Consider the following 81,509-nt stretch of genomic DNA (forward strand, 5'->3'; position numbering starts at 1 on the left):
ATAATTAGGTAAAAGATGAAGCACAGATTTTATTGAAATAAGTGGAAATTGTCGTCAAAGTGTTGATGAATGATTTTGTCGTTATTCAACTAACGGGTACGATAGTTCACATGGATGAGCAGGTGCAGCGATGGCCTGCTCTTTCTATTAAGCTAACTAGCAGGATAGTTCCAATAGAATACAGAACAAAGACAATATGAAGTGGTAAAATTAAACCAATCAAGCTTACAAGATAGGTGGGTATCAATGAAATTAAGGACAATCAGCAAAAAATTGCTTGTTGAATCACCTTATGAAGAGTGGAATGCTTTTATTGATTTGATAGCAATGGAGGAGTATGAGGACCTCAATCAGATACAAAGGGTTGCCCATCTATGCTTCTGGTATGATTCAGAGGTGCAGAACGGGGGGCATATTCAGTATTTTGAAAATAAAGGTACGGAGAGAGTTTACGAAACAATAAAGGCTCTCAAGTCTTTAGGTGCATCTAAACAAGCTGATATTTTGGGCGAAGCCAATCAACAGTATTCGTCTAAAATTAGAAAAACTATAAATACCGTTTTGGAATTTGTCATGGCATCAAGAGAGGGAGCGTATGAACGATTCGATATTCAATATTACGAAAGTGAACCGACAGTAACCGAGTTATTAGAAAAGTATTTTCAAGCAAATAAAGAGTATTTTGTAGAATTGATTTGAAGACGCTATTAACCTAACGGGTACGATAGCTCAATAAGCACGAAGAGACGGCAGCCGGTGAAGTGGCTGCCGTCTTCTCAACTAACGGGCAGGACTGCTTAATAAAATGTGCAATTTAATTACAATTTGGAGTTAGTAGGAGGGTGTTCTATGAAGGTCAGACTAAGCAATTTTAATGAAAATTGGGTAAGACTTTACCAAGATGAAGCTGATTTTCTAAGAACTATATTTACGGATGAAATCGTATGTTTCGAGCATTTTGGAAGTACTTCAATACTAGGCTTAAAAGCTAAGCCTGTAATTGATATGATGTGTATTGTAAAAGACATTAGCAAGGTCGATTTATATAACGATAAAATGAATTTGCTCGGATATGATGTAGCTGGAGATTGGGGTATCCCTGGAAGAAGGTTATTCCGAAAAGGTGGTGAAGAAAGGACTCACCACATTCATTTTTATCAAACAGATAACCCACAAATTGAACGGCATCTAATATTTAGAGATTATTTGAGATGTCATCCTGAAGAAGTCGCAAGATACAGTCGATTTAAGGAAGAATTAGCTGAACGTTTCGAAAACACAAGTGAATATAGCCCAGCAAAAAAAACATTTGTTAGGGAAATGGAAGAACTTGCACTATCTTGGTTCAGTAATAACCAAGAAAATAATTAATATGTTATTGAGTGGGTACGTTTGTTTAATAAATACATCTAAGACCGAGGCTGTCGGGATCACCGACGGTCTCCGTTACATTAACGCCGCCTTATAACGAGAGGAGAAATATATGATTAAAGCGGTCATTTTTGATATGGATGGGGTCATTATTGACTCTCACTCAGTTGCCTATCAGCTTTTATGTGAAACAGCTAATACATTTGGTTGCAACTTAACTATTAAGGAGATCAAGACCTGGGGAAGTCTTAGTTCGAGGCAGTTTTGGACAAAAGTAAAAGAACAATACAACCTACCACATGATATTTCTTTTTTGATCAAGAGCTACAATCAAGACAGGGAAATAGAACTCTATAAATCAATGGAACCTATCCCAGGAGTAAAAGAATTTCTATATGATATCAAAAGTAACCAGGTAAAGACCGCTTTAGCGACTAGCGCATCTAAAAAAAGAATGGATGCTGTTATTCATCTATTTGAGCTTAACACACTTTTTGATGTAATCGTTTGTGACGAAGAAGTAGTGGCATCTAAACCCGATCCTCAGATATTTCTTTTGGCGAGCCAAAAACTTGCTATTGAACCAGCTGAATGTTTGGTAATTGAAGACTCAGAAAATGGAAAAATTGCTGCTAAGAAAGCTGGCATGAAGTGTCTTGGGTTTAAGGGATTGAGCCATGTAAAAGAAAACATGGAGGGTTCCGACATGTTATTCTTTAATTTTAATGAACTCAATATAAAGGAATTACAGAAACAATTTTAATAATCTTCGTTGTTCCGCTAACGGGAGACGATAGTTCAATCACGACATTACGGCAGCTGGTCGTACGATCAGCTGCCGTTTCCATTGAAGTAACTGGCAGTTTAGTTTGGATAGGACCATCAGAGAGAACCGATCATGTAAAGAATGCGAGCGAGGTGAACTAATGAATACACATAAAATTAAACGAATACTGAATATTTCCGCTCTGACACTATTGCTTTTTTATTTGACTGGAATAATCCTAATGTTTATTACTTTTAGAATTATACGATTCGATGATGATTTTGAGTTCGCCTTCTCAATTAACTTTTTATTATGGGGCGGAGTTTCCTTACTGATCAGTGTCTTCGAGCCTGCACGATGATTTGTTGAGCTAACGGGTACGATAGTTAAATGAAAACAGCGTAAACCAGCCGTTTAAGGGGAGGGCACTGGGCTCCATTTTACAGAAACTGTATTCGTTTTGCAGGGCTCTCTTTAAGGGGGCTGGTTTTTTCGGTACATAAGATAATTTATTTACTGAAAACTCCGATACGCTAACTGGCAGTTTAACGTAGAAATAACCTAAAATTTTTCCTGTTTATGGGATGAGAACTGTAATATGATTAAGATTAAAAAAAGGGGTAACATGATGTATACTCAACCGACTGCCTTACGTTCAGTCCTAGATCCAAAATATTTGGAATATTGCTTGAGCGAACACTATGATATCGGAGAATGGGATGAATGTTTGTACTGGCTGCGAGGATTAAATGATACATACAGGGTTCGAACATCTAATGGATTTTACATAAAGGATTATAGGTACTGCTCCGCCAGCATCGATCCGCGCAATACTCACATCGGTATGCAATGTTTAACCTCAATCTTCCTCAAACTTTCTCTCCGAATCGATATAGTTTAGGTAATACGGAACTCTATAAATACGGGCTTCGTCCAGATGATGGTTCGGCGCATAATTCAAATATCGACCAGCAGGAGATTCAAGCAACTACGTTTGGCTTGCTCCTTCCGAGGCGACAAATTTTGTTCAAGGCCTGCGATGACTAGAGCTGATGGCAATACAACTTTGATTGCTGTTCCTACGCATTAAGGTAGAACGGATCTGTTAGCTATGATTGTAATCACTCTAATCTCCGACTCCTGCCAAAAATTCCGGATACTGTGTTGAGACCGATGTACTGAACGCTCATCATGTGGCTGGCACCTAAAGCTTACCGATGCAGTCTGTAGGCCATATTCGTCAATCATGAAGACGGATGTCTGTATCATGCTATTCCATGACTTGAAAATCAAGGTGTAATAATAAACAGTGCTATATAATCAGCAATAGTGAGATTGCTGCAAAATATTGTAAGGGAGGCATCCGTGCCGCAACGTCATAAAATATTACTAATTCAAGGTGAGGACGGAAGTTTGCTTTTTTATTCCGATTAAGGGGGATTCCTATGGGTAAGGTCATTCTCGTTGATGATGAAAAGCTAATACGTCAGGAATTGCTAGTGATGGTCGATTGGAAAAGTCACGGCTTTGAAGTAATTGGTGAAGCAAGCAATGGAAGAGAGGCTTTATTGTTGTATACGGATTTACGGCCTGATCTTATGGTCATTGATATTTGTTTGCCTGATATAAATGGCTTTCAGTTGATTGAAGAAATTCGAAAGCTTGATTCGGATTGTCAATTTATCATCGTAAGCGGTCATGCAGATTTCTCATACGCCAAGACTGCGATTTCATGGGGGGTCAACGCCTATATATTGAAACCCGTAGATGTAAACGAAATCGAGACGGAATTGATGCGAATCGGGAAGCTAATGCAAAAGAAATCTGAGCGATCGGCAGGAGAATCAAAGTGGGGGCGAATGATATCGTTGCTTTTGGTTAATGAACAAGCCAATCTGCCTGCCTCCCTTCAATCACTTAATTGGCAGTTGTATCGGGTGCTGCTTCTAAAGCTGTATTCGCCAGACTGTAATAGTCGTGTTGTACTCGAAGCCATTAAGCTGAAACTAATGAGACATTTTGAAGATCGTGAAGAGGGTGTTGTATTCATCCATGACTCAACAGTAGGAGTAGTTTTACGTGAAACGAGGTTAAATAATCTCGATGCTACAGGCTTGTATTGTGAAATTTTGAAAACGCTTGCATTGGAAAATGGACAATTTATTGCAGTCGTGGGAGAAGCTGTCGAATCGATCGTCGATATCGGGAAATCTTACTACGAGGCTGTAAATTTATTAAAGAATGAATTTCTGTACCGAGGGGAAACGAGAATTATCGAGCGCAGCGCTAATATTCTGCCGCAGGAGGCGCCTGATATCGGCATTTTATCTGAAAAATTGTATTACGCTATCGATTTAGGAAGTCGATCATTACTTCGTCGCGTGCTTGAGGAAGGTCTGCTTTCGATCGCACAATACTATGGAACTGAGCGGGCAATTAAAGCCGCCACTTCACAGTGGCTTTCGCTCATGCTCACCAGACTGTTGAAAATGAATAATATAGCATATTTCGATATACAAGACACTGAGTCTTTGATTTCTGACATTTTCAAGCAGCCCAATTTTCAGACGTTGCAGAGGTTGATCGAAGATAGACTGATGCTTATTTTTGATCGGTCAGGATCGCAATGCAGGGATGATATGGTTATTGCGCAAGTTTTGGACTTTGTGGAATGTCATTACTCTGAGAATTTGAAGTTGAAAACTCTTGGAGAGAAGTTTCATTATAACAGTGCTTATTTGGGCCAATTGTTTAGAAGTGTCACAGGCGACCCATTCCGCACTTATTTGGATAAAGTTCGAATCCGCAAAGCCAAGGTCTTGCTTGAGTGTGGTCTCAAGGTTCACGAGGTTGCCGCCCGTGTAGGAATCTCTAACGTTAACTATTTCCATATGAAGTTCAAAAAAAACTTAGGTAAAAAACCTTCTCATTACAAGGCAAAATCATCTAAAGACCGTGGCACGTCAGCACTATAGAGCTTTCATGAAGAAGAACGGCGAAGCCATCTATAGAACGCAGGCCGCTCGAGCCGGTAGACCATATTTGTGGCATTACTTGCAAGGGGAATCATCTATTTTTGCATACAGGGGATAAGCCAGCTTTTAAAAACGTGGTTTTGCCGGCGCTTGCTGAGCAGGGATCGGGCGAGTATCTCGCGATAAGTATCCTGATCAATCATCTGCATCCTCCTATCGATTCCTATAATCTGCTTATCTTATTACGAATCGTGCGTACTTGAAACCCGTCAAACGATGGTTTTCTAAGCAGGATGAAGATCAATCATCCACCGATCGACAGGTTGTTGACTGCAAATGGAAGCGCTACACTATGGGAAGGAACTGCCGGAGTCCGTCCGGCGAACATTCTTGAAACGATGAAGTGGAGGGGAACGCAGAAGACGGAACATCGCACGAATGAATTGCCGAAGCTGGACGCGATTGAAAAGTATGCCAGCCTCGGCGTGAAGCTTCACATGACGGAGCTCGACGTATCCGTCTTCGCGCATGAAGACCGACGTACCGAGCTGACCTCTCCGACGGCCGATATGCTGGAACGCCAGGCGGAACGATATGGGCAGTTTTTCAAGCTACTAGGCTACCATAACAAAGGAGTAGCTCAAGGCGGAATCCGTACGATAGACGGAGGCATCGTTTATATGAAAATCCATTTCAATTTCGAGGATAGCGTCGATTTGGCGACTTTCTATTATTCCTCGGACGGGGCGGAATGGAAGCCATGACAGCACGAGAAGACCGGCCGCAAGGCTGGTTCTTTATTCTGGCCGGTGCGGATATAAGGCGGGCACTATAACATTGGAAGTGAGGGTGAACGATGACGGACTTAGAGGGAACGGAAATTCCCGCCGCGTACATGAGTGCGGCTACAACCGGAAAGCAAGGCTCGGTTCGAGAGGTTGCTTATCCGGTAAAAAATTATATCGACCTGTCGCGGCAACTCGTGACGGATCGCCCTATCGATTTCCTGGAAGCGGGAAGAGCCACGGTTAGTGGAGAGGCGATCATGAAATCCTGCAGCGTCTATCTCCCGGCGGGTTACGACGAGCGTGATCCGGATACCCGTTACAATGTGTTGTACTTGCTTCACGGAGTAGGCGGAGACGAATACGAATGGTTACGCGGCAGCGGGAGTGAGGGCGGCAATCCTATCTTGTGCAATATGTTGGACAATCTCGTAGCGAACGGTGATATTAAACCGGTTATTGTCGTTATGCCGAATGGAAGAAGCTCACATGACTGGACGGATCGTACTTTCAATACCGAAGGAACCAACATGCTGGGGTTCTACTATTTCGATTATGAGCTGAGATACGACTTGATCCCGTTCATTGAATCCGCATTCAAGACGTATGCGAATATAAGAGAGACGTCTCCGGAAGCCGTCGAATACAACCGTACGCATAGGGCCATCGCGGGTCTATCCATGGGCGGCATGCAGGCATTGAATCTGATCCTTGGCGGTTATCGATGCGATTCCGCGGCTATTACCGGGGCGAAGAATGGCTGGAGCAACGGCTTTGCGCCGATCGTTCCCGCGCGGGGCATGACCGATCTTTTCGCTTACGTAGGCGCCTTCTCAAACGCGCCTACTTCAAGCAACGGCAAGCATCTGGGAGCGAGCATCGCAATGAGTGGACACAGGCTTCGATTACTGTATATGACATGCGGAGATGCCGACGGCATATCGATCGATTGCTACGCGCAATCGATCAGCGGGCTCGCGGACAGTGCAGGGGATTATCTCGATGCGTTTTACCAAGTCCCTATTAAGGACGGCGTTCATGATTTCAACGTGTGGAACAACGGCGCGTACCATTTTGCCCGTCTGTCACTTGGGAAAGGAGGGGCGAAGAGCGAACTCGAAGTCTAATCCAGGTCAAACGATGACTTATAATCAATCAGAAAGCAGATGTGTATACGCTTTCAAAGAAAAATTAATAAAGGAGACTAGTTGATGAAAACAAGTAAAAAGTCGCGTGGATTCACCAAATCAATCATTTCCTTATGTAAGTCANTCTGCTATTGCCTCGGCTTTCTTGGCATGGTATTGAATGGGAGTTGCTTAAAAATACGCCGTTTTTTCATGTCTTTATCGTGCTATTCTATGGCCTGAATATGAAGGTAAATAGTCCAACGATGACTTATAATCAATCAGAAAGCAGAAATGTATACGCTTTCAAAGAAAAATTAATAAAGGAGACTAGTTGATGAAAACAAGTAAAAAGTCGCGTGGATTCACCAAATCAATCATTTCCTTATGTAAGTCCGCTTCACTTCTGCTGATGGCCGCCGCGTTGACAGTAAGCATGGGCTCTTCGTTGACGGCGATCCCCGATAAGGCATTCGCAGCGGATTCGACCGGAAGCGAAGCWRCGGCCGAAATGCGAGAGATCACAACAATGGAGCTTGTCAAAGAAATGGGAATCGGCATTAATTTGGGCAACACGCTTGAAGCCACAGGCAGCTGGATTAATGGCACCAGTGTTACAAATTATGAAACGGCCTGGGGCAGTCCCGTTATTACGGAGGAAATGATTAAAGGTTATGCAAACGAAGGTTTTGGCGTCCTTCGAATTCCCGTAGCRTGGTCAAATATGATGGGCGAGGATTACACGATCAATCCTAGCTATCTGGCCCGGGCAAAAGAAGTTGTGGATTGGGCACTGGATAGCGGTATGTATGTTATTCTGAATCTTCATTGGGACGGCGGCTGGTTTGAGAAATTTCCGTCAGAAAAAGAAGAAWCTATGTACAAATATACACGCATATGGACACAACTGACAGAAGCTTTTAAAAACTATGACGATCATCTGATGTTYGAGTCTTTCAATGAAGAAGGCATATGGCCTGATTTATATGACTTTCACAGCGGTACCGAAGYCAAAGTCGGCGGCAGGGAAGAAGCCTATGCGTTGCTAAACGAGATCAATCAGACATTTGTAGATATTGTACGTGGTTCTGGAGGCAACAATGAACRRCGMCAYCTGTTGGTWGGCGGTTATGTAACCGATTTTGAGAAGACCGTTGATGAACTCTATAAGCTGCCAAACGATCCTCAAAATCGCTGTGCAGTATCGGTCCATTATTACACTCCTGTAACATTCGCCCTCATAGAAGAGGATGTGAGTTGGGGAACAGCGCGTACGGAGTGGGGAACGGATGAAGACTTCGCCGAGCTAAACAGGCTCATGGATATGGTGAAAACACGTTTCATCGACAAAGGTATCCCCGTTATCATGGGGGAGTTTGGTGTAGCTACAAAAAATAAGACGCAAGAAATGATACNAATCGCTGTGCAGTATCGGTCCATTATTACACTCCTGTAACATTCGCCCTCATAGAAGAGGATGTGAGTTGGGGAACAGCGCGTACGGAGTGGGGAACAGATGAAGACTTCGCCGAGCTAAACAGGCTCATGGATATGGTGAAAACACGTTTCATCGACAAWGGTATCCCCGTTATCATGGGGGAGTTTGGTGTAGCTACAAAAAATAAGACGCAAGAAATGATACGGCTCTATCTTACGTCGGTGAACAGTGCCGCATATTCCCGAGGAATTACCCCGGTTTTATGGGATGTTACAAATCTACATTACAACCGAGATATMTYTGAAATGAATGATAAGGTGCTGCTTGAGCAGCTTATGGCTGTCAAGGCGAATTMGGCTCCAACCGCCTCGATCACCTCGTATCAGGATGGMCAGGCAATCAATCTGAATAGTCCGCARATTGACTGGACGTTCCTTGASGCCGACGATGCGGATGTTCAAGCCGCCTATCAGGTTCAAGCTTCCAGCAACGGTTGGGAGACGGTTGATGYGGACAGCGGCGAACTGGCGGGCGCATCCGGTTCATACACCTTGAATGGATTGGCGGAYGGAGATTGGTCGATCAGGGTTCGTGCGAAGGATAATCGGGGCGCCTGGTCGGAGTGGGCGTACAGAAGCCTGACCATGGATACGGTTGCTCCTGTTCTGAATGCTGTCCTGGATAAGGAAACATTGTGGCCGGCCAACAACAAGCTGGTTAAAGTAACGGCAACTGTTGAAACRGATGTTGAGCTGTCTCAGGTGGAATTGCTGTCCATTACGCCGAGCATAGCCGTTGGCAGCTATGAATCCATGGTACAAGAAGCCGATTTCGGCACATTCGATACGATTGACTGGACGTTCCTTGASGCCGACGATGCGGATGTTCAAGCCGCCTATCAGGTTCAAGCTTCCAGCAACGGTTGGGAGACGGTTGATGYGGACAGCGGCGAACTGGCGGGCGCATCCGGTTCATACACCTTGAATGGATTGGCGGACGGAGATTGGTCGATCAGGGTTCGTGCGAAGGATAATCGGGGCGCCTGGTCGGAGTGGGCGTACAGAAGCTTGAGAATTAATACGGTTGCCCCAACCCTGAATGTCGTACTGGATAAGGAAACATTGTGGCCGGCCAACAACAAGCTGGTTAAAGTAACGGCAACTGTTGAAACRGATGTTGAGCTGTCTCAGGTGGAATTGCTGTCCATTACGCCGAGCATAGCCGTTGGCAGCTATGAATCCATGGTACAAGAAGCCGATTTCGGCACATTCGATACGGAATTCAAGCTGTTGGCCAAAAAAGCAAAAGGTAAAGAGCCTCTAGTTTATACAATAACTTATAAAGCGATAGATCAAGCTATTGAGCCCGGTTCGTATCCTGATACTCATCGACGTGAATGTAACGGNTACAAGAAGCCGATTTCGGCACATTCGATACGGAATTCAAGCTGTTGGCCAAAAAAGCAAAAGGTAAAGAGCCTCTAGTTTATACAATAACTTATAAAGCGATAGATCAAGCAGGGAATGTTACGGAAGCAGATGTCACCGTTACGGTTCCCCATGATCAGTCAGGAAAATAAATAAGCATCTTCAGGAACTGGATACCTCCGACCGGAATGGTTCGGAGGTATTTCAGGTAAAATGTCTATATTATGTGTAGTCCAGCATGGAAAAGACAACAGATNATCTTCAGGAACTGGATACCTCCGACCGGAATGGTTCGGAGGTATTTCAGGTAAAATGTCTATATTATGTGTAGTCCAGCATGGAAAAGACAACAGATWCTTGTGTCCAAAAGTGRTACTCGCCAATGGTGTTCTTCTGCTGGATCGTGGCCATATCTCGTACGRCTTGTTCATCCATCAACTGCCGATAGATGTCGCAATACTCAGCTGCCTGCCTAGTCCGAATCATAAGAAGAGCAACCATGTAACGGTAAGAGAGAAATTGAAATATCTGCTATGGAGTTTGCCGAATCAACAGGATTACTYGAAGCCTGATCCGGAAACCAAGGAATGCATGAAGTATATTCCTGCAGGCGGGAATTTTACAGACATTCCGTCCGAATTCCGTCCGAGATCCGTTCACGAAAAAAGAGCCAATCCTTTAGTGGATGGCTCTTATTTCTTCTTCTGTAGTTTCCTTTTTAATGGCAAGCCTGCTTCTTTAGCATAAGAAATTATGTCTTTACCAAATTTTTTTTTTGTCTTCCGAACTCCATTTTTTATACGGTTTGGTAGCAATCATACTAAGTAGCTCATCTTCAATATAGAGTATATGTCCTTAGTATGGACAATTGAACGTTCGAATATGGTTGAAGCTATAACTGACGAGCGCTTCTGTAATTAGTACCGAAGAGCATGGATCTAAATCAGACATTAGGAGTTCTTGAGAACTTGATATAGCTTTGCTTTAGACACACCGGTCTGCTCGGTTATTTCTTTTATGGTATATTTCCGACTGTCATACAGAAGCACCGCCATTTCAACTTTGCTCTTATCCAATGGCGGTCTTCCTCCTTTTCTACCTCGAGCACGAGCGGCTTGTAAGCCGGCCTGGGTTCTTTCTCGAAATATGCAAAATCATTGATCATGAGCTCCTTCAGAAGACCATAATCATAAGTATGCAGATGTACGTACCATGTGTAATCCCGTTCATTGAATGCCATTCCCTCTCATCCATTCCATAACACCAACTGCATGGAAACTGCCGAAACTACCAATTCATCACCTGTTTTATATTGGCAATCAGCTTGGCTGCAGCTTTGGTATGGGTTGCCTCCGACGGATGCCAATCTGCACCGAAGCCGTCTTCCCACAATTGAACGTCAAACTTCATAACCGAAATATTGGTATCGCCGGTTTGATTCGTATAAGCTGCGGCTGCTTGCTCCACCATTATAAACCTTAATTTTATAGCCATAAAATAACACGATATAGACATCGTTAAACCCTATTGTTGCTAATATTAAGGAAGCTTCCGAACAAAATACAGAGCGTATAAATATTGGAAAGAAAGTAAAGTGAACCTAAGCTTCTCCCAACTTTGATAAAGAAAGTTCGTCCGAGCAAGTCGCATAGGATTGCAATGAATGAGGATATTCGCCGAGCAATTTTTTTGTTCGCGGGATGCGTTCCAGATAAAGAAAGAACTCGAAATCTTGCAGGCGAGGTTCTTTCAATTCGTCCATTATTACGGAGTGATGGAAGAAGCGCATGAGAAGGGCACGCCTCCGATGCGGCCGTTGTTTTACGAAAGCAAAAAACCGATCGATACCGGGTGTCATTACCTGGTAATCGATCGGTTTGCGTTTGGCCGCTTAGCCGACAATGCCTGTGCGCTCGATCCCTTCAACGAAGTACCGCTGCACAAAGAAATAAATAATGATAAGCGGCAGAATAGCCAACAGAATGCCTGTATCCTGCACCATGCTCAAATAGAAAGGATCTGACTGGGAGGAGCCTCCGCTTATAAGACTGTTTAGGTTGTATGGCAGGGCAGCCAACTGCACGGACATGACCTTGCCTGAAGCCAGATACGTTGTCGTAAAGAAGCTATCGTTCCATTGCCATACGAACGAAAAGAGCAGCACCGTAATGATCGCTGGGATCGCGTTCGGGAGCATAATTCGGGAAAACGTCGTCCCGACCCCTGCGCCATCGATATATGCGGCTTCCTCGACCTCTTTGGGGATTCCCCGGAAAAATTGTCTGAATATAAAAATATAAAGTCCCGCCTTCAGCGAGTTGGCTGTCAAGGCTGTCAATAAGAACGGCCAGTAGGTATTCAGCAGATTGGCGGATTTGCCTGTAAGTAAAGGAATCAGCCCCATCAGCGTAAAATCCTTCAGATTGAGATAAAGGGGAATGAGAATCGTCGAAGACGGAACCAATATGGTCAGAATGACTCCGGCAAACAGCAGATTACTTCCTTTGAATTTCAGCCGTGCAAATCCATAACCCGCCAAAGCGCAAGTTATCGCGGTAAGGATGGTAGTAGAGATCGACAGCGCAAAGGTATTGACCAACGTTTCCCAGTAATCCATAATCGTGATCGCTTGCTTGAAATTATCCCAAGTAAAATGTAAGGGAACCCACACCACGATCGGCGAATATAGATCCTCCTTATCTTTAAACGCTGTCGAGATTTTTTGCAAGATCGGATACAAAATCAAAAACGACAACCCTACAATCAATACAAGACGGACGAATGACCAAATCCACCTTTTCCAGGATTCTACCGATAACAATCGGGAATTGCGCACTCGTACATCCCCCCTAATCATAATAAAAAACTTTCCTCGAAATCAGATAGGTGCTTACCAGCAAGATCAGAGCAACGGCCAGAAAATAGATCGTTGCCATCGCCGAGCTAAGACCGAAATTAAAAGCGGAAAAACCGGTGTCCAGAATCAAGTCCGTTATTTCGTTGCTGGAGACCGAATCTACAATGGTATAAATCACATTGACTAGAATAAGCGGACTGACCATCGGGAACGTAATCTTCCAGAAGGCCTCATAGCCGGTTGCCCCTTCCATCTTGGAGGCTTCATACAGCTGCGGCGAGATGGTCTGGATTCCCGCGAGGAAGATCAGAATCTGAACGCCCGATTGGCTGACAATCTGATAGATACGGTCAACGGAACCTGTGAGGTAATTGACGATCCATTCGCTAACCCCGGCTTGCAGCATCAGCTTCTCCAATTCAAAGCTCTGTAACGAACGAACGACCTTTGCCCCCGAACTTGCATCGCCTATCGCTTGCACCAGGCTAGTGCTCTCCAGATTCATAATAACGCCGGATGCCAGAATAACGGGAAGGAAGAAGATCGCCCGGGCAGCGGATCTACCGATGAATTTCTGATTCAGCAACACCGCCAGGAATAAACTGAAAATGACGATAAGCGGAATATTGACTACGATGTTCACGATCGACTCGGTCAAAATACGGTTGAAGCTTGTGTTTATCGTTAAGGCTTCCACGTAATTTTTGAATCCAATGTATTTAACTATTATTCCGTCCGAATTGGCCGTTACCGAGCTGAAGCTGAATCGCAATGAACTTAACAAGGGTACAAAGAAGAAGAGAATAAATCCAAGCAGCCATGGCAAAACGTAAAGAAAACCCCATAGTGCCTTATTTTCCGCGTAAGACCTTTTCAACAGGCGAGGTTTTAGTATGGATTTCATTTTTGTACACCACCCATTACATAGCCTCCGGCTTCGACGTTTATGCCATCCGCCTGTACCATTGATCGGTTGTAGTTCACAATGACATAAATACCGTTCTCATAAACGGTTTTGAAGACGCCGTCGCTTAACTTCTCGTGCGAAATCATCTTTTGGTTCTGCACTTTGCCCAAGACTTCATTCACATTCTCATAGATCTGTGCAGCCTGGTCCAACCACTGCTCGTAATTAACGGCGTACAAGTAGTCGTAGTCTGTATCCTTTACTTTATAATTCGGTTCATGAATCCATTTGAAGTAAACGCCGGAGCCATATTCCAGACACTTCAATATATACTCGTTCATATCGGTGAAGGTAGACAGATTATAAGGCGTGCCCGTATAGTCGATAAATCCGCGGACGACCATTTGATAGAATGGAATTTCTTCGTCTTCAATCTTGAACCCGCTATTTGTCATCGGCGCATTCGTAATATCCGTAATGTAGGGAAACGTATAGGCGTTGCCGCCATTTGCTATAATCTCGAGCTTCCGTTCGCTAATTTTGGTCAGCGCCTGGTTCGAAATCGTTTCAGACTCCGTTCGGTCGATCTGATGGTTTGTCCGATAGTCGGTATTCAACCGGTTGCCCAAATCCTGCAGCGATATCCCTTCAAGACTATAGCTGTCCAGATCCTTCAGCATGGAATCCACAACCTTTAAAATATAGCGCGGTGATACAACATAGGACGGGGCTTTGCTGCGGTCGCGCTGATTCAAGACCGGTTCAATCGGATAGATCACGGCAGGATCTCCCCTTAATGTTCTGGAAGCTTCCTTGGATACATCGAAGCCGTCGCTTGTACGCGTCTCTGCGATGTGGAGGTCTGGGAAAAAGGAAAAGTTCTTGTCCCGAGCGAAGGAGATAAATTCCCGAAACGCTTTGCTCCCTCCTACAGCCCCATCGACCGATACATGATCCGGAACCTGATGATCAAGTCCTTTATTAAACCATCCCGAATACTGAAGTTTAATATTGCGAATATTTCGCTTCTGCACCTGATTTACGATATTCTCTGCCTGTTCAAAGGTTGTCAGAGGTTCGAGAGCCTTATAGGGAATTCCCGCCGCATGCTTATTTTTGGCGATGCTTCCGATCAGCTGCAAATAAAACGGCACATCCCCTCCGGAATATGAATGGCTTGCCGACTTCTGTTCGGGAAGTCCATGTGTTTTGATCAAATACTGTTGATAATACTGTGCCATTCCGGAATAAGTAGCATCTTCCCCGTTCAGAAAAGCGTACCGGATCGTAAAGTCCGATTTTGTCGGATTCTCTTGATACCTGGGCAAGGAGCGTTCCTGTCCGTTCGCATCCAGGGAGACCTGGTCCTTATTGACCACATAAAAGCTTGGATAAATATAGTTATAGCCATTCAGTCTGCCGCTTACATCTGCATTTACGCTTGCAACTGACTCGCCTTCTTCAATAATTCCGAGAAAGGCTCCGTCTCTGCGAATCATTCCGAATACCGGCAATCTGGCTTTTTCTTCCCAGACGCCGCCTTTGACACTCTCCATCGTTAGATCGGATCCATAAATACTTTGTTCGTATGACGAATAATTGATTTTGCCATTGTTGAAATGAATTAGCGCCCCGGATCCGTCCGGTACAAATAAGGAACCTTCTGTCCCCTCTCCTTCTGCGCCGAAGAAACCAAGAACCGATACCGTGCTTATCGGATATTCATCTGAGTAATGAATGCCGGAAGCCGGCACTTTAACCACGAGGCTATCGTCATCCAAGGTATACTCGATCGAAGCAAGGAATATACGCGGTTCGGGTTTGGTTTGCTCCAACTGAAGCGCCTCGAGATCCTTCTGGAAATCTTCATCCGTATAACCGGCATCTTCAAATGCCTGGAGCGTCCGTGTCAGTTGAATCCCGGCCAGAGATTCATTGCGCACATACACAGAAGGGTCAGTATCTTCATTATAGGCAATTGTCAGCGCGCGCTGTCCTGTTTTATCCACTTTCCCCTTAAGTTCCTCTAAACGCGCTTTAGTCAGCTTGCTTGGAATATCTTCAGCCGTTTTCTCGTCCGTTCCGAATTGATAAGTCACTCTGATGCCGTCAGGAATGCTTTCGAATCTGACTTGCTTATGAATGACGCTATCCGTGTAGGTGTTGACCGAGCTAAGCTGGCCGAACGTGTTATGGAAATCGAGTTTCAATTGAGCGGATAATAAATCCTTGTTGATCCCTGTCGCCAGTTTATCGGATTCTCGCTCCGGCGGGTTGCTGTACCATACTTCTCCGCTATCTTTATCGAGAACGGCAATAACTCCCGACTGATCATCTGCGAATAATTGCAGACGATTGTTTTCTGCAACACCTTTCATATCAGCGACTCGAGGATCCGTGAAGGAAACGGCCAAAGCCGTTCCCTTGATAAAATCTGTTGCAACAGAGAGATTTGCCTCCGTTTGTTTGTCAGAACCGGAGCCCGCACAACCAGCTGTCATCATTCCGATTAGAAACAACGAAGTCAACAGGACATTTCTTATTACTTTCATGGCTGCGCATGCCTCCTTCCTTAGCTTCTCAGGTCAATTTCCTGGTAAATAGTTGATACAAATGATGAGAGTTGCTGAATCAGGCTAAAGAAAAGCAAGCATAGGAATGCCAGAAACCCCATAGCGATAACCGATAACAGAAGGGTGCCTATGGTTTTTGAAGGCGTAAATTGATGAACCGTCATATTCCCGACGAACAACAGATACATCGACCAAATGACGGCGACGCTGTTCGAGAAATAATAGAAGCTCGTTTCCTGGATCGAGATGACGTTGCTTAACCAAATCCATGGAAATGGAATGATGACCATAGGAATCAAGGCAAAACAGGTCGATGTGAAAATCTCGACAAATTTCCCTTCCCCGTCCATCAATGTCGTGAGCGACCAATTGGCCACGCACCAGAACAACACCGGAAGCAGTACGTACAGGACCTCCATCAAACTGTTCATGTCAGCGGGATTGTATATATGAACAAGGAATCCGCTATACTGGCTGCTCATGATATTGGTGATGACCATGAGGAACAAGATCGAGAAGGAAACAATCAGACTGGTTTTTTTGTTCCATTCGTACTTCAAATCCCAATAGCCGTTAAATGGGTGTAGAATCAGATAGAATGAATTTTTAAGGAATTCACTGTTCAATTGCGGCACGTTTTCTTCCCCCTTTCCAATGCCGGCGCTTCCTGAACGCGATCGTGCCGAGCGCGATCAAGACAATGCCGGTCATAAACGCAGGGAAGTATTCGCGCAGCACTTCCTTGCGATAGAGCAGGAATGCCTTCGAATAGTTCGGCTGATCCTTGCTTTGCTTGAAATATTTCATCGCCTCGGCGTATTCGCCTTGTCGAAGCAGCGCTTTGCCGATCCCGGCATAGGCGAATTCCAGATTGGCGTTCATATTGATCGACTTCTGGAATAATGCAAAGGCCGCCTCTTCATCGCCCCTGTAATAGCTTCGCACAGCTTCGTTGAGGGTCCGGCCGTATTCCGTTGTCTCAAATAAAGTGATTTCTCCGAGCGCCTTATCCAGAACGAGAAAATGATCTCCTACATGCTCGATAGCAGAGGGCGTGTTGAATTCTCCCAGCTTGTTGCCCACTCCGCCGAATACATACATGAAATGTCCATCGCCGTTGTATGTGAAGATCCGTCCGCGTCTGGAATCAAGCACCGAATAGATTTCACTGTCCGTCACATCGATGTCAATCAGTCTCGAAGGCGCCGTCTGAGTCGTGGCAGCGATGTCGCCGCGCGGGTTGAAATACCCCGTACGCCTTAAAATATCGTTCCCCTGGGCATTTAATTTTTTGATCGTATCGCCAAACCTGTCCCCGTTCGTCGCATAAATAAATCCTTCATCATTAATATCCAGGTTCGTAAATTCCGTAGGCGTAAACATGACCATCTGACTCTGCTGGGCGCGGGTAGACAGCCGCTTCCACAACAACTCGACCGGATCGACCCTTACACGGTTCGCGCCGATGAACGACGTAAATTCGCCATTAGCGTTGAATTCCATAAATCCGTCAAATACGCCGGCGGCCATGACATAAATCCGTTGGGCCTTATCGACAACAACACGTGCGGGTTGGAACTGAAACTTCTCCTGAAATATCTCGGACTCAGGATTCTTGATCACCTTCACAAGCTTACCGTTCGAATCGATATGAACAATTCTTTTATTTCCCGTATCAGCGACGTATATATGCTTGTCGTCGGTTACAAACAGGCCCTGCGGGCTCATAAACTTATCGGGCTCCCCGTTCCCGTCGAAGGAATCGATGATTCGAACCAGCTTCAAGCTGGAATCCATCACCACGATTCGATTATTACCGGAGTCAAGCACATAAATATGCTTGTCTGCCGTAACGTGTATATCGTTAGGTTCCTTAAATGGTCCGACGCCCAGACTGTCGCCATTCAATAGGGCAGTTGCCCGATAGGCGGCAGGCGAGGCGACAGTGTCTCCCCAGTAGGAATAATTATAGGATGCGGGAGTTTCTTCGGCTTTAACGATCGCGCTTCCCATTCCAATGCTTAGCAAACAGATGAGCGTCGTGAGGACAAATGTCCTTGCTTTATATATTCTGCTCAACATCTCGTCTCATCCTTTCTACTCTTTCAACCCGGAAGTCGCCATCGTCTGCATGACGCTGCTCTGCGAGATGATAAAGAGCGTAATCGGAACGATCATCAAGAGAAGGGCAACCGCCGCTCCTACGCCTGCGCGGGCGATGCCGCCTGCTGAGATTTGGCCAAGCGTATAATGGAGCGTCTTCAGGTTTTCGCTATAAATGAAATTGCCTCCGTCGGTACCCCATAAGGCGGGGAACTGCAAAATCATAAGCGTCAGCCATGCGGGCTTCACGTTCGGCATGACGATGCTCCAATAAATCCGGTATTCGTTCGCTCCGTCAATCTTGGCCGCTTCCAGCAGCGCATCCGGAATCTGTTCCATGAATTGCTTCATGAGAAACAGTCCGAGAGGGAAGGCAAGAGACGGCACGATAACCGAGGCGTGCGTGTTTATCCAGCCGAGCCAGGACATGACCATATAGTTCGGAATCGCGGTAACATGTCCCGAGAACATTAAGGACAAAATGACGATGGCGAACAGAGTACTCGATCCCCAAAAACGGTATTTCGCCAGAGGATAGGCCGCCGCTGACGCCAGCAGAATATGGCCAGCCGTCCCGGCAATCGTAATAAACAGGGTGTTGGCGATATAGCGGGACAGCGGCACCCACGAGTTCCCCATGAGGGCGAACAGGTCAAAGAAGTTGTCCAGCGTCGGATTGTTGACCAGAAACCGCGGTGGGAAAATAAACAGTTCGTCAAGCGGCTTGAATGCATTGCTTACTGCATAGATGAGCGGAAGTGCCATAAACGCACCGAAAACGGCTAGTAGCGCGAACAATAAAAAACTAACAGAAAAGGATCGATTCAACCGCCGAGGAATCCGGAATACATCTAGCATCCTCATGACCAATTTTATTCACCTACCTTTCGCAACAGGTTTTGCGTCAACTTATTAGCGCCGACCATAAGGCAGAAGAGCACTGTCGCGATTGCGGATGCGTAACCCATCTCGAAGCGGAGCGTGCCGTAGTCCATCAAGTGTGTTACGATGGTATGCCCCGCATAGTTAACGCTTGGAAATCCGGCTAGCGCAATTGATATATCGGCGACCGCAAGCGAGCCTGTAATCTGCATGACGGCTCCGAACATCAGCTGCGGCCGCATGGACGGAAGCGTTATGAACCATAGCTCCTGCCAGCGGTTCCTGATGCCATCTACCGCCCCCGCTTCGATCAGCGACCGATCGATCGTTTGAAGACCCGCGATAAAGGCCAGGAAGCTGGTGCCAAGACTAAGCCACAACTGGACGATGATGATAATAGCCAGAATATATTTTTCGTTTGAAAGCCATTGAATCGGTTCAAGGATAAAACCGAATCTCATGAGGAACCCGTTCATATAGCCGTAGCTGTCTCCAGAGAATACGATCAGCCAAATAAAGAAAACGTTCCCCGATATGGACGGCGCATAAAACACAAGGGTCATAACCGCTCTGACCTTGGGCGACAGCTCGTTGATAATCCAGGCAAAGAGGAAACATGCGACATAGCTGACTGGACCGGTCACGACTGCGAACATGAACGTATTCTTCAGGGCGATCATAAACACATCGTCGCCCAGGAACAATCGGGAGTAATTCTGCCAGCCTACGAATCTCGGAAACTCCAGCATGTTAAAATAAAAGAAACTGAGTACCAGCGAGATGACGACTGGAATGACCGTAAAAGTGAAGAAGATCAGCATGTACGGACTCATCAGTAAGTAGTAATGCTTGTTTTTTCGAAGCTCTCGGGCAATATTGGCGAGTCGTGACGGCTTCTTTGCCTGGATGAGGCTCGACGCGGCATGACGGTTTGCTTCTGCTTGCATCGGCTTCCACCCCCTAACTAATTCTGCAGATTGAATTCCTTCCGCTTGAGTGCGATTTCGTCATTGATGTACAAAATATAATCCGAAAGGGCTTCGCGCGGGTTCTCACTCTCGTTCACGACGCGCCGGAAAGCGTTATCCAGATGCCTGCCGGTGAAATACCCGCCCGGCACTTGAGGGATGCCCCTTACCCATTGCCATTGACGTTCAAGATTGTTGAAATCCTTGACCGGCCATGGCAACTGCTCCAACGCTTCGATGTTGGCTGTCGGATATCGCGCAGCCTCGCCGAGCAACCCTTCCAGCTCTCGTCCGTAAGCGATTTGGGTATCCTTGTCTGTCCACCACTTCATGAATGACCACGCCGCGTCCTTGTCTTCGGCATTATCCAGCATCATGACCGCGGTCGTATGGCTTGCGACCTCATGACTTACGGAGCCGTCCTTGCGCTCGGTGCCGGGTACGATCGTAAAGTCCCACAACCCTTTGATCTCCGGCGCCAGAACCGTCAGCAAATTGTACGTTGTATAATCGGCAATACCGATAGGCATCTCGCCAGTCCGGAACCGATTAGCGAAATCCGCTTGCAGCGGAAACTTGTAATTCGTATAAAATTGCGTCCAGCGCTTGAAAACCTGCATTGAAATCTCGGAGTCCAATGCGCTCTTCATGTCATTGTCCCGGTAGAACTGGCCGCCGTTCTGGTAAAGCAGCATGGCGAACGCCGCATTCGGAACCAGAGTCGCATTGTTCGTAGCCGATTCGATCGGTAAATAAAACTCCATGTTGTGCTTCTGCAGCACCGAAATCATGTTATATACATCCTGCCACGTCTTCGGAGGCTCCAAGTCCAGCTCTTTGAGAATATCCTTTCGATAGAACAGCATCGGGAAAGTCTGCTGCTCCGGCAGTGCATAAACCCCTTCGTCATAAGTGTAAGGAGTTATTGCGCTATCGCGAAACCTTGCAGCGACTTCCTCGAAATCCGGGAAAGCAGTCAAATCGGCTGCGGCGTTCCTCATCGCATAATTGACAGGGACATCCTCACCGGCCTGCAAGGCAACATCCGGTCCTTCGTCAGCCAGGACAGCCGGAAGCAGGATGCCGCCAGGAACGAGCTTTAAATTTACCGATATGTTCGTCTCGGGTGAAAACATGTCGTCAATCAACGCTTTCAACACTTGCGCCTGGTCCCTTCCAGCAGTTACCCAAACCGTGACGGAACGCCCGCTTTCTTCCGTGCTGCCGATACTATCGTAGTCTTCGGTATAAGAGGCAACGTAAGCGCCCAGCTCGTGCTTGATCTTCTCCAGCAAAGTCGCTTTCGCTCTCGGAAGCTTGCTGTCCGGAGACGCGACGATCAGATAATCGAGCGTAAGCGGCTGTTCGCGCACGGTCAGAATCCACGTACCAAGACCGCCGACATTCACCTTGAAGGCGTTCAGTCGATTCGCGATCGTTTCCGGCTTCTCCGCCATTTCGTTGAGCTGCCTTACCATCGTGTGAAGAACAGCAACTTTATCGCTCTTCTCCCCTGTCGATTGTTCGAGATAATCCGCCACGGTCTGGATATTGCCGGCTTGTTCCCGGAGTACATCGATCATGCCGGGAATCCGCTTCTCCAATTGATAATCGCGGTTAGGGTCCGGCGTATTCGAGGTCATTAACAAAATTTTTCGATACATCTCGTTAAGCTTCAGCAAGCTCGACTCGATCGTCTCAATAAGCGGAGCGAGCTCGCCGAGCGAAACCGCCATACGAATGGTATGTTTCCCTTTCGTCAGATGGAACAGGTAAGGCTCATCCCCACCCAGTACATCCGTCTGCCATTCCATATTGAAGCCGAATCGAGTTTGTTTCATTTCCTTGAAAGGATATTTGCCATCGATCATGATGCTGCGCGTCGCGTAGACGCCCCGCAGCTGATCCTGTTTGCGCTTTAGCGCAATCTGGTACAACCCATCCTCTTCCACTTCGAATTCCCATTCCATCCACTGCCCCGGCAGCTTCCAGTTCAGGCCCCCAATCGCGTTGACCCGGATTTTCGAAGCGCTGTACGGCGTGACCGCAGGGCTTGACCGATCGGAAAGCGGATAAAGCGTAGGGGAAGATTTTATGGTCGCATCCTCAGCCTGAATCACTATGAATTGACCTTCGGCGGCTGCAGCTCCTTCGGCTCCATATTCGGCTTTCCGTTCTTCATAGGTTTTCGTCTCCGGCTCCTGGTATAACTCTATATAGTCGATAGCCATCGGTTCCCTCAAGGAAGTCAAAGAAACGGTCTGAACCCCTTCGCCGAAATAAAACAAATAGGGCTCGTCATTGTAACCTTCGCTGTCCTTGAAGGACGCGATTTGCCAAGCCGGCTTCTCTATCTGCCTCGGGCGCAAATCGTTTCCGCGATTGTCCCGCTCGATTTCGCCTTCGCGATTGCCCCAATATCGATCGAATAATAAGATTTCGGCGTCTTTAAAAGGCACTTCCTGATTGATCGCGAACTCCCTCTCGATAGCCGAGCTTTTCCCCTCAGTAGGAAAATAATGAATTCGAACATTGTATAGACCCGGTTGATCAACCCGGACCTTCCAACTAATTGTACCCGACTCGGGCGTCAACACTGCTTGACCTTCCAGCCCTTGAAATCCATTCGCAAGCTTAAAGCCGTCCCCTTTGAGTTCGGCATATCGCTCGCCTTCGACTCGGATTTCCCCGGCCGGCCGGTCTGCGTTCGAGTAGCGTTTCATATAGGCGTCATATCCGTCTTTTGCATCTGAATCCATAACCGCTGCAAAATCGCTAACAGCCTGAACATCGCCGTTGCCGGTTTGATTTGATGAGTAGATAGCCCATACGGACAAACCTAAAACTAAAAAATATAATACCCATTTCACTAATTTCTGGCTTCTGACGCTCAATTTCTGCTCCCCTCCCGCGGCAAGAGTGAAATTCAAACAGTCCACATTATTAAAAACTTGACGCGGACTGTTTGATCACTTCAATCGTTATTTCTTGTAGACTTCATCGATTGCCGCCTGGAAAGGCGTTTTATACGTCTCGATGACCGTGGATACGGATTGGCCTTTGTTAATCTCGTCAGCGAACTCATAATAAGGCATACTCGGGAAGGTGTTCATATTGTCGAGATAATACCTATTAGAAGCTATTCGAACATTATTGATATCATCTTCGTTGGTAAACATCGTCTCGTACCAGCCTTGGAGAGGGAAATCGTAAATCGTTTCGTAATCTTCGATTTTCTCCATGATATAAACGAGCTGCTCAGGATTCGGAACCGCTTTCGGAATAACAAAAGCCCCTGGATTGTTTTCATGTGAATAGAAGACAGACCCATTCGGCCCTTTAGGGAATGGAATAAAGCCGATATCGAAGTCTTTCATGTCGTTCTTTAAACCAGTAGCCTCATAAACTCCGCTAAAATACAACAATGTGTTTCCTTGACGAAAAAATTGACTTGGCTCCGTCCAATCGCCGCCCTCGGAAGGTCTAGCTATTTTTTCGGTTGACAGTCGGGACATGAAGTTCAAAGCCTCAACGGTTTTGGGATCATCCAGGTTCTGCTTATCCTCTTTCGTCAAGCTCGCCTCGTTGGAAGCAAGCGCCGCATCCAGAACCCCGGCACCTGCCAATCCCCATGTATCAAGCTTTCCATCGTTGTTCGTATCTTTATTAGCCTCTTTGGCCACTTGAACGAACGTTTCCCAGTTCCAAGTATCTTCATTAACATATTCTTGAAGCGGCTTCATGCCGAGATTGTTCATCAACGTACGATTGTAGAAGAATCCGATTGCTCCCCCTGGGTACCCGCCAAAACCATATCCTTTCCCGTTATAGTGCATAATTCTGTTTGTTACATCCGGGTCGAATACTTTGTCATTTTTTGTATATTCGTCAAGCGGCCATAACAGATCCTGACTTGCCAGCGCAGGAACGGTGTACGATCTGCTTACAGAGATGATATCGCCTACCGGTTCGCCGGAAAGCAGCGATGCCGTAACCTTCTTCTGGTATTCGGCGCCATCGATGACAACATATTCGACCTCGAAGTTATGTTTTTTCTTCAAAGCTTCCAGATTCTTCTTCCTTTGGATGTTATCCGGGTTGTCTTCCCCGATTTCCAAACTCCAGAAGTTTACAATTTTAACGACTCTGCCGCCCATATCGAAATCCATCTCCGGCGTTTCCTTGGAATCTACCGCGCCTTCTGCAGCATCATTCGTCTCCCCTGAAGCATTAGTCGCTGCCGGATCGTTTGATGCCTTATCGGAAGCAGTATTGGTGCTTCCTGGATTGTTTTCGCTGTTGCTTCCGCTGCTGCAAGCCGCTAAAGAAAATATCAACATCAGACTAACAAGCAACATAACCAGTTTTTTGTTATTCATGTTCATCCCCCTGTAATTAAAATGTAATCGCTGTCACTTTGTTGCAAAGTTAATGAAGCGGATAAAAATTAACCCAAAATTCATCGATGTCGGAATGATGCCAATCGTCTCCGACCCCTTTGCCAAACAAGAATCGCCTTTTTTGACAACTACGCCTTTCAGCTTGTGCTGCTATCCATTCCGCGCCTATCACCTCCTGGCCGCTTCAACTCCATAAAATTCAGTTGAAAGCGCTATCAAATCCATTACACATCGCGCATGGAACGAAATAAATCGATTTAGTGTCCCTCCTTGCTTCTTTAAAATCATATTGTAAAAAATCAATGCAAACCTTCATTTTTTAGACATGGATATAGCATTATTTAGTCATGACCCAATCAAGGCGGAATAAAAATCTCGTCATGCTTGAGTCAAGTTTTCTGGATCAGTTGCAGGAAATTGATGGATTTACACCATACGCAAGCAAAAAACGCGCAAGGGAACCGAGCGCTATTCTCGGATCGCTTGCGCGTTTTTTGCTTGCATTTGAGCCGTTTGCGGTACGTCCCATGCCGTCAATATACAAGCCTAATGAACGGATAACTTGTTGGCGCCGTCATCTAAAGTGCCGAATTTCCACGTCTTTTGTACGTTCTTGCCTTGTAAAGAGAGGGTGCTACTCCCATATATTTATTGAATTTCACATGGAAGTAGTTGACGTTGGAAATTCCTACACGGGTGGCGGCTTCATGGACCTTGAGACCGCTCTCAAGCAAAACCTTGGCTTTGCGGATTCGCACCTTATCCAAATAAGTGCGGAATGTGTCGCCTGTGACGCTTTTAAACAGCCTGCCCAAATAACCGCTATTATAATGAAAGAGGTCTCCAAGCGTTTTCAGCTTCAAATTCTCGGAGTAATGACGTTCAACAAAATCCAAAATTCGTTTAATAACCGTATCCTTGCAGTTCATTCCTATCTGATCAAGAAGATACAACAATCTATCTTCAATCATCCTATGCAACGCCCTAAGGTCAATCTGCTCATAAATTTCGGAAATGATAGGTAAAGCGTGCTGCACGTAGGAATATGAGGTTTTATTTATTTTTACCAGGTTGATAAGCACGAGCGATACCCACTGTGAGGTGGCGGCTTTAATGGCTTGCTCCGTGTTATCAAATTGCACGATCGAATACAATCCTTCCTTAAGCACGCAGCGCAACATGGTTCGGCTTCCGATATCGATCGCGTAATATAATTTTTCGGATAATTCAACAATATCAGGCTCCTCCTTAGGCGTTAAACTTGGGCTAGGAGCGATAATTTTCTTCTCCCCTCGGTTCAGAAACTCATTTTTTAATAAATATACAGCCTCGGAATAAGATTTCCCAATATCGGCGATAGATTCGACAATTATAATACTTATTTAAGTTCGTTTCCCGTAAAACGATACCAACCTTTGAATCAAACAGGAATACGATACCTTCATCGCGATCTTCAAAATATCTTTCTAATTTCAGTTTGATTTGTTCAAGTACAATATCATTATTTTTCGGTGAATGCAGCTTTAGAAGCAGCACCCGATACAGCGGCCAATTTATTGAAGGAAGCGAACTCGGCTGATGGCCTTGTAAATTTGCCAAAAGTATTGATATCACTTGACGCTCCCTTGACGCTCTTACAGACGGCTCGGATTTCTTTTGCATTAGCATTCCAAGATTTTCTTCGTCAAAAAGAATGACCTTCTGCATTGGAATCCCCCTTAATCGTAATCAAACAGCTATCAGAATGCCCTTTCATTATTTCTGATCATATAAAACTATTTATAATGACACCTTAATTTTCACGTCAGAGAATAGCATTATATAGACATCCATCCATTTTTGATTAAGGGGGCGATATCTTGAATAACGTTTATTTGAATTGGTTTACCAATGACGAGCAATTCCCGTTTTTTCGCTGGCTTCAACAGGTTAATATTATACAAAATGATATATGTTTTATCCATTCTATCCGTCATGACTTGTCGCTAACATAAAGAGGATTAACAAAAATAGAAATCATGAGAATCAATGGAATGGAAGAAGGCTTTGCAAGCGACTGAAGATACCATTTAAAAACGCCGATTCAAAGACAATTGGGAGTCCCTCGGATCATTTTGGGTTCCTGAATGGTACAAGAACGCCAAATTCGGATTCTTTATGGAAGGTGATATCTTGAATACAGTTTATTTGAATTGGTTTACCAATGACGAGCAATTCCCGTTTTTTATTCAATATGGCGGGCACGACGAGGATATGGATCTTCATAAGCATGATAACTTCACCGAACTCGTGATTGTATTGAGCGGGAATGCTACGCATATTGTCAATTCTGAAGCTTATTTTATTAAGAAGGGAAACGTATTTGTCATTAATGGCGCTACCCCCCATGCTTTCAAAAATCCTCATGAATTTAAAATTTGCAATATTATGTTTCGGCCCGAAATACTTCGGAGCGCCGGTCCGGATTTAAGGACCTCCAACGGCTTTCAGGCGCTTTTCATTTTGGAACCGTTTTATCGCAATATTCATTCTTTTCAAAGCAGGCTTAATTTGTCGATTCCAAGCATGGAACACGTCTCATCGATCATCTCCGTCATGATCAACGAATATAACAACAAGCTTCAGGGCTATCAGACGATGCTCATTTCCCGGTTTATGGAGCTCGTCGTCCATTTGTCCAGACAATATGACAGTCAGGAGAATGGAACAGACAACAATCTGATGCATCTGGCGAATGCGATCTCCTACATTGAAGATCATTATCTCGGGCCTCTTACTCTGGAGGAAGTCGCGGCCAGATCCAAAATTTCGGTTCGGCACAAATTGATCGCTTATTATGTGGAGCATGCGGGCGGAAACGAAATCGGCATTCAGCAGGCTGCTGCATCCGAACCGCTCCAGGAGGTCGTTGATTACATTCATACCCATTACCGCGACAACCTGACGATCCGGGAACTGGCCGAGAGGGTACATCTGCATCCGAGTTATTTCATTCGTGTATTCAAACGCCACTTTGGCGCCTCTCCGATTCAATTTATCAACAAAAAAAGGATAGAGGAAGCGAAGCGGCTGCTGACAACAACAAATATCCCGCTTTCCGAGATCGGCGACTCCGTCGGCATCCCCGACATCTGCTACTTATCGAAGTTGTTCAAATCGATGACAGGTTTCTCTCCATCCATATACCGGCAAACACATTATCTGATTTCGGACAAAGTCCGACTGCAGCGTCACTCGACGTCGCGGTCAGACTGAATCGCACCCTCTATCGGGCGATGATTCCGCGCTGACTGCACGAGTCCCTCGGATCATTTCGAGTTCCTGAATGGTACAAGAATGCCAAATTCGGCATCTTTATCCATTGGGGCCTTTATTCCGTGCCGGCTTACTTAAACGAATGGTATTCGCGCATTTGGCATCCGAAGATTCATCCTATGTCTCCGGTCAATTCCTGCATGTCACGGGAGGAGTTATCGTGAACGGATAATCATCGGCGATCACGTTAATCTTCGGTTGGAGCGATGCGCTGCCAAGCGCACAAAAACGCCACCGCTTCATGCGGTGGCGTCATTTTTACTCCGAAACCGGTCTCATCGTTCGCAGCATACCATAGATGCCGTTCAGCTTGTCTTCCGGAACAAACCTGAATTCCACTTGCGATTTCCCCTTCACGATCTCTGCAGGGATCAGATAGCGCTTCGTGATAAAGTCGCGTCTCCACCCCCAGGATGACTGCTCGCGTACAAGCAATTCGCCATCCGCATAAATGTTCATCACCCGATCGTGATTGATACAGAAATACATCACCTGAAGCACGTTCTCGCTTTCCGGATCGACGTTAAGCTTATAGCTGAACCATCCGCCGGGATGCGCCAATCTTCCATTTTGTCCGTCCCAGGCTCCACTGAACGTTTCTTGTCCTTGTACTTCATGCTGGAGCTCGTATTGATCATTACCGACCTGGACGCTGTCGATCGTCGCCTCTTTCACAAGCCGCTCCATTCGTCCAAGCGCCAAATGGCGTTTCAGCTCTTCAGAGTCCGCTTCGACAATATTCCAATAGATGCCGTAACGCTCCTGATGCTGCTTATAATGCGGGGTAAATACAAGCCGCTCGTCCTCATCGGTATTTCGGAGCCTGAAGACAAGCTGGCCGTCTTCCTTCACCAGGTGCCGCTCGATATCGCCCAGCCACTGCTGCGGGCTTATTCCCTGGGGAATAATAAAATCCTTCACAAGCATTCTGCGTGTCGGCACGCTTACCATAATCCCCGTACTCGCCTGGGCCATGTCCTCTGTTCCGAGCGCCGCGCTTAATACGACCGGCCCATATTGAAAACCGACCGCATAGCGATTATCCGGCAGGCCGGAGTAAAACACCTTCATCGGGAGCTTTAGAGTAAGCATATCGCCATGGTTCCATTTACGGTCGATCACGAAGTAATGGTCCTTGACTTCGAGAGCCAACGGCTCACCGTTCAAGTGCGCTTCGATATCTCCCCGAACCCAGTACGGAATGCGAAGATGAAGCTTGAGCGCCCTCGGCTGCCGATCTTCCGTCTCAAGCCGGAGCGTTACGCAGTCGCTGTCCGGGATGCCGGAGCTTAGAGCAAGACGTACTTGCTGCTCGCTCCAGTCTAATGTGGAGCTTACATATTGATTAATATACAGCTCATTCGCTTTATGGAAGTAGATGCTGTCGCCCAGCTTCGTAAAGCTCTCCATCCCCGTTCCCGTACAGCACCAGAAGTGCTCGAACGGCGAGCTGTAGATCTTGAAGTATCCTGTCGCCATCGGCTGAAAATACATGGTCATGCCCGTTTCGGGATTTTGCGAGGAAAGGATCGCGTTCATATAGGTCGTCTCGTAGAAGTCCGCATACTTCCGGTCTCCGGTCAGCTTGAACAGCTCGCGGGTCAGCTTCAGCATGTTGTAGCTATTGCACGTTTCGCAGGTGATATCCGTACGTCTCTGATCGAGCGATTCCGGCTCACCAAAATGCTCCGACTCGCTGTTGCCGCCGGTCATATAACTGTGGTGATAAACTACGATATCCCAGAAATTCATAGCCGCTTCCAGATAGAAACGCTCGTTTTCCCCCAGTACGAGAAAACGGTTCAACGCTCCCAAAAATTTCGGAATCGTCGTGTTTGCATGCTTCCCCCTCAAAATATCCCGGCCTTGCCGGGTCGCCTCAAACAAAGGGAGCTCGTCGAATTTGTGAGCCGCCTCCAGATGCTTCGGATCGCCGGAAATTTTATACAGGTCATAGAGGCAGTCATTCATCCCCCCATACTCGACGGCCAGTACGGTCGCTTGGAGCTCGTCTGACCAACGGGATGTCCGCGACGCCACCCAGTCACCCAATTTCACAACCGTGTCGAAGGCGACCTTGGATTGAGTTGCTTGGTATACGGATATCAATCCCGCAATAATCTTGTGCATCGTATACCAGGGAACCCATGCTGGTTGCTTCTTCTCGATATTATCAATGAGCGTTTCAGGAAATGCGGAGAGATAACCGCTTTCAAACTGGCATTCCGACAATTCGTTTGCCATATACGTCAGTCTCTCCAGCATCACCGGATCCTTCGTCGCGGAGTACGCTTGCGCGCATGCCGACAGATAATGGCCGAGCGTATGCCCGCGAATCTCCGTATCCTCCCATCCCGGGTATTTCACTGCCTTCGGCTTGAGCCCCCGGGTTTCCCGGAATCCGGCCAGCAGCCTGTCAACATTATAGCTGTTCAAGTATTCGAGTTCCTTCTCGAAAGCATTGGCTTGATAGTCTCCGGTAAGCACCACTTGATCCAGTCCGAAATGGTGCAAAGCAATTCGCTGCAGCGTCGCTTCATTCCTGTTCATCATCCATTCACCTTCCATGTCCCTTTGTGATCGCATTTCCTTACTATCCCCAGTTTACCGTTTTACGACTAACAAGGTAAATGGCGAAACGTTCGAATTTGTGTAAAAAAGTCAGGTTTAATTCCAATCGTTGACTGCGCTGAGGATATGGAAATTCGGCGGACATAAGGTTATGATTAAACCAGTTAAGTGAAAAAAGGACAGAAAGGTGGCGTCTACTCTAAATGATCGGCTATACCTTTAACGTAGAAAAACCGTTAACATTGACGATGACCGGCAAATTCGTTTCACCGTCCCCCGAATGGATGCATATGAACAGAGTGCTCATGGATTATGAATTGTTCATACAGACCAATGGACAGTTATACATTGCAGATGACGAGGAGCGGCACGTCCTGCAGGAAGGGGAGTTTCTTCTTATGGCTCCCCGTACCAGGCAATTCGGCTATCAGGGGTCCGACTGCAGCTTTTATTGGCTTCATTTTACTGCAGAGGAACAATCAGCGGCTCCAATACTCATCGAGAGGTATGAAGCCCAAACGGGACGTATGATGATACCGCGTAAAGGCGCGCTGCAGCGTTCGGATAAGATCATCGTCATGATGAAACAGCTGCAGGACTCCGTTCGAAGCTATCAAGACCCGACGCTGAATAACTTTTTGGCAACGAGTATTCTATACGAGCTGTACAAGCAATGCGATCCGGGCACAAACGCCGTAAAAAAAGAGCTGAAGCAGCTTCAGCTCTACAACGATATCGTCGACTATATCAAGTGGCACCGCTTCGAACCGCTGAAGGTGTCCCGGATCGCGGATCATTTTGGTTATAATGCCAAATACTTGTCACACCTGTTCTCAACAATTTCCGGCGTGTCTCTCAAGCACTTTATTATGCAGCAAAAGATCGAAGCCGCGTCCTTTCTCCTGACGGATACTAATCAAAGCATCAGCGAAATCGCGATGCAGCTCGGCTATTGCGACAGCCATCATTTTATGAAGTCGTTCAAGCAGATGACGAATCTTACACCGACCGGCTTCCGCAATGCATCAGCGAACAGATTGTTGTATTACAACTGAGATCAGCCGCTTATTTCAATCCTCGTGCTTAGAAAGCTCAAGCACCGCACAGATACTAATCAGAGCATCAGCGAAATCGCGATGCAGCTCGGCTATTGCGACAGCCATCATATGAAGTCGTTCAAGCAGATGACGAAGACCCACTATTTAATGATCAGGTTGAAAATACACGGAATTTTCCTCAAATAAGTGACGTGAACCTTCGGAGTTATTCAATCATACGCCCATTTTCCAGACATACAATGTGTAATAGACCAGATTTAAAAAGGATGTGAAACTGTGGCGCATACATCAATTTCCAATAAACCTATAAAATTCTCTTTGAATCCGCATCGTGAAAATACTGTATTCCAAGATCAATGGATTCCTCTCACGCCGATCGAGAAAATGTCGGAAACCAACTATGATGTGATCATCGTCGGCACCGGGGCGGGGGGCGGTGCCGCCCTCTGGCGATTATGCGAGCAATGGGGAAGAAACGGCAAACGGATCGGAGTCGTAGAAGCCGGGGATTTGTTGTTACCAACGGCATCAGGCAATATTCCTACTGTAAATGGTGAAATTTGGGGTAAACTGTGGACCAGAAATATTGATCCTACTGGCATAATAGCCCTTGGCGGGCAAACCCTTTTTTGGGGATTGGAAAGTCCCCGCTTTGACCCATCGGCTTTCATAACATGGCCGATTACCTACAAAGATATCTTGCCCTATTATTTAATCGCCGAACAGGTAATGAATGTGACAACAGCCTACACAAGAGATTCCGCCCTTCAGCAAGTGCTGCTTGATCGCTCCCGCTCCAACGGGTTCCCCGAGGCGCAAACGATGCCGATCGCAATCGATCTGGGAACAACGAAGTACGGACAGGTTCATTCCAACCCTATTTTCAGCTCCATTAACTTCATCGCCTACGCCATTAATATTCGCTCCATTGATCTCTCGGTTAATACTCCGGTCGTACAGGTTCTTACCGATAAGGGAAGAGCCGCAGGAGTTAAAGTGATGACTGCGGATAAGAAGACGTATACGTTATCGGCAAAAACGGTGATTCTTTCGGCAAGCACCTTCAATACGCCGCGTATTTTGTTGAATTCCAACATTCCGGGCGAAGCCATAGGCAGATATCTTAAGGAACATGCTACTGTTTCCGCTGATGTAAAGACTAGAAGAGACGAATATCCCGAGGTGTTAGGGACATCACGGATTTATGTTCCGGATTCGGCTGAACGCGGATTTCAATTGCTCGCTCTCGGGCCCGGAATATCTTCGCCATTTGCCGAGAAACCGCTTGCTGAAGAGATTAACTTTAGATTTCAAACCTACGGACCTCTTGAACCAAGACCTGATAACCGCGTCTTTCTCGATCCTGGAAGACTCGATCCATATGGCATTCCTCGATTGAACGTCCAATATTCATACAACAGCCGAGATTTGGAGCGCATTGAAAGAATGTTTGAGGGTACAAGAAAATTTATATCCAGTATGAATTTTACCCTTCAGGAACCGCCTGAATTATGGCAAGCCGGCAATCATTTCTCAGGAACATGCCGAATGGGCAACGATCCTGCTACTTCAGTAACCGATGCTTATGGGCAAGTCCATGGGATAGCAGGTCTCTACGTAGCAGATAACAGCGTCCTGAATCTTACCAGCGGTTCCAATCCAACGTTAACAACTGTTGCATTGGCTATTCGCACGGCAGACCATATCATCGAAACTATGATATAAGCGAGGAGATGAAATGCAGGATGCCGAGAGTGACCCAAGCTTTAAAACCGTTCCATATCGTGTTTATAGCTGGAGAAGACGAATACAAAGCGGAACTGACCCTGCCTATGGTGGCGAAGGAAGCGCAGCAGTACGGAGCGCGGACAACCGTATTGACTGCTTATCCCGACCCTTCCAACCCTTCCAACATCCCTGGACTGGAGGCGCTTGAAGATGCGGATTTGGCCGTTTTCTTCTTGCGTTTTCGGACATTGCCCGAGGAGCAATTTCGCCATATCCGCAATTATATCGAGAAAGGCAAGCCGGTAATCGGATTTCGCACCAGCACACACGCATTTCGTTATCCAGAAGGGCATCCGCTTGAGCCATGGAACACCAAATTCGGAATTGACGTGCTGGGCGCTCCATATAAAGGCCATTATGGACACACCTCGAGCACGGATGTCACTATGAACCCAGAGGCGTATACGCATCCAATCATGAGCGGAATGCCGCTAAATTTTTCAAGTCCATCTTGGTTATATTATATATTGCCTTATCCCCTACCCGAGTCGTCGGAAATATTGTTGTTGGGAAATCCGGTAAATCCCGAACCGGGTGAGGTACCGCCCGTAGTAAATCCAGTGGCTTGGACCTTCAGAAACTATGCCGGAGGACGCACATTCACGACGACAATGGGTCATCCCGATGATTTCAGAAATCCCGTTTTCCGTAAACTTGTCATGAATGCGGTTTTTTGGGAACTGGGTTTGAATCCTGAACAACTTCCTCCGGTGAGTGCATACCCGGAATCTAAACAGTGGATTAACATTACACCCATTGAGATGATGGCGGATACCGATTATGATGTGCTGATCGTCGGAAGCGGGGCTGGTGGCGCAGCCGTTCTATGGCGGCTATGCGAGCAATGGAAGGGAACAGACAAAAAAATCGGCATGATCGAATCGGGTCCGCTGTTATTGCCGTCGCATGCCCGAAATCTTCCGACCTTTAATCAAGAGCGGTTTGTCCGCTATTTTGAAAATCCCCGGATTATGGAATATTTGGAATTCGGACCGGAATTTCCGGATGCCAAAATCTTAAGGGCTCTTGGAGGAAGAACGCTTCAATGGTATTTGATGTCGCCTCGATTAACACCAGCCCAATTCCTCTCCTGGCCGATTCCTTATAAGGAGATAACTCCTTACTATCTGATCGCTGAACAAATGATGAATGTGACCACCAAGTATGCAGAGGGTTCGGATATTCAGGAAGTTATTCTCAATCGCCTTCGATCAAATGGATTTCCGGATGCCCAGGCTTTGCCCTCTGCCATTGATCTTCAAGTTTCCCAGTACGGTCAGTTTCACTCAGCTGTCTTTTACAGTTCCATCAATTTATTGGCCTACGCCATGAATCTCAGGCCCTTTGATTTGGCTGTAAATGCCCGGGCGGTCCAAGTGATGACCGACAATGGAAGGGCCTCAGGCGTGAAGGTAATGACCTCCTCCAAGGAGACATACACGATTAGGGCCAAGACGGTGGTGCTATCAGCAGGCACATGGGAAACGCCGCGCCTTCTTCTTAGTTCCGGCATTCCCGGGAAGGCCATCGGACATTATTTGGTTACACATCCCAAATTAACCGCTGTCGCCAAAGGAAGGCGGGATCAATTTGGCGAAGTATCGGGAATTATCAGCCTCATGATACCAAATCCCGATAATCAAAGATTGTTGATTACGGGTATAGGCATTGATCCTGAAGATTATTATTGGTATGCCTTCAGAAATAAACCGTTTTTGGATGAACTGAAATTCCGGTTTTTCGGTCCCGGTACGATGGAAGCGCGTTATGAAAACCATGTGTACCTTAACCCGGCAAAACGGGATGATTTCGGCATGCCCAAATTGCAAGTTGAATTTTCTTACAGTAATCAGGACCGGGTCATGATAGAAGAGATGTTCCGATTTATGCGAAATGCAGTGGCCGTGATGGGGTTGGAATTTGATGTGGAACCCTTCCTGCTTTCTCCGGGGAATGTCAATCATGAATCCGGAACCTGCCAGATCGGAATCGATCCGGATACTTCTGCAACCAACTTGTACGGTCAAATCCACGGTGTACCCGGTCTTTTTGTGGCTGACAATAGCGTCGTGCGTCTTACGGGACCTGCGAATCCAACGCTAACAACCACAGCTTTAGCCATTCGTACAGCCGATTATATCATCGATCAAATGAAATAATTGGGCAGGTGAATAAATAGCGCCTAAAAGGTCAAAAAGCGGTACCCGTCCGTACCGCGCTCGGGGCGCTCATCATTAAGGGCGGCTTGGAACCGAAGACCGTGGAAGCTGCTCCTTGACCCGCCTGCGCCCCTGCCGACATGGCCTGCCCAATTAACCTGTCGTTGCTAAATGATGCGCGCGAAAAGCCGGGCACACACGCAACCATAGAAGCTGCCTGTTGCATGATCCTTGAAGCGTGCCAACATCTCGACTGATTTACTCCGGTTACACTCGAACATGGAGTCATCATAAATTAGAGTGCTGGAAAGCAACAAAAGTGAATCGCTTCCCTGTAAAGATACTGTTTATCGGTATCTGAATCACAGCGGGTATGCATGGCGGCGTTTTCTGCTATCGCTTAGTACCGAAACCGTTCAGCGGGTTGAGAGATTAACCTCAGCCAGCAGAGTGACTTGCTTGACAACCGATTCGTCGTCGTCTAATTCCAAACGATCAAGGAGTTGTGTCAGTCTGTCTTCGAGCATCTGCTGCAATGTCCGATAGTCAGGCTGCTCATAAATGTCGCTAATGATCGGAAAAACGTCTTGTACGGCAAGCTGCGCAATTTCATTCCTTTTCGACAGTTTGGTTAGCGTAAGCGAGATCCATTGCGCGGTCAACGTTTTAACAGCTTGCTCCGCTCCGTCGAAATGCGCGATCGACAGCAATCCTTCCTCAAGCATGCGACACATTAACGACCGGTTTCCGGTATCGAAAGCTTGACAGAACTTATTGGATAATGTACCCGTATCTGGCGCCTCCTGCGGCACAATCGTAAAGGTATTGTCAATCACGCTCTTTTCTCGCCCCGGAAAAAACTCTTTTTTCATCAACTCTGTGGCTTCGAAATAAGATTTCCCAATATCCGCAACAGCCTTTACCGCTCCCCCCGCAAATGCAATAAATGACGTATTTACGGCTGCGAGCGCTTCCTCAAATTCACAATTTAAATGCTTCGCATCAAACTGATCTCTACCTCCTCGCATCACGATTCCTATTTTCGAATCTATACGGAAGACCAGCCCCTCTTTGCGTTCTTCGAAATGTCTCGCCAATTTCTGCTTAATCACTTCAAGCAATACGCTTATGTTGCCGACCGGCGGGCAAACGCAAAGCGTCCCGGCCATTGCGGGCTTGGCCAATCACTTCAAAGCCGTGGCGCTTCCAATCGACCTTCACCAGCAATTCTTGAAGGTCTTTATTGGGTACCAGAACGACCTTATGCAATGAGAAACCTCCTCTCTGCTTGATCCTGGAAAAACAAAAGACGCTCCCATGCAAGTGGGCTGCGTCCTTCGCATGTCCGCTCTAACAAACTGCCGCTTAGGCTAAGTCGCCGCCGGCATATAATCGAACCAATTAAAAACTCTGCCCCTTTTTGCCTGCGGCATACATCGTGCCAGTTAACAAGATCCTTGCTGTGAAACATGGGAACACCAGGGAAATATTCAAAAGAGCTGGTCACCACATAATAATCATCCCCGACCCGGCAGATGCTTGGATCAGGATAAAAACCGGGAATAACTGGATTGGTGTTGGCTAAATTATGCTATTCCATGACCCGATAATTAAGGATTACTGTTTATCTGTGTTATACAATTTCAAATAAGTTCATACCGCTTTAAACTTCGGAACGAATTGATCTTTGGTCGAATTATAAGGGTATCGATTTAGAAATGCTAAAATTCAAAAGATCATCAAATGTGTATGGACGCTGATTGGAGGATACGATAATATGCCCGAACTTTGCGAATATCCGTTTCGAAATCCCGATCTCCCGCTCGAAACAAGGGTGAACGATCTTGTCTCCCGCTTCACGCTGGAAGAGAAAATCAACTTGATGTGCCAGTTTCAGGATGAAATCGAACGTCTTGGAGTCAAAAAATACAAACACGGTACGGAAGCCTCGCACGGCATCGCGTGGCTCGGCAAAGCGACGATGTTCCCGCAGCCGACCGGACTAGCCTGCACGTGGGATACTGAGCTCATGAGACGCGTCGGTGAAGTCATCGGGGTAGAGGCGCGGGGCTTTTACCACCGCAATCCGGCCTTGAACGGCTTGACGTTGTGGGCGCCGACGGTCGATATGGAACGGGATCCGCGTTGGGGCCGGAACGAGGAGGCCTACGGAGAAGATCCTCATCTGACGGGCAAGCTCGCCGCGGCGCTTGTCCAAGGCATTCAGGGGGATCACCCCTTCTATTTGCGAGCAGTCGCCAGCCTGAAGCATTTTCTTGGAAATAATAACGAAATCGACCGAGGGACATGCTCCGTGAGCATCGATCCGCGAAACATGAGGGAATATTACTTGAAGGCGTTTGAAATTCCGTTCAAAGAAGGCGGAGCCCAGTCCATGATGACGGCTTACAACTCCGTCAACGGAGTTCCCGCTAACATCAATCCGCAGGTGGTCGACGTGGTCAAGCGGGAATGGGGCATGGACGGCTTCGTTGTCAGCGATGCGGGCGACGTGCTCGGCACCGTTAACGATCACAAATATTACGTTTCGTACAAGGAAGCCGTCGCTTCCTCCGTGCTGAACGGCATCGACAGCATCACGGACGACCACCCATTGTCGAAGCAAGCGCTGCGGGACGCCCTGGCGGAAGGACTGCTGACCGAGAACGATATCGATATCGCGCTTCGCAATACGTTCCGCGTCCGGATGCGGCTCGGCGAATTCGACCCGGACGAACGCAATCCATACTCCGGGATCGACGAATCAGTCATCCTTGCGCCCGAGCATAAGGAAGCGGCGAAAGAAGCGGCGCTCAAAGGGATCGTTCTGCTCAAGAACGAAGGCGCGGCATTACCGCTCAACGCAGGCGATTTGAAAAGCGTAGCTATCGTCGGGCCGTTGGCCGGAATCGTCTATCGCGACTCGTACAGCGGGTCGCTGCCTTACGCCGTAACTCCGATTGAAGCAATCATCAAGAAGATGGAGGGCCGGGGTCAAACTTTGTATGCGAGCGGCAACGACCGGGTGAAGCTGTCTGCGGCCGACAAGTTCGTGAGGGTGCGTCAAGACGGCAAACTCGCAGCCGACTTGACGCGAATATCGGACGCTGATGTGTTCGAGATGACGGACTGGGGCTGGCGGGCAAACACGTTGGTATCCGAAAGCACGGGTAAATACGTGACGACGGACGATCGGAATTTGTCAGCGGATTCGGAGGAGATTTTCGGCTGGTTCACTAAGGAAACGTTTCTTCTCGACGTAGCCGGAAACGGCAGACTGAACCTCTCGACTTGGAACGGGGCCGCCGTCGGCCTCGGAGCGAATGGTCTTCTCGCCGTCGATCCGAAGCTGGCAGAGGCGCGTTCGACGCTTGGCTCTCCGGAAGAGAACGCAGAATCCGCGGCCAAAGCATCATCAGGCGCGATGGAGGTCGCATCAGTCTCCTTAGACGCGCTCAAAGTGACGGACGGCTTGCAGGAAGCGATCAAGGCGGCCCGCGGGACGGGCGCAGCGGTCGTGTTCGTCGGGAATCATCCGCTCATCAACGGCAAAGAAACGACTGACAGGCCAGACATCACGCTGCCGGAAGCGCAGCAGCGCCTCATCCGCGAAGTAGCCGCAGTGAACCCAAGGACGATCGTCGTCATTGTCGGCAGTTACCCATTCGCCCTTGGGGGAATCGAGAATCTCGTTTCCGCGATCCTGTACACCTCGCACGCAGGTCCGGAGCTCGGGAGCGCGTTGGCGGACGTCCTGTTTGGCGATTACGCGCCCGCTGGCCGGCTGAATATGACCTGGTACCGCTCCACCGATCAGCTTCCAGATTACATGGACTACGATATTATCGCGGGCGAGCGAACTTATCAATATTTCCGGGGCGAAGCCCTGTATCCGTTCGGTCATGGATTGACGTACTCCGAGTTCGTCTATGAAGAATTGTGCATCGATGGGAACAAGATCGGGATGGACAGCGAGACTGCCATTAGCGTAACCGTACGGAATGCCGGGAACATCGCGAGCGACGAAGTCGTTCAGTTGTACGTCCGGGCGAACGAATCCCGCATCAAGCGGCCTCTCAAGCAATTGCTCGGCTTCCGCCGGATCCATCTTGCTCCCGGCCGCAGCGAAACGGTGTGCTTCACGCTCAAGGCTTCCGATCTTGCATTCTGGGACGTTACCCGCGATCGCTGGTGCGTTGAATCAGGAACCAGTACGGTCATGATCGGCCGCTCTTCCGGGGACATTAAGCTGTACGCGAACCTCACCGTGGACGGCGAAACCGTTCCTCCCCGCAATTTGCGTCTGCCCGCGGCCGCGGTCAACTATGACGGATATGCCGGCATCATCATCGACGAGTGCAAGGAAGGCGGCAGCAGCGCCGCCGCCGTGCGGAGCGGAGCCTGGATCCGTTTCGACGATGCAGAGTTCGGAGCACGCGGCGCCTCTTGCTTCGAAGTGCGGGCCTCCTCTACCGAGGGGGGAGCCTTGGAGATCCGAACCGGGGGGCCGGATGGCGAACTCATCGGCATTTGCGCCATCCCATCCACCGGGGGCACGCAATCGTGGCATACGCTGACCTGCTCGGCTGCATTGCCGGGCGCCCGGCAGTCAATCTGTTTGAAGATGGACGCCGACATTCGATTGTCTTGGTTCCGATTCATATAACTGCCTTATTCCTCTCGGCATTCGCCGAGGGGATTTTTTATTCTACCTCAATTATAGCTCCCTGAGTATTTACGAGGAAACTAAACGATTTCTCCGAAAAAGATCGCGCTAGATATAAAGCCATATTCGAAGAATTGAAGGATCACATCGACGAAAAAACCAAGCGGCTACTGACCGCCCCTATGGTCAAATCTTTGGGATTCGGCGGTCAAAAGGTCATCTTCGAACTATTTATTGGACATGGTATAGTATGATTTAGTCATCGTTAAATTAGGATTTCCAATCTAATTTACTACGAGATCCATGATTGACTTACTCAGGGAAATCTTCATATAAATACTGCTTTTTCGCTGTGAGAAATGATTAGCAATAAGTCCGGGTGAAGACGAAAAAGGTACCGGGGCTTCGCAAGGAAGCGGCCCGGTACCTTTTTGTTATCCATGATAAATTAGCTCTTCACGGTATCTGGTGCCGTGCGGGGGAGAGTCTCGATAGATCCAGGCAAATCTGTTCTTGCACTCGACCGTATGGAATAGCCCCCTACTCTAGCCTTTTCTAAACTTCTTGTAAAATATGCCGCCTGCAATAAAAAGCAATGCAATGCCCGCTGCCCAATAAATCTGCCTATTCGGCTTGTCCTGCGTCGCCGTTTCACCATCCGAAACTGACGTCTCCTCCCCGGCCTGAGCTGAATCGTCAGCCCCCTCCGTTTGCTCCTGGGCATCGGCCTCATCCGCCGGTACAGTACCGGTCACCTTGCTTCCGCTCACCGACAACCTGTAGTCGAGCACAGCGCCGCTCCAAAAATGCAGCTTCAGCATCACCTCTCCATCATTCACTTCGTTAAAGAATTCGCTGGTCAGATCCGCCAAATTCAATTTGTAATCGGGCTCGAAAGAATGGCCGTATTCCTTAAAGGACGTCCAACTGGCGGGACCGGCATTGCCCCCTCCTTTGTAGACGGCCTCCATCGTTGCTAGTTTGTCCCCGTTATAGTTAACTGGAATGATGAACATGGATCTCGTCCCTATTGCTTTTTGGACAGTTGGATGATCGTAGCGGATAACGTGAAGCTTCCAGTCGGCGCCGGCCGAGAAGGTGCATGTTAGCGTCACGCTCTCGCCGAGGGCCTCCGGAACATGGCCGCGGAGAAAATCCGCCTTAAGCGTCAGCTGGTCTCCGCTGATCATGTAGTCATCGCCGGCCGCAAGCAGACGATCATCAACTTTTATTCCGGTCAAGGTGTTTCCGTTTAAATTCAGCTTTACCAGCACATCCTCCGCCTCTTCGCCAGGTAGCAGATAGATCGAGTCGGAAGCCGCATTCGATGACCGGCCGTTCAAGCTTGCCATCATGACTTCATAGAACGCGGGATTGTTCCATGTATACGAGCGACGGTCAAAGTGCTGGCCGTTGTCCCAAAGCATATGCGTCATTCGCTTCTCGCGAGCATAATAGGTGAAGAATTCCAAAAACTTCAGGATTTCGCCATGCTGGATCGTCTCTATTTTCTTGTCGAAGCCCAGAAGACCGAACTCGCCGATAATGACAGGAATTCCCCGCGCGACAAAGGTGTCATAAGCTCGGTCAAAGGCTTGGACAATGTCCTCTCTCGCGGTTTCGTCGAATGTGGTAACACCTCCAAGATTTACACTGAATGGATAATAGCCGTAATAATGAATCGTAGCGATCAGATTCGGATCATCCAGCCTTTCAATGGTCTTGTAAAGCTCCCGCATGCGAGCTTCTGACGGGCTTGCCGTTACTGTCGGGAGTACAAGCGGACGTGTTGCATTAAACCCGCCGCTGCTCCGCACGATTTGGTGAAAGGCAGTGTTTAACTCGTCCAACATCTCGAAATAGACCGGCTCATCCTTGTTCCAATCGTCCGAGAAGCGCGGCTCATTAATGCTCTCAAACATGAGCTTGCTCGGATAATCTTTAAAAAGGAGCGTAATCTGGCGCCACACGGCCTTGTACTTCTCCATCACCGTCTCGCGCTCGTTCTCCATGTTCAGCAACCAGTGCGAATCATGGTGAATGTTAATCATGACGTAAAGTCCCGCGTCCAGCGACCAATCGACAACCTCCCGAATTCGGTCAGCAAAAGCTTCTTGAATGATATATTCCGGATCGCTGCCTAACCGGTGATTCCATGTAATTGGAATCCGTATGCTGCGGTAGCCTTGATCCCTGAGCGCTTGAATGAACTCTTCTGTCACAACAGGGTTGCCCCACGACGTTTCTTCTCCGGCCGCATCAAACGTATTGCCTAGATTCCAGCCCGGCTGCATGTCTTCAACGTACTGCTGCAGGCTTCCCTCGATCGGTTCTGCATGGATGCGGACATCTGTGTAAAAATTTCCGATTACCAAGACCATGATCATAAGTATGCTGATGTACTTACCTTGTGTAATTCTTGCCGCACCTACCATTCCATCACCTCTTTTATATTGGCAATCAGCTTGTCTGCAGCTTTGGTATGGGTTGCCTCCGATGGATGCCAATCTGCACCGAAGTCGTCTTCCCACAATTGAACGTCAAACTTCATAACCGAAATATTGGTATCGCCGGTTTGATTCGTATAAGCTGCGGCTGCTTGCTCCATTAGTGGCAGCATATCTCACAGTAAGGCTGGTTGCAGCAGGAACATTGTTGAACTGAATGCCATTGCCGCTCCTGCAGGGATATTGACCGGCACGGTCACGCTAGTGTAGGCACCATTCCAAGTGCCATTCCCGGTGAAGGCGAGTTGTAATTCAAGGCTTGCTCGTTGGTTTCCCAGTCGATGGAGGAACCGTTGTAAGCCTTGCCGCTGAAGGTATAGCGGCCGTTGTTCCTTGTGTTCATCTTGGTAGTCTCCTTTTTTAAATCCTGAGTTTTTGAAAGCGCTTTCCGATTGATTATATTAAACAGCTTGATTATAAACCTTGATTTTTAGGCCGGAAAATAGCAGGATATAGACATCGTTCAACCCTATTGTTGCTAATACTAAAGGAAGCTTCCGAACAAAATACAGAGCGCGCAAATATTGGAAAGCAAATAAAGTGAACCCTAAGCTTATCCCAACTTTGATAATGAAAGTTCGTCCGAGCAAGTCTCATAGGTTTGCAATAAATGAAGATATTCGCCGAGCCATTTTTTTGTTCGCGGGATGCGTTCCAGATAAAGAAAGAACCTCGATATCTTGCTGCGAGGTTCTTTCAATTTCATGTCATGTAATAAGAGTAGCAGTTTATTCAAATCAAGTTCCTCAAACTGCTGGAAGAGCTTATTATTTATTTCCTGACTAGCCATGGGAGACCGTAACGGTGACAGATGTAACCGTAACATTCCCTGCACGATCTTCGGCTCTATAGTTAATCGTATAAACAAGAGGTTCCGTACCCTTGGCTTTTTTAGCCAGCAGCATAAACTCGGTATCGAATGTGCCGAATTCGGCCTGTTGAACCATGGATTCGTAGCTGTCGACGGCTGTGTTTGGCGTAATAAACAGCAGAACAACGGATTCCACCTGCGACAGCCCATCTTCAGCTTTAACTGTAGCTTTTACACTAACCAGTTTGTTGTTAGCTGGCAACAAGGTTTCCTTATCCAGAACAACGTTCAGGGTTGGAGCAACCGTATCAATGATCAAGCTTCTGTACGCCCACTCCGACCAGGTACCATGATTGTTCTTCGCACGTACCTTGATCGACCAATTTCCGTCTGCCAATCCGCTCAATTTATAGGAATTGGATGTGCCCGCCAGCTCACCGCTGTCCATACCGACCGTCTTCCAACCGTCGCTGGAGGCTTGAACCTGATAGGCAGCTTGGGTATCCCCATAATAAGCGTCAAGGAAAGTCCAGTCAAGCTGCGGACTGTTCGAGTTGATCGCCTGACCTTCCTCATACGAGGTGATCGAGACGGACGGAGCGCTAGGCGCTTTGCCGGTAACGCTCGTGCCGTTTTTCGTAACCTTATATTCAAGTACCGCGCCGCTTCGGAAATAGAACGTCAGAACAACTTCGTCACCGCTTGTTACTTCTTTGAAGAAGTTCTCTGTGAGAAGGATTTCATTCGTTGCATAAGAAAGCTTGTATGACTCGGCAATCGCTTTGTACGAAGTCCAGTTAGCCGGCCCGGCGTTGCCCCCTTTCGTGTACACGGCCTCCATCGTGGCAAGACGGTCGCCGTTGAAGGCAGTTGGAATTGCAAAATTCGTGTTGGAGCCTTCTGCGTTTTGTTGAACCGGTGTGTCGTTATACATGACATGGAAGGTCCAATCTACACCTTTGTTGAAATGGGCCTTCAATACGGCGACCTCGCCCAATTGAGCCGATTGGATCAACTTTGCAATGAATCCTGCTTTCAAGACCAGGTCATTGCCATTCACCACATAATCGCTTCCTGCGGTCAAGCTTTCATTTCCAGCGGTGATGCCGGTCAGATTGTTGCCGTTCAAGTTCAAATGCATGACGGTGTCCTGGGCCGGAGCACCCTTCTTGATGAAGATCAGATCGGATTCGGCGGTGGAGGAACGGCCTTCCAAGCCCGCCATGATGTAATTGTAAGTATCCTGGTCATTCCACTTATACGTGGAACGGTCAAAACGGGAGGTGTTGTCCCACAGCATATGGGTCATTTTATTCTGTTTGAAAACATAGGTAGAATACTCGAAGAACTTGTTCGCCTCGCCTTTCTCGGGCACATCGTCCCCGGCACCCCAGCTATCCCAGCCGAACACTCCGAATTCGCCTATAACAACGGGAACTCCTTTCGCTATGAACGTATTATACGCTCTCGCGGCCAATCCATCGATATCCTTAGCTGTGTCTCCATTATGCTCAAACGTCGAGTAGCCGGCAATGTTTATACCGAACGGCCAGAAGCCGTAAAAATGTATGGTGGCGATTAAATTCTTGTCGTTCAGCTTCGCCATCGTGCTTGCAAGATAATCCATATCCAGTTGACCGCCATTCGTAACTAACGTCGGCAATACAAGCGGACGAACGTCATTGGCACCCCCCGATGCTCTTACAATATGGAAGAAGGAGGTATTGAGCTCATCAAGCAACTCGTTCTGCTTCGCATTATCAACGTTGACAAATTGCGGTTCGTTGACGCTTTCAAACATCAGTTTGTTGGAATGATTCTTGAACCGGTCGGCAATTTGCGTCCAGAGCGCATTATATTGGGCCAAGACGGCGTCATGATTCGTCGGCATCTGGTTGATCCACCTAATGTTGTCGTGGTGAAGGTTGATCATGACATACAGACCCGCATCAAGCGACCAGTCCACAACTTGCTGAATCCGGTTCATCCAGGCCGGATCAACCGTGTAATCCGGTGCGGCGCCCGTATGACCGCCCCATTCCCATGTAGTCGGAATGCGGATACTTTTGAAGCCCTGTCTGGCAATTTCATTAATGAAATCCTGGGTTACGGTATCCTGGACTTCTTGCACCCAGTCCCCCCCAAATGCATCAAATGTATTGCCCAGGTTATATCCGGGCTGCATAGCGTCTACATAGTCCTGGATGGTGCCGGTTGGAACAGGGGCCGGAGCCGGAGCCGGCGATTCGGATATTACTGCTCCTACAGGTGCGCTGTCATTAGCTGCGACGGGAATCGCGCACATCAGCAGAAGTAAAACGGACACAAATAATGAAACGATTGATTGGGTGAATCCACTCGACTTTTTACTTGTTTTCATCAACTAGTCTCCTTTATTAATTTTTATTTGAAAGCGTATACACTTCTGCTTTCTGATTGATTATAAGTCATCGTTTGACTATTAACCTTGATTTTTAGGACATCATCTAGTACAAAAGAGACATATAAGCCGTAAGGAGAACATGTCTCCTTACGGCTTGTTTCATGCGATAGGCAGCTCCCATTCAATACCATGCCAAGAAAGCCGAGGCAACAGCGGATCCTGCTCTACCATTCGGATGCGCATCGAACTCGCTCGACATATATTCAGGCATAATCAGGTTATCGCGAGGAGCCGCTTGCGAGAGTACTTCCGCAATATCGAATATTCGATCAACTCCGGCAATAACATGACTTCGTATAGCCTGATTCACATCCCTCCAGACAAGCTCCTGCGCGTCGGTCAGACTGTATGGGGGCACGGTGCAAAGGATGACCGACATATCGATACGGCTGTCTTTAAGGATGGACACAATGGTTTGCAGATCCTCCAGCAGCTGAGGGGCGCTTCGTCCGGTCGTACTTATATCGTTGACCCCCAATGCTATGACAACCTCATCGCTTTGCTTGGCTTTGCTCAGCCAAGCCTTGTCGCTTGCGGCATCGTAAGCTCGCGCCCACCCCGATCCGAGATTCCATACCCTGTATTCCGGGCCAAGCCCCTCCGCAATGCGGGCAACCCAGGTCCGGACGCGTTCGCACGCCTTGGGTAATGGAATCGCCCAAGAACGCAATACGCTTTGCTCCCTCACGCTCGCAGCCGATGAAATCCGGCAGAAACAGACAATTTACGGATTTTTGGAAACCGTCGGCTCTGATTTGGACGGCTGCATGCCCGGGCGCATCGTAGGCGGACACCAATGGGCTTTCCGTATTGTAGGGAAAGCTTACGCCAGCAGCCAATGTCGTAATCGTCCACGAAAATACCAAATAATGCTCCTCCGGGATCATGATCCGGGCGGCATCGCTCCAAAACTTCTCTCCCGGCATAACCAACCTGGCGATCGTCGAATCGAACGTTACCGGAATTTGCGTACCCTCTACAACGCTTCCATCAGGCAGCCTCCCGCCATCAGCAATGTAAGCGGACTCGATTTTCCACGAGCCTCCAATCAGATTGGCGCTCGATTCAGAGCCGTCTGCCCATGTAGAATCCACCAGATTGCTGCACCAGAATCTCAGCTTTAATTCCCCGCATTCCGTTGTCTTGATATAAGCTCTGTACGTATGGGTAAAAGCGGAATCGCTTTTCATAATAAAATTTTTGGCCGTAGATTGAACCGTCGCCGAAGCATAAGAACTCCACCACATGGATACTTTCCCCCCTGTCTATTGTTGAAACTTTATGCCATTAAGTGAAGCTTATCGCCATAGAAAATTTCGTTTTCTTAGCCATGCCTCACAGAGTTCCGGCCAAGCCTTCACTTCAGGATGACCATCGGCTAAACCTAGTCCATGTCCGCCGCTTTCAAATACATGCAAATCAAAAGGCACCTGATGGCGGCTAAGAGCTCCAGCAAAAAGCAAACTATTTTCAACCGGAACGTTCTCGTCATCCGCCGCATGCCAAAGAAACGTTGGCGGGGTGTCTTCTGTCACTTGCTTTTCAGTGGACAATAAAGCAATAAGCGATTCATCCGGAAAATCGCCAAGCAGATGGTGCATGGACGGTTGATGACCATACGCTCCGAATGTGATGACCGGATAACACAAGATTAGCAAATTCGGACGGCTGCTCTGTCTTTCTATCGGATCGGATGACTGGTTATCTCCAGTGTCATACAAAGTGCCCGTTGCGGATGCCAAGTGACCGCCTGCGGATAAGCCCAAAATGCCGACTCGCTCCGGATCGATGTTCCAATCCTTTGCATAATGTCTTACGGTCCGTACAGCCCGCTGCGCATCCTGAAGCGGAATCGGATGTTGATACGGCGATACCCGGTAATTCAGGACGAAAGCGGATATGCCGAGCCCGTTTAACCACTTGGCAACCGGCTCGCCTTCGTGCGCGGCGCGTCTGAGATATCTCCCGCCCGGACATACGATGACTGCAGGGCAAAGGTCTTTTCCATGCACTGGGTATACACTCAAACTCGGACATCCCTGGTTCTCATCGCCAATGCTTTCTTTGGATGCTCCAGACCATAATTCAATCGTACTCATATTGCCCCCATCAAGAAATTAATTGAACGTTAGAGCCCTTAAAGTACGTGTTCAAAAAACGTGATCAAATGGCGGCTTTTTGAACAACCTTTTAAAGACTCCGGTATTGAAAGTTTTTGAACATAACCTTCCCTTCCCCGCATGTGTCCAATCCGATTCGCAAGGCTAGGAAGCCTCCCAGCGCATTGTGATGGAAGCCAGATGCTTCGAACGAATGCGGAAGTTTCCGCCATGTGCTGCCGTCATGACTATAGAAATAGATTACCTCATGCTCTAAATTGCGCAATCGCATATGAACACTTTTTCCGTTGAATGGAATGCACGGCGCAGGCCATCCGCGAAGTATGCCATAGATCCCCTCTTCAGAAATCCCCATGCCGCTATAATACATTTGATTATAGAAGAGAAGGAGTCTTCCCTGGCTGCCCGCTTCAATGGCTACCTCCACGGTAACCTCGTAATTGTGATCTTCCGGCATAAAGACGAGCGGCGACACACCCTCTGAAGCCTGGAGAACAATTGCATCTCCTGTAAACGCGTATCGTTCCTTGTCATGCTGCTTAAAGAAGCTCCATTGCAGCCCAAGCCGATCCGATGTGAAGGAATCGGAATGCGGCAAGCCATGCTCGACAGCCGCACCTTCCGGCTTGGCAATCGGTTGATCTGTGGAAATGTCCTCCGGTACTCGGAACCAACCGTCTGCCGTCCATTCAATCGGCTCCAGCAACGTTTGCCTGCCTAATGGATAATTATTTTTTTCGTAAGCATGGTACAGGATCCACCATTCTCCGTTCGGCGTATCGACCAAGGTGCCATGTCCTTTCGAATACCAGCGCTCATCGCGGCTTTGGGTGCGAATGATCGGATTGTATGGGGAGTTCTCGAACGGTCCCCACGGGTTTTTGGAACGCGCGGATATAACCATATGGCTCGTCGGAGGACCAGATGTTCCGCCTTGCGCGGACGTCAGATAGTAATAACCGTTGCGATAGAATAACTTGGGCGACTCAAGAAACTTCCCTTCCACCACCCATTCATCCGGAAACTGCCATCCGTCATAGACATGAACGGTTTCCCCTTCAATCGAAAGACCGTCTTTGGAAAGCTTGGTCATATAACCGCCGCCGGTATGCAAATACCGGTTGCCTTCTTGGTCGACCACGTGCCCCGGATCAATCGCTTCCAAGCCTAACTGGACAGACTCGCTCCATGGTCCTTCGGGTGCCGGCGCAGTTAGCGCCACGATTTTTCCGTCCACAGGCACATAGATATAATACGTGCCCTCATATACAATGAAATCCGGCGCCCAGACATCCCCGATATAGCGATCCAGCGCCTTGCCAACCGGACGCCAGTTGACCAAATCCTTCGAATGCCAGATCAAGAGCCCCGGGGTGAATGTAAAGCTGGAATGCGTCATGTAATAGTCGTTGCCTACTCGCAATACGGAAGGATCGGCATAGTCTCCGGCTAACACCGGATTCCGATAGGTGCCGTTCCCCAAGTCCCCTTTTCTAATATCCTTGGTCATCATTTCTTCCTCCTACTGAGTTTGTTCATTCTTCGTTCTTTATCGCACAGCCCTAATAGAATACGTCTCCCCTGCGACCGCCTGAAACTTCACCACCGACGCATTATCGCTTTGAGCCAGCACAGAGCCGTCTGCCCGCGTTACGCGAATGGCGCTCGAAACGCGCATGCTGCACAGAGCATTCCGCGCCGCTCTCAGTTCGGCTTCGGCAACATGACCGTCTTTCCAGGCAATATCGACCTCGAAACCGCCTCGCGCCCGCAAGCCGCTGACAAAGCCGGTCGGCCATGCTGCCGGAAGTGCCGGAAGCAGACGGATTTCTCCGCCATGACTCTGCAGCAGCATCTCCGCGATACCGGCGGCGCCGCCGAAATTGCCGTCGATCTGGAACGGAGGATGCGCATCGAACAAATTCGGGTAGGACGACTTGGCGAATAACGTTTGCAAATACCGATACGCGTTCTCCACATCCGAGAGCCGAGCCCAAACGTTAATGATCCAGGCGCAGCTCCATCCGGTATGTCCGCCGCCGTACTGCAGACGACGTTCGAGGGAAGTGCGTACGGCTGCCGCCAGCTCCGGATCGCGATGCAGATCGATCTGCTCTCCAGGATAAAATCCGTACAAATGCGAGATATGGCGGTGCCCCGGTTCGTGCTCCTCGAACTCGCGGAACCATTCCAGCAACTGGCCATGCCGACCGATGCGATAAGGCAGCAGACGGGCGAGCGCAGCTTCCCATTCGCGGCGCAGCTCGGCATCGGCATTCAGCAGCGCGCTCGCTTCTATGCAACTCGTGAACAGCTCACGGATAATGGCGGTGTCCATTGTAGTCCCCATGCTGACCGCACACGTCCTGCCTTCGGCATCAAGAAACAAATTTTCCGGCGACGTAGACGGCGACGTAACTAGATGGCCCTCGCTGTCTTCGATCAACCAATCCAGGCAGAACAAAGCAGCCTCCCGCATGATGGGATACGCCTTGGCTGCAAGAAATTCCTCATCTCCTTCGAACAAGTACCGCTCCCACAAATGCCTGCAGAGCCATGCGCCGCCCATCGGCCAGAACGCCCAGCTTGCGGAGCCTGCAGCAGGTGTCGACATTCTCCACAAATCCACATTGTGATGGGCAGTCCACCCGCGGCAGCCGTAATGAACTTCCGCGGTTTTTCGGCCGCTGACGCTGAGACCTTCAAGCAGATCAAACAGCGGCTCGTGGCATTCCTCCAGATTGCACGTTTCCGCCAGCCAGTAATTCATTTCCGTATTGATGTTAACGGTATAATTGCTTCTCCATGGCGGGTCTATGTCTTTGTTCCATATCCCTTGCAAATTCGCCGCTTGCGTACCTGGCCGGGAACAAGCGATAAGCAGATACCGGCCATATTGGAAGTACAGAGCCGACAATCCCGGGTCGCTATCGCCTTGTTGCACGCGAATAAGCCGTTCGTCCGTCGGAAGCCGATCGGCAACGGATTCGCCCAGATCAAGCTTCATCCTGTTGTACAGCTTGACATAATCCTTGAGATGACGGCTTTTCAATTCTTCGTAGGAGAATCCGGCGGCCGCAGCGAGAGCGATTCGAACCTGATCGGCCGGGTCTTTGCCCTCGGTCTCCGGATTTTTATCGAAGCCGTTAAAGCTCGTTGCAGCCGCAAGCAGGAACGTTACGGCGTCGGCATTGGCCGCTCTCAGCTCGGCATGATTACCGCTTTCCTTCATCCCCCCCTCGATGATAGCCAGGAGCTGTACCTCAAAGCGCACTCCTTTATGTTCTTCGTAAATTAGCGTTTCGAACGCATCGGAGGCCGATTCCGAATCCGGATGCGTGGGACCGTTTCCTTTCATCGTCAGAATGCCTCTATCGGCTTCCAGGCTGACAGCCGCCGAATGAGGAGTTACAAGGGACGCCGTCACATCGATGCTCCCCGGACGATCTGCGCTCAATCGTATCGCCAATACCTGATCGGCGGCGGAGACGAATGACTCCTGCGTATAACGGACGCCACCCCGCATGTAAGTAACGCTGCTTACAGCCGTGTCCAGATCGAGCTGACGTTCATAAAATTCGACGGAGCTTGAGCCGTCGCCGAGCTTAAGCTTTAAATCGCAAAGCGGCTGGTACGCCTCCGTTCTGGGTCCGTGCATGTACCGCTCGATTATTTCCTGTGCCTGCATGTACGCTCCGTTCGCAATAGCCTGTCTCGCATTAGCGAGATAAGCTGCCGCGCCATAATTCACCGTATCTCGCGGCTGGAACGACCATAGCGTATCTTCATTTAATGAACAGCTCTTCGTCCGGCCGACCGAATACCATCGCTCCCAACCGTCCGTTGCCCAGAGGCAGAGCTTCGGTCCATTCAACCGCCGGCTGTCTGTACCATAAACGCATCGGCGATTGTATTTGTTTGCTGTATTCCACGTTAATCAACCTTTCTGCCATACGAAATATTTCCAATAATATAGCAAGGCACACCAAGGAACCTTGATTTTCTAGTCATTGAAATAGCACATAAGAGACCTCCTAACTTTCCAGATTATTCAGATTCATTCTGAATCAGAAATACTTGGAATCGTGTAATGTCAAATTCGGCGCAAAAAAAACCGCCAAAACGAGATTGAGCGGCGGAAAATCTATAAGTGCACAATTCTATATCGTATTTACTGCTACAGTACCACCCTTTGTCCGTTTCTTTCGTGTTGATAAGATTGCCGGCTCAATCTGTAAGCCTTGGGTGATTGCCCATAAGCACGGGTAAACTGACGGGTGAAATAATTGCTGTCGTTAAAGCCGCATTCGCCGGATATCTCCGTAATGGATAGGTTAGTCTGTTTTAATAGCGTACATGCGCGCTCCAATCGGATGGTCTGCAGATAAGAAATCGGCGTCGTTTGATAATAGGCTTGGAAGATCCTGTTCAAGTGCCTGACCGAAATGTCAGTTTTGGCTGCGATCTTCTCCATAGTAAGCGGCTCGCTATAATGATTTCCGATATAGGAGATCACATTCGCCAGATGCATCTGATTTCTCGTCATGCACTTCTCCGTACTGTCATACTGTCTGGACAAATAGACCGCAAGCGCCAAAAACTGAGAAATCAGCATTGTCTGATACCCATTAAGCCTACTCTTATGTTCATCGATCATGGCAGAGGTCAGCGAGGAGACATATTCAAAGCTGGGAATTGATAAACTTAGCTTGCTGCTATAGGTGTGTAAATTGCGATATTCACTTGAAGTCCGCAAATCCGGACCGGCTGAAAGCAGTATATCGGAATAGTACATAATATTGCAAATCTTAAAATTATTAGGATTCTTGTATGCATGATAGGTCCCTTCGTTCAAGACAAATACATCACCCTTCTTAATTAAGGAGCTTTCGGTATTGACGATATGCGTAGCAGTCCCCTCTAACACAATCACCATCTCGGAGAAGCCGTTATGCTTGTGAAAGTCTGTGTCCTCGTCGTGCCCGCCGTATTGGATAAAGAATGGGAAAGTCTCGTCCTTCGTAAACCATTCCAAATAAACGACCTTCAAAATGTCACCCTCCCCTGAACCCAGCCTCCCGTTAGGGAATTCTAATAATTAGCCTATCGTTACTCTTCTTTAGAATAGCGGAATAAGCAATCTAGCTAGGTGTGAGGGCTGTTTCGACATTTAGAGCTTTGGATTGAGGTTATCGAACAAAGTTCTTACCTTGAGCAACCGTTTTCTACCCATTCGGAATCAAAAAAAACCGAGTAAAGCTGGCGTAGGAAACTCTTGTCATTGAACACACACTCCATCTAATGTTATAATTTAAGACGCTTACAATGAACTGTTCTCCTATAATTCCCGAAAGAGAGTAGATGCTTAAGATGCCCGGACATCCCGTCAATCAAGGTCGCATAGCGGCACGATCCCTGCGGCGGACCCTTGTCATCTACCTGATGCTCGGCTGCCTGCTTCCGCTCGTTCTGGTCGGTGTCCTTACCTACTCATCCATATACTCGATTCTATCGAACAAGATCAAAAGCGGAATCAGCGCCACCCTGATGCAGGAGGCCGTCAACCTAGAAAGCGCTGTCATCAACCTGGATTTAGCAACCAAGCAGTTTGCGCTGGACGGTCAGATCGCGAACGAGGTGTCGGACTATCTGTCATTGCGGGACAGCCAGGTTTTTAACAAAATCCAGATTATGGACTCCATTAAGGAGAGGATGAATCTGGCCGCCTTCACCAACCCTTATCTGGGCTTGACCGCCTACCTGGAGCTTGGGGAGCCCGGGAACGCCGAGTCGGTTCTCTTCGCCAATCCGAACATCGGCAAGACCTTCAGCAGCAGTACCCTGCCGGAATTCATCCATTACAACGGGGCGGATTATTTCGGCCTCCATCCGACCCAATACCAATACGGCAGCAGGGGCAGCTTGGTCCTATCGGCTATGCGCGCCGTCAGCGTTCCAGGCAACCGTCCCTTGTTCATCTATATGGAGACCCATTACAGTCTTATAGATAATATTTTGAACAAGCAATCTTACGGCATGAAGGTATCGCATGTCCTTGTCAACGGGAACAATAAGACAGCCTATGTTGAGGACCCGGAGCTGCCTCAGAATATAAGAGAGGCCATCAGTCAAAATAAGATCGGTGACTACCGGTTCCTCTCGTCCCGCCATTTGTTCCGCTACGCCAGCAGCCAAGGCTGGCAGCTCATTGGAGTTGTCCATAATTCCACCTTTAACAGCGAGATTGTGGCTTGGTTTAGGACCATGATCCTTGTGGCTCTGTCCACCCTGATCTTCGCTGTGCTGCTGGCCTGGCTCATCTGGAGACACATCTACCGGCCTCTGCATAAGGTCAATGTGGAGATCGTCCGCATGGTCGAGAACCGCTCCAGTCAGGTCTCGTACACGAATGTCCAGGAGTTCAACTTCGTCCTGGAGAACTTCCAGGAGATGAAGGATCAGATCAACCGAATGATTCACACGGTGGAAACCAACGAGAAGGAGAAGGGTCGGTTCGAGGTGGAAAAGCTGCTCAGCCAGATCAACCCCCACTTCCTTCACAATACCTTGAATACGGTCCAATGGCTGGCCCGGATGAATGGCCAGCAGGACATCGACAAGCTGGTCACTCTCTTGATTAAGGTCCTGCACTACAACCTGGGAAAAAAAAGCCTGATCGTTACCGTGGCCGACGAGATCGACGCGTTGCGCAACTATATGGACCTGCAACGCATACGGTATGATTATGAATTTCATTACTCGCTGGATTCGGATGACGAAGCCCTTCATGTGGCGGTTCCCCGGTTCCTCCTGCAGCCGTTGGTGGAGAACGCCATCTATCATGGGGCCGGTGATCACGGCGGAAAGGTCGCCGTCACGATCCGGATCAAAGACGATAGTTGGGTGATGCTCCGGGTGGAAGACAACGGAACGGGGATGGATCAGGAGACGGCGGAACGGCTCCTTACGGATGATGAAGCAGGTAGGAAGCGGGGGCTCGGCATCGGGCTGTCCTATGTGCATCGGATGCTAAAGCGGTATTATGGAGATCATATGAAGCTAAGCATAGAGAGCGAACAGAATGTCGGAACGATCATTACCATTGTAATACCCATGAAAAGGATGGAGGAGTTCGATGATTAAAGCCGTTATAGTGGATGACGAGAAGCTGGTCCGCAAAGGGTTAATCTCCATGATCAACTGGTCGGCCTTAGGCATTGCCATCGTTGGGGAAGCAGCAGACGGACCCTCCGCATTGAAGCTAATCCGTGAACAGCCGGTCGACCTGCTGTTCACGGATATCACCATGCCCGGAATGTCCGGCCTGGAGTTGATCCAGCAGACCCGGCTGCAATTCCCCCATGTTCGCACAGTCGTACTGACCTGTCATCATGAATTCGATTATATTCAAGAAGCTCTGCGGCTCGGTGTGATCGATTACATCGTGAAGACGCTATTGGAAATGGAAAATGCGGACGACACCATCGCCCGGATCATCGAACGGTACCGCTGGGAGGAAGCCATGCGGGCGAGCTCTTCGAACGGTTCCGCCGAAAGGCTCATGCCGGCCTCCTCCGCCCTCGTCTTCCGTCCCCTGCTGCCGGAATCAGAGAAGAGTGAGTTGTTCGCTCTGTCTCCCGTACGGAACAATCCGTTCATCGAGTGGGAGGAGGGTGGCATGGTGCCGCTGGTCCATCCCATACCATCGGACGGATTGGTTAGGGAGCTGACCCGTGCGATAAGAGAACGGTGGGAGATTACGCTGATTACGGATCTCCAGAATGTTCCCCTGGAAGAGGTCAAGGAGACGGTGCGGCTGCATCTGGAGAACGCCCTGTTCTATCACAGCCGATCCGGAACGTTGGACCAATTGGCCTACGGGAAGTTGATCCACTCTTCCCCCTCCCGCTCCGGGAATGACTCGGCTCCGGAGGAGGAGTGGCTGAACCGGCATCAGGACCTGCGGTGGGCCTTCGGCACGGAGGATTGGAACCGCCTGATCGGCGAGGTGGAGGAACGCCGTCCCGGAGCGGACCGGCTGCTGGCGTTCGGCGAAGCCCTGTGCAGAGATTGGAAAGGCAGCTTATTCAGCCAGACGGAAGCGGAGCATCTGCTCGAAGCCTCCCGCTCGTGCCGGAATTGGCCTGATTGGACGGTCTGGCTTAGACGGATCGCGGATCTTGCGAAGCGACGGATGCTGGATCTGGCCCTGTCCAAAGAAGTCATCCTGTGCCTGATCCGGGCCATGATCTATATGAGACTCCATGCATACGACAAGATGAACCAGGCCAATGTAGCCGATCATGTGAACATGAGCCGCAGCTACTTCAGCCAATGCTTCTCCCGTTTCGCAGGACAGCCTTTCAAGGAAGTGCTGCGCATGATGCGGATGGAACGGGCCAAGGCTTATCTGTTGGAGAGCGATACCCCGGTCTATGAGATCGCCATGTCCGTCGGCTTCGAGGATGACAAGTACTTCAGCAAGCTGTTCAGGGATCTGATCGGCAAGTACCCCACTGAGTTTCGGATGGACGGGAAACCGTTCTGAATAAGTTGTCGGGAGGAGAGTTCAAGTGAAAAGGCGTTGGTTCATTCTTACCTGCTTGCTTACCCTGTTCATAAACGCATGTTCAGACCACGCCGGGACTTCTCGGGAGCCCTCCATTGACGCTGCGGTGGGGGAGCTTGACTTCAGCAGAATGGTTGAACCGGTCACCCTGCGGGTTGGCATGCCGCTCCCGGCCATCCTCAATAACCCGGTTGTCCGGTATATCGAAGAGCTGTCCAACGTCAAGGTAGTTCCCTCTTGGGAAGCGGAGGGGGCGGACTCCAATAATCAAATGGTCGAGCTGGCCATTGCCAGCAAGGATCTGCCGGACGCCATGATCGTGAACCGGAGCCAGCTTCGCAAGTTGGCGGAGATGGACATGATCCAGGACCTAGGCGCCGTCTATGAAACCTACGCTTCCAAGCTGGTTAAGGACATCTATGCTTCGAAGAACAATACCGCCCTGCAGGCTGCCAGCATCGGCGGCAAGCTCTATGCGCTGCCCAATGCGACCTTTGAATCCGATTCTCATTCCTTGCTCTGGGTACGCCAGGATTGGCTTGACAAGTTGCACCTTCCGCCTCCCCGGACCTTGACCGATGTGGAGCAGATCGCCCAGGCTTTCATCAACATGGACCCTGACGGAGACGGGAAGGACAATACGATAGGACTGTGCGGCTATCGGAATATCGTCTACGGCAAGCATCCTGCGGTGTGCGGCTTTGACTCCATCTTCCACGCGTTCGGGGCTTTCCCGAAGAATTGGATCAAGGACTCCACAGGACGGATCCTCTATGGTTCCATCATGCCGGAGAACAAAAAGGCACTTTCCAAGCTGGCGGATTGGTATAAGCGGGGGCTCATCGATAACCAATTCGCCCTCAACAAGAATATCCATGAACCGATCGTTTCGAACAAGTCCGGACTGTTTTTCGGACCATGGTGGGCGCCTTATTGGCCTTTGGGAGATTTCAACAGCATCGATCCGAGCGCGGATTGGAAGGCCTATCCGGTTCCCCTGAATGAGGATGGCAAATTCGTAACCCACATCGCTCCTGTCATGAACAGCTATCTCGTCGTGCGCAAGGGATACCCGCATCCTGAAGCCGTCGTCAAGGTTCTGAACATCGAAACCCGGCTGAATCGGAAGCAGGATCCCAATAAAGAAAAAGTAAAAAAACTGGAGGACGAGCTCCTCCATGGCGGGGCTCAGTTGCGTAATTACTTCCCGATTGATCACCTCTTGGACTTCACCGATGCCATCGAGAAGCGATACGTGGATGTCGAGAGTGTCTTCCAGGGAAAGAAGGATCCAGCTTCACTCGATGTAGAGTCGAGGCTCGTCTATGAAAGTATCGTTCAGGAGAAGGCTCACTCCAAGAGCAACGACCTCAACAGTATGGCAGCCTTGGCCTTCCAAACCGGCGTGAAGGTGCTGGTCACTACCCCTATGGTTAAAGTCCGGGGCGTATTCTACGACACGACAGATTCCATGCCCAACTACTGGAGTGAATTAGAGCGATTGGAAAACGATACCTTCCTGAAGATTGTCATGGGCGAGCTTCCGGTGGAAGCCTTCGACGATTACGTCAAGACCTGGATGGATTCCGGCGGCGGTACGATCACCGACGAGGTGAAGTACACTGTAACGGGGAAGTAAGGAGAAGCTGCAAAAAGTAAGCAGCTCAGTGGCAGATTCCCTCCTTAAGCGCTCCAACCCGCCCCCTCTTGCCACAGCTTTTCGGGAATTGGCCTTATAAAATCAAAGCCTCAAAAAAAGAGAAGCAGGCATCAATCCTGCTTCTCCTTGAAACCCGAAAGAACATTTTTCCGACGAGATACGATTGCTTTCCGTTCCCTGTTCACGATTTCGAGTTAACTGCGACTCATCAGGACGGCTGCAGCCGTATTTCGAGTTGTTCTGGCAGTTCGCCGCTGAAGGTATGGATAATAGCAACTCCCGCAGTTCCCGAGCTTGTCACCAAATAATAATCATCTTCGACACGACACATGCTCGGGTCGGGATAAAAGCCTGGAATTACCGGATTGCTATACGTCTCCATGCTACACGTCATCATGTTACACTCCTAATCAATCTAAAGTTTGATGCGATACCGAAGTCCTTCTATTCGGATTATAAAACACGACATAAGATTGAACCTTGATTTTCAGGTCATCGAATAGTTTGATTTAGCCATTTGTATTTCAGGCGATTTGTGTATCTACACTGTTGAAGCTGGGCTTAGCTGAAAAAAAAATTCCGCGAGCTTATTTCGCTCACGGAATTTAGATGTTCACTCAGTTCATTCCTTGTTGATTACTTTTTCAACGCCGCACCAACCGTTTTTTCGTAGTTCTCGACTTGCCACTTAACCACTTCATCGTAGCCCAGGCCTTTGGCTTTCGATACCATATCCTCTTTCAAGCTGGCAAACTGATTATCGTCCTTCGCGTACATCATCTTCCAGGAATATTCCTTGATGACTTTGCCCACTTCGGATTTCTTCTGCTTAATGTCGGACGGTTCCTCCATTCGAGCTTGCTCGCTAAAGTATGGAGGCTGCACGGCTACTTTGTTGTTATTGACAACATAGTCTTTCACCGTCAGTTCACCCATAGCGTCCCGCCAGCTCTTCGTGACCGGATTCGGATTGTTCTCTAAATAAGAGGTCCACATCGTGTGATCGTACGGTTCCCCTGTTTCCGGATTGATCGTGGACAAATTAAGCGTACTGTTGTTGATTTGGTTTCCTCCGTCCTTGAACAGCCCGCCGCCATATTCGTCAGGCATATTGACAGAGTTGGTGATCGCTTTGTATCCAAATTCGGTCAGAGTCGGCTTGCCATCCTGGATATCCCACATCAAGCCCTTCGGACCTGTTCGGCTCACCTGAACGCCCTCCGGCGAGAACATCCAGTTCATGAACTGCATCACGCGCTCCGGATATTTTGTCTTCGAGCCAATAGACCAATACCAATTGCCGCCATAAGGCGAGAATCCTACAGAAGACATTTGCTCTTCGGCGAATGGCACGAACGCGAAGCCTTTGCCTGCGTTTACGCGCTCCTCGGTGTTGTAGCCATCGGTAAGCCAAGGGAATTGCGCGAATAGAATTTGTCCATCACTATACTTATTGGCCACGTCGGGAAACTTCTGCGTCAAAGAATCTGGATCGAGCAGCCCCATCTTATTTGCTTCAAAGAAAAATTTCAACCCCCTCATGTAGGGGCTGTCTTCGTCGATCAAGCCTTGCCACTTCGCTTCACCGGCTTTCGTCACGATTAAGTCGGCGATGTTGAATCCGTCCCCTACATTATAGCCGAATAATGCGGCTATGGATGCGGCGTTCATTGAAGCGGTGCCGTCCCAATCCGACCATAACGAAAACCCATACACAGGCTTGCCGGAGTCACTCTTCGGACTAAGCTCCTGCATTTGTTTCATAATGGAAAGGTAGTCTTCCAGCGTCTTGATTTCCGGGCTTCCCAGTTGTTGATATAAGTCCCAACGAAGCCACGGGCCAAACGTCATATTGGCGCTCTCGCTCGGGCCGCTGCCGCTGCCGACGTTATGGCCGATAGCGTAAATCGCCGTGCCGCCGCCATACTGCTTGCTGAGGGCATCGAGCGACTGACCGGCATATTTCTTAATATCCTGGCCGTATTTGTCAAGCAGGCCGTCCTTGTTCCAATCCAGCAGCAAGCCGGCTTTGGAAGCATCTACGATATCGATTGCGACCACGATGTCGCCCAAATCACCGGAGGCCATCATCGTAGAAGCTTTTTGCTGCCCGCCGGAAATAATGTTTAATTTGATGTTAAATTTATCCTTGATTATCTTCCCGAACCAACCCGGTTGCTCACCGGCATAGTTGGCCAGGTTCGAGAATACATTCAGCGTGATTTCCGGTTGCTTCGAAGGGTCAGTGCTTACTTCTGTCACCGCGTTGTTGACCGCATTGCTTCCTGAGTTGCTGCACGCGGATAAGAATACAAGCATGGCCATCATCCAGACAGCAACCGCTGTCCATTTGTTTCTTTTTGTCATGTGTTTGTTAACCTCCTTGTCATGTACCTGCAAAAACCTTCTCTTTCATTGCCGAGAATGCTGACTCCCATTTAGTAAATTTTCATGCTTACAACGAGCTGCCTCACCTCCTTCATAGTTCTCCATATTCAACCCTTTACAGCCCCGATCATGATTCCTTTGACAAAGAAACGTTGGAAGAACGGATAGACGAGCAATATTGGGATGACGACAACCATCGAAACCGTCGTCCGAATCGAAGTGGCCGTCTGCATATTGGCCAAACTTGTATCGGTAGCCCCGGACTGCATCAGAGTTGCCAACGATGTCGCTCCGTTAAAATAGCGATACAAGATAAATTGCAGAGTAAACAGGTTCGAATCCGTGACTAGAAACAACGTGTCCTGGAACGAGTTCCACTGCCCGATGGCCGAGAAGATGGCGATCGTGGCCAGAATTGGAGTGATCAAAGGCATAACGATCTTCCAGAATATCGTCAAATTGCCGGCTCCCTCGAGTTGCGCCGATTCCTGCAGGGAAATAGGCGTCGACTCGACAAACGTTTTGACAAGAATAATAAAGAACGGCGAGACGATCCCAGGCACAACATAGGCCAGGAAATTGTTGACGAGGCCAAGCTTAAGCATGATCAGGAACCAGGGAATAATACCCGCATTAAAGTACATCGTGGTGATGAGGAATCGGTACCAGAACTTGCGCCCCCACATTGTAGGTTTCGAAAACAAGTAACCAAGAAAACCCGAAGCGGCCACGGTCAGCACCGTGCCGATCAAAGTGCGTCCAAAGGATACAAGTGTGGCATTGCCCAGCCCGGGAATCTTGAACACTTGTATATAGTTGTTGAAATGAATCTCTTGAGGTAAGAACATAACAAGTCCTCTACTGCTCAAGTCGTTATTACTGATTGTATTGATGAACAAATAATAAAACGGAAATAAACAAGCCAAAGTAAATAAGGCAAACAGCGAATAGTTAATCACATCAAAAATTGTAATCCTGTTATTTTTACCCATGTTGTTTCTCCTTCCTCGGATGACTCAGATGACGCCTTCGCCGCGAACCAGCTTAGACAGTCTGTTGGCTGCAAACAGCAAGATCAAGCTGACAATCGATTTCAGAATACTGACCGCTGTCGCAAACCCGAAGTTGTTGTTCACCACCCCGACGTTGTACACGTAAAGATCAAGCACCTCGATATGATTCATGTTCATCGCGTTCGAGAACACAAAATATTGCTCAAATCCATTATTGATAAAATTCGCGATTCCCAGTATGAGCAGAACGAAGAATGTCGGAATAATCCCGGGAACCGTCACGTGCCACATCAACTTGAATCGGTTTGCTCCGTCCACTCTCGCCGCCTCATACAATTCCGGATCTATCCCGGTAATCGCGGCAATGTACAAAATCGCTCCCCAGCCGAGTCCTTTCCATACGCCCCACAAAGTCATAGAGAGCCAGGTGTGGTTGTCCGATGCGAGAATATTCAGCGGCTGTTCGATCAGGCCCATGCTCATGAGCAAGTTGTTCAGAAAGCCATTGTCAACAGAAAACAACATGAAGGCGAAGGAGTACACCAGCACCCAACTGATAAAGTTCGGCAAAGTAGTGAGCGTCTGCACGATTTTCTTAAATGAACTGTTCTTTATTTCCATCAAGAATATCGCGAAGATAACCGGAAGAACCGAAGTCAGAATGCCAAGCGCACTGATCGCGAACGTGTTTCGCAAGACCCTGAGAACTTCCTCCATCTGGTACGGATTTGACACCAACGATGTAAACCATTGCAGGCCAACAAACTCGGTCTGGGACAGCGGAATGCCGGGCCTGTAGTCGAAAAAAGCATAAATCCAGCCGTAAAGCGGCAAATAAGAGAACAAAAAGACGAGTACCAGAAAAGGAAAAGCCATGAGGAATAATTTATATTTTTCTTTAAACTGAAACTGCTTCATCGCAGCTGATGTATAAGCTTGACCATTCGGTTTCGCTCCCATATTGCTCCCTCCGCCCGGTTGATTTGACATCTCAACAACAACTCCCTCTATATTTTTTTGTGTCCTCATCGAATGACAAAGAAGGATCGCTGTCTGGCTGCGCGATACGGATCTGTCCAGTAGCCGCAGGGCTGCTTGCTGCGAACGAAACAGCCGCCTCCAGCGCATACATTCGTTGTCACGTTATAGAGTATCAATGAAAGTAGCGCCACCGAACATGTAACCGCTTACTTTTATCAAAGCCGAATTTATTGTCTTGTAATCGGCCTTCATACTAACCCCCATTTTCGCTGTGCTGACAATTCTACTCACACTCCCGATTGCTTTAATTTCTTTTCCAATACGGATTATATATGATGTTATAACACTAAACCTTGAATTTCAGGACAAAAAGTAGCATGATTTAGACTTCTATTTACTCATCGACTATGGAGGGATAAGAATGAGCATTAAAACAATATCTTGTTTTTCAGCCATGGATAAGCACAAAACCGCCCCCTGCACTAAAGTGCAGGGGGCGCACGGAAATTCCCGCTTGCTATAGCAAATTGAAGCCGGTGACTGAAACTCACTTTTCCGATAACTCTGATGCGCTACGACATTCCAGCTTTACATGAATCATTTCATTTATCAGAAGATCCAGCTCTTGACTCTTACTTATTACATTGGGATTAAGGAGATTATATTGATGTAACGAAGCTAATTGATATAATGCATGGAGATAGAATATTACATTTTTCCGATGAGATACGCTTGTTTCCCGTCCCTAAAAATACCGGAATCGTGCTTAGAGGAGCTTCAACAAGAATGGTTTGTCCACCTTCGAAGACACTTCCTGTACGCGCATCCGTCCATTTTGAACCTTCAGGCAAATATACCTCTCTTGATGCAGCGCCTTCATAAAGGATAGGAGCCACCAATAGATCCGGACCATACATATATTCATCCTTGATATCCCAAACCTTATCGTCATTCTGGAATTCATAGAAGAGCGGCCTCATCACCGGCGCGCCTTTCTCATGGGCTTCTTTCATCAACTCACGGGTATAATCCCTTAAGGTTTCGCGCAATTCAAGATATTTAACCAATATATCGTAAGCCTCGTCCCCAAAGCTCCATACCTCGTTGTTTCCGCCGGTATTTAATGCTTTGCTACCGTCTTTTCTGAATACTTCCTTGATCGCCGCTATATATACGGAGAAACCGGCCGAGCCGTTAATTACCCAACCCGGATGTATCCATAAAAGCGATCGACTCTCCCGCCTTCCCTTCCGTTTCAAACAAAATGACTTCGTTCATCCCCTGCTTGAGCAGAGGAGCAGGCACGTACAATCTCGTCTGCGGGCCGATCTCCCAGAAGCGCCCTAGATTAAAGCCGTTCACGAACGCCACTCCCTTGCCCCATCCCGTAAAATCGAGAAAGGTGTCGCCGGTCTCCTCAATCTCCAGTTCAAATCGGTAAAAGGCGGGCATTCCGGAGCGGAAAGGCTTGGAAAAGTCCAGCTTGTCCAAATTATCGAGGGAAAGGCTATATTGGCTCCAGCCGCTTTGGAAAGCGCCATTCACGATTACGCCGCCCTTTATCCCTTTGTGCTGGCTGTTCATTTTGACCGAATAATTGACCCTTCCCATATTTTCTACCAGAATCGAAAGCTCATTTTCCGGCTCCGTCAGTTCAAAGGTCTCTTTGCCCTCCATCTCCAGATCGTCTTTCGTAAACAGATGATTACCGTTCACGTAAACATGCGCGCGATCCGTGCATTGAATGAGCCGGAAGTCCTCGATGAGCCTGTTTTTGCCCAAATTCGACTTGTACAGCACATAACCGAATGGCTGATTCAGAGCTTCCATCGTAAGCGGATACGGCGACTCGACCGGCTGCGCCAGCCGATTCTCCACAGAGAACAGGGATACCTTCTCTTTAACCTCCACCTCGCCGTATGCTTTTTTTCGAATATCGGTGGACAACTGCACCTCCGGCAGCTCGGTATAACGGGCGATCACTTGCTGAAACGCCTGATATTTGGGCGTAATATCACCGCTCTCGGTCAGCAGCGCATCGTAATCGTAAGAGGTCGTGTCCGGCGCCAGCTTTTCGTAGTAGTTAGCTCCGCTTGTAAAGCCGAAGTTGGTCCCTCCATGGAACATGTAAATATTGACGCTGCCTTCTTCCAGAATATCGGCCAATTCCTGCGCTGCGCTGTCCGCATCCCTCGTGTGGTGCTTCCCGTCTCCCCAGGCATCGAACCAGCCGATCCAGAATTCCATCACCATGAGAGGCCGGTCTTGTCCATGGAAGCGCTTAAGACGGGCAAACTGTTCCTTAATATTGGAGCCGCAATTGATCGTCGGCAAAGCGGTCTCCTGAATGGATCCATTGTCCAGCAAATCGTGCCAGGGGCCGTCCGAAGTAACCAACGGCACATTAGCGCCATGCTTCGTCATCAGCTCGGCCAGCGCGTGCAGATACGCCTTGTCGTTGGCATACCCGCCATATTCGTTCTCCACTTGCATCAGAATAATCGGGCCGCCGTCGGCAATTTGCATATCCCTGAACTCAGCGAACAGCCGTTCATAATAGCGGTCAATCTTATCCAGATAAGGCTGGTAGCTGAAGCGCAGCTTCATGTCCCCGTCCCGCAGCAGCCAGAACGGCAGTCCGCCAAATTCCCATTCGGCGCAAATGTACGGGGACGGTCGCAGAATGACATACAGCCCAAGCTTGCCGGCCGTTTGAATAAAGGCGCGAATGTCATACATTCCTGCAAAATAATATTCGCCTTCCCTCGGCTCGTGCATATTCCACGGAACGTAGGTTTCCACCGTGTTGCAGCCAAGAGCTTTCAGCTTCTCCAGTCGATCCTGCCAATATTCGGGCACGACGCGATAGTAATGAATGGCGCCTGATATAATTTTGAACGGTTTGTCATGCAGATAAAATTGATCTCCGATTGTGAATGCTTGATTATGATCGTGCACACTCATACCTCCAAAACTTATTATTCTATTATTTTCTGTTGCCATGCTATTTAAGATACAGCTTATCATTAGCCACTAAGACTGCAGGAAGCCTGTACTGCTCTATATTTATTGAGCAAGAACAGCAATCTCACCGGCAGTCAGCGCTTTGTTATATACACGGAAGTCATCCACTCGTCCATTGAGATATGGATCGGCGTATTGGGAGCGGCCGATCCAATTTTGCGTGGTGGCACCCATATCGGAAGGCTTAAGGGTCATAGCGCTATTGCGCCCTGCTTCAACACCGTCAACGTAGAGGATGCCTGTTGGGCCATTTAATGTGACGGCTACATGATGCCAACCTCCTGCTGCCAGCGCCGACGTCCCGTCAATGATTTGTTCACTCGAACCATTTTTCTTTATCCCAAAGCGGATTTTCCCATTTGCTCCATTTTTCGGCGTGAGGAACATATTGGTAGTAGTTCCGGAACCGAAATCAAAAATACGCATCCAGTTACTCACGGCATCCAAATTAACCCATGCTGTAAGAGTGGCAGTGTTAGAACTAGAGACAACACCGGCAGGAAGGGCGACATAGTCGTTTGTCCCGTCAAGATCTACTGCGTTGCTGCTTCTACCGGCAGCCCATAATGTGCCGCCCACAAGAGTACCGTTCCAACCGCTGCCTGTGGCATCGGTTGCGGTTGTTCCGCTTATCTCGTCAAATTTAAGCTGCGCTATAGGCAATACTACGCTGACTTCCGTAGAATTAGCACTTTCATGACCAGGATTAACAGCACTTACGACGTAATAATACGTTGAACCGGCAGTCAGGCCTGTATCCGAATAGCTGGAACCAGTTATTCCTGTGGTAATGGTTGTATATGGGCCACCGGTGGCAGCAGCGCGCTTGATGTTATAACTGGTCGCATTGGAAGCAGCCGTCCAACCCAGGCTTATTTGCACACCGCTTGCCGCCGTAACTGACAGACCTGTCGGTACTGTCGGTACTGCTAATGTTTGCCCATTCATCACACTCGTCACTTCAGCTGCCGTAATGGCTCGGTTATAGATTCTGAAATCGTCCACTCGTCCATCGAGATACGGGTCCGCGAATTGGGAGCGGCCGATCCAATTTTGCATGGTGGCGCCCAGATCGGAAGGCTTAAGGGTCATAGCGCTATTGCGCCCCGCTTCCACACCGTCAACGTAGAGAATGCCTGTTGCGCCATTTAAGGTGACGGCTACGTGATGCCAGCCTCCTGCTGCCAGCGCCGACGTCCCATCAATGATTTGTTCACTCGAACCGTTGTTCTTTATCGCAAAGCGGATTTTTCCATTGGATCCATTTTTCGGCATGAGGTTCATATAGGTAGACGTTCCGGAGCCAAAATCAAAAATACGCATCCAGTTGCTCACGGTATCCAGATTAACCCAAGCTGCTACGGTGCTAGTGCTGGCACTGGAGACAACACCGGCAGGAAGAGCAACATAGTCGTTTGTTCCATCAAGCTCCACTGCGTTGCCGCTGTTGCCTACTGTCCAAGCTGCACCATTGATTACCGTCCCGTTATTGCCATAGCCAGATGAGTCTGCAGCTGCAGTGCCGTCAGTTTGGTCAAATTTATACCAGTTTAATAGATTGGCATCCGGAATACCCATCGGGGTTATTGCCGAAGCAGTCGCTGAAACACCAGATTCTCCCGATGCATTTACTGCTGTTACTCTGTAATAGTTGGTTGTATTAGCCTTTAATCCTATGTCCGCAAAGGTTGTTCCTGTAACAACATCCGTACTTACCTTTGTATAGACGGCATTGACTGCGGAAGAACTAGCCTTGTATACATGATACCCCGTCGCTCCCGATCCTGCTGACCAGCTCAGGTTGATCGAACTATAATCTGCTGCCGCAGCCGTGACTCCTGTTGGTACGGTTGGCACTGTTGCTAATGCTTGCCCATTCATCACACTCATCACTTCAGTTGCCGTTATGGCACGGTTATAGATTCTGAAATCATCCACCCGTCCGTCGAGATACGGGTCGGGGAATTGGGAGCGGCCGATCCAATTTTGCGTGGTGGCGCCCAGATCGGAAGGCTTAAGGGTCATAGCGCTATTGCGCCCCGCTTCAACACCGTCAACGTAGAGAATGCCCGTTGCGCCATTTAAGGTGACGGCTACGTGATGCCAGCCTCCTGCTGCCAGCGCCGACGTCCCTTCAATGATTTGTTCACTCGAACCATCGTTCTTTATCGCAAAGCGGATTTTACTATTTGCTCCATTTTTCGGAGAAAGGTACATATAAGTAGCCGTTCCGGAACCGAAGTCAAAAATACGCGCCCAGTTACTTACCGTATCCAAATTAACCCAAGCTGTTAGAGAGGCAGTGTCAGCATTAGAGACAACACCAGCAGGTAGAGCACTATAGTCGTTTGTTCCATCAAGCTGCACGGCGTTGCCGCTGTTGCCTGCTGTCCAAGCTGCACCATTGATTACCGTCCCGTTATTTCCAAATCCTGAGGAGTCTGCAGCTGTAGTCCCGCTTGTTTCGTCAAATTTAAACCAGGCTTTTAAGTTAGTATCCGCTACTACTTGTACTGTGGCATTGTAGGTCTGTCCGTTATATGTGGCTGTAATTGTACTTGTACCTGCACTTATCCCCGTAACTACCCCTGCCGCATTCACTGTTGCCACGGCCGGGTTAGATGAAGAGTAACTCGCTTGAGCTGTAAGGTCCTGCATGCTCCTATCAGGATACATGACCGTTAATGCCGTATTATGCGTATCATTCACCATTATCGTATAACTGCTTGCATCCAGAGCCGGAATACCGGTTCCTCCTGTTGTTGCCGATACAACGCCCGACGTCGACCCTCCCGAAACGCCGACCTTATAATAGTAGATAGTATTAGGCGTTAATCCTGTGTCGCTATATGATACTGATGTAATCGGACTGCTGTTAATCTGTGTATACGTTCCATTTTCTTCTGTTGATCTATAAATGTTGTAACCGAGCGCTCCCGATACAGCCGTCCAACTTAAGTTGATCGCATCCGAGCCGTCCATCGTTGCCGCCAGTCCTGTTATGCCGCCTAAGGCGATCTTGTTGCTCAAGCCATCCGCTATAGCCGCATCAGGCGTATACAACAAAGTCGCAAGCGGATAATCCTTTCCTGCAACTTCCGGCATTCTCGTTTCGTACGCATAGGCCAAATATTTGTATTTTTCCTGGGTCATATCTTGTTGTTCGATATATTTATAATAGTTATATAAAACACTGTAGAACGCATCGATTCTGCCTCTGTCCCCCCATGTTTGGATCTTGTCAAAAATTTGACCGGAATAGCTTTGGTTTGCCACTGCAGGTGTCCATAGCACATCATAACCCAAATGATACTTCAGAGCATATGTTGTTCCTTCCAACAACCGGTCATTCAGGAAATTGAATGGATTCACAGCATTAGCGGCCGTAGACATTGTTCCGTCTACCGGGTCAACCTTCGTACCCTGGGCGTAGATGGTCTGTGCCAATGTAGACAGTCCGGCGATATTGGCGTAAGAATGTCCCACATCGCGGCCCATTTCGATTAACTGCACATGATAATCCGACGGGTCGAGCGGTTCCCCTGTCATTTCATTTTGCGTCATCCACCGCATCTGTTGCTTGATCGAACCGTTTCTTCCCCTATCATCGCCTAATGCATTCACTGTTGCTGCTTCTACGGCCTCTGCATAAAGCTCCAGGTCATTTTTAAAGATTGCTCGACCAATCGTTCCCATTACGGTAAACTGATGCTGGTTCATGAAGAAATAATGAGCGTTATAAGTAACCGAGCAAAGGTCCATCATATTGATAAAATTCTGAGTATCGGTTTCATTCCATTTAAGACTCCCCGTCGGTGTGTCGGAATAACGCAAAATTTCTGCCGCTGCTGCGAGCAAATAAGTCATCGTCGCGAAACGGAAGCTCGTATGCGTAGCGACAGACTGGATGCCGGCATAAGCTCTGATGATATACATCGCATTCGAACGATACGTTTCATCACCAGTAATGTACCACATAATGGCTTGATGAAAAGCAGTTTCGGAATCCGTGTTCGCACGGGTTCCCGCATAATCGCTGGGATTGGAGTAATAGATCCCATCGATGGTTGCAGCCCAGGGGCCGCGGATATTTACAAAAACATCTCTTCCTTTTTCATAGAATATACGCGGAGTTTTGCTGGATCTGCGATCGCTCGCAAACGCCTCGAACGCCGTATTCCACGGCTCGTCCCCTGCTCTTACATGATCGCGCATATTGTCCAGATCGGCCAGCGACATGGCAATGCCCGGATGATGGATCGTCGCCGATACCGTGTTCCCGTTTGCATCCGTATAAGAAGCATTTACATCGGCGCTTACTGCCTGCGGTTTATAAGAAGTAATCAGCGGCGAAACAGCCGCATTCGCTGTTTCGATGCCTCCAAAACCTGTAAAGGTCATGGCTAACGTAAAACAAAGAATACTGGAAACAACCTTCTTGGTAAACGCTCTCATTTGCGATAAGTCCATATCATTTGCCTCCTTTTTTTTGAACATTCATAGCCTGTTTTTCTGATAACCTCCCACATAGCTCTTACAGTTTAATGAAGAGAGGCCCCTAACCTCAAAATCGAGATTGGGGCCTCTGATCATGCTTTCGCCAGATGCCACCCGCGAAATTCCGTTTGAGCTAGATCACGATCTGAGCCCAGCGGATCAGAATATCCGCTTGCTCTTGCGTAAAATATTTCCCGGTTTGGTCCGTTACCTGTTTGATATAGTCGGCCATCATGCTCTTCGCAGCGTCTATTTTTCCTTGGCCGGCCGCAGCTTTCGCCTGGTCCAGCTTTTGATTCAGCGATTTGGCGACGGTATTCCATTCTTTGGCATTCGTCTCCTGCAGGAATACGTTCGTCACGGTCTTCAAGCTGTCAAACGTGACCATCACCGTAAACGTATGGTCGGCTGTCGTCTGATTGCCCGCCATATCCTCCACTGTGACCGTAGCCGTATGCTCGCCGGATTCCAGCGTATACGCCTTGACCTGAAGCAGAGGCTGATCGCAAGGCGTACCATATACGCTCGAAACGACATCGTTCGCGCTGCAAGTTATGGTCACCGTTTGATCGATCGTGTACGATGCCTCTCCCATGATTTGAACCATAGGTGCCGAAAGGTCGATTTTGACCTCCAGCGAATTCGTTTCTCCCGTATCCACGGAACGTCGGTACTGAACCTGATGCCTTCCCTCTTGATCCAAGACCACAGGCTCGCTGTAGGCGGTCCAAGTGTCTCCGCCATCCAGACTGTACTCCGCGATTTTCGCAGGAGAGAGTGTCACCGTAACCGGCGACGTATACCAACCGTTCTTGCCGTTTGGCGCCGCAGGATCCAGTGAAGCGGTAATATCCTTCCACTGCAGCTCTTCGAGCGCCTCCAGCAGGCTCGCCGCGGCAGTATCGATCTCCTCCTGAGCCGCATCGGCGTTGTCCGCCACCGACTCCGCATTCGCGAGCGCCGTTTGGAAAGCTTCATAGCTTTCGGTTGTGTAATACTCGGCAACAACTTCGGCCGCTTCCTCCAGCAGAACTGTAAGCAAGCTGTTGTCGATCCATTTCGCCGTATTGTTGTAAACGCCCTGGATATCTTCCGCGCTCATGGCGTAGTTGTAGATGCGGAACTCGTCGATCATGCCGCTCAGCAGCGGATCGTTAAACTGGCTCTTGCCGATGTAGTTTTTCTTCGGTTTGAAATCGCTCGGCTTAATCGTAAAATTGCCGGCTTTTGCTTTCTCCACGCCGTTAACATACAGCTTCGCCGTACCGCCGCCGAGCGTCACAGCCACATGCACCCACTGGTTGCTTGCGAGCTGCGAGGTTTGAATCATCTGTTCGCCGCCGCCGTTCTTGATCGCGAAACGCAGCGTATTGTTGCCGGACCTTGGCGTGAGGAACATAAACTGATTGGTGTCGTTGCCAAAGTCAAAGATGCGCTGCCACTGGTTGCCGCCCTTCCAGTACACCCAGGTTGCAAATGTCATCTCGTCGTAATTGGCAACCGGATGCGTCTCAGGCAGCATCACATGGTGTTGTCCGTTCAGATCGACAGCCTGTCCGATCTTGCCGGCCGGATATTCAGGGGTTCCATAAACGGTTCCGCCCGTCGATCCGATGGCATTGTCCGCATTGCCTTCGAACGAATAAAGCGAGATAGGAATGTGAACAAGCAACCCTTCAGCCTGATCAAGCTCAGCTATAAGCTTCAGCTTATCGGCTCCCGGCTTCACGATCTCCGTTTCGATTCGCTCTGCCTCTTTGAAGTACAGGTAGTAGCTGCCCTTCGTGTAATCTGCTGCCGGAAGGATATGAAGCATTACCTTGAAGTCCACGGTTTGGCTAACACTAAAGCTTCCGTTGCTGACGGTAAAAGTTACAGGATGACTTCCATAATCCGCTTGATCCGGAGTCCATGTGAAAGCGCCTTTCGGTACGTCAAATACCGCACCTGCAGGTAAATTCTCGGCACTATAAACAAGCGGCTCATCCGTTGGATCGGTTGCAGGCACCTGATAGGTAAACAACTTCTCCGCCGTCAGTTCAACGGTCGCAACGGATTCGAAAACCGGCTGCCCTTTGACCGTGATCTTGACCGTTTTGGAAGAAGACAATTCACCGGCTGTTGCGGTAAAGATTACAGAATATACGCCGCCTTGTTCTTTACTTGGCGTCCAGTCGAAGACCTGAGTATCCGCGTTGAAGGTTGCTCCCTCAGGCAGACCGCTGGTCCCGTAAACGATGCCGGCAGTTTCAGTCTCCGCTTGAACGGTAAATGTAAGTTTACTTTCCGCAATGACGGTTTTATTTCCTATGGAAGCAATCACCGGCATTCCCGGAATATACTGCAGTCCTTCCAGCGCCGTCACCAAGCCCTCTGCCGCCGCATCGATCTCTTCCTGTGTTGCACTGGCGTTGCCTTCTACCGATGTTGCTGCAGTTACAGCCTGCTCGAGAGACTGCAAGCTTTCAGCCGTATAAACCTCAGCAGCAATTGCAGCAGCTGATTCATCCAGCAAGTACGCAAGCAAGGTTTTGTCAATGCCTCTCTCAAGGAACTCTACTTCCTGAAAGTTCACGAAACCGGAATGATCATCATAGATTCGGATATAACGGTATGGCGTCGTATCCGGATTGATTGCGGAATACCATTTGAATTCCGTTACGGCTGTAATCTTATGCAGATCTACCCAATTCACGCCATCATTAGAGCCTTTGAATATCGTATTGTTGGCACGGGTTAAATGGCTCTGCCTAGGAAGATAGCGGAAGGTGTCAACCACTTTTTCATTACCTGCGCCAAAATCTACATCAACCCAGCTTACAGCTGACCTGGTATGGGTAAGGTTAGTCTCTATGCCATCGAATATGAACCATCCGTTTTGTTCTTCAGAGATATTATCATTACCCCAGCCTTTTTCGGAGGCTCTGACCATAGAAGGCTGTACCTGAACTTTCGCCAGATTCATCCTGAACGAAACCAATAATTTTTTCGCCTCATAAATGTCGTTAATAAGCTGCGCCTCATCAAATTCCGGGCCTGCCAGCTCCGCTTTGATTCGATCCAATACCTTATGGAACAGGTAGAAGCTCGCCTTCGTATAGTCGGAAGCCGGCAAGCTCTCCGCATCCTCTAACACAATGGCAATCGAATCCGCATAAGCGCTTGCGGCGGTCGAGAACGGTTGCGGGGTGCTGTCGCCGTGAACGGCCATCACCTTATAATGCACACTGCCAAACCGTAAGACGTCCTGGAATGACGTCGCTCTTGTACCCGAGAGAACCTCCTCCCAAGGGGAGCCGTCTTCCAGCTCGGTCGTGCCTGCCTTGAATACCGGATCGGTCAAGCTCGCCTCTTCATCATTGGTGCGGTATATGTTGAACCAGGAAGCTTGCTTCGGTTTATTCCAGCGCAGCGTTACCTGATCCTTCACTCTGGAGGTGAAAGGAGTGACAATGCCTTGCGGCGTTTCCGTTATCGTGACTTCGCTGAATTGCGCCTGATCGCTTGCGGTTACTCCGGTATAATACGCATAAGGCAGCAAGGTAGACATCTTCGTCACATACGTCCAATTCGCCCCATCTTTGGATACGAATGCGTACACGGTCTGCGAATCATGATCCCGCATCAGTTTGACGTACGGATACTCTGCTGCGGTATAGCCTTGAATATTCGCATTCAGCGGGCTTGCGATTGGAATCGAAAATTGAGCGAACGAGACCCTCGTGCGGTTTTGCAGCACAAGGTCGCCGTTCTCGTTCGCACCGAAATAGATGTAGCGGGCTTTGTCCTTCGTGAGCCGGTCGCGCATCATAATGCCGCTCGCTTCTCCCGATGCGCTGTCGATCTTCGCACTGACGGAGCTGTTGCCGGAAGCGACCCGGCTTACAAAATGCAGCGAATCGTTAATATCCCGCTTGTAAATATTGGAGTCGTCTCCTTGACCGAAACCTGTCCCGTTAACAGCATCGATCGATACGGAAGAACCGTCGATTACTGCGTTGCCTCCCGTGGTCCCGATCCGGTCGTCGCGCCATGCCTCATCGGTATTACCGGATATCGGCGCCGTCAAATCCGCTTTCGCGCGCCAGGAATCCCAGCCCGCTCCGTTCCCGTTGACGGCCGAAACTTTATAGTAGTACACATTGCCGTTTTGAACCGTTGTGTCTTTGTAGTAATTGCCGGTTACTCCTTCAGCGATAATCTCATAGGGTCCGTCTTCCGCTTCCGAACGTTTAATCGTGTAGGATTGCCCGCCTGAAGTCGTTTTCCAGGTGATGCCGACATAACCGTTGCCTGCAAGCGCATGGACAAAGTCAACATGGAACGGTTTCGGAGCGAGTTCGAAATCCGACGTCAATTTCAGCACCATTGCCGTTTTGGGCTGGACGGTCACTTTGCCGTTCACGACCGGCACGTTCATCCCCGTGACAAGATCGAGCACCTCGCTGCCCGAGAAGTCGGCCGGCAGTTCTACCTCGAATGTCATCTTGTTGCCGTACTCGTCGCGGGTCGTGTTGAATATCATGAAATACTTGCCGTACCTGGACGTTTGCAATTCCGGGAAATTGTTGTAAGGATTGTCTATTTCAAAGTTGTCGCGGTTAATCGTTCCTACGCCCGGCTGATAAGAAGCTGGCACAGCTTCGCCTCCCAGCACCTGCGGCGCCCCTGTCCAACCTTGCGCAAACCCGGAATGATAATCCCAGTCGATCTGGGGTGCCCGCAAGTAGTAATCTTCATACCGGAATCGGTTATTCGTGGCGATCTGGACGACATGATCGTAATTGTCTTTGATCACATGAAGGCGTCCGTTGCTTGCCATGCCGCGATTGCGGTAATTCAGCGCGCCGAACATTCTAAAATCGCCGTCTCTTACCGACACGTACATATTGTCGATATCCGCCCATGCCAACTGCTCGTAGTCGTCCGGATTGACTCCGAGCGCGGCAATTTCTTCCGGCTTATAAACGTCGAAATCCGTGTGCGGAAGAACAACCCCAGCCATAGCATTACCGTCAAATCGTCCGTAATTGTCCCGGCCTTCCGTGATGTAATGATAGGTTTCTTTAAGCAGAAAATTTACTCCGCTCATGCTTCCTCTATATCCGAAGTCTTTCACATGCAATAGCTGGCGATCCGCAAGTTGCTGCTGCACGAAACCGACCGCTTCTCCCGCATATTGCCAGTACTTGTCCCACTCCGGACCGCTGTATCTTTGCTCGTTCCCGGCCATCGCCATTTCCAGGGATGCGAACTGCAAGCTCATTCCTCTGCCGGTTCTCGCACCGTATGCCATGAAGCCGGAAAAGCTTTGATTTCGCTCATCGGTCACTTGTTCCGCTCTCATGATTCTTTTACCGTCGCCATCCAATGACTGATAACGGACAAATCCGCGGGCGTGGATGGATGTAAGCGCCGCTTTCAGGATTTCGTCGTTAACCTCTTCGTCGCCGGCGTGGCCGAGCGTTTTATAGAAATAAACCAAAAGATAGTTGGCGGCCTCGCCGTAGTTGGCTACATAACCGTTTTCCCTTGTAAGTCCAGCCTCGGTTAAGCCGGTATAATGCTTGCCGTAAGGCAGTCTTCTAACAACGTTGCCTTCCGCGTCCAGCTTGCTCTTAGCCAGCCCTTTGCCGACAATGTGGACGAAATCGTCCGTAAAGACCGCGTTTCCATCATGTTTAAACAGGGAATGGTACAAATCCAATTCTTCGCCGCCGGGACCGACCAGCACCTCTTCGCCCAGGAATGGCTTAACACCCAAAGTTTCAAGCAGGATTCGGTGACTGCGCTCTTTGCCTTCAAAGAAAGGCGAGCCGATGATGCGCAGCCCCTCGTGAGATTTCCACGCACCTTCGTACATATAAACTACCTGGTTATATATGTATGAAAGCCGCGCACGGGCAAAGTCGAAGTTTGCTTTCATCACCCGTTCCCAGGCTGCGCGCCGAGTCAATTCGCCGCCGTCCCAGTCTACGCCCGCCAGAGAAAATTCCCCTTCTGTTGTTCCGGTCGCGAACGGTTCATCCAGAAACTCATTAAACGCCGCTTCTCCATAAACGGAATCGTCTTTGATCAGATTTTCGACGATGTACAGCGCTTCGCCAAGAGCCATATAGTAACCGCCCCAGTCGCCCTGATGTCCGCCGCGCAGCACTAGTCTCGTATTGCCGTAATAATCTTTCACATGGTTATCGATCGTTTTAAAGATACGCTGAAGCGCCGCCTTTTTCTCTTCCGGCGTTTTGGCCGGAGACCAATCGGACTTCAACACGCCGGCATAAAATTTTAGCTCTTCCGTATATTTGGCGATCACCATCTTGCCGCCAGCGCTTCCATCCACTTTGGCCGATAAATTGTTAAACAGATTAACCTGTTCTTGCACGTAGCCATCGATCAGAGCCTGCTTCTCCGCATCCGTCAGATCCGGCGCCAGCATGTTATCCGGATTCTGGTCGGGCTTGAATTTATAGCCCTGCTTTTCCCCATCCGCATGAATATAGGCTTGTGTATGGGTATAGGCGCTATAATAGCCCCTTGAAACAGTCGTCATACTGTTCCAGGGATGGGATTTAATCGTGATCTCGACCGTATCCTTCCCAACCGTTGATTCCAGCGGAAGCATGATCGTTTTGTAAAAAAAGCGGTTCGAAAGCACCCAGCCCGTGTTAATAGGTTCATAATCCCCATTAGTGGTATATCCAATCTGCTCCCCGTTAATATGAATCATTTCGTTGGAGGTGGACGATTCTTCCCCCGAAAATTTCACAGTGAAGTAGTTGCGGAGATACGGATCGACTTTCATTGTAAAAGTCAACTCCCCCCCGCCCTCATTAGCTGCGCGAATATTCGACACACGGGCTGTTTCGCCCATGAAACCGGTAATTACGCTCGTAAAGGCGTCCTTGAAGTTGTGAGCGCTTTCAGAATCGATATTGCCGAAATCAAGCTTGTCCAAATAACCGTTGGCAGGTTCAGGTTGAATACCTTCATTAGACGCGAATACACGATTATTCACCGCAGGGACGAACAATTGCAACAGCATTACTGCCGTCAGACAGACGGCCAGGGCGCGCGCCGCCCAGGTTGTTTTCTTTTTCACTAAATACATGATGGTGATCCTCCTTAGACATTTTTTCATTTTTCCAAAATCGTTCTATTTTTCGATGCTATCTTCTTTACCTCATGACTCATCCAGAGAAAAGACTGACTGAATGGGTGAACATCTTCGTCTTTACTCCCAGCCCGATTGCGATATTTAAAGATTCCTCCTTTCAAGATTGAGCGCCTTTTGAAACCGAATCATTCATTCATTAACTCAATGGAAACTCACCCCCTTGGCAAATGCGGGTTCATAAGAAATAGGTTTCTCTTCTCTGACCGGAAATACCGGTATAGTAATCCGGGTGATCGATGGGATCGAATTCGAACGAACGGTTTCGTACGAGTTCAGCGTACAGCCCGCCGTCTGCCGCATGATTCAAATCTTCAAAAAAAGATGCCGAGCAGGTCGCCCATCGCTGCTCCACGATCTTTTGTATTTATGGTCAAAGTCCCTTACAAGCTCATCTACTCTCGTCGCCTCCGCCGCCAGATGTTAGATTTAGTTCGAATTCCCCTACAGCCTCTATGCCCACCCGGCGCAACACTTCAAGGCGGAAGGCGGTCGGCCACGCCACCAGCCATTCCGCAACGCCGAACGGCTCCTTCCAACGGGTGTGAAAGTAGCCTTCGCCCTGACTGCCCTCCGGGCGCAGCTTGCCCATGATCTTCAGGCTGCCGTCCGATATGCCGATCGTCGCATTCGCCCATGCGGCAAGGGCTCTTTCGCGCCACATCGAGTTGCCGGTGAGCGCGGCCAGCTCAAGCCAATCCTCGAAAAAAGAGAGCGCAAACGGATCAAGATGATGGTGTTGAGTGGATACCGCCGTCCCGCCGAAAGTATCGTACCCGATTGCTCCCAGTCCGGTCCCTGCGTCATACCTGACGGTATGATGCCACTGCCATGTTGCCAAATACCAGGCGGCATGCTCCGCCCATTCGAGATACGTCTTCTTGCCGGTAACTCGGAACAGCGCAAGACCCGCTTTGAGCAAAGGAATTGCCGACTCCTTGTCTACGCAATAGGTATCCAGCGCCCCCGCCGTCGTGTAGCCGTTGCCCTGCAGTTCCCTCATATAATAGCGGTAGCCAAGCTCTGCTCCATGAAGGTAGGCTTCATTACCTGTAAGCTCGTATGCCTTGACCAGAGGCGGGACAAGGAAGCAGCCGACCGTGCCCTCCGGATCATCCGGAGTCCCGTCGTTCTTCCACGACTTCCCGATCCGGCCTTCCGGCGATTGCACGGATAAGACGAAATCACAAATGCCGAGCGCGGTTTCGCGGTAGATCGGCCGTTCCACTCCGCATCTCCGGGCCAATTCTTCCGCCTCGAACAGGTTTAACGCAGCCGTTCCGAGGTTACAGGCGTCCTGCACTTCCTGTTCTGCCGGCTTGAATTGCAGGACGTAGTCGTACTCACAATGAATCATCCCGTTCGGCAGCCTTCCGCCGGTTGTCCAGCCGTCCAGCACGGCGAGGCCTCTACGAAGCGAATCCTCATTGCCGGAATTCAAATAATCTGCAAGCATCGAATTGGCCAGCGAGGCGTTCTGTCCGCACCAGCCGATTGCGTAATTACGAGCTTGTTGCCACTTCTCTCCGTCCCATTTTCTGCCGAGCGAGAATCCCCGAAAATCCCCGTCTTCGGCCCATAGGCTATTCTTGGCATACTCCATGCCCAGTTCCCAGATGCGCTCTGGTTCATACCTTGCCCGAACCGGACGTTGTTGCAGCCGCCAGGCCTCTTCGAGCATCATTCTCCACGACGTGCGCGGCTCTGTATAAGCATGAAGCGTCAGAAATACACGGGCCGTAAACGTCTCGCCCGGCACAAAGGTCCTCTCCGCCTCGTATGCCTCGGCGTAACGGTCGCGGCCATCATAGGTCGCGGGCGTCTCTGACTCCGGCCAGATCAGCCGATGAATGACTCTTCCTCCAGCCGGCACGAGCGAACAGGAAAAGCCTTGCATATCCCGGGGAGGCTCACCGAACAAGGCCACGGCAACTCCGTCCCCCTCGGAGTAGGTTGCGCCGGCCACTGCCGTCCGATGCCACGCAAATACCCAAGGCTGCCCATTGCGCATCAGCCCTTTCGGCTCCAGGCCGCTGCCCCAACCGTTCCCGTTGTAGGTGACGGAGGGAATCATATAATACTCAGGCTCGTAGTCGGCAGCGAAATCCATCGAAAGCTTGCACGCCGCGGGCGATTCGCCTCGATAAGTGAACTTCCGCGTCCACTGCACCAATCCTTCCCTTATCTGTTCGAACGTATCGGTTGCTGCGAAGCGTTCGTCCTCGAACGGCAAGACGTCGCCGATGATCCTTTCGCCCAGTAGGAACGTATATCTGTTGTCATTATTACGTTGTTTCCAGTTGATCTCCACCGTTAACACCACTCCTATAGAACCCCCACCCCCCATGCTTCTAATAAAAGTATGGGGGTTTGTTTGTTTCCGGATCTTGTTCTGTTAAGATACCTTTTCAGACCATTAAAGATATGAGAAATGAAATCAATGTTACTTATCAGACATAGCTTCGCCCATTCATGCAAGGAAATTTGCACTACACATATAGCATATATGGCTAAGTAACCATTTAACGTGCCAAAACAACGATTAAATGTCTTCCGACTGATCGAGAATGAGCCCGACCATTCCCAGTTGATCAAATCATCGGAACGGTAAACTTCCTGCCCTCTTCACTCGTCCACGATTAAACAATAGAAATTCTTCAACTATTCTTTTATAGAACCGAGCAGCACGCCTTTTATAAAAAACTTCTGCGCAAACGGGTACATAATTACCATCGGAATCGACGAGATAACCATCGCCGCCANATTCTTTTATAGAACCGAGCAGCACGCCTTTTATAAAAAACTTCTGCGCAAACGGGTACATAATTACCATCGGAATCGACGAGATAACCATCGCCGCCAGCTGAAGGGTTCGGGCTGTAACGGTTCCCGCACCTTGAGCTCTGGAGTAGAGTGCTTCGACAGCGGCATTGTTGGCGCCCGCGACAGTAGCCATCTGTTCAATCGCATTCGTCGACTGAATGAGCTTTAAGATCAAATATTGCAGCGTCTGCAAATCGGCGGATTGGGTGAAATACAGCGTCGCTCCGTAATCGTTCCATACGCCGACTGCCGTAAACACCGAAAGTGCAGCCAAAACCGGCTTCGATAACGGGATAACAATTCGGAAGAATATCGTATACTCATTCGCTCCATCCATTTTGGCCGATTCGAACAGAGCGTCGGGAATCGCCTTGAAATTCGCATTGAAAATAATGACATTCCAAAATCCGCCAAAAAGGGCAGGGATGATGTATACCCAGTAGGTATCATACAAACCGAGCCAATTCAACAGCATAAACGAAGGAATCAGCCCGCCGCTAAAGTACATGCTCGTAAAGCCTATGATCACATACCATTTTTTTCCCTTTAAATAAGTACGGGAAAAGGCGTAAGTAAACATCGCCGTATATAGAATAGAGATAACCGTTACAATCACTGTCCGGGAACCGCTAACCCATGCAGCCTTAAGCATCCCCGGGTCCGACATAACCGTCGCCCAGCTCGCCCATGTAAATTCCCTTGGCCAAGCAAATATAGGTCCGCGCACAAGATTGTCGCCTGTATTCAAAGAATTGACGATAGAAAACCAAAACGGATATATCGTCACGATCATTATAGCGATCATGATGACGACATTCGTCACATTAAATATACTTTCTCTCCAGCTCCTGCCTCCGACCATTCCGGACGCCTCCTAAAAGTTATTCTCGCTGCTTCCCTAAATCATCTTCTCTGCAAGCGAAAAACTCGCTTCGGAAGCATACGTTTAAAACAAACCTGATTTTGTAAGCTTCTTGGATAGATAGTTGGCTCCAAGCAGCAGCGCAAGCGCAAACACCGATTTCATTAACCCGATCGCCGTAGCCGAAGCGAACTGGAACTGCCCAAGACCCGTTCGATACACGTAAGTATCAATAACTTGACTGGTCGGCAAGTTCAAAGAGTTTTGCAGGACGTAAATCTGCGAAAAATTATTGTTCAGCATGCCGCTTATTCCGAATATGACCAGAATCATAACCGTAGGCAAAATGCCGGGCAGCGTGATGTGCAGCATTCGTTTCAAACGGCTCGCACCGTCGATAGCGGCAGCCTCATATAAAGACTGGTCGATGCCTGCCATGGCAGCCAAATACAAGATGGCGCCCCAGCCTATTTCTTTCAACAAATTTGTTCCGATGGCGAT

53 protein-coding genes and 6 pseudogenes are annotated in these 81,509 nt (G+C 48.8%); 17 read left to right on the plus strand and 42 right to left on the minus strand.

All coding sequences use genetic code 11. The annotated features are described in order from the left end of the window. Positions 1-246: 246 nt before the first annotated feature. The 8 genes and pseudogenes from ASG81_RS13120 to ASG81_RS33965 all read left to right on the plus strand — a co-directional run. Positions 247-699 (plus strand): DMP19 family protein, encoded by a 453-nt coding sequence (locus tag ASG81_RS13120; RefSeq protein ID WP_056634553.1) that lies wholly within the window; start codon positions 247-249, stop codon positions 697-699. 150 nt (positions 700-849) lie between these two features. After that, positions 850-1,371, plus strand: coding sequence for a GrpB family protein (locus tag ASG81_RS13125; protein ID WP_056634556.1), 522 nt, complete (start codon positions 850-852; stop codon positions 1,369-1,371). Between the two features lie 112 nt (positions 1,372-1,483). Then, positions 1,484-2,134 carry an HAD family hydrolase gene (locus ASG81_RS13130; RefSeq protein ID WP_056634558.1) on the plus strand — a complete coding sequence of 217 codons (651 nt, stop codon included), beginning with the start codon at positions 1,484-1,486 and terminating at the stop codon, positions 2,132-2,134. 1,448 nt (positions 2,135-3,582) lie between these two features. Next, a complete protein-coding gene (locus ASG81_RS13140) occupies positions 3,583-5,112 on the plus strand; it encodes a response regulator transcription factor (protein WP_056634564.1) in 1,530 nt (509 codons plus the stop codon). A gap of 446 nt (positions 5,113-5,558) precedes the next feature. Beyond that, positions 5,559-5,726: pseudogene (locus tag ASG81_RS32770) on the plus strand (endo-1,4-beta-xylanase); the annotation flags it as partial. A gap of 242 nt (positions 5,727-5,968) precedes the next feature. Continuing rightward, positions 5,969-7,024: an alpha/beta hydrolase gene (locus ASG81_RS13150; RefSeq protein ID WP_056634571.1), complete on the plus strand. Its 1,056-nt coding sequence runs from the start codon at positions 5,969-5,971 to the stop codon at positions 7,022-7,024. Positions 7,025-7,571: 547 nt separating this feature from the next. Next, on the plus strand, positions 7,572-8,439 hold an 868-nt coding region (locus ASG81_RS33960; RefSeq protein WP_442952873.1), incomplete at its 3' end, for a glycoside hydrolase family 5 protein. A 1-nt stretch (position 8,440) separates the two neighbouring features. Then, positions 8,441-9,867: pseudogene (locus ASG81_RS33965) on the plus strand (cellulase family glycosylhydrolase); the annotation flags it as partial. 972 nt (positions 9,868-10,839) lie between these two features. On the opposite strand, the gene ASG81_RS32775 reads toward ASG81_RS33965, so the two are convergent. The 14 genes from ASG81_RS32775 to ASG81_RS13235 all read right to left on the minus strand — a co-directional run bounded on the left by ASG81_RS32775 (position 10,840) and on the right by ASG81_RS13235 (position 26,286). Further along, complete coding sequence (locus ASG81_RS32775; RefSeq protein WP_235548860.1) at positions 10,840-10,944, minus strand: hypothetical protein; 105 nt, start codon at positions 10,942-10,944, stop codon at positions 10,840-10,842. Then, on the minus strand, positions 10,905-11,129 hold the full coding sequence (locus tag ASG81_RS32780; RefSeq protein ID WP_056634583.1) for a hypothetical protein: 225 nt from the start codon (positions 11,127-11,129) through the stop codon (positions 10,905-10,907). Before ASG81_RS32780 ends, ASG81_RS32775 begins: the two co-directional genes overlap by 40 nt. Before the next feature lie 47 nt (positions 11,130-11,176). Beyond that, a complete protein-coding gene (locus ASG81_RS13175) occupies positions 11,177-11,359 on the minus strand; it encodes a hypothetical protein (protein ID WP_056634586.1) in 183 nt (60 codons plus the stop codon). Positions 11,360-11,780: 421 nt separating this feature from the next. Next, positions 11,781-12,725, minus strand: coding sequence for a carbohydrate ABC transporter permease (locus ASG81_RS13185; RefSeq protein ID WP_056634592.1), 945 nt, complete (start codon positions 12,723-12,725; stop codon positions 11,781-11,783). A gap of 13 nt (positions 12,726-12,738) precedes the next feature. Further along, on the minus strand, positions 12,739-13,650 hold the full coding sequence (locus tag ASG81_RS13190) for a carbohydrate ABC transporter permease (protein WP_056634595.1): 912 nt from the start codon (positions 13,648-13,650) through the stop codon (positions 12,739-12,741). Further along, on the minus strand, positions 13,647-16,205 hold the full coding sequence (locus ASG81_RS13195; RefSeq protein ID WP_056634598.1) for a DUF5696 domain-containing protein: 2,559 nt from the start codon (positions 16,203-16,205) through the stop codon (positions 13,647-13,649). The genes ASG81_RS13190 and ASG81_RS13195 overlap by 4 nt, the downstream gene beginning before the upstream one ends. A 20-nt stretch (positions 16,206-16,225) precedes the next feature. Beyond that, positions 16,226-16,861, minus strand: a complete 636-nt coding sequence (locus ASG81_RS13200) for a Yip1 family protein (protein WP_056634601.1) — start codon at positions 16,859-16,861, stop codon at positions 16,226-16,228. Next, positions 16,842-18,308 (minus strand): NHL repeat-containing protein, encoded by a 1,467-nt coding sequence (locus tag ASG81_RS13205; protein ID WP_056634604.1) that lies wholly within the window; start codon positions 18,306-18,308, stop codon positions 16,842-16,844. The genes ASG81_RS13200 and ASG81_RS13205 overlap by 20 nt, the downstream gene beginning before the upstream one ends. 15 nt (positions 18,309-18,323) lie before the next feature. Beyond that, on the minus strand, positions 18,324-19,193 hold the full coding sequence (locus tag ASG81_RS13210; protein ID WP_056634681.1) for a carbohydrate ABC transporter permease: 870 nt from the start codon (positions 19,191-19,193) through the stop codon (positions 18,324-18,326). 8 nt (positions 19,194-19,201) lie between these two features. Further along, positions 19,202-20,158 (minus strand): carbohydrate ABC transporter permease, encoded by a 957-nt coding sequence (locus ASG81_RS13215; RefSeq protein WP_056634607.1) that lies wholly within the window; start codon positions 20,156-20,158, stop codon positions 19,202-19,204. 17 nt (positions 20,159-20,175) lie between these two features. Further along, positions 20,176-23,073 carry an extracellular solute-binding protein gene (locus ASG81_RS13220; protein WP_442952871.1) on the minus strand — a complete coding sequence of 966 codons (2,898 nt, stop codon included), beginning with the start codon at positions 23,071-23,073 and terminating at the stop codon, positions 20,176-20,178. Positions 23,074-23,160: 87 nt separating this feature from the next. Beyond that, the gene (locus tag ASG81_RS13225; RefSeq protein ID WP_056634610.1) at positions 23,161-24,558 is read right to left on the minus strand and encodes an ABC transporter substrate-binding protein; all 1,398 of its coding nucleotides are present in this window, start codon (positions 24,556-24,558) and stop codon (positions 23,161-23,163) included. A gap of 599 nt (positions 24,559-25,157) precedes the next feature. Further along, positions 25,158-25,760: a helix-turn-helix domain-containing protein gene (locus tag ASG81_RS13230; RefSeq protein ID WP_056634612.1), complete on the minus strand. Its 603-nt coding sequence runs from the start codon at positions 25,758-25,760 to the stop codon at positions 25,158-25,160. A 124-nt stretch (positions 25,761-25,884) separates the two neighbouring features. Beyond that, entirely contained in the window at positions 25,885-26,286 is a 402-nt protein-coding gene (locus ASG81_RS13235; RefSeq protein ID WP_056634615.1) for a hypothetical protein, read from the minus strand. Positions 26,287-26,751: 465 nt separating this feature from the next. On the opposite strand from ASG81_RS13235, the gene ASG81_RS29885 reads away from it, so the two are divergent. Further along, positions 26,752-27,834 carry an AraC family transcriptional regulator gene (locus ASG81_RS29885; RefSeq protein ID WP_081417318.1) on the plus strand — a complete coding sequence of 361 codons (1,083 nt, stop codon included), beginning with the start codon at positions 26,752-26,754 and terminating at the stop codon, positions 27,832-27,834. 101 nt (positions 27,835-27,935) lie between these two features. Next, the gene (locus ASG81_RS33690) at positions 27,936-28,058 is read left to right on the plus strand and encodes a hypothetical protein (RefSeq protein ID WP_327205170.1); all 123 of its coding nucleotides are present in this window, start codon (positions 27,936-27,938) and stop codon (positions 28,056-28,058) included. A gap of 94 nt (positions 28,059-28,152) precedes the next feature. Here the strand turns inward: ASG81_RS33690 and ASG81_RS13245 are convergent, their stop codons facing one another. Continuing rightward, positions 28,153-30,447 (minus strand): glycoside hydrolase family 127 protein, encoded by a 2,295-nt coding sequence (locus ASG81_RS13245; RefSeq protein ID WP_081417319.1) that lies wholly within the window; start codon positions 30,445-30,447, stop codon positions 28,153-28,155. A gap of 221 nt (positions 30,448-30,668) precedes the next feature. Between ASG81_RS13245 and ASG81_RS13250 the strand changes: the two genes are divergently transcribed. The 3 genes from ASG81_RS13250 to ASG81_RS13260 all read left to right on the plus strand — a co-directional run bounded on the left by ASG81_RS13250 (position 30,669) and on the right by ASG81_RS13260 (position 35,470). Continuing rightward, complete coding sequence (locus tag ASG81_RS13250; protein WP_056634620.1) at positions 30,669-31,520, plus strand: AraC family transcriptional regulator; 852 nt, start codon at positions 30,669-30,671, stop codon at positions 31,518-31,520. Positions 31,521-31,799: 279 nt separating this feature from the next. Further along, positions 31,800-33,248, plus strand: a complete 1,449-nt coding sequence (locus ASG81_RS13255) for a GMC oxidoreductase (protein WP_056634623.1) — start codon at positions 31,800-31,802, stop codon at positions 33,246-33,248. 20 nt (positions 33,249-33,268) lie between these two features. Continuing rightward, a complete protein-coding gene (locus tag ASG81_RS13260) occupies positions 33,269-35,470 on the plus strand; it encodes a GMC oxidoreductase (RefSeq protein ID WP_162255027.1) in 2,202 nt (733 codons plus the stop codon). Positions 35,471-35,886: 416 nt separating this feature from the next. Here the strand turns inward: ASG81_RS13260 and ASG81_RS13265 are convergent, their stop codons facing one another. From ASG81_RS13265 to ASG81_RS33970, 3 genes and pseudogenes are all read right to left on the minus strand, one after another. Next, positions 35,887-36,582, minus strand: coding sequence for a hypothetical protein (locus ASG81_RS13265; RefSeq protein WP_056634626.1), 696 nt, complete (start codon positions 36,580-36,582; stop codon positions 35,887-35,889). Position 36,583: 1 nt separating this feature from the next. Then, complete coding sequence (locus tag ASG81_RS31640; RefSeq protein WP_162255028.1) at positions 36,584-36,739, minus strand: hypothetical protein; 156 nt, start codon at positions 36,737-36,739, stop codon at positions 36,584-36,586. Positions 36,740-36,902: 163 nt separating this feature from the next. Continuing rightward, positions 36,903-37,034: pseudogene (locus ASG81_RS33970) on the minus strand (family 43 glycosylhydrolase); the annotation flags it as partial. Between the two features lie 213 nt (positions 37,035-37,247). Here ASG81_RS33970 and ASG81_RS13270 point away from each other — a divergent pair. Next, complete coding sequence (locus ASG81_RS13270; RefSeq protein ID WP_056634629.1) at positions 37,248-40,136, plus strand: glycoside hydrolase family 3 protein; 2,889 nt, start codon at positions 37,248-37,250, stop codon at positions 40,134-40,136. 545 nt (positions 40,137-40,681) lie between these two features. On the opposite strand, the gene ASG81_RS13275 is transcribed toward ASG81_RS13270, so the two are convergent. The 11 genes and pseudogenes from ASG81_RS13275 to ASG81_RS13315 form a co-directional block, all read right to left on the minus strand. Next, positions 40,682-42,571, minus strand: coding sequence for a cellulase family glycosylhydrolase (locus tag ASG81_RS13275; RefSeq protein WP_081417321.1), 1,890 nt, complete (start codon positions 42,569-42,571; stop codon positions 40,682-40,684). After that, entirely contained in the window at positions 42,565-42,756 is a 192-nt protein-coding gene (locus ASG81_RS13280; protein ID WP_155971497.1) for a hypothetical protein, read from the minus strand. The genes ASG81_RS13275 and ASG81_RS13280 overlap by 7 nt, the downstream gene beginning before the upstream one ends. An 83-nt stretch (positions 42,757-42,839) precedes the next feature. Beyond that, a complete protein-coding gene (locus ASG81_RS30875; RefSeq protein ID WP_155971499.1) occupies positions 42,840-42,986 on the minus strand; it encodes a hypothetical protein in 147 nt (48 codons plus the stop codon). Positions 42,987-43,425: 439 nt separating this feature from the next. Further along, positions 43,426-45,834, minus strand: a complete 2,409-nt coding sequence (locus tag ASG81_RS13290; protein ID WP_081417322.1) for a cellulase family glycosylhydrolase — start codon at positions 45,832-45,834, stop codon at positions 43,426-43,428. 184 nt (positions 45,835-46,018) lie between these two features. Further along, entirely contained in the window at positions 46,019-46,504 is a 486-nt protein-coding gene (locus ASG81_RS32790) for an SGNH/GDSL hydrolase family protein (RefSeq protein WP_235548861.1), read from the minus strand. Continuing rightward, a complete protein-coding gene (locus tag ASG81_RS13295; protein WP_235548862.1) occupies positions 46,389-47,144 on the minus strand; it encodes a hypothetical protein in 756 nt (251 codons plus the stop codon). The genes ASG81_RS32790 and ASG81_RS13295 overlap by 116 nt, the downstream gene beginning before the upstream one ends. 51 nt (positions 47,145-47,195) lie before the next feature. Next, on the minus strand, positions 47,196-47,996 hold the full coding sequence (locus tag ASG81_RS13300) for an alpha/beta hydrolase (RefSeq protein ID WP_056634638.1): 801 nt from the start codon (positions 47,994-47,996) through the stop codon (positions 47,196-47,198). Positions 47,997-48,087: 91 nt separating this feature from the next. After that, positions 48,088-49,530 (minus strand): family 43 glycosylhydrolase, encoded by a 1,443-nt coding sequence (locus ASG81_RS13305; protein ID WP_056634641.1) that lies wholly within the window; start codon positions 49,528-49,530, stop codon positions 48,088-48,090. A gap of 36 nt (positions 49,531-49,566) precedes the next feature. Continuing rightward, complete coding sequence (locus ASG81_RS13310; RefSeq protein WP_442952872.1) at positions 49,567-51,891, minus strand: glycoside hydrolase family 95 protein; 2,325 nt, start codon at positions 51,889-51,891, stop codon at positions 49,567-49,569. After that, positions 51,863-51,970, minus strand: a pseudogene (locus ASG81_RS33975) (hypothetical protein); the annotation flags it as partial. The pseudogene ASG81_RS33975 and the gene ASG81_RS13310, both read right to left, overlap by 29 nt. 224 nt (positions 51,971-52,194) lie before the next feature. Beyond that, on the minus strand, positions 52,195-53,067 hold the full coding sequence (locus tag ASG81_RS13315; protein WP_056634644.1) for a helix-turn-helix domain-containing protein: 873 nt from the start codon (positions 53,065-53,067) through the stop codon (positions 52,195-52,197). Between the two features lie 587 nt (positions 53,068-53,654). Here ASG81_RS13315 and ASG81_RS13320 point away from each other — a divergent pair. From ASG81_RS13320 to ASG81_RS13330, 3 genes are read left to right on the plus strand one after another with little or no spacing between them, the layout of a single operon-like run. After that, positions 53,655-55,160: a sensor histidine kinase gene (locus ASG81_RS13320; protein WP_162255029.1), complete on the plus strand. Its 1,506-nt coding sequence runs from the start codon at positions 53,655-53,657 to the stop codon at positions 55,158-55,160. Continuing rightward, the gene (locus tag ASG81_RS13325) at positions 55,153-56,565 is read left to right on the plus strand and encodes a response regulator (protein ID WP_056634649.1); all 1,413 of its coding nucleotides are present in this window, start codon (positions 55,153-55,155) and stop codon (positions 56,563-56,565) included. The genes ASG81_RS13320 and ASG81_RS13325 overlap by 8 nt, the downstream gene beginning before the upstream one ends. 25 nt (positions 56,566-56,590) lie before the next feature. After that, positions 56,591-58,225 (plus strand): extracellular solute-binding protein, encoded by a 1,635-nt coding sequence (locus ASG81_RS13330; RefSeq protein ID WP_056634652.1) that lies wholly within the window; start codon positions 56,591-56,593, stop codon positions 58,223-58,225. A 280-nt stretch (positions 58,226-58,505) separates the two neighbouring features. Here ASG81_RS13330 and ASG81_RS33510 read toward each other — a convergent pair. From ASG81_RS33510 to ASG81_RS13385, 13 genes and pseudogenes are all read right to left on the minus strand, one after another. Continuing rightward, a pseudogene (locus ASG81_RS33510) lies at positions 58,506-58,628 on the minus strand (family 43 glycosylhydrolase); the annotation flags it as partial. Between the two features lie 254 nt (positions 58,629-58,882). Continuing rightward, on the minus strand, positions 58,883-60,613 hold the full coding sequence (locus tag ASG81_RS13340; protein ID WP_056634658.1) for an extracellular solute-binding protein: 1,731 nt from the start codon (positions 60,611-60,613) through the stop codon (positions 58,883-58,885). 128 nt (positions 60,614-60,741) lie between these two features. After that, positions 60,742-61,626, minus strand: coding sequence for a carbohydrate ABC transporter permease (locus ASG81_RS13345; protein WP_056634661.1), 885 nt, complete (start codon positions 61,624-61,626; stop codon positions 60,742-60,744). 24 nt (positions 61,627-61,650) lie between these two features. Next, positions 61,651-62,637 (minus strand): ABC transporter permease, encoded by a 987-nt coding sequence (locus ASG81_RS13350; protein WP_235548857.1) that lies wholly within the window; start codon positions 62,635-62,637, stop codon positions 61,651-61,653. A gap of 538 nt (positions 62,638-63,175) precedes the next feature. After that, positions 63,176-63,337: a Spo0E family sporulation regulatory protein-aspartic acid phosphatase gene (locus ASG81_RS33980; protein ID WP_081417330.1), complete on the minus strand. Its 162-nt coding sequence runs from the start codon at positions 63,335-63,337 to the stop codon at positions 63,176-63,178. Then, positions 63,288-63,695: a hypothetical protein gene (locus ASG81_RS13355; protein ID WP_327205169.1), complete on the minus strand. Its 408-nt coding sequence runs from the start codon at positions 63,693-63,695 to the stop codon at positions 63,288-63,290. The genes ASG81_RS33980 and ASG81_RS13355 overlap by 50 nt, the downstream gene beginning before the upstream one ends. A gap of 127 nt (positions 63,696-63,822) precedes the next feature. Then, entirely contained in the window at positions 63,823-65,586 is a 1,764-nt protein-coding gene (locus ASG81_RS13360; protein ID WP_235548858.1) for a glycoside hydrolase family 35 protein, read from the minus strand. Positions 65,587-65,694: 108 nt separating this feature from the next. After that, on the minus strand, positions 65,695-70,122 hold the full coding sequence (locus tag ASG81_RS13365) for a LamG-like jellyroll fold domain-containing protein (protein ID WP_056634673.1): 4,428 nt from the start codon (positions 70,120-70,122) through the stop codon (positions 65,695-65,697). Positions 70,123-70,282: 160 nt separating this feature from the next. After that, positions 70,283-77,260 carry a LamG-like jellyroll fold domain-containing protein gene (locus ASG81_RS13370; protein WP_056634676.1) on the minus strand — a complete coding sequence of 2,326 codons (6,978 nt, stop codon included), beginning with the start codon at positions 77,258-77,260 and terminating at the stop codon, positions 70,283-70,285. Positions 77,261-77,501: 241 nt separating this feature from the next. Further along, positions 77,502-77,678 carry a hypothetical protein gene (locus ASG81_RS31645; protein WP_162255026.1) on the minus strand — a complete coding sequence of 59 codons (177 nt, stop codon included), beginning with the start codon at positions 77,676-77,678 and terminating at the stop codon, positions 77,502-77,504. Between the two features lie 36 nt (positions 77,679-77,714). Further along, entirely contained in the window at positions 77,715-79,634 is a 1,920-nt protein-coding gene (locus ASG81_RS13375) for a hypothetical protein (RefSeq protein WP_235548859.1), read from the minus strand. Positions 79,635-80,086: 452 nt separating this feature from the next. Continuing rightward, positions 80,087-81,008: pseudogene (locus ASG81_RS13380) on the minus strand (carbohydrate ABC transporter permease); the annotation flags it as partial. A gap of 84 nt (positions 81,009-81,092) precedes the next feature. Continuing rightward, positions 81,093-81,509, minus strand: a 417-nt coding sequence (locus tag ASG81_RS13385; RefSeq protein ID WP_155971503.1) for an ABC transporter permease subunit, incomplete at its 5' end; no start/stop codon positions are given.

The sequence above is a fragment of the Paenibacillus sp. Soil522 genome (genome assembly GCF_001428245.1).
GTDB lineage: Bacteria > Bacillota > Bacilli > Paenibacillales > Paenibacillaceae > Pristimantibacillus.

Coding starts and splice junctions, on each gene's coding strand:
- ASG81_RS30875 (WP_155971499.1), bottom strand. CDS start 42,986: ATGAACACAAGGAACAACGGCCGCTATACCTTCAGCGGCAAGGCTTAC.
- ASG81_RS13140 (WP_056634564.1), top strand. CDS start 3,583: ATGGGTAAGGTCATTCTCGTTGATGATGAAAAGCTAATACGTCAGGAA.
- ASG81_RS13325 (WP_056634649.1), top strand. CDS start 55,153: ATGATTAAAGCCGTTATAGTGGATGACGAGAAGCTGGTCCGCAAAGGG.
- ASG81_RS32775 (WP_235548860.1), bottom strand. CDS start 10,944: ATGGCGGTGCTTCTGTATGACAGTCGGAAATATACCATAAAAGAAATA.
- ASG81_RS13270 (WP_056634629.1), top strand. CDS start 37,248: ATGCCCGAACTTTGCGAATATCCGTTTCGAAATCCCGATCTCCCGCTC.
- ASG81_RS13175 (WP_056634586.1), bottom strand. CDS start 11,359: ATGGTGGAGCAAGCAGCCGCAGCTTATACGAATCAAACCGGCGATACC.
- ASG81_RS13210 (WP_056634681.1), bottom strand. CDS start 19,193: ATGAGGATGCTAGATGTATTCCGGATTCCTCGGCGGTTGAATCGATCC.
- ASG81_RS13300 (WP_056634638.1), bottom strand. CDS start 47,996: ATGAGTACGATTGAATTATGGTCTGGAGCATCCAAAGAAAGCATTGGC.
- ASG81_RS13205 (WP_056634604.1), bottom strand. CDS start 18,308: ATGTTGAGCAGAATATATAAAGCAAGGACATTTGTCCTCACGACGCTC.
- ASG81_RS13290 (WP_081417322.1), bottom strand. CDS start 45,834: ATGAAAACAAGTAAAAAGTCGAGTGGATTCACCCAATCAATCGTTTCA.
- ASG81_RS13120 (WP_056634553.1), top strand. CDS start 247: ATGAAATTAAGGACAATCAGCAAAAAATTGCTTGTTGAATCACCTTAT.
- ASG81_RS13245 (WP_081417319.1), bottom strand. CDS start 30,447: ATGATGAACAGGAATGAAGCGACGCTGCAGCGAATTGCTTTGCACCAT.
- ASG81_RS13345 (WP_056634661.1), bottom strand. CDS start 61,626: ATGGGTAAAAATAACAGGATTACAATTTTTGATGTGATTAACTATTCG.
- ASG81_RS13150 (WP_056634571.1), top strand. CDS start 5,969: ATGACGGACTTAGAGGGAACGGAAATTCCCGCCGCGTACATGAGTGCG.
- ASG81_RS13130 (WP_056634558.1), top strand. CDS start 1,484: ATGATTAAAGCGGTCATTTTTGATATGGATGGGGTCATTATTGACTCT.
- ASG81_RS13305 (WP_056634641.1), bottom strand. CDS start 49,530: ATGATGACCAAGGATATTAGAAAAGGGGACTTGGGGAACGGCACCTAT.
- ASG81_RS13215 (WP_056634607.1), bottom strand. CDS start 20,158: ATGCAAGCAGAAGCAAACCGTCATGCCGCGTCGAGCCTCATCCAGGCA.
- ASG81_RS32780 (WP_056634583.1), bottom strand. CDS start 11,129: ATGGCATTCAATGAACGGGATTACACATGGTACGTACATCTGCATACT.
- ASG81_RS13250 (WP_056634620.1), top strand. CDS start 30,669: ATGATCGGCTATACCTTTAACGTAGAAAAACCGTTAACATTGACGATG.
- ASG81_RS13350 (WP_235548857.1), bottom strand. CDS start 62,637: ATGTCAAATCAACCGGGCGGAGGGAGCAATATGGGAGCGAAACCGAAT.
- ASG81_RS13370 (WP_056634676.1), bottom strand. CDS start 77,260: ATGTATTTAGTGAAAAAGAAAACAACCTGGGCGGCGCGCGCCCTGGCC.
- ASG81_RS13365 (WP_056634673.1), bottom strand. CDS start 70,122: ATGGACTTATCGCAAATGAGAGCGTTTACCAAGAAGGTTGTTTCCAGT.
- ASG81_RS13125 (WP_056634556.1), top strand. CDS start 850: ATGAAGGTCAGACTAAGCAATTTTAATGAAAATTGGGTAAGACTTTAC.
- ASG81_RS13275 (WP_081417321.1), bottom strand. CDS start 42,571: ATGGTAGGTGCGGCAAGAATTACACAAGGTAAGTACATCAGCATACTT.
- ASG81_RS13230 (WP_056634612.1), bottom strand. CDS start 25,760: ATGTTGCGCTGCGTGCTTAAGGAAGGATTGTATTCGATCGTGCAATTT.
- ASG81_RS13235 (WP_056634615.1), bottom strand. CDS start 26,286: ATGCAGAAGGTCATTCTTTTTGACGAAGAAAATCTTGGAATGCTAATG.
- ASG81_RS13295 (WP_235548862.1), bottom strand. CDS start 47,144: ATGTGGTGGAGTTCTTATGCTTCGGCGACGGTTCAATCTACGGCCAAA.
- ASG81_RS13260 (WP_162255027.1), top strand. CDS start 33,269: ATGCCGAGAGTGACCCAAGCTTTAAAACCGTTCCATATCGTGTTTATA.
- ASG81_RS13280 (WP_155971497.1), bottom strand. CDS start 42,756: ATGCTGCCACTAATGGAGCAAGCAGCCGCAGCTTATACGAATCAAACC.
- ASG81_RS13225 (WP_056634610.1), bottom strand. CDS start 24,558: ATGAATAACAAAAAACTGGTTATGTTGCTTGTTAGTCTGATGTTGATA.
- ASG81_RS13190 (WP_056634595.1), bottom strand. CDS start 13,650: ATGAAATCCATACTAAAACCTCGCCTGTTGAAAAGGTCTTACGCGGAA.
- ASG81_RS13195 (WP_056634598.1), bottom strand. CDS start 16,205: ATGAAAGTAATAAGAAATGTCCTGTTGACTTCGTTGTTTCTAATCGGA.
- ASG81_RS13340 (WP_056634658.1), bottom strand. CDS start 60,613: ATGACAAAAAGAAACAAATGGACAGCGGTTGCTGTCTGGATGATGGCC.